Below are 115343 nucleotides of genomic sequence, written 5' to 3'. Positions count from 1 at the left end.
CTGATGCGCCGTCCAAAACAGCGGTTTCAAACCCTTCTACATCAATCTTTAAAAACCTAGGTGATGCCTCAGCAAAATCATCCAATTTTTTCACTTCAACCTTTTTAAAAGGAATGTCAGCATTAGCGGCTACCACACGATTGCTTGTGCCCTCATATTCCGTAAAATTTAGGAAGCCAGTTTTCGCTCCTAATGCAAAATTATAAGCTTTTACGCGTAATTCTATCTGGTTTAAGGCAATGTTCTTTTTTAAAACATCGTAACTAATCTGTGAAGGTTCAAACGCTAAAGTCTCACATCCTACCACACCGGAGGCAAGTAAAGTATAAGAACCCACATTTGCGCCAATATCATAAAAGGCATCTTCTGGGCGAAGAAAATGGAGCAAAAAGCCCATATCCTCAAACTCATGCAAGCCGCAATAAATATTTCCGGTAATCCCTGTTAACCCTTTTTTTGCCCAAAATCTTACGTCGCCGACAAATGGCTTTACTATGAACTTTTTATTAAAAACGCTTTGGAACTGCCACTTAAAAAATTTAGTGTAAGCCCTAAACAAATGCCGATTGGCAAATGGATGCTGATGTATAAAAGTAAATGTCCTTTTAAGTGCTTCTAACATCATTTAGCGTTTTAATTCAATCTGATCTAAAGCTTCCGCAAGTATTTTAGTCACACTTTTAGCCGAATATTTATCAAATTCATCCATATTTACATCCTTTGCATTAAATGTGCTCATAAACTGTAAATGTGTGCGCCATGTCTCCGGAAAATTATCATGAATTTTTTGAATATCTCTTTCACCATTAAAAGACAATACCGTCCCGGCTTTTGTTTCTTGAATAACCGCACAGGCCGAACTTTCCTGGTGTAAAACTGCGAATACTGGTTTACCGCTCAACACCGATTGGTAAACTTTAGAGGGCGTATAATGCGCTTCCGTACTGCCTAAAATAAAGGTGCCATCAGCAGCATTCAAATGTGTAATTACCGCCAAGTAAGGAATGCGTTTAGGGTACTCGAAGAAAACCTTGTTCCAAAGGCCGTATTCTTGGGCCAATGTTTTGATATTAAATCCCTGTGGATCATTGGGCGAAGTACCCGAACCGATAAAATGGATGCGGCAATATTGCATCAAATCGGGATTTGCTTTGATCGCTTTCATTATTTCTTCCAAGGGTTTAAAAGCCTTAGGCAACATGGCTCCGGCATATACGAAATCTAAAACGCCCTCCTTTTTTACAAACAGAAAGGGCTGGATATTTAGCTTCTTTACCCAGTCATGGTCGCGTTGCTCACCACCATAAGGCATGGCTACGGTAATGGCTTTGCGTCGTAGATGCGGGTTTCTTTTCAGTACATCCTCATAATAACCGGGCGCTACGCCTGTAATTAAACTGGCATTTTTTACCGCATAAGGCTCCAGCCATTCGGCAAGCTTTCGCGCAATCCAAGCTTTGCTAAAACGCCTATCGGAGCCTGGCCAAACATGAACCCATGGGTCTATATAATCAATCCCGTAGGGAATGCCTGTTTTTTGGTGGATGAGCGGTCCTAGTAAAGCGGCAAAATTACTGGGAATGGGAATATAAAGAAAAGCTGGATTTTCCGCCTCGACAATTTTCAGTATCCGTTTGAACAGTGGCAAAAAACCTCGGACACCGATATCGCCAACGGTTTTGACCGGTTTCGTGGGCAAAGCATTCACTTTCTCCACCCGTAGGTTCTCGGGCAAAAGCTTTTCCAAATCCCTATCCAAAGCCTCCTCATAAAATCTCTCGTGCACGGTCACCACAATCGGCTCCCAGCCAAAAGCGGGCAAATGTTGCGCAAACAACCTGCTTCTATGCACCCCTGCTAAATTGGAGGGCGGAAAATGGGGCGCTACGATAATGATTTTTCTTGGAGACATTTAGCCACAATGTTAATCAATTTTACCTGCTCTTTTTCCCAGTTATAGGTTCTTTTCGCCAATTCATGGTTAAAAGAACGCATAGCTTCTACTTTTTCGGGTTCAGCAATTAATTGAAGAAGTATGGAGCCCAGTTGTTCGGGTTGAGCTAAGGACAAAATAGCTACCCCGTCTTTCTTATCCTCAAAAAATGCGTTTTGCGCCCTCGTATCCGTGGCAATTATGCCTAAACCAGCCTGTAAATAAACAAAAATTTTATTGTTAAGGCATAGTTCCCTATTTAATGGCTTGCCTATTTCTAAGCTTAAACCAACATCAAAAGTTTTTGCCAAATTTAAAAGCTCATGCTCGGGCAAAGCCTCGTGGAAACAAACCATCCCTTTGGCCAATTGGTATTTGCTGATTAGCTTCTCAAAATAAAGGGCTTCCGCGCTTCGCAGATTTCCCAAAAGATGCAACTCTACTTCGCCCGAGCTTTTACCCTGCAGTGCTTCCAAAACCCATTCGAGCCCCCTGCCTTTTCCGATATTTTGGGAAAACCAAAAAAGCTTTAAGGCTTCGCTTTGTTTTTTGGTTCGGAAAGTCTCATCGTTTTTTGGGAAAACATTGAGAATGGACACAATGTCTTTCCGACCCAAATCATGCTGATAAGCTTCAGCAATTAAGGGGCTGGCCACGGTTAGATAAACTGCTTTGCGCAGATATTGCTGCTGCACCTCATTTACCCAAGCCAATATTTCGGCACTTAAATCCTCACCGCTATGGAAATCCTCCGCATCAAAAGCGAAAAGGCTTTGATGCGCTTCGGCAGCTTTAGCCGCAACGGCAATGCTGGCCGCGCTATGAGCGATATACAAATCTGCCTCAACGGCAATCGCTTGCTTTAATTGCCAATGAAAATGTCGGTTTAGCAATACAGGATAAAAGCTTCGGAAAGCAAAAGCCCGATTAATTGCTTTTAATAAACCATACAAATATCCCTCGTATCCCATACCTCTGCTGTTCTGCCCCCAATATTTGGTATGGATATACCATTCGGGATGGCTATTGATGATTATTTCATCTGATTTTTTTAGAAAAGCTTGATAAGAGGTTGCAACAATATGCACTTCGTAACCCGCCCTATACAAAGCATCCGCTTCTTTGAGCAATCTCGGACAATTGCATAAATGCCCGGGTGTAATTAGACAAATCCTTTTTTTAGCGCCCATTTCCTATCCTCGCTTTCACTTCTTCAATAAGCCTTTCCCTATAGGCCGACCAAGGATAGGCTTTTGCCTTTTCCTGCGCTCTTTGACCCATTATTTTGCACTTTTTCCGATTAGCCACACACCAAGTCAAGGCTTCCGTTAAAGCGTTTTTGTCATCTGGCGCAATGCATATCCCATCTACATAATTGTCTATCAAATCGGGACCAGCGGAAGATGTTGTTGTTAATACGGGGACACCCATTGCCATGCTTTCAGAGATGACCATCCCAAAGCCATCGGCCAAAGTAGGCAATACCAGCACATCGCTTTGCGCGATTTTTTCCTGCGCTTGCTCGTAGGGCAAATTGGGTATCCATTTTACGTTTTCGGGAAGTTCAGCTGTTAAATTTTCTGGTAACTGACTACTGCCCATCAAAGTTAAGCAGGCGGGTAAATCTGCCGGTAACTGTCGCCAGGCCTGCAATAGAATATGTACACCCTTTCTCAAGCTTAAATTTCCGGCATAAATAAAGTTAACGATTTCGGAATCTTTGTTCGGGATGGGTCTAACAGTTGGATAACCGTAAGGGATGACGATCAATTTTTTGGGACTAATTCCTGCGCTTAATAAGGTTTTTTTGGTAAATGAGGAATTACAGATGATGTAATCCGCTAATTCCAACTCCTCATCTCTTCGTCGATTCCGCCTTTCTGCCTTCTCATCATTCAGTAAAGCAATGGCCTCATTTTTTAGGTTTGGATATTTAAGAAGCTGTTCTTCCACAATTTTGGTAAAAAAAGCGTGGTGCTGACTAGGCTGTTCGTAAAAAGAAACTATGCCCATTTTTTTTGCTTGTTGCAAAGAAGCTAAACAAGCATGTTCGTAACCATGAAAAAACAGGTGCTTGGGATGTAAGTTTTTAGCCACTCGTTTGTCAAAACCAGTTTCTGACCATTCCCAAATTTCGTCGGCTAAATTGGCTCCGCCGAACCTGTTAGCCAATATCCGCAAGATTTCCATCAAGGCATTACTTCTTAAAAGCTGTGGATCCAATGGTGGAAAAGCTCGGCGAAATAAAAAAGAACGAATCCCATCCGGAAGAAAGCTAATCCTTTTCATCCAACCTTGCGTTAGACAAAAAGTGGTAAAAAATCTGCCGAGCATCTCCGCCTCTTGATAGGCTAAAACGCTTTCCTTAATATAAGGTGCCAGATTGGGGTTGCTGACTATTCCTTTCTTTTGCCCCGACATGCTGCAATGGTATTATTATAAACCGATAGATACTGATCTACAATGATCTCCGAAGAGAAGTGCTTAGCCACATGATTACGCACCACTGCCCTGTCAATTTCGTGGATTTTCTGAATACCATCGACTAATCCTTCCATATCTTTTGCTAAATAACCGTTGTGTCCGTGCAACACCACTTCCTTTACTGCACCTTTCGGAAAGCCGACCACGGGCGTGCCGCAGGCCATGGCTTCAATCATCACAATCCCGAAAGGCTCGTCCCACAAAATCGGCATCAATAAAGCACAGGCATTTCCCAATAGATCATTCTTCTGCTCATCGTTAATGGCCCCAACATATTTGATGTTTTCATTAAGCTGCGGTAAAATCTCATCATCAAAATATTTTTGGCCGGCCTTGGAAATATTTCCCGCGATAACGAGTTTTCTATTGCTTTGTTTAGCCAATGCAATCGCCAAATGCGCTCCCTTAATTTTTTCTAGCCTTCCTAAAAAAATCAATGGTGCATCATCTGCTACGCTCTGCCGGAACTGGTATTTTTCCAATTCGATTCCATTGTAAACAGTGGAAACCGAAGCCACGCCCTTTAACTGATTAGCGATATAGTTACTGCATCCGGTGAAAGACAAGCTCTCTACTTTTGCCAGCAGCTGCGCTTTTTTAACTTGGGAAAGCGTAGGCTCTCTTTGGTAGCTCATCACTTTGGCCACATTTCTGTTTAACAAGGGACTTAGGTAAGCCAGCCTACTAAAGCTATGCACCACGTCATAACGGTCCATCTGATAGTGCGACCATAATTTATGGCTGTTTTGGATAGTATCAAACAATGACGGACTTCTTTTGCCACGCCAAGGAACTAGTTTAGCTGATGTTTCTGATTTGGGATGCGCAAATAAGGTGACTTGGTGGCCTCTTTTACACAGTTCCTCCACCAACAGGTAAACGATTCGCTCAATACCGCCGTAAAGTGTTGGTGGCACGGGAATTTCCGGATCCACCGTGATGGCTATGTTTAAGATGCTGTTATTCTTTTCATCAGTAAAAAGCCGCTCGAAGTAATGTAACAGATGAACAGATTCTGCCTCCCAGCACAGTTCGCTTTGGCCCAATTGGTAGGCCGCCGCTTGCTGCTGATGCAAGCTATCGCGCTGGTGATGGAGGTTTGTCAATATACTCGCAATTTCTTGTGGACTTTTACGGTGGTACAAATTACCTACGCCTGGAAATTGTTTTAGAAAAGCAACCTGTGCCGCGGTATCAGACGCCAGCACGCTCAATCCTGCCTGCACATAAGCGAAAATTTTATTGGTCAGGCAGAAGTCGCGGTTAGGCGTATGGCCCATTTCGGACGCAATGCCCACATCATAGGTGCTTAAAGCATTGTTCAGCTCGTTGTTGCCCAGCAAACCCAGAAAATTGATCTGATGGCTTTCACGGAGCTGTTGCGTAATTTCCGTTCGGTAGCTCTCCTCGTATTCGCCGTACAAGGACAGGCTGACTTTAAAATCGAGTAGATTGAGCGCCTCCACAATTTCCTTTAATCCCCTATCCGGGCCAATCATCTGCGAAAACCAGACGAGCTTTAAAGGCATTTTCTGATTGAATGTCTCCCGATGACGGAATTGTTCTTTCGGAAAAACGTTATTGATTACGCTGGCTTTCTTTTCTGGGTACTTACGGTGATAAGCTTCAGCAATCAGCGGACTGGCCGCAGTTAAATGATTTGTTTGTAGATAATATTTATCTTCAATAGCTTCCAGAAGGCTTTTTTTGGGATCCTCGGCCTCGTACTCGCCACTGTGAAAATCCTCAATATCAAAGCTGGATGGAATTTTTTTCTGCTTAGCCAATTGAACCGCCACGCCCCAGCTTCCCGGATTATGTCCGTGGATTACATCGGCATCAATGCCCCTACATTTTCTTTTTAGATAGCTAAAGCCGGGAAAAAAGAGTTGCTCTACCCACACCATTTTTCCGCTTAATTTCCAGAGAAGCATTAAAAGCTTCTGCAAAGAGGTATAAAAAAAACGGCAGGGGTAGTACTTCTTTAACCAATTGAGTCTGCGGAAATCCACGTTTGGATAGCGGGCAATAATCTCCTGATCGAAGATCTGATACTGCGGAAGTAGCGCAAAAAAAACGACGATTAGTCTGTATTGCTGGTGCAGGGCATCAATCTCCTTCACCAAGCGCGGATTTTTGGCGAGGTGCGTAGTGGTAATGAGGAGGATGGTTTTTTTTTGATCCATTTAGCAAGCTGGAGTTTTTAGTTGAATTTTCTGAATCCAACCAGTCCTTTAATCCAAATCGTGTTTTTCCAACCTATAAAATTATTTAAAATTTTGGTAAAGCCTCCTGCGGGAAAGCGATAATCGCTCCCGCCTAACATTTTCGCTTCTTTGAAAGCATTCTCACTGATCTCTCTATCATAAGGATATGCCTTAAATCCCAAAATTTTGAACTGAGTAGCACAAGCTTTTTTTGCCTGGGTATCTTCGCGAAATTTCAACAGATGAGCTACCGCCATTTTCAACGTTTTAAAATAATACAAAAAGCTTTCTTTGCTTTTATTGCCCGAGAGGCTTGCATCGTTGCCTGAGCGGTACATCAAGATAGCCTGCCCGCAAAAAACGATCTCAGAATTCACCATTAGGCGCGTAAAAAATTCCAAATCATCACAAGGCCCTCGTGATAATTCCTCGTGCCATAAGCCATTTTCAGCTATGAGCTGGCGCGGGATTAAGAAAATCCCCGGCTGTGTCATGTTCGGCCCGCTTTGCCAAGATTCCACAATCCAGTCCACGCCCTTGCAGTTTTTGTATATCGATTCATTCTCCAATACAAAGGTCGCCGGGCTATTGTCAAAAAACCTTCCCCATCTACCTGAAATCATAGCGTGGGGGAAATGTGCTGCTTGTAGCAATTGCGCCTGCAAATGTCCCGAACCTAGCAAATCATCGGCATCCAAAAATTTGATGTACTTTCCTTTCGCATTCTTAAAGGCCAAATTCCTCGCTGCTCCCGCCCCGGCATTTTTTTGTCGCAGATAGCTAATATTTAAATCGGGAAAGGCAGAAATAACACCGCCGTAATCCCAATTATCGCCGTCGTTTACGATGATAACTTCGAGCTGATCGCAAGATTGTTCGGCAATGCTTTGCAAAGTATCTTTCAGAAAAATACTTTTATAAAGAGGGATGCAAATGGAAAGTAATACTTCGTTCATTTAACGACTGGCAAAATGTTTTAAACGTTTGGTCCATTTCCAGCCGATAAAAAAGTTCAATAATTTGGTGAATCCTCCACATTCAAACTTTCGCCTGGATCCGCCCAACGCTTCTGAAAGTTGCAATAGCGTCAAACTCTCCTCTCTTAAGACTGGATAACACTCGAAATGCCATACCTTATATAAATCGGCGCAAATCCTCCTTGTTCGCTCGGAGTTTTCATAGTTCAGTAAGTGCTCGCAACCTCTACGTGTAGAATGATAACCCGAATATAAAGCTTTCTTACTTTTTTGCTTCGACAAGGAATCGTTCATTCCCGATCGATAATATAATATTGCATTCTCGGCAAACTTTATCTTCTCAGCACACAATAGCACTCTTATAAAAAATTCAAAGTCATTTATCAGTGAAAGACTTTCGTCCCACAGACCAGAGTTTTGCAAAACAGGCCTTGGAATGAGCCATAAAGCGCACTGCATCATGTTTGGCCCTTCAGCTAATGATTCCACTAACCAATCTATAGGTTTCATGTCTCGCCAAACCGATTCAGGGTTTAGCTTAAAGGTTTTAATATCATTATGATAAAATCGTCCCCATTTGGCAGATGCAATAAAATTATCGTTATCCGAAATCAGTTCAACCTGTGCTTGAATGAATCCGGGTGAAATTAAATCATCGGCATCCATGAATTTTATAAACCTGCCCGACGACTTAGAAAAAGCGAAGTTAGCTGCAGCACATTGCCCCCGATTCTCTGTAATGAAAGTTTTGATCCGCTTGTCTTTAAATCGCGTTGTGTGCGCGGCCGTTTCGTCCGTAGAGCCGTCGTTTACAATAATTAATTCAAAGTTTTGGTAGGATTGCGCAAGAACCGAATTAATCGCATCATCAATATACAAAGCCGCGTTATAAGCAGGCATACAGATAGACACTAAAGGATTAGCCATTTCGGATTGCAAAAATATCTTGTCCATCCTTATAAACGGTGTAATTGTATTTTCTTAGATGTTTAACTGCTCGTTTATAAAGTTCAAAATCTACATACTTAGACTCGTACACAACAATTTCGGGAGTCAGCCTGTTCAAATTCAAATTGTTTACGATAACATGATCGTACCCTTCCAGATCCATCGCAATGATATCAACCTGCTGTAAACCATTGTCTTTCATGATATCTTCTACCGTCTTACACTCAATCTGAATCTCCTTTATAAGCTTTAATTGCTCCTCCTTATTAAAATGGAAACCGCTTTCGCTCAATTGTTGTTCTATATAACCATTGTCGATGTGTGCCAAAATATTGCTTTTGCTAAAAGATGTAAGACCGTCTGCCCAAGTTTGGTTAGGAACATCGAGATAAAACATCGTTTTAACACCCTTTTTATCAGAAACAGCGTAATTTGCAAAATTTAAGTGGTGATTTCGATTCTCATAATTAGCTAGCAGCCTTTTAAAAACATTTGGTTGGGGCTCCACCAATATTCCATGCCAATTGTATTTCTTAATTAAGTCAAAGTAGGGGTCGTTGTTAACCCCGTCATTTGCGCCAAGTTGTAATATAGAGATTCCAGGTTTACGTTTACTGAGGTCATCTAACGTTTCCGTTAAATTCCCGTCTTTAGGCAGCCAAAATCTATTCTCAAAATTTTTTATACTCGAAAAAAAACATCTAAAAAAATGTTTCATATGATGTTGTGCTTACGTTTTAGTTTCTCAAAAAGTGAATTGTTCGGGTAATCTCCATCTTTGTCCCAGTTATTTTGACGCCACACTTCATTCCAAAAATGAACCGTGTATGAATCGTTACCCATGACCTTACCTTGCATGGTTTTAGGCTTAAAATAAGGACGTAAGGCTTCTTTAAACGCTTGTTTATAAGTGGCTTTTCCTAATATATAGTGCCCTACATCACGCCAAGAGATTGGATTAAAATATGTAAATGGCGCAAACGCTTTTTCCAGTTGCATTTCGCGAGCAACACCCTGCAATAAATGAACTCCAGTGTGCCCAAATTCAATGTTATCCACGTCGGCAACATTAGCCCTGTCGTACAAACGCTGAAAAAGTGGGTCGCCCGCTAAACCTCTCATCACGCAATTATTGGCACAAATGCCCCATTCACCCTCATAAGATGTTGCAATCAACAATGAGTGTTGGATATCCGCTAGGGATTTTAAACATATGATGTCTGTATCAAACCACCAACCTCCTTTCTCAAGCAACAACTTAAACCGAAACAAATCGGCAAATGCCGCGAAAGAACCTTTTCCCCAACCTGTTTTAACCTGAAAAACTTTGTGCTGAGGTATGACTTCATCCGCCTCGCACAACACGGTTCCTTTTGGCACGTTCTCGATAGCGTCATAAACATAGAGATGGTACTCGTGACCGTGGTCTAAAAAAGATTTGATGGATAATTGCTCCACCTTAGAAAGACGATTGCCCACCCAAAGGGATTGAACGAGGGGTTTACTCATAATTTCTTTATAAAGAAAACTTATTTGCCAAAAATAAGTTTAAGGCGATTTTCTATTCTTCTTACCAAACTTCGTTTACTTAACACCGGAAGAGGTTTGCCACCTAATACTGCTTCTAGCTCTCCATATTTTGCTCCATTAAAATGCACCGCTATGGGAACAATCCCATCTTTTTGAAATTTTCCGGAGATTACTTGATACTCATCCCTTGTCAGTTCTCCTAAATGTAAACAATATTCATAATCTAGTTCTTTGACAGGAAAATGAAAATAACTTTTTAGAACATTTATTAGCGGTTGATCGCTATAAAAATTAATAAACCTATTTGAAGCTAATAAAAGACAAAGCAGGTTAAATCGATGAAATTCGTTTAGTACGCCACCGTACATTCCGGAACAGTAGTTATTTGCATTTAAGATCTTCTCCAAATAATTTTCTTGGCGAGACAATTTTGAAAAGTCCGAGAACCTCATCCAATTATTTAGATGGTAATCATCTTTAATCTTAAACCATTCCTTTACAATCACTATCGAACCGGTAGCTTTAATCTTATCGAAGAGTGGAATAATAGATTTTTGTACAAAAACATCGCTATCAAAGTAAACTGCTTCCGATGCTTTTCCAAGATATTTTTTGCTGATTAAAGTGTTATAAATAAATTTATATGGATAACGTTGCGTAGGTGATAATATACTTTTGATGATATCTTCGTCTATCTCATTTTCTTCTATAAGCGGGTGCAAAGGATAAATTGTTACATCATATTTCCTGAAAAAAGCAAGGTGCTCATTGGTAAAAGTTGCTTGCTTGTTTAACACTCCTGGTTTATCCCACGTCCCTGTGATTTCGTTGTCACATATTGCTATATAACCCTCATAATTACCATTTAGCCGTAAAGAATGTATAAAATTCTTTAACTGATGGAAGTTTTTGCTGTTACCAGAACTTATAATCAGCTGTTTCATATTTCAGATAAACCTTTGAATGTTCCGCAGGCGCCCTTCCATTTTAAATAGTTTGTCTCAGACACCCACGCTTTTAAAAAAATGTATGATTTTAAATTTCGGAGCCAGATAGTGGTTCTCGGAATCTTATGCCATGGGCATATACCATGTAAGGCAAGTACTTTTACCCATGATCTGTTACTGTGAAATAACAATTTTTTAGCGTACTGGAACGTTAGCCGGTATGCAGGAATAAAGTGCGAAAAACATAAATGCGGGCAATATGCCGTCCCCCATCCATTTTTATAAAAGTATAATATAATGTCATTATCTTCCCCTGAAGTCAGTGAATTGCCTTTACGTCCCAAAATGCCATTTTTTTCAGAATCAAACTGTGTGATAAAATCGTCGAAAACTGCTTTTCGATAAGCCATCAGTATTGGACTGTATTTTGGGTAATTATCAAGCTTTGTTGTTACATCGTGCCTTTCAACGATAATTTCTTCTCCGAAATCTCTGCCCGAGATAGAAGAAGGCAACAGGTTTATCCATTCGGGTACTATTTCAGTTTCATATACTGGTTTGCACTTACCTCCTATAATTCCCACGGTATCGTTTTGGTCGAAAAAGTTTATCACGCCCGTCAAATAGTCATTTTGTAGCGGCGTGTCGTCATCGACTGTAACAACATACTTACCTCTCGCAGTTTCATTTCCTTTGATTCTTGAAAAAATCAGACCCGACGTAAGTTCCTGAACAATCTTGGCATTCGGATGCCAGCTTAAATCTACCCAGCTGTCGATTGGGATGTTGCTATTGTTATCTACAATTATCAACTCCCAAGCGCTTTTGTCCAAGGTCTGCTTTTTTAAAGAATCAAAAACCTGCTGAAAAATTGCGGGTTTGGGATTATAGGCACAGATGACTACGGATAGCTTCATCGGGAATCGACTTTATGGATGATTTGTTTGAAAATAGTTGTGCAGGCATCTCCTATAACATTCGCATTGTATCGTTTCAATACGCTATCACGTGCTTGCGCTCCTATCATTGCTAATTCTTCTGGCTTACTTTCCAACAGCTTCAATATAACTCTAGCTACCGCCTGCGACGAGCTAGGTTTAATGAGATAGCCTGTTTTGCCATCTTCAATCATATCCGCCATTCCGCCATTATCCGTTCCAACAACTACACGACCCGCTGCCATGGTCTCCAAACAAACATTCGGAAAGTTTTCCCATAAACTCGGGAAAATACATACACTCGTCGTTTCCAAATATTCGGGGATTTTCTCGTAGCTTTGGAAACCTTGAAAATCTAGATTTTTTCTGAACGTTGACAATTTTGATAGCATATAATCCTGCATGTCCATTCCTGTTTTCGGAGACGGAAGTGCTTTACCGACAAATCTAAAAATTACGTTCGGGTATTTTTTCAATATTTTCGGGATGGCTCTCATCAACCCCAAAACACCCTTTCTTTTTTCAAGTTTGCCAATAAAGGTAACGACAAACGGCTTGGTAGACACTTCGGATGTTTTAAGCAACTGTTGGTTAGGCTTAAACGGGTAAGGTACTACAATGACTTTTGTTTCTAAATTCCACTTCTGACTTACAATTTTAGCTAAACTATGACTGGGACTCACAACCTTCTCTGCCAAAGAGGTCAAGACATACTCAGGGTCATATTCGTTGTTATAAGACCAAAAAAACTTAGGTCGATTCCCTTTCCGTAATGCCCCCAGAACAAAGCGCATTTTAGATAGAAAATTCAAATCGGAATTTAACTTACTGATTAAAAAAGTGGGCGTATGCAGTTTGACCACAAGCGGAATTTCCGGATACTTTAGTTTAACTTCAAGCGCATCCGCGCCATATTCTGGCGATTCCATCGCATCAAAAGGATGAGCCAAATGAACAGCTTCAAAAACTTTTAAAACTTTTTCACGAAAAATCTCTGTATGCTCTGCCGGGATCAGATGTAATTGATAGCCGTCATGCTTAAAGGCTTGATAAGTCACCTTTTCCTCGATTCCCGAAAAAACTTCAACCGAGTGCCCAGCTTCTGCCATAATTTTTGCCATCTGACCGATATAAGTTCCAATACCGCCTCCAGAGATGCCTTTTGGGTGTTCGTATGATAAATAAGCGATGCGCATAATCGAGATAGATAAAAGCCTTAGTCATTGTTACAAGATGGTTGCAACACTTGCCGATTGAGAAATTCGACTTATACGTTTACGATATAAAACTTTACCAACATTGATTAGCGGCTTTTCCAAAAAATAATACAATGGAACTGAAACAATTATCGATATACCTAAAGTACCTAAAAATCGAGTCAAGAAAGAGGAAATTGTATTCATACTTGGGTCAATTATTCTATAATCTATCAAGAGACGAATGATAACAAAGTGGGTAATGTACAAAGTAAAACTAAGCTCTCCGATAAAACCGAGTATTTTTCCAAAAATATTCTTAACGTAAACATTTACGCTAACGTACACTAGCAGTGCGAACATCAGCGAATAAAAATAATAGTCTCTTAATATGAAGCCTATTTGACCTTCAAGAAAAAGTATACCTGCAATTAATATGGCCTGACTGCTCGTCAATGTTAAAGGCTGATTTTTTATTATCACAAAAAACAACAGTATTCCCACAAAAAAAACTGGAAATTGACATAGCGGATTAAGTTCATAATATACCCTGTCTTCAAAAGGATATACCAAAGTTAGGATAGCTAAAGAAATTCTTGAGAAAAGTATGGAGAAAAGAAACCATGTTAGCGCCGATTCGGCAGATCTAATCCATCTAAAAATTAAGGGTGCAAAAAAATAGAAAGTGAATTCGGTAGTGATTGACCAACCGCCAGGTACAACTCCGCTTATAGCACTAGGCTTAAGCCAGTGTAAAAACACTACGTTCAAGAAAAAATCAATATCAAATTTTGTGTTCTGGAAATAGACAAATTTATAAAGGATTATTCCAAAATAATAAAGCGGGGCAATTCTAAAAAAGCGCTTTATCATAAAACCAATAAAATCCACTTGCCCTTGGCTTTTTCTTTCAAGTTCTAAAGAGTAAAAAATAGTAAATGCGCTTATAACAAAAAATAAAGTAACCCCGTGCCCACCAAACCAAATAAAATTATCCAAATATTTTATTCCCAAATCGGGAGAAACGTTATGGTGGCTCGTGTGAGCCAATATGACCAACAATATGGCAATACCCCTCCAGTTTTGGATATAGTTTATTTTTTTTACAAGGAATGGTTTTGCCTCTGTGTTCATGACAAATTTGTCGCTATAAATCAGTAAATTAGTTTATCGATTCCCAACCGATAATCTGTTTTAAAAGTAACGAGACCCGCTCCATAGCAGGCAATGCTTTTACACTTTCTCTAAAAGCAATCTCATTTTTCTTCAGTAAGAGGTTTAACCGCTCCTGAAATTTCGGCTCCGGATATTGTTGCATAGCCTGATTGGCTTTAGCTAAAATGCTTAACCATTCTTTCACTTTCGGTAAGTAGTCGGCAGAAACTACAACGGCTGCATTGAAAATACGGCGATGTATATTCAGCTGCGCAGATGTTGGATTTAGCCCTAGATCTGCCAGTTGTGTTTTAATAATTCTTACCTTTTGCGTCTCTTGCAAAGCGTTATGTTGTTGTGAAACCTGCCCGTCGTAAGCTCGGTATTTAATCAAAAGATCAGGTAAGTTTGCGATCTTATATTTCCTGCTCAAGCGCACCCAATACTCGTAATCCTCTGCTGGCTCGAATTCAGAATTATAAAAGATGCCTGATTGCAAATGCTTGGGGTTTCGCATCATAACGCTTGGATGACAAATCCCGTTTTGGTACAGCAGAGCTATCTTTAAATCTTCACTATCAAAATCGGTGACCCAATTTATATAATAATTAGCATTTCCAATGATCTCTAAGGCTGTGCCACAAACCACCACAGATCGGTTGTTCTGCAAAAACTCAACTTGTTTAGCAAAACGCTCTCGCAAACTAATATCATCCGCATCCATTCGCGCTATAAACTCACCTTCACTTAACACGATACCTTGGTTGAGGCGATAGGTATAACCCTTATTCTCTTTTTCATCGATGAGTTTGATCCTTGCATCGTCAAATCTTTTTATGATTTCTACCGTATCATCCTTCGACCCGTCATTAATGATGATAAACTCAAAGTTTTGATAGCTTTGGTCCAATATACTTGTGATAGCCTCCTCCAAATAGGCGCTAGCATTATAAACCGGCATAATGACTGAAACGAGACTGTTTTCCACTGCTTTCATCATTGAGCCCCTGATTTGGTATTTAGGATTTTGTCAAAAACTCGTGAAAATATTTTTTTATCAATCGAATAGGCTATCAAAAGCGAGCGCCACACGCTTATCTTTAGTAACGATTTAGCACCAAGCTTCCAAGCATCAAATATCTCACTCAACCTGCGTTCTAAATCTGCACTTTTAGTACGAACGGTTTGTTGTGAAAGGAAACTTTTCAATGCGCGATAATACTCAGTAGCTTTTTGAGTTAGCAGAGTTTGATCTGCCCGAGTGCTTGACGGATGATTTCTAAAATAATTTAGGGCTTGGTGGTGATAGTACACTTGCGTTTTCTTAAATATCAATTGCCAAACGTACCAATCGCCAACATACCGCATTTTAACGACCTCTGAGACCGCTACCTGCGGAGGCACTAAATTTCTCTTAAATATTGCACTGCTCGCGTTAGGAATTATGTTATATAAGGAATGATAGTTCTCATTGAGCCATTCTCCGCCTCTTTCAAAATCTGAAATCCAAATGTTTTCACTAAAATGATCTTGCCACCGACTCCATCGTCCTAATTGTCTTCCGTCTTCGTCTGTTTCTAAGCTGTCGCAGTAGGCGAGCCCGGTGGCAGCATTAATATAAGGAATTAATTTTTCGAGAAAATCAACAGACGCATAATCATCGCTTTCCGCAATCCAAATCAGCTCTCCATTAGTAACACCAAAACCTCTATACCATTGTGCAAATGGGCTCCCGCTATTTTGTTCATTAAAAATAACATGGCTCACTTTGGGATGCTCGCGGTATGCTTCAATTATTTCTCTACTGTTATCTGTTGAGCAATCGTCCAAAATAATCACCTCAAAATCCTGAAAACTTTGGTTAAGCACAGAATCAATACGCTGATTTAAGAATCGTGCGTGGTTGTAGTTGGGGATGATTACGGAAACTTTAGGCATAGGGCTTAAAAATTAGTTTCTATAATATCGTAAATCTTTTGTGCTTGATTATGAACATCAAACTTCGAAAAATCATCATATGCACGTTGTCCGAGTATGCTTAGCAACGCTGGATTGTGCGTCAACGACTTAATTACACGAACCGCACTATCCACATCCCCATAAGGAAGTATAAACCCATTTTTTGAGTTAATTACTTCTGGCATTCCGCCGGAATGCTCAAAACACATGATAGGTTTTGAAAGAGCCGCAGCCTCAAGGCATACTAGAGGAAACGGATCCTCTCTTGAGCTAAGAAAAAATAGGTCAAAAATTTGAAGATAGTTTTGAGGATCGGGAACTTTTCCAGTAAAAACAACAGCATTTTCTGGGATTCCCAGACGGTTCAATTCATACGCTAACTTAATTTCAAATTCTGGCAATAGGCTACCCACCCAAACGAACTTGAATGTGTTTGGAGTGTTTTTTACCACTTCCGACGCCACCTGCACAAATAAATCTACGCCCTTTCTCCAACTTGTCAGTCCTGCACCGCCAATTACAATCTCATTGCCGATGCCCAAATAATTTTTTACTTCTGCTCTTGTTTTGTCTGGTTTCTGATTCATGAATGGCACAAACTCATAAATCAAATCAATTTTTGACTCAGGAACGTTATAATTATTTTGCAAGACGTCTTGTGTGCTTTCCGAAACCGCGATAAAACGGGAAACCAGTCTTGTAAACTCTCTTTTTAAAGAATTAGGATAAAAATTTTTTATCGTATACTCGTTTTCATGCACATGAAGTAAAACAGGTGAAGCTAAATGCTTCTGCACCTGAGGTAGCGCATAGGTACTAGCGACAGTATTTGCATAAATTAAATCAAATTTTTTTCCTTTCAATTCCTTCGGAAAACTAACGAACTGTCGCTTCCTGGTTAATTTTGACAAAACCCGTTTATGTAATCTTAAATCTGGCTGATATGGGTTCCAAACATATGTAGTAGTAACAAGCTTTTCAAAATTTTCTTTTAAGTCTCCTCCATCTAATAATAATAAACTTATTTTATAATTGGTGTTGGTTTTCAGCCATTTTATCAGATGTAAAAGAATAAACGGCGCTCCTGTTCTGCTCGCATCGTGTGAGATGAAAAGGATCTTTTTACCTCCCATAGAGTCTCCGAAATATAAATTTAATCACTTGGGACCGATAAAAGTAGCGTTTAACGAAGCTATCCCTAACTTGTTTAAGCGATATTCTCGCTCGTTCTGCGTCAGCAGATTTATTATTTACAGAAAAATAAAAAACACCTCCAATAAAATTGGCTTTCTTTATTTTAAAATCCAAGAACGCCCTTACCAAAAACCAATAGTCCATTGTAAGGTGATTATCCACAGGAAAATGGCCGATATACGTTTGGACTGCTCGCCTATAACAATATGAAACTGGATTAAGCGGGAATTTGCAGGGCCAATAAAACAAAATTTTTGAAAGCGAAACCGTGGGCGTATCAATAGATGACTTCCCATCTTCTTTTACAACTTTCACGTCAGCAACTACCATATCAGCAGAAGGGTTAGCTTTAAATGTTTTTGAGAAATTAGTCAAGGCCTCCGGATGTAATTCGTCATCCGCATTTAAATATAAAATTAATTCGCCAGTACTCATTTCAAAACCCTTATTCATCGCATCCGATTGTCCTTTATCATCTTCAGATACTGACTTCACGTGGGGATATTTTTTTAGCAGTTCCGCAGTGTTGTCAGTGGAGTTACCGTCTACCACTAAATGTTCCCAATTCTGATAGCTTTGTTTTACCACGCTCTGTATCGCCCTTTCAAGGGTTTTCCCCGAGTTAAAAGATGGGGTTATCACTGATATTTTCATTGACCATTCTAAGTGAAATACTCCGTAACTGGAGAAGTTTTCATTATACTATCATATAGCTTTTCAAATTTCCCCAATGCTGTTGCGCTTCGAAATGTCGCGGCTCTGTCAATTACCCACAATTTATTTTTATCTCTGAAATGGTCATCTAAATATAAATTTTTAATCAAACCTTTAAGAGCCTCCACGTTAGTCGCTTCGAAAACATAGTCAGAAGTGCCTATCGTCTCCGGTAACGACGTTGTGTCTGAGCAGATAACTGGTATATTCAACAAAATAGACTCGTATAATGGAAAACTCCCCGCCTCATAAAGTGTGGGAATTACTACGCCTTGGGCATAATTATATAAAGAGTACAGTTCTTGATCACTTACTATTCCTTTGAATGTACATTGGTCGTTTAAATGATGTCTTTCAACAAAGGGTTTCAACACTTCCTCGTAGTGTTCTGTAAGATGCCCAGTAAATACGATATTAACGGTCGTACCCTCCTCTTTCAGCGACATTAAGGCTTCCAGTAGTGTGATGTGATTTTTATGATGCCAAGTGGCCGCTGGATATAACAGATATTTCTGTGGCACCGCCAAGTCTCGGATGTTTATTAAATTCTGTTCAGAAAAATCGTCTATCCAAAGCCTTGTCATGTCCAATAAAACAACCTCGATATTTGATGCTGGCACATCGAAAAATTTGACTAAATCATTTTTAATGTGTTGATAGCTCACTACAACTCTGTTGGATTGCTCTATCGCTTCCTTGTACGCTACCGCACGTCTTGCGCGTTCCTCTGACGTGAAAAACTCCGGAAAATGCAACTCCTGAACATCGTGCATGGTTGTGATAAATGGAGTCGAACCTGTATTCAGGTATGCTTGAAAAGGACAATGAACAAGAGCAATACGATTGTTATTTATTATTTGTTCAATTGGCGTGCGAGCTGGCCTGAACATATTCGGTAAAGATCTTTTACCTCTTCTTACAACTCTATTCACCCAATCGTTTGGTAACTCAAGACAGCGATCGTTTAACGAGTGAAAGTTTTCCTGAGTAGCTATGAGCGTATTAAGCTGATCATCTGATTCATTGTTCAATATGAAAAATTGATGTTTCTTACTCCCTTTCAAAACATTCAATAAGCCCATGGTGTATTGATAAATCCCCCCATTCTTCTTGCTTATTGATGGAATATAAACTAATATATTCATACCTGAAAAAAATCCGTCAGTTTCGCTATCTCACCGTTATTGTACCTAGCTTCCGGCAATGGAGGATAGAGCATAGCTCTTACAAACCGCTTCTTTTTAGCTATATTCCAATCATCCGCAATTATCCCTTGATGTGGACAGCCCCTTTTAAAATATTTGCTTTCATCTGCGTCGGGTTGCGCATAACCAGGATCACCTGCAAGAACTTGTTTGACGACCTCGTTGAAATACTTCATAGACTCAAACATCACTCTATTGTAAAGGGTTACCTGAGTATCGAAATCTTCAATTAGCATTTCTTTTTGTAAAATAATATTGCCAGTATCAACCCCTTTATTAATATAATGAAAAGTAAAGCCACATCTCTTCTCACCATTAATCATGGCCCAAGTTAAACTGCTACATCCTCTATAATCCGGCAACAACGATGGATGAAGATTAAATATTTTACCGCTCGCATATGCTATTATCGGCTCCGCTATAATGTAGCGATAATAAATGCTAGCGATAAACAAAGGCTTAAACGGAATATTCTCTAAAGATATTTTTTCGAAGCTGTAAGCTACATTATTTTCTTCACAATATACGGCAAGGTTGTTTACATAGTTTGGAGATGGAGAAGTATAGACAAATACCTCATAATTGTTTTCTAGCAGTAGCCTTAACGCCTTACAACCTGTCCAATTAAATCCGCATAATATGACTTTTTGTTTAGTTACCATAGCTATTTAAGATCTGGCAAATTTCTACAATTTGTTCGTCTAACAAAGCGGGGTAACTAGGCAAGTTTATGCCCCGCCATCCTAAATCTTCGGCCACTATATGTCTTTGGAATCGCTGACTATACATTGGCATAGTGTGCACCGGGTAAAAAAGTGGTCTAGTTTCAATTTTGTTCATTTTAAGATGTGCTCTAAGTCCTTCTCTATCCTCGGCATTTTTCACCAAAATAGAAAACATCCAGTATGTATGAAAGCGATCCGTTTGTCTTTCTTGATATTCATATTTAGAAAGATCTATATTTTTAATATAAGTGTCTGCAACTCTTTGCTTTTCCTCAACAAAATAAGATAAGTTTTCCAGTTGCGCCAGACCAATTGCTGCAGCAATATTCGTCATCCTAAAATTGTAGCCTACCACGTCATGCCAATATTCGCGGTGTTTTGCTAAGCCCTGACCTTTAAAATGCTTACACCGTTCGAATAATGTTTCATCGTTTGTCACTACCATACCACCTTCGCCTGTAGTTATCGTTTTATTTCCAAAAAAACTAAATGTGGAGATATCACCGAATGTGCCTACAGCTTTTCCTAAAAACTTGGTTCCTATTGCCTCTGCGCAATCCTCTATTACAAACAAACCATGCTTTTTTGCCAATTGCATAACTTCCGCCATATTAGTCGCTTGGCCGTAAAGATGAACAACCAAAATTGCTTTAGTGTTTTTGGTTATCTTTCCCTCGATTAACGCCGGATCCATCTGCCATGTGCTTTTTTCCGAATCACAAAAAACAGGCGTTGCTCCTACATAACTGATTGAATTAACCGAAGCAATGTATGTCAAAGTAGGCGTTATTACTTCATCACCAGGACCAATCCCTAGTGCAAGCATAGCCAAATGCAAAGCGACCGTGCCATTACAAACACTAGTTGCGTGTTTAATTTTAAGAGAAGCCGCAAAAGCCTCTTCAAACCTTCCGATGTATTCGCCTTTTGATGAAATCCAATTACTTTGGAGGCAGTCCAGAACATATTCTTGCTCCTTACCTATTAAGGCGGGTTGATAAACTGGATATTTATACATTATATTTTTTCAATCAGGTTGGTTTCAACATTAAATACCTCAAGACCTTTTAAGATTTGTATGCGTTGCCGACCCCGCAAATATGTCAAATTCCCATTCTCATCACGCGATTCTCTAAACTTTGAACTAACAAATGCTTCTTCTACCGTTTTTTGTGGAAAGATATTGCTAAAATCGTCTCTAACGAAGTAAGCGTTATTTCCTGCACTGTTGCACCCAATAAGTTTATAACCTTTTTTCTTCCCCAATATCGCTAACGCTGCTAAAGATGCTCCCGCATACAGTGTGGAATAATGTGCTTTAACGCGAACAAAATCTGCACGATAAGGGACTGTTATCGCCCTCTTTTCACCAAACACGCTATTATATTCCATTATAACCAAAACGGGGTTAATATTTATACATTCCCATATCCAATAGTCCATGCCGTCAATATCTATATGCAAAATGCCGACATCTTCATGTTTAAAACGACTTTCTATCAAACTATTAATATTATCGCGAGTTATAAACGAAGCTATCGCAGTAATATCATACTTCCAATATTCGGGCTTTTTTTTAATGAAATTTATATTACCCTGCGAACCATCAATAATTAAACCCGACCAATTATTGTTTTCAAGTAAAAAACGCGTATTGCTCTCCTGGTAGTTTTCTACACCAAACTCGATAAACGTTGTAGGAATATTTGGAATCTTCTTGATAAGAAATTGGATAATCCCATCATCACCGAACTGTGAAAAAACTTTAAATTCAATGTCGTGAATGTTGGTTTTGCCCGTATCAATCATTTTAGTCAAGATGGTTCCATTGAGAAGCTTAAGCTCGTCAATATTGATAGATACTTCTGGCTTTATTCGATTCGACAAAAAGTCCAATATTCTTTTTATCATATTTTTGATTTATTTCTTATTTAAAGAAGTATAAAAATTGCCGATGTACCCCATCATCATTCATTACTTCACTTAAACTACACATAGAATAAGAGGGTTGAAAGTACCTTTTTATAGAATCTATATTATAATCCTCCGGAATAGCTTGTTCCCAAGCCTTCACATACTTATCATCAGGAAACACAAATTCAACAATTACTCCTTTATCGCTGTATAGGATACACGTTTCGCAAAACAACTTAACGGAAAAACGCTGTGTTATACAAATGTGGTGAATCAATCCTAATGCAAGAGCAAAATCAGATTTAAATCTTTGAATAGAATTTGGACCCACATTTCCAATTCCGAAAGAAGGAGTTGGATAACAAAAATCTATATGTGCGTACGATATATTTTTTCCTTGTGATTGTGCAAAAGCTTTATTCAAGCACCCTTCTTCGTAATCAACTGCAACTACATTGTATCCTAGATGATCAGCCATAAATGAATAATAGCCCTGATTGCATGCCAAATCAATTAAAGTTCCTCTACTAGGTTGTGCGCTTAAAATATCGTATACAAAACGCTGTTTAACAGTTCTTGGAGTAAAAATATCAAAGGAATGATCCTGATTGTAATTATCCCAATAGCCCCCAAATTCTACTGGAGGATGCCTTAATAACCATGCTTCGAGTTCATTTACAAATAATATAGGTTTATTTAGATTTTTAGCACATTTTCTCAACTCCCTAAAAATCCAGTTTTTTAGAAATTTATTGTCCGCTAACTTTAGCCCCAATCCCACCTTGTGTTCTCGACGATATTCTTTAGCAAGCGCGTATGTTTGGCGTTTTGAAGCTAAATAAATCGGAATCGCAAAATACTTATAAAACTCCTCGAACCATTCATATGAGATAGAGGAAGATTTGGTTATTGAGGTAAAGTCGAAGAAAAAAAATCTACCCCCATAATTTGTTATATTAAAAGAGTGCCCATCTTTCAAAACATATCCATTTCTAGTTAAAATCTTAAGAATATGTATAATAGTTAAGGCTCCCTCATAAAACATTTTATTTGTGTACTCCGCAGGATGTAAGAATGCTCGTAGCATCTTGTGTTCTAAAATCAAATGACCCCTAAGGTCGATTAAATCTAGTTCGGCTATTTTTGTGTCGATAAGACCACTTTCTACTAAAGAAGGAAAAAAGTCGGCGCTAATTAGCTGTTTTATTTCATCTTGAACATTAGCTCGCGCTATCGACCGATATACTTTGTCCTGATAATAAAATACTTTACCAACATCTGCAACACATTGAGCTTCAAATACCACTTCTGATTTATCCATTTTCATCAAATATTTTTCGAGGAACTTTTTTAATAAAAATCCCACTTTTGCTTTATAAAACAAACGGCTCTTCCAGCAGGCATAAAAGCTGTTTCAAAAAACTTCCCCTCTACAACGCTAAAGATTAAAGCACTCTGCACGTAATCAGCCATCTCATTATCTACAAAAAACGCTATATTAATGAAGTATTTCCCTATAGGCAAACCAAAGTCATGGGATAAGCTTATTCTAATTGATCCATCTTTTCTATAAATCGCGGGGGCATTATTTGTAGTTGTCGAATCGAGAAACAAAACAGTTTGGCCATGTTGATTATTAATGCTAATTAAAACTTTCCCTCTAAAACCGTCTATTTTGCATATATACCTAAATTGCAATGAAATTTGCTTCCCAAGTGACAAACAATTACCCTCAATTGCTTCTGCTAAGCCTAATTCTATGATTCTTGCTGTACCGTTGCCACCCCTATCAATTCTTTCGTTTATTGGACTTTCCTTTTCCTTGTCAAAACTTTGTTCTAGATATAAATTTATTAATTCGTCGATTCCATCTTTCTCGGCTCTTATCAAACCACTCTCTAAATAAATGCCTGTTTGACACAAAGCCTTTATGGCATTCATATTATGACTCACAAACAGCACCGTTCTGCCTTCTCCAGTATTAACCTCCCCCATCTTCCCCAGGCATTTCTTTTGAAATTCCGCATCACCAACCGCCAATACCTCATCCACAATCAAAATCTCCGATTCCAGATGCGCCGCTACTGCAAAAGCCAGTCGCACGTACATTCCGGAAGAATAACGTTTAACCGGGGTATCGATATAACGCTCTACACCCGAGAAGTCTACAATTTCATCAAACTTCCGCTGGATTTCATGTTTGCGCATCCCTAAGATAGCGCCGTTTAAAAAAATATTATCGCGTCCGCTCAGTTCTGGGTGGAAACCCGTTCCCACTTCCAATAAACTGGCAATGCGCCCTTTTACTTTAACCGATCCGGTGGTAGGCCCCGTTACGCGGCTTAATATTTTCAAAAGCGTGCTTTTTCCTGCGCCGTTACGGCCTATAATACCCACGGCATCGCCTTGCTCAATTTCAAAATTAATGTCCTTTAAACTCCACACATATTCGCTTTCGCCCTTTTTACTGCGGTCGTTAGCTTCGCCAATTTTAAGATAGGGGTTTTCCTTCCCACGCATCCGGTGCCACCAGCGGTTCACATCGTGCGCGATGGAGCCCGTGCCAATTTCACCCAATCGGTATTGTTTAGATAGGTTCTCTACTTTAACTACGCTTGCCATAAAGAATAGAATTTTATCTTCAAGATACTAGACTTTCTCCACCAAGGAAGAGACAAGTGGGCGGACTGTTTTTAACCTTAGTTGCTGTGCTCATTGATCCGTTTGTAACGCTATTAATTTTAGTAAAAGTGCCTGTTAGCATTTTAGATAGGAATTCCTTAACTCTAAATCGCCCGGCAAATCTATAAACATATCTACAACTTTTTAGCTAACTGCACAAAGTTAAAGATATAACTATAACTTTTAAGTACTGCACAGTTATAGGTTCCAAAACTTTTAAACATCACAGCTATACTAATTTATAGCCAATGACGTTTCCTATGTCTTGCCAAATTTAGACCATCAACCAAATTTAAAAGGGAAATTAAAAATTCAAAAAACAATACTGTCTACGCGATACTCACTACTTAATACTCAATACCCTCCTATACCGTGTCCATAAAACTCTTCTCTACCCGATTAAATATCAGATAGCCGAAAAACAAAGCGCAAAACATGAACAGCACGCTATATAGCAAAGAATAAGGTTCTACCAAGCCTTTCCCGAAAATGACGTACTTAAAGCTTTCTACTACCGACGAGATTGGATTTAAATCGATCAGCCATTTATAGTTCTTGCCTTTTAAATAGGATAAGGGATAGATAACCGGGGTAGCATACATGAGCAGCTGCACAGCAAAAGAAAGCAGAATGCTAAAATCGCGGTATTTGGTGGTGATGGAAGATATGATGATTCCAACGCCTAAGCTGATGCCTGCCATCAAAATTAAAATCAAAGGTATAAAAAGCAGGTTGAGCGATAGGTAAATCGGATAGCCGTTAAAGTGATAGTAAGTAACTACCACTACCAGCAGTCCGAACTGGATAGCAAATTTAACCATGTTGGACAGCACCACGGAAATTGGGATAACAATTCGTGGGAAATAAACTTTCCCAAAAATGCCCGCATTTGCCGTAAAAGTAGAAGAAGTGGCTGTTAAACAGGCCGAAAAATAGTTCCAAATAGTCAATCCTGCTAAATAAAATGCAGCCGGAGCGATGCCATCGGTAGGTATTTTGGCTATTTTCCCAAATACCAATAAAAACATTAAAGTAGTTAGGATAGGCTGGATTACGTGCCAGGCCGGACCCAAAACAGTTTGTTTAAATTGAGCGATAAAGTCGCGCTTCACAAACAGCCACATCAAATCGCGGTAATGCCAAACCTCGTCCAGTTTTAGATCAAAAAGACTGTTTTTGGCTTTAATTTCTAAATCCCAACTTTCTTCGGCCTTTGTTTCGGGTATCATCTTCTATCTTAAATGTTTGGCTATTAAATCGGCTATACGCTGCTGATAAAGCGCAAAACTATAATTTTTTAGCGCATTATCTTGAATATGCCCTGGCTTTTTGTTCATGGCCAACAGCTTACGAATGCCCTTTGCTATTTCCGAAGGATTTTTTGGTGTACAGGTAAAACCTGTTTCACCTTCGATGATGGCATCGGGACTGCCATCTGTGTTACCGCCTAAAACGGGAGTTCCGCAGGCGGCCGACTCAATAAAGGAAATACCGAAACCTTCCCCCGTGCTGGGCATTACAAATACATTAGCCAACTGATAGTGTTCAATCAGTTCTTCATCGGGAATAAATCCCGTCAGGATCACCTCTTGTTGTAAACCGTTTACCGCAATTAATTTCTTCAATCTTATTTTCTCGTCCTCATCTGCCTTGCCGCCGATGATATACTTGATGCTTAAGCCTTCTTTTTTTAACAGAGGAATGGCCTCCATCACAAAATCGTAACCCTTATAACGCTCTGCGGAAGATAATCGAGCAATGGTCAGCAATACCGTATCGTTTGCCGAAACCTGATAACGGGCTGCCAGCTGATGAGGTCGCACAAATTGCTGAGGGACAGGAAAGAAAGGATCCAAGGCATTGGGAAAAACCAAAACCCGACGCTCTTTCGCCTGATGAAGTTCCACAAGTTTCTCCTTGGTAAAACGGCTTACCGCCAAGATCTGATTGGCGATTTGCAGAGATCTACGTTGAAGCACATTCAGCTTCGCCCACACCTCTATCCCGTGACAAATCACGATTGTATTTAGCGTAGGCTTGATTATTTTCAGTAAAGGTATAAGTATGGCTAACTGTACGTGGCTAACGATTAAAACCTCCACATTAAGGGCGTACCTAAAATAATCCCATAAAAATAACAGTTTGTTGCTCCGGTAGCCTTTAAAAAAAGTGTTTTGGGTATAACGATGGTCAGCTTTGTCATCTGCCAATATTAAACTTTTTAAGTCTAAACCAGCCTGTTGCGATAGGCCGAACATCCACGATTTATTTACCTGTTCGATACCTCCAGTCCCAGCGAAAGCTTTTGCGCCTACAAAAAGCACTTTTTTAGGCATCCCTCTTATCGTTTAAAAGTTCAAATCCGCCGAATTGCTCCATCACCAATAAGGCCATGATTTTAGACCAATGTATCTGATCGCGCTCAAAAGCGGTATATAAATTTGAAAGCTTTGGATAACGGCTCTTTAAAGAAAGATATCGCGGATGTCTCTTTAGCCAAAATTGGAAAGGAAAAGTAAAACCCATTTTCGGTCGCTTCCAAATCATCTCGGGCAACAAATCGTCAAAAGCATGGACTAAAAAATGTTTGGCGGGCTTGTTTTTTGGAAATAGGATACTCGACGGCAAGGTATTGACATAATGCACTAAATCTTCATCCAAAAAAGGCACTCGAATTTCCAGTCCATGCCGCATACTCATGCTATCGGTATCTTTTAGCAGCTGGTTCTGCATAAAATAATTTTGTTCGAACCAAGCCGCTCTTTTGCCATCATAATTTTTCGGAATTTGGCGCTGGGCTAAGTCGATATGCTGCAGACTCGCTATTTGCTGATTACGATGGATGCTAAAAAAGCTCTTTAGTTGCCTTGGATCAAAAAAGCCTCTCAAAAAAAGATACTCAAAAGAAGGATTTTTCTCGTTCAGATAAGTCCAACGTTTTAAACCTTCATTATGGGTCAGCTGTGTCGCCAGAGGCGCTAAAAACGAAAAAGTACGTAAGAAGGGAATATATGGCATCCTCCGAAAGGAAGGGTAACCACCGAACAATTCATCCGCACCCACGCCCGAAAGAACCGCAGTTAAACCGGCTTCTTTAGCGGCCTGGCTCACAAACCAAGTGTTGATACCGTCCACACCGGGCTGATCCATATTTCCCAAAATCCCATCGAAATAAGCCGCAAATAATTGCTCGTCGACGGTTTTGCTGTGATGTGCGCCCGGCAACAGCCTACTTATCGTTTGCTGAAAAGTGGATTCCGAAAATTGCTTCTCTTTAAAATTTAAGGAAACCGTAATCAGCTTTTCCTTTTGATGTTTAGCCGCTTGAAGCGCTAAAAGCGAACTATCGATCCCGCCACTTAAGAAAACACCGATAGGCGCATCGGCTACCAGCTGACTTTGAATGGCTTTATCCAAAAACTGATTAATGGCTATTTGCGGGCTTTCGGACTGGAAATCAGCAAAAGATTTCTCGTATTCTAAGCACTGGACTTCCTGTCGTGGTTCCGATTCTTCCAAAGAAAAAGTTGTAAAAGTTCCTTTCGGCATCATCCGCACTTCCTGATAGGTCGTCAGGGGTTCCGGAAGGTGGCCCATGCTCAATAAAGCAATCGGCCAATCGGTGTTGGTGCTTAGCGGTAATTTTGCCGCGCTGAAAGCCTTAACTTCAGAGGCAAAGGCTATGATTTTCTGATGCTGATATACATAAAGTGGCTTAATCCCCTGGCTATCCCGCACCAAATAAATTTCTTGCTTTACACGGTCGTACAGCGCAAAAGCAAACATGCCCTTTAACTTAGAAAATGCGTCTGTTCCCCAATGCTGATAGGCCGCAATAATGACTTCGCTATCGGTTTGGCTGTTAAATGTGATGCGCTCGGCGCTCAACTTTTCCTTTAGGTCTCGAAAATTGTAAATTTCCCCATTAAAAACCAGCACCACCTGATTATCTGGACTGCACATCGGCTGACGGCCCGCAGCGCTTAAATCCAGTAAAGATAAGCGCCGGTGCGCCAAGCCCAAGCCATGCTCGGTATCTACATAAAAGCCCTCATCGTCAGGTCCGCCGTGTGCCTGCACATCCGCCATCAATTGCAAGCTCTGCCGGATTGTTGAAGCAGAAAGCGAAGAACGAATGAGCCCGGCTATCCTACACATAATTTTGCTTTCTAGGAATGTTCAAGATTTAAGCTAACCGCTTACCTTCTTTTTAATTTGCCCAAGTTTACGTTTCCACCATTTACGCTTTACGCCTTCGTCATCGTAGTAACCGGCGCCATCATAGGTACTGCTAGAGTAATAATAGCCATAATAGCCATCGGAATATTTGGTGGTATAGTAATGCGAATAAAAGTGATCCTGCACAAAATCATTGAGGATAATGAATGTATTGTTTAGCTGATACTCGCTGGAAATACGATCGGGAATAGAGGCCGCAGATGTTTTCGATTTACCCGTGCGGATGACAAACAGATTGATGTCGGAAATTCGGATCAGCGGAAGCGCATCGGATACTAAACCGATTGGGGCGGTATCAAAAATCACGAAATCGTAGCTCTTTTTGAGTTCTTCGATTAACGTTTTCAATTCCTCTTTATACATCAACTCGGCCGGATTTGGAGGTACAGGACCGGCCACTAAAATATCCAGATTGGGCTGACCGCTCGGGTGGATGATTTCGTTTAATGCACTTTGCCCGGCCAAATAGGTACTTAATCCCTCCTTGTTTTTCAGCTTAAAGTTTTGATGGATTTTAGATTTACGTAAATCCGCCGCTATTAAAATCACTTTCTTGTCGATCAAACTTAAAGAAGCGGCGATGTTTAGAGACACAAATGATTTTCCTTCTCCGGATATCTCGGACGTAATGCAGATGACCTTACTGGATTTCTCCCCCGCCACAAAGCTCAAATTGGTCCTCACGGACCGCACCGATTCCGCAAACAGAGATTTAGGTTTGATGATACTGAGTAGCTGACTGCCTTTCTCTTCAATTTTACCCGGATAATGACGGATTAAACCTAAAATCGGCGTATTGGTTAAGCTTTCCACAAATTCCTTATCGTAAATGTATGGGTTTAATACACGGACTAGAAATATGAGCCCTATTCCGGAGGCTAAACCCGCAATCCAGGCAAATTTCCAGGTAGTGGCCGCATTAGGAGAGATGGGGATTGGATTGTATTGTGCAGAATCAATTAAGGAGGCGCCGGGTAGAATGGCGGCTTTTGCTATTTGCGATTCTAATTTTTTTTCTGATAACAGTGTAAATATATTATTGGCTACCTGATAATCTCGTTCCAAATTAAACAATTCCTGCTCTTGTGTTGGAAAAGCTTTCAATTTCTGATAACTCTCCGCTAAAAACTCTTCCTTTAACTTCCTTATCTTTTTAAAACTCTTTTTCCGCTCGGATATATTGTTTTTAGCTGCTTCTCTGATTAAACTAAGCTTTTCATCTATCTCTTTTACTGCTTTAGAATTCGTGGTATAAGTTTGTAATAAGGTTAAACGCTGGCTCTGTAAGCTATTCCATTCTTCCATTAGTGATTCTAGCAAGGAACCCAACGTTCCCGAAAAATTAAGGTTTAAATCGATGGTGGACTGGTTGGTATTAATCTGGCTTTCTAGTTGTTGCAGATTAATCATCTCAATCTCCATTACTTTTAGTTCTTTTTCGGAATTCGTAATACTTTCCAAGATTACACGGGCGGTAGTTCCTAATTCTAAAACTTTATTGTCCTGTTTAAATTCTTTCAAGCGTTCGCCACTTTTTCCAACGTTTTTTGCCAGATAACTTAATTGATCATCAATAAATTCGATCACCTTGGACGAAGACAGCGCTTTTGCTAGCTGGTCCTGGTGTAAATACTCCTTTGCAACTGCGTTTAGAGCATCTCGGGCAAACAGGGGATTATCATCTGTTTTGGTTATTGATGCAATGTTGGAATTTTTTTCTGCCTCAGAAATGTAAATCCCGCTCGCAATTCTACTGGCGAAACCCGCTTTATCATTAATCTTAAAGAAAAATTGCTTGTCATGCGCTAAATCGTTGTTCCTCTCTATATAAAATACGAGTCCCGGGAGTTGGATTTTTGCATTATATTTTGACACAACTATCTTTTCGGTATCGTTAACAACATAAGTAATCCGGATCCCTTTGGGAGTGGTTTTGAAGTTTATCTCGCCTCTATAAAAATTTGATGAATCTTGTTCGAGAATATGAACAACAAACGGTTTATCAGGATACATTTCTGACACCCTCACCTTACCATTGATAAAATAACTTACTTGCCAATCAAAATGATCGACTGCTCTTTGCATAACAGGCTTGCTCTTGATTACCCAGCTTTCGGATGTAATATTATTTGACGTATTTTGTTTGGTAGACAGAATTTTCTCAAGTCCTAATTCTTTGTTTTCAAACTTTAAATAAATGTTCGCATTATATCTCTTAGGCGTATACCATAAATAGGCGTAAGCGATGCTTAACGATAATACCAGAGTGGCCATCACCCAATACCATCTGCTTAAAACGATCTTGAGAAACTTAACATAGTCTAACTCCTGTTTAATTACGGGACGTGATTGCTGACTTTCGCTCATCTTTACCTACTATTGGTAAACAAATAAATTAAACTTATCAGAGAAGTTCCAACACCAACATAGGTAAGTACTGGTGATAACTTATCGACAAATAAATAAATCCCACGCGGCTGCACATAGATAATATCGTGATTTTGGAGGTTTAGCTTCTGACTTTTTAGACTCGATAAATTTGTTAAATCCACATCGATAATCTCTGGGTTAGCTTTATCCCCTCTTAAGATTTTAATTTTAGTTTTGTCCGCCCGCGCGGTAAAACCTCCAGCATCACCAACCACATCTATTAATGATGTCTCCTTATTCATTAGCGGAAAATTCCCTTGCTTAAGAAATTCACCTAATAACGTAACCTTAGAACTCACTATTTCGATTACGAATAAAGGATCAACAAGAATGCTTTGCTTATAGGCTTCCGTAATTAACTGCTCGGCCTCTCTTATTTTTAGACCAGCTATCGTAACCTCGCCAACACCCGGAAGTTTAATTTTACCCGTTTCATCTACTTCGTAAGAGATTTTTAACGGCGTAGAAACTCCCATTCCATTAATTAAAGACTCGTTATTTAAATTGGTAACCGTAATTCTATCTCCTGGCTGTATGATCGGCAGGAAATTCTGATTTTTTACAAGGGATGAGTCCGGGAATGTTGAAGATACGCCTACGCCGTCCGACGTTCTAAATAAAATCCCTTTTTTATTGCTACAAGCAAAAAAAAGCGGGATACATATTAATAGAATGAGAAAATGAAGCCGGTTAAAAGGACTTCTCCTTACAACCTTGGAGGGATTATTCATAAATCTACCAACGATAATCTTATTTTAATTGGCAAATGTAAGATAATAAACTTTTTGTATACTATTATTGAACGAGAAAGTTATCGCATGAAAATGAAAGAGTGATTTTGTACAAATAAAAATCCCCATAACTTTATGAGGATTTAAACGAAGCAATATTATCTTATTCTACCTCCACTGGAAATGTATAATCAAACATCACGTCTCCGTCCGAATCTGCATTTTCCTTAGAAAGGGGATTTTTAATCAGCTTTAGTGTGAAATTGCCCTTGCTTGTTGCTCCTGTGTTTGCACGTGCCTCCGTACCGAAACGTTTATTATCACTATCGTAATTAGTGGTAGAAAAACCCAGGTTTGCTACAAAAACCTTGTAAACAAACAAATAGTTCTTACTATCCCTTTTGATAATATTCAACAAATCAGTCGAAGGGTTTGTGCTATCGTCTTTTACCTCTGTTACTTCTACGGCATACTCTGCATTGGGTTTAAGCGTAAGCGTACTGAACGTAGGTAACATGTCACCAGATCCGTCCATGTCTTTGTAGGTAATTGTTTTTGTGTCGCTTGCGTTTGCCTTGTTCGTAAATTTTAAAGACACCGTAGTATAAACGGACTCTTTTTTAGGTCCTTCATCATCATCTTTTGAGCATGAGCTGAGAACGGTTCCTGCCAGCAGCAACAATAAAAGGGAATAAGTAAAGTTTTTCATGATTTCTTGTTTTTAAATTCTTGAATCTGTTCATTAATGAATACAACCTAAGAAAATTTTGTGCCATAATCTTCTGTGCAAGCGCTCTCTTGAAGATCACCTCGCAGCCGAAATAGAAAAGCCCCTAATGCGTTCCGATTACTTACTTCATCCATTCTACTCCACAAGTACATGCAAGAACAGAAGATTCTACGATGAAAAACTATCGTCAAACAATAGATTCAATATGAGCGTCGCCTTCCCTGGTGTAAGAGAGTCTACTCAAACGCTAATTTATATCCAAAAAAACCTGTTAAAAACTAAAATTCGCCGTTACCTCTCATTTTATTATTTTTGATACAAAACCTTAACAATGAGAAAGAAAGCATCTACCAAAACAACCACAAAAAGCTCCAAAGGTTCGGCGAAAGTGATAGTGCCAGCAAACCTTCTGGCTATCTCATCAACGGATCTCTGCAATGGAACCTTACCACTTGCGACACATCTATTTAGCCACAACCTTGCTTTAGGCACAGAACCGAATTTTTCTCCCTTACTGGGCAAAACCGCTTCGGCTTGCTTAAGTGATTTTGCCATGTCTCAAGATGGATTACCGCCAAAATTGCATGAACAGGTTTGCACTACCGCAATTGGTAGGCTTTTGGACAATTATTCTGCAGGATTCCATACGATAGATAGCCAAACGTTTCCCATATCCTCTCTTGGCAATACTGGTTACGGAATAGCCTCTTTTAATTCCGTAGAAACGGATATAAACGCGCTTTTTACATCCTCCGATTTGGGGCCGCTATATCAAACCGGTGCCCTAGACGTTTGCAAAAGGCCAATCGCAAGATTGCTTTCTTCCGATTACTCAACAGATAGCTTTATACATGGAAACTTTCTTTTGAATGAGGGATATAAAGTCACCGCGAATGTATACGAGGCAGGCAAACCTTTTTTAAGCGATTTTACCAACCTAGGATATCTTAGCTCACAAACGAGTCTTTTTCCATTATCATCACCTACGAGTGTCAATAGTTTAGATGCCTACAAAAATGAGCATTGGGCTCGTAATTTTAAAGTCGACGGTGATGGGACCATTCGTTTTTTAAACGAACACTTTTTCAAAAGCGACTACTATCAGGGTTTACAAGGAGATGGTTTAGGATTTTTGAAAGCAGAAAATGCCCAGTCTATCTCACTAAAAAATCTAACCAAGTATTCAGAATTCGGCACTTACAGAACTTCCCTCGATTATCTGCAACGGCCTCTTAGTGTAGAAACAGTAATTCCGCAGGGAGGTTGGACGAAGCCACTATCACCAAAAGATCAGGAAATCGAATTGTTAAAAGACGAAGTTTCGCAACTGAAACAAACTTGTAAATTTTTAAAATTGGCTTTAAAGCAGATGCAAGTTCGTCAAAATTTAGCCACTACTGTAGAAAAAGCGACACAACGAACTTTGCCTGCTGCACTTAAAAGCATGGCACCTCATCAAGAAACAGATGTGGAGGAGTTGATAGATATGCAGCAGGTATTGAAAATTCTAAAGATCAGCCAAAGAACTTATTATCGCAATAAACACCTTTGGCCTGTATATAAAATAGGCTCAAAAAATCTGCACAAAGCCTCCGAAATAAAAATACATCTCAGAAGGTTTTTAAAATAGCCCATTAATTCCTCTTGTTTAAATCTTTCCATACAAAAATATGGTAACCTGCAATGACCTTGGTACAGAGAACCTACAGGCTAGATACTGGTATGGGCTTGTTTATAATTAAATACACAAGCCCCGGTACACCACCGGTTTTCTCGCTTTCTAACCTCTGTAATTGCATAATTAGCTGCCACGCTCTGCCAGTTACTGCCACTTACTGCCAAAATAATTTTCGCTCAAGAATACCTCCTACGTTTGTCTCAACAATCGGCATGGTGCCGGTTGGGATTAAAAACATTTCATTATGTCACAAAGTAAAAACAATGTGGTTACCCATGGCCTAAGCGGCATGGTAGGCGGAATGCTTGTGTTTAAACAAGTAAACGGTAAAACGGTGGTGGCGCAAAGGCCGCGCAAAAGCAATGCGGTGCCGAACGCCGGTCAACTAAAACGCCAGCAAAAGTTTAAAGAGGCGGCAATTTATGCAAAAAGTGCTGTCCAAAATCCGCTTTACAAAACGCTGTACCAATCTTTAGCCGGCAACGGTAAAACAGCTTACAACATCGCTTTCGCGGATTATTTTAAACCGCCAGTACTTAGCAAAGCCAATACAAGTGCATACACAGGCTTAGCAGGGCAAACTTTAACAGTACAAGCCTTGGATGACGTAAAAGTTGAAGCCGTAAGCATAGAGATTAAACAGGTGGATGGCACAATCTTAGAAAGCGGGGCGGCGGCGTTACTACCTAACGGGTTAGACTGGCAGTACCAAACAACAGCAGTCAATGCAACCATTGCTGGTACAATAATTACTTTTATTGCAACAGATATCCCCGGAAATAGCTCCACACTTGAAGTAGAACTTGAATAAAGTTAAAAATTATCAAACGATATTTCCAGGCAAAGCTCAAAAGTTTTAATAGCTCTTGAGTTTTGCTTTTATATTTTGAACGAGCCAAAGTACTCCTTAACCTTCATTTTATGACTTACAGGTTGAGCCCGATATGTACAATACGAAAAGGCTCTAACGTTTCGACGCCAAAAAAGAACGAAGATGCTTATGCTCAAAATCAGGCAGACCTACGATTTTTCTGGTACCCCAAATTAGAAAAATCGTAAGTCTTTCCCCAACCAGTCAGTCATTCCATTATTCTATTTCCTTATTCCAGCTAGTAGAGGTCTACAATCCAAATCTCACGGTATAAACCGCTGTAATTGTTGCCGGAATAGCCTTGGTTGTTTTACTGTGTGCCTTGCCTTTAATAGTATAGCTAAATGTATTCTTTACGAAATTGCGTATGTCGATGTTAGCACCGCTTACAGGGATATTAAGCGTGTATTTGTTAGTAACAAAATCTGTGTTAGTGGCGCCGGCTATTACTTTAGTCTCTAAGCCGGCAGAACTGATCTCTACAGAAACTTTCTCAAGCGCTTTGAAATTGGCTTCCGGATCTTGCTCTTTCAGCTCTACCTTTATAGATTTTAGAGTCACACTTTTCAATCCTTTGTACTCGCTTAAATCTACAGCCGAGATATTGTCTGCACCGGCAATCTTTCCTTCTTCGGTAGTGGCAATCGGAGGAATAGTAATGTCGATTGAAGCTTGGTCAATATCTACATCGGCGTGAATGGCGTCTTTAATTTTATTGCAGGAGCTCAATGAAATAAAGGTCATTACGGCCACGCTCAAGAAAAGAATTTTGTTGCTGATTTTCATAACTGTGATTTAAAACTTTAGCAAATATATATTTTTCTCCTAAAAAATATTATGGCTAATGCCTGATGCACAGAGGCTTCGGCAATTCGGGAAGATATCGTATAAATCATGTGTGAAATGCCGTTTGTAGATGAAAAATTGTAGACTTCCGATTTTTCTGACACACGCAAACCAGAAAAATCCTAGTGTAACCGGAAACTAAATTCCGAAAGGGATTTCTACTAGCAGAAGCGGTCTTTGCTCCTTACTCTTTGTTCTTTACTCCTCTGTACAAGCAGGGTCTCTCGAAGAGGACCCTGCGCCTAGGCTATTCTTCTAAATCCAGATAATGTTTCAGTTCGACATTTTTATGCGGTAAATTCTGGTTATAAAAACCTGCACTACTGTGCTTGTACTCTATATAGCTCTGTGCTAAATTCCACTTACCAGAAACGGGGTTATTGTGGATATAGTCTAATTTTTGATGCAGAAATTTCTCGGTAAAAATAGGCTTCGCGTCGAAAGAAGTTTCAAAAACCTTATGCAGTTGTCCTTTTTTCTTATCCGCGTTGGAACAGGCTCTCCCGAGGTTTAAAAGAATCGTATCTTGCTGTCCTGCTTTTAACCTCTTAATCAATTCATAAGCCATGAAGCGCTTTCCGTTCGATATGATTGTATTGAGATTCTGAACCGCGTTTAGATGGAGAATGGCATGAACATGGTTGGGCATAATCACAAATGCAACGGTATCTACTGTATATTTTTCTTTTATCAGTTTAAACCAGCCATATATCAGATCGTAAGAGTTGGTTATTTGGAACAGAGGAATCCAATTACAACAAGTAAAGGTGACAAACCATGTTTTATCGACAGTATCGTGAACGGTTCTAACGGCCATGAATAAAAGTACATAAAAATACGCAGGGTCCTCTGCGAGAGACCCTGCTAGGACGAGAGGTGACAAACCATGTTTTATCGACAGTATCGTGAACGGTTCTAACGGCCATGAATAAAGGTATATAAAAATACGCAGGGTCCTCTGCGAGAGACCCTGCTAGGACGAAAATACGCAGGGTTATTTGGCACAGCGCCTACTAGGACAAAAATACGCAGGAGCCTCTGCGAGAGACCCTGCTAGGACGAATACGCAGGAGCCTCCGCGAGAGACCCTGCTAGGACAAAATACGCAGGAGCCTCTGCAAGAGACCCTGCTAGGACCCTGCTAGAACGAAAAATCCCTTTCGGACATTAAATTCCGAAAGGGATTTATACTAGCAGAAGCGGTCTTTGCTCCTTACTCTTTATTCTTTACTCCTCATCCGCTCTGTATTCTCAAACTAAATCAATCCCACGCTCCTATTTACAAAAGCGGTTAAATCTGCACCGGTTAATAAACCTTGGGAAAGTAAAGCCAAATCGAAAGCCTGCTTAGCCAGCTCGCTCTGCTCTTTTTCATCGGCGGAAGCCAAAATTTTATTTACCAACTTGTGGTTTCCGTTGATGGCTACTTTATAGCTATCGGGCATATTGCCGTAGAAGCTCATGCCACCGCCCATAGCAGCCATATCTTTCATACGGCGCATAAACTCGTCCATGGTAACCGTTACCGGCAGTTCATCCGGACTTAAAGCTTCTACCTCTACTTGGTAAGCCGGCTTGTTAATCGCTTTCTCAAAAATCTCTTTTACCTGCTTGCTCTGCTCCTCGCTTAGTACATGCTCCAGTTTCTCGCCTTTGTCAATCAGTTTATCTGCAGTGGCAGAGTCCACACGTTTCAGCTGCGTTTTTTCCAGCTTATGCTCCATCTGGCTTACAAAATGCGTGTCGATAGGCGTATCCATCAACAATACATCGTAACCTTTTTTTGTGGCCGATTGGATAAAGCCATCTTGTTTTGCAGGGTCAACTGTGTACAGATAAATCAGGTTGCCATCTTTATCAGTCTGCGTATCTTTAACCTTGTTCTTGTATTCTTCCAGCGTAAAGTTCTTTTTTTCAGTATTGGTAAACAGCGCAAAATCCTTGGCTTTTTCGTAAAACTTCTCTTCGCTGATCATTCCGTACTTCACAAACAAACCAATGTCCGACCATTTTGCCTCATATCCTTCACGGTCTTTCTTAAACAGCTCGCCCAGCTTTTCGGCAACTTTTTTGGTGATATAGCTGTTGATTTTTTTCACGTTGCTATCGGCCTGCAAGAAACTGCGTGAAACGTTTAACGGGATATCCGGCGAATCAATTACGCCATGCAACAACATCAAAAACTCCGGAACAATATCTTTCACCTCATCCGTAATGAATACCTGGCGGCTAAACAACTTGATTTTATTGCGCTGGAACTCCATATCGTTTTTCAACTTAGGGAAGTAAAGCACGCCCGTTAGGTTAAAAGGATAATCTACGTTGAGGTGGATCCAGAACAGCGGATCTTCTTGGAAAGGATACAGCTCTTTGTAAAATTGAAGGTAGTCTTCATCCGTCAGTTCAGACGGAGATAAAGTCCAGATAGGTTTAGCGCCATTGATTACATTTGGCACCTCCACAGTTTTGTACTGCTTTTTGCCTTCTTTGTCTTCGCCGTCTTCCACGCTTTCGGATTTAGTCCCGAAAACCAGTTTTACTGTCAAAAACTTAAAGTATTTCTCCAGAATCTGCTGGATTTTGAACTGGTCTAAAAACTCTTCAGATTCTTTATTGATGTGCAAAATAACATCGGTACCGCGGGTTTTGCGTTTACCGTCTTTAATTTCGAACTCGGTGCTACCGTCGCAGATCCAAGCAGCCGGCTCCGCACCTTCTTGGTAGGATAGGGTCTGGATTTCCACCTTTTCTGATACCATAAAGGCCGAGTAAAAGCCTAAGCCGAATTTACCGATGATTTCGTTGGCATCTTTAGCATCCTTAAACTTCTCTACAAACTCGGTAGCGCCCGAGAAAGCAATCTGGTTGATGTATTTTTTTATATCTTCGGCCGTCATCCCGATACCGTTGTCAGAGATGGTGATGGTTTTCTTTTTTTCATCAAAAGAAACATCTACCTGCAATTCGCCCAGTTCGCCATTGTACTGGCCCAAGCTGGCCAAACGCTTGATTTTTTGGGTGGCATCCGCCGCGTTAGAAACCAATTCGCGCAAGAAAATCTCATTATCAGAGTATAAGAACTTTTTGATGATGGGAAAAATATTCTCGGTGTGAATTGAAATTGTTCCTTTTTCCTTCATGATATTATGTCTGTTATGTTTTGTTAAAATTAGTCAAGCCACATTTATCAATGCCTGTTCCAAAGGGATTTCTGGTGTCATTTTGGCAGGATGGGAAATTCAAAAGGAAGAAGTAAAGATTCAAAAAAGGTAATGCGTTTAGTGTCCTGTGCGATCAATTTCATCTTTAAAGTAACTATTCCCCGCCTCATTGCCGGCGGGAGGCTATTTCTTTTGAGACCAAAAGAAACAAAAGTCTTTTTTTTGGCGCACAGGTGCCTTTGGGCGCATATCCACCGCACAGCAAAAAACCGACAGCGCTGATTTTTGCGGCAAGTGCGTAAACGAAAAGACAATGCGAACCCGCGCAAAACCGCTTTCGCTATAGGCTTGGAGGTGCGGTTCGTTCTGAAGTGCTTCGGTTTTTTGCTCTTTCTCGGCACTCGCCGGCGCTCGCATGACGGGACACTTAGTGGATAATTGAAAGGAAAAAATAAAAATCAAAAAAAGTAGCGCGTTTAGTCTCCCGCGCGATAAAGACGGCCTTCCGAGTTTTGGAAGTGAAGCCCGGAAAATCTTTTGCAAAAACATTAAAACTTGCGCTGTCGCGAGCAAACCGCCGATTGTTGCAGAGACTTTGTTAAAGCACAACCGTTCCCACGGCTTCGGTTTGCGCTCAAAGATTTCCCGTTGGCGTAACAAACAAAATGAGGTCAGCCTTGACCTTTGGTCCTTTGCGTCAAGGACAAATGCGNGTAGCATTCTTGAGGGCAATAGAAAACAATAAAAGCTACCGAAAAAAGGACTAGGCATGCCGCGCCAATGAGCGGCGGAAAGCCGAGTGTTGGTGGCAAAATAAATAGGTTTTATAGTTTGATATTTTCCCGCCTCATTGCCGGCGGACGGCTAGTCCTTTTTTCATTTCTTATAGTTGTTTTTAAAGGCATTCAAGAGTGCTTCGCAATTTTAGAAAAAAAGGACCAAAATTCTTTTTTGGCGCACAGGTGCCTTTGGGCGCATATCCACCGCACAGCAAAAAACCGACAGCGCTGATTTTTGCGGCAAGTGCGTAAACGAAAAGACAATGCGAACCCGCGCAAAACCGCTTTCGCTATAGGCTTGGAGGTGCGGTTCGTTCTGAAGTGCTTCGGTTTTTTGCTCTTTCTCGGCACTCGCCGGCGCTCGCATGACGGGACACTTAGTGGATAATTGAAAGGAAAAAATAAAAATCAAAAAAAGTAGCCCGTTTAGTGTCCCACGCAATAAAGACGGCCTTCCGAGTTTTGGAAGTGAAGCCCGGAAAATCTTTTGCAGAAACATTCGTGCTTGCAATGCCCTGAGCAAACCGCCGAATTGATGTAGAAGCATTGTTAAAGTACTTCCGTTCGCACGGCTTCGGTTTGCGTTCAAAGATTTCCCGTAGGCGGAAAGGTCAGCCTTGACGTTTGGTCCTTTGCGTCAAGGACAAATGCGTAGCATTCTTGAGGGCAATAGAAAACAATAAAAGCTACCGAAAAAAGGACTAGGCATGCCGCGCCAATGAGCGGCGGAAAGCCAAGTGTGGGGGAAAAGATTACACAAGGTGAAGCCAAGCCTGTGCCAAGGAACTTGGGGATTGCTTCGCCTGAAAGAGGCTCGCAAAGACTGCGGAAAGTGAGATGTTTCGACGCCCGAGAAATCTTTTTCAGAAACATCATCTAAAAATTGTTAACCCCATGTAATTTCAATTTCTAAAACACCTTCATCCCCTAATAAAAATTAAATTTGGCTTATGGCAAGCTCATCCTACCAAGCGGCGCATCTGGCATCGCCACGTATCGAACAACATTTTTCCGACCTTATCGCGCAGGCGGGTGCTAAAGGCGAATCGGGTTTTGCTAAAGCGCCCAGTACAGGCGTGATTGAAGAAATCATTAACGCGGCGTTTTGGGCTAGCCTGCGGAAAGAAGAGGGTCACTCGCCACGTATCTCTATTGCGTTTCTATCACCACAGCAGGCCGAGCAACCTTTGCTCTTCGGCAAAACCTTGCCCCTAACCGTAAGTGCGCTTACCAAATTGGCTCCGGGTATCGAGAGAGCCGGTATCCACCTAGGCGTTTGGGAGCAAAACGGCGAGCTGTTTATCTGGGGTACCGTGCTTAAAATACCCAATTACTGTTTTGTGCTGGATGTTTCTGAGCCGGGCCTAATTGTGATTAAACACCGCCGCCTGCAAGGTTTTGGCAAGTACACCAACATCGCCGTGCTTAAGGGTGATGAGATTAAAATGCTGAACAAGGATTGCGGACGCCTGCAAGAATGCCCCGCCTTGGTAACGGCGCTGTTAGATATTCATGCGCCCTGCTCTTTTAACGATGGTGTAAACGTGCAGATACAGCTGGCGGTTTCTATGCGGGCGCACCGCCACGGTGCTTTGTTGCTGGTGGTTCCGCCACAGTCTGATGACTGGAAACAATCTGTGGTGCACCCCTTGCAATATCCTGTTTATCCGAGCTTTGATGCTTTGCACTTGCTGTTGACTAGCGACACTGCTATGCACAACGACCAGTTTTGGCAACTTTCTTTACGTAACGAGATTGAAAACATTGCCGGTTTAACCGCGATAGACGGCGCCACGGTGATGAGCAGCCAACACCATTTATATGCCTTCGGCTGTAAAATAGTGCGTAAAGCAAAAGCAGAAACCATAGAGAAAGTTTTGTTTGTTGAACCTGTTTTAGGAAGTAAGCCCACCCAAAAATTCATTTACGAGCTGGGCGGTACGCGGCATTTGGCAGCAGCGCAATTTATTGCCGACCATCCGCAGGCTTTAGCCATGGTAGCATCGCAAGACGGACATTTTACCATTTTTAACTGGAGCGCCCAGCAACAAATGGTACAGGCTTACCGTATTGATAGTTTATTGATGTAAATTAGGCTGCTTGTCTGCCAAACTCATTATTCAATTGCAAGCATCGTATCTTATCCGTGAAGTTTAATTTCAATTTTTGGCGCGCTATATCTTTTGACTTCCAAATTTTGAATTAGAAAGCTACGGGTTTAGCTTCTGACTTTTTAATTTTGATTTTTTAATTTTTACTTTAACGGCATGACTAAATTTTTTACGCTCCTATTTACCTTGTTCTGTTTTACCGCTTTTGCGGCTAAACCAAAGAACACCTATATTAAAATTATCACCAATTACGGCACCGTTTATCTAAAGCTGTATAACGAAACCCCGAAACACCGCGACAACTTCATCAAACTGGCAAAAGAAGGCACGTTAGACAGCACGCTCTTTCACCGGGTAATCCAAAATTTTATGATTCAGGGTGGCGATCCGCTTTCTAAAACGGCAAAACCTGGAGAGCAACTGGGCAGCGGAGATATAGGTTATACCATCCCCGCAGAGTTTGTGCCGGGCATTTTTCATAAACGTGGCGCATTAGCTTCTGCGCGCGATAACAATCCGGCGAAAGCCTCCAGCGGTTCTCAGTTTTACATCGTTCAGGGTAAAAAATATACCGATGCCGAACTAGACGGGATGAACGCCGGCAGGGCCGAAACGTGGAAAATTACACCACAACAGCGCGAAGTTTACAAAACATCGGGCGGGGCGCCTTTCTTGGACGGCTCGTACACTGTTTTTGGCGAGGTGGTAAAAGGCATGCAAATGGTAGATAATATTTGCACCGTAAAAACCGACCGCAGCGACCGTCCGCTGACGGATATTAAAATGAGCGTTTCTTTAGTGGAAGGCAAAGAACTGAAACATTTACTGAAAGATTTGAAAGGCAATTGATGAAAATCATATCTTACAATGTAAACGGCATCCGCGCGGCCATTAATAAAGATTGGCTGGCCTGGTTGCAGGCGACAGATGCGGATGTAGTGTGCTTACAAGAAATTAAAGCTACGCCAGACCAAATTGCCGACATTGTGCTTTTAGAGCAGTTGGGATACAAACATTATTGGTTCCCGGCAGAAAAGAAAGGCTATAGCGGTACGGCTATCCTTTCTAAAACAGAACCTAAACATGTAGAATACGGCTGCGGAATAGAAGCTTACGACCGGGAAGGACGTGTGATACGCGCAGATTTTGAGGATTTTTCGGTCATCAGCGCCTACTTCCCCTCCGGCAGCAGCGGCGAAGAAAGGCAGCTATTTAAATATCAGTTTCTGGATGATTTTGCAGATTACATTGCGCGCCTAAAACTGGAATTTCCGCGTTTAATTATCTCGGGCGATTATAACATCTGCCACAAGGCTATCGACATCCACAACCCAAAATCAAACGCTAAATCGTCGGGTTTTTTGCCCGAAGAGCGTGCTTGGATGGACAGCTTTGTGAACCTGGGTTTTATAGATACGTTTAGACATTTCAACGCCGATCCGCACCATTATACATGGTGGAGCTACCGTGCCGGTGCGCGCGGAAAAAACTTGGGCTGGCGCATTGATTACCACATGGCTACAAACGAAATGGCCCAACATTTAAAACGGGTGGCCATTTTACCGGAAGCTAAACACTCGGACCATTGTCCGGTTTTACTGGAACTGGCATTTTGAACAACAAGCGCAACGCAAAAACGTTAGGTATAGCTCAATGAATTTGTACGAAAATAAACGGCGCTGGAACTACCTTTTGCTGGTGGCGGCTATGATTATTGCCGCTACCTCGCTTTGGTACACAGATTTGCTGGTGCGTGGCATTTCAAAATCAGAACGCACCCGTGCCGAAGTTTGGAGCCAGAGCTTTAAAAAGATGTTTGAGACGGATAACGAGGAGATGATGAACTACCTTTTTACCGTAAAAGACAGCTTGGTGGTGCCGGCCATTGTTACAGACGACAAAGATTCCATTATTACCTATACCGCTTTAGACACCACAAAAACCTTTTATAAGATTGATACCGGCCGCGTTTACGACCCTGCGTATTTCTTGCGCCAGCTCAAAAGCATGAAAGCGCAGCACGAGGCCATCCCGATAGAAATGAACGGAAAGGTGAAGTACGTTTATTATAAAGACAGCTTTCTGCTAACGCAACTGCGCGTTTTTCCCTACATCCAGCTCAGCATTATCGGCCTGTTTTTGATGACGGCTTACCTCATTTTCAACTCCTCGCGCCGAACGGAACAGAACCAGGTTTGGGTGGGCTTGGCCAAAGAAACGGCGCATCAGCTGGGCACACCGATATCTTCCCTGATGGCTTGGGTAGAGCTGCTGAAAGATAAGTTTGATGCCGAAGATGACCCGCTGATCCAGCAGATGGAAAACGATGTAAAACGCTTGGAAATTGTAGCGGACCGCTTTTCTAAAATAGGCTCGAGGCCGATATTGACCAGCCATCCCGTGTATCAAACCATCAAAGATTATGTGGATTATTTCAGCATCCGCGTAAGCGATAAAATCAGCTTTGAAGTTACCGGCGATCAAAACCAGGAAGCTTTATTAAATGTGCCTTTATTTGATTGGGTGATAGAGAATTTGCTGAAAAATGCGGTAAACGCCATTGAGGGCGAAGGAAAAATTTCGGTAAACATCACAGAAAACATCGCTAAACAGCAAATTTATATCGATGTTTGCGATACCGGCAAAGGCGTTCCGCGTTCTAAATTTGAAGCTATCTTTCAGCCCGGTTTTACCACCCGCAAGCGCGGCTGGGGTTTAGGACTGTCGCTTACACGCCGTATTATTGAAAACTACCATAAAGGACAGATATTTGTGAAAGAATCTGAACTGGGCAAAGGCACCACGTTTAGGATAATTATTAAAAGCAGTTTAAATTATGTACCAACCATTCGCTAACGAATACGCACCCTATTACGAAGAATATATTAAACTGGCATCTGCCGGCAATCAGCCAATTTTAAGGCGTTTAAAAAATCAGCTCAACAGCATTGATGATTTCTTGGCCGATATCCCCCAAAACAAATATGATTTCGCTTACGCCGATGGCAAATGGACAGTAAAAGAAGTGCTATCGCACCTGATTGATACGGAACGCATTATGACTTACCGTGCCTTGCGCATTGCCCGCAATGACCAAACTGAATTGCCGGGCTACGATCAGGACGCGTATGTGGCTAGCACAGACATTAGCCAATATACTTTTAGTGATTTGGTAGATGAGCTGGTGATGTTGCGTCAGGCTAACCTATTTTTCTTTAAATCTTTAAGCGAAAGCGATCTACGCAAAAAAGGAACAGCAAACGGAACAACGGTATCTGTAGGCGCCTTGCTGTTTATTATTGTAGGGCATATTGAGCATCATTTTAACGTATTGCGCGAGCGGTATTTGAAGTAATGGAGAGTAGTTAGTGGTGAATAGTGAGTAGGGAGTATTAAGATAAAGCGTTTTTTTATGCGCTTACATTTGTTTTGGATCTAATTGATTAAATGGGCTATTGCTAAGTCTTCATCTAGCAGTGGCCAGTGAATTCCGTAGCCGGATGGAGAAATTTTATAGAAATTACGCTCTATGTCCGAGGCATTTAGTAACTTTTGGGATACCTCTATCAAACTGATGGTATACTTTTTACCATTAACTGTTAGACATAAACAATCCTCTATAAATTCAATCGAGTCAACAATCCGAGTATCAATCATAATCTAGCTTTAAAAAAAACAATCTCTACCCGTAAATAAAAAGTATTGTCGGCACTATCAAATTTACAAAATCATTTCTAACTATAAAACTGTTCCCTAACAGACGGTACGGGATGCGATATTGTATAAATGGTGTTATCTTGCAAGTTCCAACAAACCATTAAACAATCATGTCATTAAAAATTAAAAGTTTTATCACTTTATTGGGTATTGCATTTGGGGCAAATGTGGCTTTGGGGCAAACGGCTAAAGGAAACCAATTTCCGGATGGCACACCCATACCCGCTTGGTTTAGCGATACTAGCCCAGTAAACGTAAAGAAGAACGGAAAAGTTTATGATGTTACTAAATATGGCGTTAAGCAAGACAGTAATTTGCTGCAGACAGAAGCTATCCAAAAAGTAATAGACCTAGCCTCAAAAAAAGGCGGCACGGTGCTTATCCCGAAAGGTGTGTTTTTAAGCGGTGCTTTATTTTTTAAACCAAAAACGCATTTGCACGTGGTAGAGGGCGGCAAGCTTAAAGGTTCTGATGATATTGCGAATTATCCAAAAATTCCTTCGCGTATGGAAGGTCAAAATTTGGATTATTACGCGGCATTGGTTAACGCTTATGGTGTAAACGGCTTTACCATCTCTGGCGGAGGTACCATTGACGGCAACGGCCGTAAATTTTGGGACGCATTTTGGTTACGCCGCACCATTAACCCAAATTGCACAAACTTAGAGGTTTCTCGTCCGCGGTTGGTATTTATCTGGAACAGTAACAATGTGCAGGTAGAAAACGTGAAGCTGCACAATGCGGGTTTTTGGACCAGCCACTATTACCAGTGCAACAATGTTAAAATTATTAATGTAGATATCCGCTCGCCACATGAGCCGGTACGTGCGCCCAGCACAGATGCCATTGATATAGATGTTTGTAACAATGTGTTGATTAAAGGCTGCTACATGTCTGTAAACGATGATGCCATTGCCTTAAAAGGTGGCAAAGGCCCTTGGGCAGATGAAGACAAAAATAACGGCCCTAACACCAATATCTTAATCGAAGATTGCGAATTTGGCTTTTGCCACTCGGCTTTAACGTTGGGTAGCGAATCCATCCACAATAAAAACGTGTTGATGCGCAATTGCCGTGTAGATGAAGCGAAACGGATTTTATGGCTTAAAATGCGTCCGGATACCCCACAGAAATACGAGTATGTAACCGTAGAAAATGTAACCGGAAACGCTTACAGCATGATTTTTGTAAAGCCCTGGACTCAGTTTTTTGATTTGAAAGGCAAAAAAGAAGCACCCCTGTCTTACTCGCAAAACATCACCATGCGTAATCTGGATGTTAAGTGTGATGTATTTTTTGATATTGCTATCACCAAACATGATAGGCTGGCGAATTTCACCTTCGAAAACTTAAAGGTGGAAGCTAAAAACGACAAGTACGATAAAAGTATTATTGACGGCGTAACCTTTAAAAATGTAGTTGTCAACGGAAAGACGATAGATTAAAACGTTTATAAGTCATCGGGCTTAAAGCCGATCCGTCTTCTTTTAGGTGGGTCGGTTTTTTGTTGTACAAGCTGATCAACAAACTGAAAAATTGTTGTGATACTTTTATCGTGACTCGTCAGCCTGTCTTTGATGTCTTTTATTTCAAGGCGCAGCTCGGTATTTTCTGTCAAAAGCTGACGAAGCTTTGAGAAGATCCACACAATTTGGATATTCATTTGAATGGCACGCACACTGTTGAGCACGCTAGAGAGCATCAGAACTCCATGTTCTGTAAAAAAACATAGGGCAACTTACGCCTACCTCCCCAGTTTGAAGTCACAATTTGTGACATCAAGTTTTCCCATTCAGTTTGCTGAAGTTGGAACATAAAATCTTCAGGAAAACGATCAATATTCCTTCGCACCGCTTGATTCAAAACTCTTGTGTCCACCCCATAAAGCTCGGCAAGGTCACTATCCAGCATTACCTTTAAACCACGTATTTCGTATATTTTGTTGATTACATTCTCGTCTGAGACAGTTACAATTGGTTGATTAGCGCGTTCATAAGTAGATTTGGTTTAACCAAAAATAAATTTGCAGGCTATTTTTTCAATGAAAGAAAAGTTTTAGAATCAAAAAAAGCATCTCAAAAAAGATCTTTTTTCTTTACCCTCTCATCCTGCTCCAACCCCGGCCTAATACTTTTTGTACAAATTATACAGCACACATTTGTCCCAGCTGGTCATTACGGCGCTAAGTTCTATTTGCACAAAATGTCGCTTAAACGCGATGATGGCGGCGGACAAATTGCTAGTATCATAACCTATACGACGCAAAGCACCTTCAACATCAAAGTTTGCCGGCGGTAAAGCGTTGGGCATATCGTACCATAAACCAAAACCTGCATCGGCCAGTTTTTTCCAAGGAAACAAAATGCTGGGATCGGCTTTTCTTTTGGGCGCAACATCGGCATGACCGATAAAGTTAGCCACCGGGATATTGTAAGTTGTTTTCAGCTTGGCCAATAAAATAAGCAGGCTGTTAATTTGTGCTTCACTAAAAGGTTCTTTGCCGTTATTGTCCAGCTCAATCCCAATAGAGCACGAGTTCATATCGGTATTGTTGCCCCATTTGCTTAAGCCGGCGTGCCAGGCGCGTAAATCATCGCTCAACATTTGCACCACCTCGCCATCGCGACTTACAATATAATGCGCGCTGGCCTGCGTATGCTCTAGGGTAAAGGTTTTGATGGTTTGCGCTAAAGAATCTTGCGCGGTATGGTGGATAATCACAAAATCGGGCCGGCGCGAACCAAAGTTAACCGTAGGGATGTATGCTGTTTTTATGGCGTTGCCTAAGCTGTCGTAAAGCTCGGGGGCTTGATGCTCATCAATTTTGGTGATGACCTCTTTAACTTTCTCTTCGTGGATTTTTTGAGCTTTTTGATAGGGCTTTGGAGCGCAGGCAAATAATAGGCTTGCCAACGAAACAGAGAGAAGAAGAGCGCGCATCTGACTAATTTTTATGTGGCGCTAAATTAGGTTAAAATTGCGAAAAACTGCGCCAAAGCTTTGCCAAACCTAAGGTCGCCGGTATTTTTGTTGCACTATACATCAATATATTAAACTACCTTTGCGCACATTGCGTTCACCTTTTACAAAGGAAAACCTCATATACAACACATGACATTTGCAGATTTAGAGTTGATTGCGCCCATCCAAAAGGCGTTGCAAACACAAGGATACACCAACCCCACCCCTATACAGGCCCAAGCCATCCCATTATTGTTAGAAGAGCATGATTTGCTAGGCTGCGCCCAAACCGGCACCGGAAAAACCGCGGCTTTTGCCATCCCGATATTACAGCTACTGCACCAGCAAGGGCACCAGCAGAAAGGCTCGCGCAAGATTAAAGCTTTGGTTGTTACGCCCACGCGCGAGCTGGCCATACAAATTGGAGAAAGCTTTGCCGATTATGGCAAAAACCTGCATTTAAAACATACCGTTATTTTTGGTGGCGTAGGCCAAAAAGCACAAACAGACGCTTTACAGCGGGGCGTTGATATTTTAGTAGCTACTCCGGGCCGTTTGTTGGATTTAATTCACCAAGGTTTCATTAGTTTAAAAGACATTAATTTTTTTGTGTTGGATGAAGCGGACCGCATGTTGGACATGGGTTTTATACACGATGTAAATAAAATTGTTGCCCTGCTCCCTAAAAAAAGGCAGTCGCTGTTTTTTTCTGCCACCATGCCTCCGGCCATAGCCAAGCTGGCGAATACCATTTTAAACAATCCTAAAAAAGTAGAGGTTACGCCGGTTTCATCTACTGCAGAAACCATTAACCAAGCGGTTTATTTTGTAGATAAGAAAAACAAGAACGGCTTGCTGATACATATTTTGGATAATCCGGAAGTTAAAACGGCCTTGGTTTTTACGCGTACCAAACACGGTGCAGATAAAGTGGTAAAAGTGCTGAACGCCAAAGGAATTAAAGCGGCAGCTATACACGGAAATAAATCGCAAAACGCTAGGCAAAACGCTTTATCAAACTTTAAAGACCAAACATTGAGGGTTTTGGTTGCCACCGATATTGCAGCGCGCGGAATTGATATTGACGAGCTGGCTTTTGTGGTAAACTATGAGATACCTAATATTTCTGAAACTTACGTGCACCGCATTGGCCGAACAGGACGCGCCGGCGCAAACGGCACAGCCATTTCTTTTTGCGATGCCGAGGAAAAAGCCTATTTAAAAGATATTGAAAAACTGATAAACAGGCAGATTCCTGTGGTTAACAATCATCCCTTTCCGTTTGAAGGCATTGTACCAGAGAAAAACCCCAAAGATTTCAGAAAACCGAAGCCTGCGCAAAACAAATCAAACCCGGCTAAAACAGGGCATAAAAGTAAGCCCGCGCACCGCAAATCATCGGCAAACAATGAAAGTGCTTCCGCATCCAAAAAATCGTATCATAAAAATAAACGGTGGTAACATAAAATTTGTTACGCTGTAACAATACGGCCTTTACCCAATCTATTTGAAGAATTTAAAATTGTTCATCACGGCATTTTGTTGCAAAAAATCAGCATAAACCATGAAATTTATTTACTTATCTTTTTTACTATTTGTTTCTGCACTTGGCTTTGCCCAGTTCCCCGGTGCGGCGCAAAATACCATTACCGGAAAAATTACCGCCACCGTTATTGACTCGGCAAGTGGCAAGCCGGTAGAGTACGCAACGGTTGCTTTGGCTAAAAGCGGGCAAACAAAATCGAGCAACGGCTCTTTGGCAGACGGAAAAGGCGTTTTTAAAATTGAGAACGTGCGCCCCGGCAGATATCGCTTAAGCGTATCTTTTATTGGTTACAACACCAAAGTGCTTGACCCAGTAGAAACCACCTTATCAAAACCCGATTTGAATTTGGGGGAAATTAGGCTTTCGCCGAGCAACAAAGTGCTTAAAGAAGTAACGGTAACTGGGCAGGCCAACATCATAGAAAATAAAATCGATAAGATTGTGTACAACGCCGAGAAAGACGTGGCTGTGGCAGGAGGAAACTCGACCGACGTATTGCGAAAAGTGCCCTTGCTTTCGGTAGATTACGAAGGAAATCTTTCGTTACGTGGAAGCAGTAACGTGAAGGTATTGATTAACGGAAAACCTTCTGGCACCATGGCGGGCAACATGGCTGATGCCTTAAAAGCCATTCCGGCAGATCAGATCAAAAGTGTGGAAGTAATTACTTCGCCATCTGCTAAATATGATGCAGAAGGCACATCGGGCATCGTAAACATCATCACCAAAAAATCTAATTTAGAAGGAATTAGCGGCTCGATAAATGCAGGAGTTGGCACCCGCCAAAACAGCGGAAATGGAAACCTTAACATTAAAAAAGGACGTTTAACCTTATCCGGAAATGCGGGCGGCTACTATTCTTGGCCACAAACCTCAAAACTAAGTTTTAACAAAACCAGCAATGACCAATCGGTTGTTTTAAAGCAGAGCGGCGAAAGCACAACCGAGCGTTTATCCAGCAACGGCTCTGTAGGTGCAGATTATGATATCAACAACTACAACTCCATCAGCACCAGCTTAAAGCTAAACTGGTTTCAGTTTTCTGTTGATGGCAACAACCTTAACCAAAACCAGTTTGGCAATATTTACAACGAGTTTAACCGCAAAAGCGACACTAAAACGCGCGTGATTGGCTACGATTGGAATAACGACTATACCCATAAATTTAAAAAAGAAGGTCAGGAAATTTCGTTTGCTTTCCAATTTACGCGCAGCAACTTGGATAACGACTATCGCTCGGATTTTTTGTTTCCTACCGGCAGTAGCATCCAAGATTCATCAGAACTGGGCAACAGCGATGCAATAAATAAAGAAAAAACTTTCCAGATAGATTACGTGCACCCTTTCAAGAAAGTGGTATGGGAAATTGGTGCAAAAACTATTCTGCGCGATATCAGCAACGACTCTGAAGTAGAAGTGTTTTACCCTTACAATAACTCCACGGTGAGCAATCCCGACAGAAATTATCTGTACAACTACAATCAAAACGTTTATGCAGCCTACTCTACTTTCGGTTTTACTTTAGCCAAAAAATATGGGGTTAAAGCAGGCGCCAGAGTCGAGTCGACCGTGATAGACGGCAACGCAAACAACGGAAGCGCAAAAAACAATATCGACAACAGTTACCATAACATTACGCCAAGTGTGGTGCTATCGCGCAGTTTTAAAAACTTCCAAACGGTTAAGCTAAGTTACAACCAGCGTATACAGCGCCCTAGTTTATTTTACTTAAATCCTTTTCGGGATAGCTCGGATCCATTAAATGCAAGCGAAGGTAACCCTAAACTATCCCCAGAGATTTCGGATAATTTTGAGCTCAACTACTCTACCTTTATCAAAACCACGGTAATTAATGCTTCTGTTTACTACCGCCGGACCAGCGACATCATTGAAAGCGTGGTGAGTAATTATACTTTAGATAACGGCAAAACAGGCTCGTTAACAACCTATACTAACGTGGGCTCCAATAACTCGTACGGATTTAACTTCTTTGGTTCGGTAAATCCTATTAAGCCGCTTACCCTACGTGCCAATTTAAACGTAAACTCGTACGATATTCAGCTAAACAGCCAAAGCGCGGGCGCAAGCGGCGCAAACAACGATAAAACTTATTTGATGTACAACGCTTTTGCAAGTGCTACTTATTTGTTGCCACAAGGTTTTACGGTAGAAACGTTTTTGATTACCAGCTCGCCCCGTAGAAGCTTTCAGGGTAAAAACCCTTCCTTTAGCATGTGGAACATTGGTTTAAAGAAAGAACTGTTTGATAAAAAAGGTAGTATTGGCATAAACGTTATTGATCCGTTTAACGACCGTAAAAACTTCGAATCTGAAATCAAAAGCGCCGATTTTACCCAACGCAGCAACTTTTCTATCCCTTTCCGCTCGGTGGGCGTAAACTTTAGCTGGCGGTTTGGCTCGTTAAAAGTGAGCAATAAGCCGAAACGCGGGGTAAGTAACGATGATTTAAAGCAGGGAGAAAACAACGGCGGCGCACAAGGCGGCGGTGTGATGGGCAACTAGATACTGTTCCTGAAGTTGTTTGCCGTCAACCTGAAAATAATGGCCTAAGTGGTAACAGCTGATCGGGTGGTTATCCAAATATTCCCTTTTAAAAAAAGACCGAATTCTGTTGTCATCCGCCTCCCTTTTTTATCAAATCCCAGTCTCTGGCGATGATTTCTCCGCTGGCCTTGACCGTCCATCGCGCCTTTTTATACACAGAGCCACTTTCTGGCCCCGGACCGGAAAGTCCTAGATACTAATCTCAGGAAAGAATCCCTTGGATTCAAGATCTGCTTTATTGTAACCGGCAGGCTCTATGTTGTTCTCTTCAAGATAGATATGGAGTCCAGATGAATCTTCGTCGACTTCAGTTAATTCCGAAATAATCCAAAATACCTCTGGAAGTAATAGACTGATTAAGGTGTTGCTGGCTTGAGTCAAAATAGAGGTTGTTAATCCGATACAAAGAAAATGAAATATTCATTATCCCCCCAACTTTTCCCTTGATCCCTCTCAACCATTCTTAAATCCTTAAAACCCTTCGGAACTCTAACAACAGTAGGGTTTTAGGCTATAAACAGAAAAAGGCTGGAGATAAATCCAACCTTTCCTTTAGGGTAGCCCCTAGGGGAATTTGTTCCCCTTTATAAACTACAGAATTTCAATGCTTTATATGTTGATAGCTAGTTGACGCACCGAATTACGCACCGCCTTTTTACAACTGTTTCACTTTCTGCAAAAAACTATAATTAAAGTTATTGATATAATTCGTTTTGACAAAGAATAATTTAATCTATCTGATTCAATCTTTCAAGAACACTAAATTTATAGCTTCTCTTTTTTTAGAATACTTGAATTTGCAAAAAATGAGTTTTTACTTAACTCTCCAGATTTTAAAAAACGTTTAACCAATAATAAGAAACGGGCAGTAACCTCCATCTTCTCATCTTCATAAGAATGGGCTTGAACTTCCACAATCAGAAATTTCTCTCCTTCGTTGTTAAAAGCTATATCTCCAACCTTCCAATAACTATGTTCTTTTAATAATTCTTCGTGTAATTCTTTTATCTGATGCTCATGGTATTTTATCCGTTTTGCGAGCATATTGGGAGTTTTAGCAATTACAACTTCAACATCTAATTGTTGAACGATATCATATACACACTGTAGTCGAATTACACTTTCATTGTCTGGTTTTCTTTTATAGTTACTTAAATGGATTAGATGCTTTAGTTCTGAAAGCAAGGCAGTAAAATATAAGGGAGGACTATAAGAGGGTTTATTATTTTTAAATTCTATTCTGTATAAGTCAAACACAACCATGATTATTGAAGCAGTCCAATCATCAAGGGTAAGCCATTCTTTGGCAGTAGTAAATTTTTGAAAAAGTGTTCTGATTTCCTTTTCAATTTGTCGGGCAGCTGGTGTAATAAAATAATTTTCTACTGTTACTTGATATGGAGATTCTCCTAACACTTGTTTAACTCTTCGTCTAATATTTTTGGTATGACCAATTTTATAATAATCTTCACCTGTAACTTTGAATAAATAAACCTTCAATTCATTTGTGAAGTCAACATTTTCAATATATGAGCCTTCCTTATATAATCGTCCATGATATCTGACTATACGTGGAGAATCTTTAAGTAAGATTTCAAATCCCAAACGTTTCAATTTGTGACTTGTTAGTGGACTTGCTTTCTTAAGATTGAAACTTTCTGGCAACAGTAATACTTGCCTGGTCTTAACTTCTTCATCATCATATCCGAAATTTTTTATGAAATAGTCGACAGCTTGATCTTTTGAAGTTGCCTGTATGAACCAATCATCTTGATGACCATTTGTTGAACACCAAAAAATATACTGTCCCATGTTTAATTACTTTAATAGAGTTAAATTAATAAAACCGACTACTATATTTTATAAATTATTAATACTAAATTTATTTGCCCTCCCAAAGGGCATGTTTTTTCATAGGTAGATAGAGGGTTGGACCTATGGTTCAGTCCTTAATTTTTAAAAGCAATATTTAAAGCGTTTGGGCAGATTAAACTTTATGCTTCACTATAAAATTTAATGATTTTAGTTATTGGCTTCAAGAGTAAAATTCTTGAAAGCTTTGTCCATTTTCATCTGAACATTCTGATCACTATTCTTGTATAAATAGTTCCAAGACTTTCTGATCCTGTCATTCTCCAATTGCTCCATTTCGATCTCCTTCTGGTTATTGTTATAATTCACTCCCCATTTGTAGAGATTGGTCAAAGCCAGCATAACCGTTAACCACAGAAACCACCTTCCAAATACAATCCTATAAAACAGCTTGGCATCCTGCTCAGGAAACAGCAGAATCTGAAACTTTCTTTGGATGCTCTTGGGCTGGTTGCCGATCATCAGTTTAATGTCCAGCATCCCTTTCTGTAATAACTGCTGAAAAGGTTTGGTATCTGTACTCAAATTCACAGGCTTCGGCTCTTTGATCTGTCCTTCTAACTCCCTCAATTTCTCTGTTAAAGAATGAGTAGTTTGAATTAGATTATTGATGTTCTGGCTGGTTATTTTCTGCTCCTCTGCAAACTCCTGTAACACCAGTTCCAAGGTGTCTTTATCCATTTCGTTTTGATTTCCCATATGATGTTTTTTTATCGGCTCATCTGCCTGTGTTTTCTCTTTTTATTTCTTCTGGATTCTTTGATGAGTTCGGTATTGTCTACATCGTTTCCATGCTCCGGTCTAATCAGTTCATCCAGTATTTTTGATAGTTGCTTTTCAACCGCTCCAATTATTTCCGTTTCATAGTGTGCCTGGTGTCGATGATCTGAAGTTTGGAAGGGCCGGCTTTTCTGATGAGCTTGTCTTTGAGGTGATTTCTCTTTTTCCTGTTTAAGCTTAATCTTCAGTTCCAGTACCTTCTCTATTTTCGAGAGGGAGAAACCCAGCTCACTTCCTTTCACTTTCACCTTCTTGTCATCAATGAAAGAAATGCCCCTTCCTTTAATGACCTGATAACCGAGTGATCTCATTTCCTTTTCAAAGAAGGTATAGCTTTCCGATTTCTCTAAGCTATTCCTGATGTCTTTCCTCATCCGCTCCTTCCTGCTGTCATGCCGCTGGATTCTTCTGTCCTTTGGAGATAAGAAAGCTCTCGGACTTAAGACCTCCTGTAATCCATATTGCTTCTCCAATCTCCTGCAAAGATTTGACATCCTTTTGTAGCTGTTGCCATCTTTAGCCGCTTTACCATCAAAGCCCACTCTGTTGGCCGCGATATGGATGTGCTGTTCTTTGGTGTCCTTATGCAGTACACAGATATACTGATGATCGCCCACTCCGAACTCTTCCGCACAGGCTTTGCCCATCTCTGTCAACTGTGCTTTTGAAAGGACTTCACCGGGAGCCAAACGAAGGGAGAGATGGAGCACCGGCTTCTCACACCTCCTGCTCAGTTGCTGAACATCCCTGAACTGTGCTGCCAGTTCCTTTTTGTTTCCAAAGCACTGGTTATAATGGAGTACTTCTGCCCTATTTTTGTGGTTCAGCTGTTCAGCCTTGGATAGTTGCTCTTTCTGCCCCTCACTCAGTTCCCTCTTATCTTCCAGACAATAGCTGATACAGTGGTAAGCTGATTTCCCTATAGAGACATGGCCGATCATTTCAGTTTCTCTTTGATCAATATGGCCAGCTGTTTCACCTCGATGGACTGCACATTCAGTCTGGCCCTTTCCAAAGGATTGAGCTCATCCAGACTGTTACGCTTCTTGGCAATCTGGTTCAGGTTGGCAGCAAGGTGATTGAGTGTCCCGGTCATGGATAAGATTTCCTTACCGAGTGATCTGTTCTTCAGGTCAACCTTTCCCTTCAGTCCCAAATCCCGCAGGTATTCGGAGGTACTCAGATGTACAGCTTTTGCCTTTGATTCAATAGCCTTCTTTTCATAGTGTGTACACTTGATGGTGATATAGACATCACGCTTGATCTCTTTTCTCGGACGTCCTCCTTTATTTCTGGTCTGCTTTTCCATGATGGTTTTAGGGTGTCAGTTTTTAGAATGCGCTAGCATGAGAAAAATCTTTCTGTGAATCCCAGAGGATGAACAGAAACCAGCGTTTTGGTGCAACCAAAACATAGCTGGCTACCTGCTACACGGCAAAGGGAGTTCTTTAAGGTCAGGTTCCTGCAAACCATTATGAATTACAATCTGACTTCCCTTAAAATGATCATAAGAAGGAGAATAATCTATATATCCGAAACTGACCAGGTCACGGATACATTTATGATAAGTGGCCGTTGATCTGATCTTGCTGAGTTTCATCAGCTGTCTTCTGGAAATCCTGAAAGGGATGCTGAAACGGCTTCGCTCCCAAAGTGAAAATAGGGAGATATAGAGACAGATATGAGAAGGATGAAGACGATTATCCTGAGAGATAGGAATCAGGAATTGGGTGAGACTAGGCATGATCACCTCCTTCCAACAAGCGATGAATATCGGCAGTTTTGTAATACATGGTTCCCCCGATTTTGGTGAAGCGGAGCGTTCCGTTGATACGCAAATTCTGCAAAGTTCCGGGAGAGATATTTAACAGTTTTCTGACTTCTGCACTTTTCAGCCATTGACGGGTTACATTACTTTCTGAAGGTTTAACAAGTTTGGAGATTTCAGCTAACAGTTCAGACTTGAACTCAGATAAATCTTCTTTAGTGATGATTTCTACTGACATGATTTAATGTTTTATAGGGTTCATATTCTCAATGGCAGCAGAACAAAAGAAATAGTACAGTGCCATTGGTTACCCTACAAAAGTCAGGAGGAAGAGGTGCTTTTGGATGACCAAGGGAGTCGTTTGGTCATGGGCAGTGAGTAAACAGGGGATCAGTCCTTTTGGTCTACCGAAATGATCCTAAAAAGTTTGTCAGATTCCGGCACTTCGGACCCCTTGATCAGCTTAGTATTCCTGTTAGCTGGGAAGTAATTTCGGGCAGTGTTGATGGGGATTTCCTTCTCACCGTGAAGGAAATATTTAGATAGCATTTTGTACCATGGGCTTTGGGTCTGGGAGCGGAACAGCTTCTTTTCATCAGGGGAATTTAGTTCCTGAAGCTGTCTGAAAAGATCAATAACCGTGGCCAGTTTGCCATTTGTGATACTGATTTTCTCAGCCGGTTCATATTGGTTCAGCTCTTTGATCTGTGCTTCCAGTTCTGAGATCTGATCCATCAGTTTTTGAATCCGTTCTTCCTTTTCTACCAGTAAAATCTCCAATGATTTATGATGGTTCCACTGGTCGATGGAATGGAGAAATTTTAGAAAGAGGTTTAATTTCTCCAATGATTGTTTGTTCAGAACATGTCTTGAACCGAAAGGAGTTTGCTGTTTGTGGTACTGGATTCTGGAGGTAGTTAACTCATAAACGTAACGGAAGAATTCTTTTTCTTCAAGATTGCTTTCTTTCAGAAAATAGGCTAAATGATATTGATAGAAGGCTGGATATTCAGAATCTCTCAGCTTGTAAAGTTTCAAAAAAAAAATTGTCGGCATGTGATTTATAAAATGTAAAGGGTCTGCCAAGCTCAAATTTATGAGGTGAAAAGTTGAAGGGATTGCGGAGTTTGAAGTAGGTGTTGCTCATGTTTCTGGTAGATGATTTGGGAGATTTGGAGCAAAAATCTATCCAATTCAAAATCTTCACTTTTGTAAAATATCAATAAGAATATAGAATCACATAATTATATTAATTTATAATTTCTACGTTAAAAAGTCTCTTCAAGTCTTTCTTTCCATTTTTTCCAGTCAGGCATTATTGTTTCTTGAAGTTCGTAGAATGCACGTGTATGGTTGTGATGCACCAAGTGACACAACTCATGAATGATGACATATTCTATACTTCCTTTAGGTGCTTTGATCAATTCAGGGTTTAGAATCACTTTTCCTTTGGGTGTACAACTTCCCCAACGTGTAGGCATTTGCCTGATTTGAAGCTCTGGCTGATCGATATTGTATCGATTAAAAAGCGGTAGTATCTTTTTTAGGGTTTCCTCAAAGTGAATAGCAGCCTTATCTCTATACCATTCTGACAGGAGGTTTTTGGCTGTTGTATTGTCTTTTTTCAATATCAATAGCCTTCCTCTAAACAGTTTCACTTCATTGGTTGCAGCTTTTTCAACTCTAAGTTTGTACTGCCTTCCCAAATAAAGATGGGTTTCACCATTGATGTATTTGCGTGGTGGTGTTAGCGGATGATAGGAAAGAAACTCAAGTTGCTGCTTGATGATCCAAGGTGCTTTCTCCCTGAGTTTTGTTTTCAATTTCTCCTCTGTGGTGTCAAGGGGAGCAATCACCCGTACTTTACAATCGGGATAAACCCGAATGCCGAGTGTTTTGCGATCCTGATAGGAGAGTTCATAATTGATCTCTCTGGAACCAAAAACTAAGGATTCTATCGTGGCTGTTTCAGACATATTTCAACTTGGCTACTTTAAGTCCTTCTTCTACCAATTCATCAATCAAATCAAAAGGTAACTCAATGTCCTGCTGAGCTTTTAAGTCAAACAGATAGTCATCAATATCAATCTTAATTCTGCCTTCAATGTCTGATTTATTTACCCAGTCAATAATAGGCTTACCATTTTCAAAGACTATGGATTTGATGACCTGATCGATACCCTCAGCCATAATAGCGGCTATATTTTCGGCACCTTCGGCACGTTTTAAGTGACCCTTGAAAATCTCATTGACCAAGTTGTAGATAGCAATTCCTGTATCATTTCCAGCGAGGTTTTCAGGTACATTATCCTGTCTGCCATTATGGAATTGATCTTCATATTCTCTTGCCTTGTTCAGATAATCGGCTTCTGAAATCCGGTGCTGGTGATAATCTTCTATGGTATCCCGAATAAGCCTTGATAGCTTCTTGTAATACACAGGATCTTCATTCATTTTCACATTGATTGCTTTGATGGTCCTGCTTGCAATGTGATCTGCTTTGGCAGCTTTGCTGGTTATCTTCTCAACTTCACGGTCTCTTTCTTCTTTGTCAAAAATGTTGACCATTTCAGTGATGCGAAGAATTTCACCTTCTGTGGTGATATGCTTGTCAATGAGCTTTTGAACTTGTGGCTCATATTCTTTGTATTCCAGATCGTCAAAGTATCTGCGTTTGACAGAGATTCTCAATCCAAGGAAGAATTTAGCATCCTGCTTGTACTTGTTGATTTGTTGCTCCGGTGTTTTACTTATAAACTCAAAACTGGATAGAGCGAGCTTTAGCAATCGAGAGAAACCAGATACCTTTTCATAGAAGATGTGTCGAATAGCTTCATCCTGCAAAAGCTCTTCATAAGCAGGTTCGTCATACTTGTTTTTGACTTCTTTGAAGATGTCCCATACTTCTGAATGAGCCTGCGGTAACTTCTTGATTTCTTCACTGATGTTGGTCAATGTACCTTCCAGATCAGCTGCATCATAGTTGTTTGTACCTGAGTAGGTTTCCAATGCACTGTCAAGATTCTCCAGATTACCATAGTAATCTATAATTAGACCATGTTCCTTGCCTGGAGCTAAGCGGTTTACTCTCGCAATCGCTTGTAATAGAGTGTGTTCTTTGAGTTGGCGAGTGAGGTACAAAACGTAGTTGTTGGGAGCATCAAAGCCAGTAAGCAGCTTGTCTACCACAATGATTATTTCTGGGTGGTCTTGCTTTTTGAATGAGTTAATTAATGATTTTTCATAGTTTTCAGGACTGCCATATTTATCCATCAGGGCTTTCCAAAACTTCAATATCAAATCGTCACTTTCTTCAAAAGCATCCTCATAGTTCTCTCGTACATCAGGTGGGGAGATCAGGACTTCACAGGTTACTTTTCCAATTTCCCTGATAAACTCACGGTATCGGATGGCTGTAGTTTTATTGGGTGCTACCAACTGACCTTTGGCCTTTAAACTACCAAATAGAATATCCTGAACGTTTTGCTCGTAGTGATCTGAAATGTCCCATGCACGGGCATAGATTACCTCCTCAGCTTTATTCAGTTGATTGGTGGAGCTAAACTTTCTTTTCAGTGCAGCTTTACCATAAGGGGTAAGCGGTTCTGAAACCCGATCAAAGTAATTATCCAAAGGTTTTTCGTTCACTTCAATCAAGTTGTGACGACCTTCATAAAGCAATGGAACTACGGCCCCATCTTCAACTGCATCAGTGATGGAGTATACATCTATTAAGCCTCCAAAGCGATTCGCTGTGCTCTTCTCTTTCTTCATTAAAGGTGTTCCGGTAAAGGCGATAAAGCAGCCTTTTGGAAATACCTTTTGCATTTTGATGTTGAATGTGCCGTATTGACTTCTATGGCCTTCATCTACCAAAACAAAGATGTCAGGGGAATCAAAGCCTTCTTTAGCTCGATTGACAGCCGCTTCAAACTTGTGAATCAAGGTAGTGATAACCGTATCACCTATGCCGGAGAGAAGCTCTACCAAGTGCTTGCCTGTTTGAGCATTCTCTACTGGTATTTGACATTTTTTGAACGTCTCCGTGATTTGATCGTCCAAATCAATGCGGTCAGTAACCAAGATGATCTTAGGATTCTTGATTTGAGGGTGTGTAGCGATCAGTTGAGCCAACATGACCATAGTGAGGGATTTGCCACTTCCCTGAGTGTGCCAGATTACACCACCTTTTCTTAGTCCTTCACTATCTGTCTTAACTACCTTGTCCAAAGTGTTATGAACGGCAAAGTATTGCTGATACCTTGTGACCTTCTTGATGCCGTCATCATACAGGGTGAAGTTGAAGAATAGGTCTAAAAGTCTTTTTGGCTGACAAAAGCTAAATAGTAGCTTGTCCTGCTCTGTTATCGCTTGTTCTTCCTTTTCGAGGTTCTGGAAGAAAGTCCAGACGTTTTTGTAGCGTTCCAGAAATAGCGTGGTTCTTTCGTTAGCAGGAAGTGGCTGATTTTTTAAGGTCTGGAGTTTATCGAGCCATGCAGTTTCTTCTGCTTTGGTTTTAAAGAGTTCTTTCCAGAAGCTCCAAAACTCTTTCTGGGTGGCTGTTGTAGCGTATTTGGCTTCATGGGTGGCCAATCCCATAACCAGGTTGGAGTATTGATACAATGCACGTATTCCGTCTTCCTGCTGATTCCTAAGATGCTGCTCAATTGACTTGTCAATTGCGTCTTTGATCTTTGGACTTTTGCACTCAATAACCACAACCGGAATACCATTGATAAACAATACAATATCAGGACGGTAATGCTCGCTACTGCCACTTCTGAGTACACTAAACTCTTCTGATACGTGGTAGGTGTTGTTTTCAGGATGTTTCCAATCAATGTAATGGAATGAGAAGCTCTTTTTATCACCTAAAACAGACTGCTCAAAGCTCCTGCCCAAAGTGATGAGTTCATAGAAGGCTTTATTGGCAGCAATAAAACCATCCTGAACAGGAAGGTCACGAATGGCGAGAATTGCATTGTTTACGTTGGCATCAGAAAAGGGAAACTCCTTGCCCTTGTATTCAATGGTGTTGATGACTTGAAGTTGATCCTTCAAAATGGTCTCCAACAACACATTGGATGTCCTGCCTCCACGGGCTTCTAAAGCCTGCTCGGGAGAGAGGTATTTCCAGCCCATATTCATAAGCAGCTTCAGTGCGGGAAGCTGTGATATGTGGTCTTCTTTAAATGATGGTACTGCCATTTTGTGAAACTTTATTATAAATATCGCGTTAAAGGAAGTACAAAAGGTTTATATATAATAGTATTGCAAAACTGGAAAACTATTTACACCTTTGCACTGCTCATTCTTCCATATTAGGAGAAAGGAGTTTCGAAGCTCGATACATCCAGATATGTACCGAGCTTTGCGTTTTAATATACCTCTGGTAATCTCTTTTCACTTTTCTTCTCAATTTGTTTCTTACCACCAGGTTCGTTTAAATGGTAAGCAGTTAACAAATAGTAATCAGTACCGCTACGTTGCGGCTCTAAAATAATTACATATTGTTGTTCTCTATCGTAAATGTATGTTCTTATAACATCTACCCTATTAATTCGATCCGAATAGCTAAACACTTCCATATTTTCTTTTTTTGATTCATCAATATGAAATTTTATCCAATGTAAGCGAACAGAGCGAGCCATTTCAAAGGAGCGAGTTCCTAACTTTTTACCCTTTTCATCTTTATCATCGCGAGTAATGAGATGATGAAAAAGTGTTTGCATAGGTGGCATTCCTTCTATTTTAGTTGGCCTAATTTGTTTCTCACGAAATTTGAAATTGCTATTATTCACCATATCTCTATCAAAAATACCTTGCAAGGAAACCCTGCGTTGCTGTTCACCTAAATGAGCAATTTCCAAGAGTTGCGAGTATGTTTTAGTTAAATTTAAAGGCATACCACAAATTATTTTAAGTCAATATGAAACAGGTTTAACTTATTCTCATTTTTCGGAGTTGATTGGGTAATAGGGTTTTTGCAGTGGCTTTCAATTTTTTCAATTAGTTTGTTTTTGGCAATAACTTTATTTTCCCCACGTAACTTGTAATTAATGGCACCCATAATTAAGTCTGTTAATTGCATCAGGCTGCTTTCATGAGAGTGCATAAATTGAAAATTCCGTATAGATGAGTTATGCTTTAACAGTTCTTTTAATGCCGCTAACTTTTTATGACTAATGGTATCTTTTATATCAAAATATATATTGTAAGTATATTCCAGATTAATTTTATGATGTAAAAGCTGATAGTACATTTTAAAATAAAAATCATTGTAGGTAAAACCTGGTAGCGACTCATCTATTTGAGATTTCTTTACAATAACAGAACGGAAAGCCAAATCTGTAGCAAAAAAATATTCAATTAAATCTGAATAATAGGGGTATTGGCCACCAGACACATTAGACCATTTAATCTCGCCTTTAACTTTATATTTACCTTTTAAATGCTTTAAAAATTCTTTATGCTGCTTAAGTTGATTATGGGCAGAACTTACATAAGCAATCATCATGTATGGCATACCATCGTTTTGAAGGTGTGTGCTTTCGTCGCAATAGAAGTTGAAGGTCTTACTCATCTTATTTGTCTTTATGTTTTTGACTGATCTTGATAAACTCTTCTCTCGGAATGCAGCAATCAATTACTTGCTTGCCACTTCCGCAAAAGCATGGGTCAGTCATGCTCAGGTACGATTTCTTAACTATAAACTCTTCGGCCTCACCTTCACCAAATTCCACATCTTCACCCTCTGAGGCTTTGAAAATCTTGTCCATTGTGGTCTTCATCTTGGAAAGCGTTTCCTCTGATAAGTTTCGGTTCATATTGCTGCTTTTTGGATAATCGAAATACTCTTTCCATAATCCATAAGTCAGGGAGTCTTCAAGGATAGGAGGCTCATAGACGTATTTCTTCTTGGCTTCTTCACCTTCTTTTTCCAGATAATCCACTATTTGCTTAAAGTCATTCTTCAGCTCAGTACCTACAATGAATTGCTGATCTTCTCTGATTAGAAGCGGGGCAAGCTGTTTGTGAATTTTATCATTGGAAGTAAACACATTACAAAAGGGCAGATAGTACAAGTATTCCAGGTCAACCCGATTTGTAGGTCGTGTGCCAATTAGTTCACTTTGAAGCCCGAGGTGAAATAGCAGATCCACTTTAAGGCAATATGCTGTGTACGGAGCAAAGTCTGCAAGCAGTGGACGACCCTTAGCTATCCAGCGAGCAAATATTCTCATACCATCAATTTCCCCCTCACCATAATTGTCAATCATGTAAGCAAGGAGACGGTCTTGTAAACTATGGTCGGACAAGACGGAGTTTACTTTCTCATGTAGCTGATCAAATGATTTTAACCTTTCATGCTCAGTGGCCTGGAGAATTTTCTGTAGGTTTTTGAGAAGGTTTTCATGTGTGGTTAAGGTTCTCCATAACTGGGAAAGGTCATGATCAGCATCTGTGAACTTCCCATCCTTCCACTTATAAATAGCTTTTTCTTCTGCCGTTTCCCTGACTACCATTCCTTTTCTATGGGCATCAGGTTGTACAACCTTCTCTATGTCTAGGGTGGGTCTTCCATCCATTTCCACCGGTTCACCGGATAATTCCCCCTTTACCAATGTCCTGTAGTAAGCATTGACTACACTGTACATTGGGAACAACTTTGTTGCAAAGTCTTTAACCCTAATGTCAGATGGTGTTTTGCCTTCTTGCGTTTCCTTTTTCAGATCACCAAGGATCTCCATCACCAATACAGGAGCTACATTGTGCTTGTAATAGCTACTAAGCCTCATCAGCTCCGGAAAGCCGAGAGATTGGAAAGTGGATTTATCTATGGTGATGGTTATGTTCATTCGTGGTTGTTGGTTTTAACTCTTATTTCACCTGTCAATAGTTTCTGCATCAAACCTTTCTTTTGCTCTTTTATAGGGTTTAAGTATGTTCTATGCATTATTAATTACTTCTGCTATTTCTTCAGCAATTTCCTTGACAGTGAAATTGGCTGTGTTTCTTGCTAGTTTATCAGCTAAAGAGGGCGAGTAGTCAATTACTTCCTGTTTGGTGATATTATGCCATATTGGCAATAAAACTTGTTCACCACCTACGACCCGAGTAATGATGCCATCCAATTCATAATTAGTCCAACCTTTCTTAATGAAGTTTTTGGATAGAACCACTATTCCAAATTTGCTCTTGGCCAGTCCTTTATCAATTTTCTGTCGTAAACTGTCCCCAATTCTCAATTCAAACTCGTCATACCAAACAGAAAGCCCCGCATTTCTTAAAGCAACAGCTAATGGTCTTACAATCTCTTCTTTGTCTTCTGAAGCATGGGAGATGAAAACATCGTGCTCTCTGTAATCATGCTCTTGATGTTCAAATGGTGATTCATCTCTTCCCTGAACCAATGAAGGTACTGACGAAAGAGGAGCGTCCTGATACGTAGGTAAGGGAGAAGGAAGAACTTGAACACTTGCATTCGTGCTGCCTCTAAGTCCTTGCATATCGACTGTGACGTACCAATGACCAGAGCTTGGAACACCCAATACAACAGGAGATTTAGTAACTAAACCACCAGTGTAGCGGTGAGACCTACCACTCTTGTAGTTACTGTAATTCGAACTATCCATCAATCTTACATTTGCTGCGTTACCAGACAAAGTGACTTTTACTCTCTGTCCACGGTTTAACTGCTTTAAGTCCCAAACAAGGTATTTCATGTCAGTTTTGTTTTATGTTTACCCTTATCTCACCCGTCAAGAGCTTTTGCATTAAGCCTTTCTTTTGCTGTAATATTATATTCCCAAACTGATTTATATCTTCACACAAATAAACGTATTGGAATCGTTCTTGAAATATCGCTTCTAATTTAGAAGCTGTAAAACGACATAGCCGAATCCGGTTTTTGGGAGCTTTGTTTTCTGGGTAGAAGTAATGGAATAGGATTACCTTGTAATCTTTATTTTCCTCCAAGAAAGGCCAATACTTTAAAATATTTGTGTTTGGATGTTTCTGCGTGCATTCGCATTCTAAAAAGATAAATGTGTTGTCGTCAATTTGGCAATAGTTATCAGACTCACCCCAATCATTTAATTGAAACTCATAATCTTCAAACTTCATATTTAAATGAAGTTCTATTGAATTTGATATCACTATATTTTTTAGATTAGTTCTCTTCATTTTTATTATCGGTTTTAACTCTTATCTCGCCCGTCAATAGCTTTTGCATTAAGCCTTTCTTTTGCTCTTTTAGGGTGTCTAATTGTTTTTGATGCAGCTTTAGCTCCATGTCAGCTTCTGAAAGCACAGAAGCAATAGCTACTTGCTCGTCCAATTCAGGACACTTGACTTCCAGTTTGATAAACTCCTTTTTGCTCAATACCCGGTTACGACCTGCTCCGCCTGGAGATATTAGGTCAAGTAAGTATTTGAAATAGGGCTGTAGTATGAGAAACTTGAAATAGTCAGGAGACGCCTTTTCTGGTTTGAAGACATAGGTCGGAAATCTATGGGAAACAAGTCCTCCCTCATCTTCCTTGTTTGCAATAGCGACAGCATGTTCCCAAGCAAAGGTTATATTAACGACAAGGTCATTCTCCTTTACCTCATATAATGTCTCCATTGCAATGGCATCTGGATCAAAATCAGGTTTATGGAAGATTCCTTTACCGTGACTTCTAACACCTAGGGCTAAAAAACTACTGGAAGGCTTGTCTACTGGTCTTGGAGTGAAGTCTAAGAATTTACTTAATGGATTTTTTTTCCACTTTCCCTTAAACCCCTTCAACCGCTTCTTCCCAGTAAGCAATTGCTGAGCAAGGCCTTTATTGCGGAGTTTGAGTTGATCAATTAGCTGTTGGGTAGTGGAGACGGCTTCATCCCAAGTGCTGAGGATTTTGGCTATTTTTTTTTGTTCGGTAAGAGGGGGTATAGGGATTTGTAATTTTGAAAGACTTGAAGAATAAATATGAACTACCGAATGACCTTGTCCAAGTCGGTGTTTTTGCTTTGCAACTATTCCATTATTCAATAAATAACCTAAGAAATAAGGGTTCTGCGTAGCTTGTCTCAGAATAACAATATCGCCACCTGCAAAAGCTTTGAAATCATCTACAAATGCACAAGTTTTTCCAATTTCTTTAAGTGTTTCCCCCGAACCTGCAAAAAGTATGTCCCCCTTTTTTAGTTCAGTGCTTTTTGAAGTGGATTCTTCAGAAATAAATGAGGTGAAAGACCGAATTACATCATGATGCTTTGTGTATAATTCTCCATAAGTCAAACAAGGAATTCCACTATCAAGAATTTCGCTTTTTGAAATTCCTTTACCTTTTAAGAAACTTCCAATCTGATCCAGGGTAAGAACTTTCCATTCTTTTGGGATTTTCCCCACCGGAGAATCTTTGTATTCTTTGTTAATAGTTATTTGCGTGTTCAAAACCCAAGTTCTTTTAAGTAATCATTCATTTGTCCCTCTACCTCAGCCAACTCCTTTTTCAATTCGGTAATATTGCTCTGAGTTGCAGGTATGTCCACTTCCTCCTCTTCCTCAAATGTGTCCACATAGCGAGGAATGTTGAGATTGTACTCGTTTTCTTCCACTTCCTGAATGGTGGCACGGTAGGCATATTTTTCTTCTATTACTTCACCTTCCTCAGTAGTCAAGGGAGTGGCTTCCTGAAATGCTCGATAGGTGTTGACAATTTTGTCAATGTCTTTATCACGCAAGCGGTTCTGGTTCGTCCCTGATTCATATCCCTCACTGGCATCTATAAAGAGAATGTCTTTGTTCTCGCCTTTGGCCCGGTTGAATATGAGTATGGTAGCAGGAATACCTGTACCATAAAACAAGTTGGCAGGTAAACCAATCACTGCTTCCAGCAGGTTTTCCTCAATCAGTTGTTGTCTGATTTTCCCTTCACTGCTTCCCCTAAAGAGTACGCCATGTGGGAGAATGACACCCACACGGCCAGTGTCGTGGTAGGTGGACTCTATCATGTGAGAAACGAAAGCATAATCCCCTTTGCTCTTAGGAGGAATACCTCTATGGAAGCGGTTAAATTGATCTGCCATAGCATCATCAGCACCCCATTTATCGAGCGAAAACGGAGGGTTAGCTCCCACAATGTTTCCCTTCAGTAAACTGTCTTCTTCCAGCAGCTTGGGATTATTCAGGGTATCACCCCACTCAATGGTAGCGTCATCAATCTCATGCAGAAACATGTTCATACGAGCGAGTGCCCAGGTGCTTCCGTTGATTTCCTGTCCGTAGAGAGAGAAGTTTTTGCTGCCTACCTGTTTTGCGAGTTTGATCAATAAAGAACCCGAACCGCAAGCGGGGTCTATGATGCGGTCGCCCGGTTGTGGATTGAGTAGCTTTGCCAAGAGTTTTGACACCTGGGCAGGCGTGTAAAATTCTCCCGCTTTCTTTCCGGCATCACTGGCAAATTTTTCAATCAGGTACTCATAAGCATCGCCAATCACGTCATTGTCCTCCAGGTGGGAGGGTTGCAAATCAAGGGCTGAAAAATCCACCAAAAGGTTTTTGAGCCTTCTGTTTCGGTCTTTGGTTTGACCTAGGTTGGCTTCTGAGTTGAAATCAATGTTTCGGAATACACGCTCCAGCTTACTGCGGTTGGCATCTTCCATGCTTTCAAGTGCCGTATTGATCAGCTCACCCACATTGGCAGCATTACGATTTTCAAACAGGTAGTCGAAGGTGCAAGTATCAGGCAATTGGAAACGTTCGTTTCTCAATGCTCGCTGCACTCGTATTTCATCACCATTGTACTTTTCTGCATAGAAGTTCTTTTTGTCCTTCCATACGTCCGATACATACTTTACGAAAAGCATGGTCAGGATATAGTCCTTGTACTGTGAAGGATCAATCACACCCCTGAAGGTGTCACATGCTTTCCAAACAATGTTGTTGATCTCGCTTTGTGTAATCGGTTTTTTACTCATGCTTTTTGATAGATTATATTCTTAATGACTGCCTGATATACTTTTTGCTTTTCGGAAATGATCTGTTTGGATATTTCCATGTCTTTGTAGTGTAATTGCTTAATGGCAATGGCCTTTTGCTGCAATTCCAATGATGGGAGCTTCACCATAAAGGCTTCCAATTCGGATTTCCGAATGGAAGGGATGGAGCTACCAGCTCCCAAGGTTTGAAAGTATGCCTGTGTTTGAGGCATATTAAATAAGGTAGTAAGGAACTCCGGTATTACCCTTGATCGGTCTGCTTTGATAACAAAGAAGATAGAGGAGGCAATGGCTGGACCAAATGTTTTATCATAAGTCCAGGCAAAGTTTCTCATTCCTTTACCTACCAAAATGATGTCACCGTCATCGAGGAGGTGAGATTCATTCTTTTGGTCGATCTGAATAAAAGTGTCTATCTGCTCTGTTTGATTTCCCCAATCATCAAAGTGCTTTGCCTGTAAATACACAGCATTACCCTCGTCAGAGGGTTTGGTGTATAAGCCAAATTGTAGTTGGGCAATATCGCTGAGTTTTACCTTCATTTAATTGTAGAATCTTTCAAATGTAAAACAAAGGTAAGAAAAAGATAATTAAAAGCAAGTAAAAATCATTGTAGAGTTTTTCAAATTTCGGTTGTGGTCTTACAATCGCATTACATACTCTTCAATATGTATTCAATATTTGCACCTTTTTAACTGAACATAGGGCAAAACGGTATCAATTTGCTGCAATGGATCGAGATAGGCATTTAAAGTTTTGATTTTTTCTTTTTTACCAACAGCTCTTCCTACATTTCCATTCCAGTCTTCCGGTAGGCGATCGCGTCCGGTCAATGATTCTTAACTTTTGCCTTCCACATTAATCCGTAGATAAATTGGAGCGGGCCCTAGTGATAATTCTTTTATCTTCTCATGTAGAAGATTACGCTAAAGTTGGTTTTCATAATGATAACCATTAAAAATTTAAACAAAAGCAGCTTTACAGACAGGAACAGTCAAGATGTTCACCAATATAACATATTGATAAAAAGTATATTACAATGAATTCGGTGAGTGGTTTAGGATGCTTTGTAACGACCGAATTCCGCACTATTTTGTTGCGAAATGATGCATATTTTAGCATTTTGATATCGAGAAAAAAAGACTGAAAATCAAATGATTGCAGTCTTTTTAGTGTTTTTTAACATTGTTTTAAGTTTGTTTGCCCAGATTCGAAACTGAGTTTCTCTTTTAGATTTAACCCGATATCCAACAGGGATAATTACATCTAGCGAATAGTGATTGGTTTTGTACTTCTTTCCATCATTCTCAGTTGTCAAGGAATCCTTGACAACTGAAAGTTTTTGTAATTATTTTTCTTTGAAAATATTATTGATATGGAGACTTATATTTTGCTTGGTTTGACCAAAAAGTTCCTGCATTTGATTTTGAGTAAGCCATACATTATCATTCTCAATTTTCACATCAACTGATGTTTGCCAATCTTCGGTTTTATATATAATAATTTGATTGCTAGCCATGGTCTTCTAAATTTAAGGGTTTAAATTAGTAAAGGATAGCCTTTTACAATTTCTTTTTATTTAGCGCTCAATTTTAGTTTTAAGGAAGGCCATATCCTGACTAACTTTAATATCTAAGATTTTCGCATAATGTTGGGTTGTCTTCAAATCCATATGTCCGAGCATTTTACTTACCGTTTCAATAGGAACACCATTTGAAAGTGTTACAGTGGTTGCAAAAGTATGCCGAGCCAAGTGGAATGTCAGGTGTTTCGTAATGCCACATAGATCAGCTATTTCTTTTAAATATGCATTCATCTTTTGATTGCTTAAAACCGGTAATAGTAAATTCTGGCTTTCACATTGAGGATGGTCTTTATATCTTTTAATAATTTCGAGAGGAATTGACAATAGCGGAATTCTTGAAGGTGTGTCTGTTTTTTGCCTACTGGTAAAAATCCATTGCTCACCATCGATTCCAGTTGCAATTTCATTTCTATTAAGCTTTTTTACATCAGCATAGGATAGGCCAGTATAACAGCAAAAGACAAAAACATCTCTTACCTGCAATAGCCTTTCAATACTGAATTCCTTCCTTACAATCCTCTCCAATTCATCTGCTGTCAAAAAAGTACGTTCTTTAGCTTTGACTTTGGACTTATAGTTACTAAATGGATTGCTATTTAGCCATTTATTTGCGATACAATGATTAATTATTTTCTTTAAATGCTTGATGTATTTAGCTGCGGAAACGCCACTACATTTACAATCAGTTTTAAGATAGAACTCAAAATTCTCAATAAAAGCATGATTGAGCTTTTTGATTTCAATGTCCTGTATTTTATAATGACTTTCAAGAAATCCTTTTAAATGTTTGATAGAAGTTCTATACCCTTTTAGAGTGTTTGCTTCAAATCCATTTCCAATAAGCGCTTCAACCTTTTTATTATGTTCAGCAAATAACTGTAAAAGATATTTTGGTTTTTCTCCTCTTCCCGAAAACTGGTCACTGATACTTTTTGAAGTGATGGCCTTTCCACTGTCCAATAATTCAAGTTGGGCGTTCTTGATTTTTTGCTGCAATGTGTCGAGATAGGCATTTAAAGTTTTGATTTTTTCTTTTTTACCAACAGCTCGACCTAAGTTTCCATTCCAATCTTCTGGTAGGCAATCGCGTCCGGTCGATAATTCTGAACGTTTGCCATTAACAGTGATTCGAAGATAAATTGGAGCGGGTCCTGATTGATAATTCTTCTGTCTTCTGATGTAGAAGATTAAGCTAAAGTTGGTTTTCATAATGATTATCATTAAAAAGTTAAACAAAAGTAGCTTTGCAGATAGGAGCAGTCAAGATGTTCATTATTAGAACATGTTGATAAACAGAATATTACAACGAATTCGGTGCGTAGTTTAGGATGCTTTTGTGACGCACCGAATTTCGCACTATTTTGTTGCGAAATGATGCATATTTTAGCATTTTGACATCAACAAAAAAACCTGCAAACGTTTGATTTGCAGGTTTTTAATGCTTTTTGATAAGAATATCCGTAGCCCGTAGGGGAATCGAACCCCTGTTTCCAGAATGAAAATCTGGCGTCCTAACCCCTAGACGAACGGGCCATTAAAAAAGAGTTGTCTTGCAAACTCTTTAGGTAGCGGGGACACGACTCGAACGTGCGACCTTCGGGTTATGAGCCCGACGAGCTACCAACTGCTCCACCCCGCACTATATCTTTAATAACTTTTTAACTCAATTTGATGAAAAAACACTTTCTGCTTCTTCTGTTAAACCCTTTCAGAAATAAATCGTTTCCCTGAATTGGTCTGCAAAGATATAATTCGTTTCTTTGTACTCCAAATATTTTTTCAAAAAATTTAAATGACACATAAAGCAGGTTTTGTAAGTATTATAGGTAAGCCAAACGCAGGAAAATCAACGCTTATGAATCAGCTAGTTGGCGAAAAAATGGCTATTATAACGCCTAAAGCGCAAACTACCCGACATCGTATTTTAGGTATCGTAAACGGAGAAGATTACCAAATTGTATTCTCCGACACGCCAGGAATTATAAAGCCCAACTATAAACTGCAAGAAAACATGATGCATTTTGTGGATGATGCCTTAGTTGATGCAGATATCCTGGTTTTTGTAACGGATATAAACGAGCGCCATGATGAAGAAGATGTGTTAGAAAAATTGAAAAAAACCAGCGCGAAGGTTTTGGTAGTGATTAACAAGGTGGACCAATCCACAAATGAGCTGATAGAAGCTAAAATAGAGTACTGGAAAGAGAAAATTAATCCAGAGGGCATTATCGGTTGCTCTGCTTTACATCAGGTAAATACACAGCCAGTAATGGATTTTATTGTCAATAATTTGCCCGAGCATCCTGCTTATTACGAAAAGGATGAGCTTACCGACCGGTCCGAACGTTTCTTTGTTTCGGAAATGATCCGCGAAAAGGTGTTTAAGCTTTATAAAAAAGAAATCCCATACAGTACCGAAGTTATCATTACCTCATTTAAAGAAGAGAAAAACATTATTAAGATAAGTGCGGAGATTATTGTGGAGCGCGAATCGCAAAAAAACATTTTAATAGGCGCAGGCGGCTCTATGCTTAAAAAAGTAGGGACCTATGCACGGCAGGATATGGAAGAGTTTTTGCAAAAAAAGGTGTTTTTAGAAATGTTTGTCAAGGTAATCCCTGATTGGCGCAACCGGGACCATTATCTGAAAAATTTTGGATATCGGGAATAAGCTTCTCCTCGCAACACATCAAGGCCAGAGGTTTCATTGCTTTGTTCTGATTTATAATTGTTGTTGCCTTTTAACGTCTTAACGCAAATGAGTTTCGGCGTTATTCACCTTGCGCGCTCATGATCTTAGGTTTGCCAATGGTGCCGTAGCTTCCGGCGCCTTTTAAAATTTCGGCCATCAAATTTGCGTCTGCTATTAAATCTTTTGCTTTTTTCAGCTCCGCATCGTATTGGAAGCTTTGCAAGGTACGCCCTTTTTGAAAATAGTAACGTTGCGCAATTTCGGATTCCAACACGCGCTTAATTTCATTTTTATGAAATGCTAATTCATTTTGCCTGTTTGCAGAAAGTTTCTGCTGCATTTGTTCATATCCAGGTTTAATCGCATCCCAGCTTTTCTCACTTTGGGCATCGGCTTTTAAGCTCTCCAATGTTTTTTCAGCTTCGCTTTTATAGCTAAAGTTTTTCTGTTTCAGATAAGCCAAAAAATCTTGGTAATCCGCATCGCCCAAGGTGAAATCTGTTGCACTTGCGATATTTGGATGTTTAGCCACAAAAACGGTTGCATAATCAAAAATCAGGTATTGGCTAACCAAAGCTTGTGTTACCTGATGGTACTCGGCCGGTTTTACGTAAAAATCTGGATAAATGCCACTTCCGTTATATACCGAACGGCCGCCTTTGGTTTTGTAGGCTATCAATAAAGAATCGGGCAGCTTATCTACCGTGCCGTCATCGTGCCTATGCTCGTAATCTAAACTCTGTATACATCTGCCGGAAGGCGTGTAATATTTGGCTACGGTTATTTTTACCAAGCTATTATAAGGCAAACTGAAGGTTTGTTGCACTAAGCCTTTTCCAAAACTGCGCTGGCCTACAACTACACCGCGGTCCAAATCTTGGAAAGCACCTGCAACAATTTCCGAAGCTGATGCCGAGCGCCCGTTCACCAAAACTACTAGGGGCATATTGGGCGCCACAGGGTTCACATAGGTTTTGTAACTGATGGTTTTATCGCGGTTTTTACCTTTTTGGGTTACAACCTCTACATCCCGACCTACAAAGAGATTTACAATTTTTACCGCTTCTTGCAAAATGCCTCCGCCGTTGTACCTCAAATCTAAAACTAAACCTTTTGGGTTGTTTTTCTGAAGTTCTAACAAGGCGTCTTTCACCTCTTGGCCAGAGTTTTCCAAAAATTTATCCAGCTTAATGTATGCAATATTGCCCGCAAGCATTCCGTAATAACTTACGTTCGGCTGGTTAATATCTGCGCGGAACAGGTTTTTCTCTATCAGTTTACCGTTGCGCTGTAAAACCATTTTGATAGGCGTTTCTTTTGGTCCTTTTAACAGCTGGCTTATTTCATCGTTAGATTTCCCTTTAATGGCAATATTGTCTATGCTGATGACTTCATCGCCGGCACGGATATCTGCTTTTTGTGCCGGATAGCCTTCAAAAGGTTCAGAAATAAAGACTTTGCCATTGCGATGGATAACGCCTGCACCTATACCGCCGTATTGCGTGCTCACATATTTCATGCGGTAATCTTCAATTTCAGACTCTGGTACAAACTCGGTGTAGGGATCCAGGTTCTCCAGCATGGCGTCGATGCCGTTACGGGTGAGTTTGGACGTATTTATTTCATCAACGTAATTTAGATTCAGCTCTTTGTAAACCGAAGCAAAAATGTCGAGGTTTTTAGAAATCTGGAATAAATCATCCTTAAAAGAGAAAGAAAGGCTTGCCAAAAGAAGCAAACCTAAAACTATAGCAAAAGGTTTTTTCATGCGTTGCTGTGTCGCCACTTAATCAAACTAAAGTACAAAAAAAGCGTGTTTTTTATGCAATAAAAAAGGCATTGGTTTATTCGCCAATGCCTGTATAAGTTAAAACTAAACCGCGGTTAAAGTCTGTTATTCTCGATATTTAGTAATCCTTTTTTGAGCGTAAACACCACATACTCGCGTTTGCGGCGTAGCCTTTCTTGCAAATGTGTAATTAGTTGCTCTTCTTGGCCGGCCTCAAAGGCTAAATCCTCATCGCTTAAATGGTTGTATTTTCTTTTCAGCTTTATTTTTAAGCGCTCCCAATCCTTATTGCTGATACTGATTTCTGCCATGATTTCTGTTTGGCACAAAAATAGCAATTGCAAGGGAATTAGAAAATTCCGCGTTCTTTTTAAATCGGTTTTAAATTAAAGATTAGCTCATGAAAAAATTGGCAATTACCGCCTGTATGGTGCTGTTAGCTTCTGTTGGGGCTTTCGCACAATTTAACCTAGGTGTTAAAGCAGGCTTAAACTACACTACTATTAAAGCGCAAAACAACGAGTTTGACGAAAGTGGCGTTTTAGGTTATCAGCTGGGTGTTTGGTCGCGTTTTGGAAACACCTTTTATTTACAGCCCGAATTATATTTAGGTACAAAAGGCTCGAAATTTAAGTTTAGCACCGGAGCCGGCACTGTAGAAGAGAAACAGAAATTTACGACGTTGGACGTGCCTATTTTGCTGGGAACAAAATTTGGCACAAACAAAGCTAACATTAGGATAATGGCCGGTCCATCTTTCCAATTTAATCTGGATGAAAACAGCAGTGCCTTTAAACAAGCTAAGGATGCAGATTTTTACCGTTACAAAGATTTTGTGACCAATGCACAAGTAGGTGCCGGGGTAGATATTGGCTCTTTATCGGTGGATTTACGTTACGAAACCAGCTTACAAGACATCAACAAAAACGACGGGCAAAAACAGAATTTGTTGCACCTGAGTTTAGGTTTCAAACTGCTTTAACGCCTAGCGCATATCCAAATTTTTTGATAAACCTCATCCTTTGTTTAAACGGTGAGGTTTTTTTATGTCCGTTTTTGGGGAGGTTTATTTTGATTTCTCCGCAATGATGCAAAAAATCACGGAGTTTCCATGCGCCTTCTGTGAAATCTGTGGTTTGGAAAAAATTTGTGAAATTAGTGAAGGAAAACACCTTTACCTCAAAATTTGCAGAAATGAAATTTCTAGTGCCACGCTAGGCGTTAAATTGAAGATTTACGAAGTTTCAGAAACTTCGTAAATCTGACATTGGCTTAACCCTTACTCCCTTAATCCTCAAAACCTTCCGCTTTACACTTTAAAGCTTACACCTCAGCTGAACTCCTAATTTGGTGCTAGCCAATATTTAGGGTCTTGCTCGTCTTTAGCTTTATAAATATGGAATTCTATTTCCGAATTACCGTCTGCCGTACCAATACTTTGTTTGGTGCTTACTTTTTGGCCTTTGCTTACATTCACAGAGCTTAAATTTTTATAAGCTGTAAAATATTCACCATGCTGGATAATAACTACCGTTGCGCCGGCAATATCAATTACCGTGGTCACTTTACCGTCAAATACTGTGCGTACAGAGGCGCCTGGGTTAGTTTTAATGGTCCAGCCAGATACATCAACCGTTACATTCCCGATTCTTTTGGTGCCCATATATTCCGTTACCACACCGTTTGCAACCGGCCAAGGTAAGCGACCGCGGTTGCTTACAAAATCTGCTGATAGCTTGGCGGCTTCTGGCGTCGAGTTTAAGATGGAGCCTGATGTTTTGGCGACCGGTGCTGCGGTGCCGGCTGCTTTTGCTTTAGCAGCAGCCGCGCGAGCTTCTTCTTCGGCTTTCTTTTTTGCCAAGGCAATTTCGCGGTCAATAGCGGCTTTAATGGCGCGGTCCAAAGCAATAGCATCCCTACGTTTTTTGGCCAAATCGCTTTTTAGCTTACGCTCTTGCGAGGTAAGCGAGCTTACCACCTTAGCCTGTTTGCTTTGCGCAGTGCCTAATGTATTTTTTTCTTTCTGTTGGTCGCCTAAAAGATGATCTTTTTCTTGTTTGTTTTTATTTAAAACGGCGATTTTTTGGCGGATGTTTTTCTGTGTATCTTCAATGTATTTTGCTTGTTTCTGACGATACTCCCCAAATTGCTGCAGGTATTTTAAACGCTTATATGCTTGGTTAAAATCTTTTGCCGCAAAAATATACATCAGCTTGCTGTAAGCGCCTTGGTTTTTTTGCGCAAAGCGGATCATGGCCGCATAATCGGCTTTAAGTTGGGTCAACTGCGCCTGTAAAGAACGTACTTGGGTTACGTTTTCGTTAATCTGCCCGTCGATAATCCGGATTTCGGAGTTGATGGTTTTAATTTTTTCTTCGCGCAGGCGGATTTGCGCACGCAAAGCATTCAGCTGTTTTAAAGTACCCCGTTTTTCTGATGAAGTTTTGGATAAAGTGCGATTGATCATCTCAATATCCTTGTTCAATTGCGCTTTCCGCCGCTCCAGCTCGGCCCTGCTTTGCGCAAAAACCTGCAATCCTGTTAACAGAAAAAAGACAAAAAATACAGCTTTTAGGTATCTCATTTCGGCAAAGGTATTTAAATTACTCTATCACAGAAAATCTTTTGGAAACATTAAACGGAAAATCAACTGGCTCATTTAAAACGGTTTTGTTGTATTCCATATCCACTTTTACCGAGTTGGAAAGCGCCTGCGAGCTCAAATTTAAAGATTTTGGAACCAGCACACCGGCTATGTTTTCAAAAACCGGAATAGCTACGGATAAATTCTTGCTACCGTCTGTAGTTTTTAAATTAGTGGATGCTGGCTTAAAATCGCTGTTAAAATTAACGTGGTACGCCAAGCCGTTTTGCTGTCCGCTGGCAACCAAACCTTCTGGCGCAACACTGATGTTTGATTTGTTGGCAATGGTTAAAGGCACGGCATTTCCAATTAAAATTGCTTCTAAAGTGGCGTAATCAATTTGGTCATTACTGTATTTATGCACAAAACTGAAGGGTTTTTTAAGGTAAGTTTCGTTTATTTTATCCAATACCTTAATGCTATCTGGCGTAATTAAAGCCCGCGCCACCTCAATACCTGCAAAATACGTTACCGAAATCCAAACGCCCTCCCCCTTTTTAATGCGCATATTCATGGTAACATCAAAGCTTTTGTTTTTGATGCTTAAACGGCTGTTTGCCCGCGTATTTAGTGTCTTAAAATCACTCTGTTTAGCTACAATTTTTTTCAGGTTGATGCTTGCCCTTTCGCTAAGCTCGGTTTCGTTGCTGTTACTTGGTGCACTACCCACCAAGTTTTTTTTGCTTTTGCACGATATCGCGGCCACGCAAAATGCCAACACCAAAAGTTTACTCAATATATTTCTTTTCATTTATCTTCCTTTTTAGCAAGGGGTTATCAGCGTTCAGCTTTAAAGATTTACTCCAATTTTCAAGTGCCTCTGCTGTTTGCCCCAGTTTAAACAAAATATCGCCCAGATGTTCGTACTGTACCGGGCTATTAGGGTTGTTGCGGATGGCTTTCTGCATCCATTCTTTGGCCTCGGCATATTTTTTTAGTTTAAACAAAATCCACGCATACGTATCCTGGAAAGAGGCATTATCTTTTTCCAGCTGGTTAGATTTGATGGACATTTTCTCCGCTTTGGCCAAATCCTCATTTCTTAACGATAAATAATAAGCATAATTATTCAGCGTGTAGGTGTTTTCTGGTTCCAGCACCAAAGATTTTTCATAAGCCGCCACAGATTCTTTGTACATTTTCTGCGCCTCATAAGCATCGCCCAAGCTGCTATAAATTTGTGCCTTTAACGGAACGTTATCAATATCATAAGCCAGCGCATTGTTTAGGTAGGTAATGGCTTGCGCCGATTTTTTTTGGAGCTGATAGCCGATGCCCACATAAAAATATAGCCCGTACTGGTTTGGGAAGTAGCTGATGGCCTCTTCGCCGTCTTTTACCAAAGCTACCGCATCGTTTTGGTAAAGGTTTATGCGCAACAGCTGATCCCAAATTAAATAAACGTTTTTGTTTAGCGCCAGTGCCTGCTGATAGGCTTTTTTTGCGTTTGGATAATCGGCTTTCTGAAAAAGCACATCACCATATAAAGAAAAAGCTTTGGGATCTGTGGGGTGGGCTTCGGTGATGGCCTGCGCCAAAGCCTCGGCACGCGCAATGGCTTTTTGATCTGGAAAAGCTTCAAAATATTTAATCACCATCTTCACCTTTTGGTCTATACCAAAACTAGGTTGCAAAAAAGCCGCTTTCACCTCTTCAAAGGCTTCATCGGTTTTTTTCTGTGATTCTAAGATTTGCGCAATCGCCATCCGCGTAAAAGGATTGTTTTCATCCAATTGTTTGGCTTGCCGGTACACTTCCAGCGCTTCGGCCATTTTCTTTTCTGAGTAATATAAATCGCCCAGATAAAGGTAGTTGCGCACCTCGGCGGGGTTGTTGCTTATCAGCTCCTTTAAATCGGCAACAGCTTTATCAAACTGGCCTTTTTTTAAATAGATGCGCTGCCTGCCCTGCAAAACCTCGTCGGTTAAACCAATTTTATCTTCTAAAGCCTTGTAAGCACGTAAAGACTCATCAAACTTGCCCAGCATAAAAAGCGCGTTGGCCTTGTCAAAACGGTAATCTAACTTGTCTGGCGCTAGCTGTAACAGCTCATCCAGCGCATAATTTAGCAATTTATAATCTTGCTGTTGTTGGTAAATGTTGGCCACCAACAGCCAATACCACTGGTTATCGGTTTTTATCGCAACCGCTTTTTCGGCGTAGAGGCGAGCTTTCTCTAAATCTCCTTTTTTGAAATAAATTTGCCCCAACTCAAAATAAGACGGGTGATGTAGCGGATCTGTTTTGACGGCCTGCATAAAACGCTCGATGGCTAAAGTAGCATTGTCCACCACTTTTTCGCGCAAGCCATTATAATACAGTTGCAAAACGCGGTTGCTGTCTGCCGCCGACAGGATATTACCCGAAAGCACGAATACACGCTGTTCTTTGTCGCCCTTTTTCTTTTGAGCAACAGCAAACAGGCATAGGAGCACCAATGAGGCCGAGAAAAAACCGCGTTTTAACATCATTGGTTATTTTACACCGGTATGTCCGTAACCACCTGCGCCACGCACAGTTTCCGTTAACAGTTCCACTTCGTTCCAAACCGCCTGCTCGTGCTTGGCAATTACCATCTGGGCAATACGGTCGCCATCTGCCACGGTAAAATCTTGGTTAGACAGATTTACCAACAGCACCTTAATTTCTCCGCGGTAGTCAGCGTCAATAGTGCCGGGCGCGTTTACAATGCTAATTCCGAATTTGTAGGCCAAGCCGCTTCTGGGCCGAATTTGCGCCTCGTAACCTAAAGGCAGTTCCATAAACAAACCGGTTGGTATCAGTTGCCTTTCTAAGGGTTTCAGCACAATGTCCTGCTCTAAATTGGCGCGTAAATCCATTCCGGCAGATGCCTCTGTTTCATAATTAGGCAAGGCATGTTTTGATTGATTGATGATGTTGATTTTCATCTGCTTGTTAATTGTTTCTTTATGGTGATGAAGCAGTCTTTCCGCACTCAATGTCCGTACGCCGGACGGTTTCATCATGTTTTTTATTTGTTTTTTTATGGTGATGAAGCTTCTTTATACGTTGCCCGATCGCTCAAAGCATCGCGCAAGCAACTAAAAGCTCTTCAATATTTTTTTGATCTCGACACGCTCTAAATATAAAATAACTAAAGCAAATCCCGCAAAAAGCAGATTACCGATAACCAAATCGCGTTTAAAATAAACATAAGAAAGCCAAACCACGCCGGCGGAGAGCAAAAGGTAAAACAAGTTTTGCTTTAAATGGTAAGGTATGGCATAATGCTTTTGACCTAAAAGGTACGAAAGCACCATCATTCCGGTGTAAGCCGTTAGCGAAACCCAAGCAGAAGCCATATAACCATAATATGGGATAAAAATGATGTTTAAAACAATGGTGACTAGCGCGCCAACGCCAGAAATATACAGGCCAAACCGCGTTTGGTCCGATAATTTATACCAAATAGAAAGGTTCATGTAAATGCCCAAGCTTACATAGCCAAAAAGTAACACAGGCACAACATCTAAACCTACCCAATAGGCTTTATCGCGGATAAAATGCTTTAGAATTTCAATGTTGGCCACCAAACCCACAAAAATAAGCGTGATGGTAAGCACAAAATAGTTCATGATGCTGGCATAGGTTTGTTTGGCATTCTCATTTTTGGCGTGCGCGAAGAAAAAAGGTTCGGCACCTAGCCTAAAAGCATTAATGAAGATGCTTAGGAATATCGCAATTTTACAGCAAGCACCATAAATGCCCACTTGCGTTTGGCTTATCGACGGAGGCAATAAACGGCCAAGAAAAATTTTATCGAGGTTTTCATTAACGATGAACGATAGATTGGCGACAAAAATTGGCAAGCTGTATACCAGCATTTCTGTAAGCAACTGCTTGTTCGGCTTCAGCTGTACCTTCAACAACTCGGGCAAAAGCAACAAAAAGGTAATAACGCTGGCTACTAGGTTAGAAATAAAAACGTAGCCTACCCATTTTTCTTGATACCAGCTTTGAAAAAAGCTTGCACCGTAAAATTGCTTTTGGATAATGTAAGGAATTACAAAAATGAAAAAGAGGTTAAGTGCGATGAAAACTAAAATATTTACGAGTTTAAGCACAGAATATTTTCCCGGCCGGCCATCTGCGCGGAGCCTTGCAAAAGGCACTACGCTTAAGGCATCTATCACCAAAATGGCCGAAAAAAGTTTTACGTATAAAACATAATCTGCCAAAGGAGTGGTGGTGGCATCTTTTAACCAAACCGCTATGGGTTGCGCAAACAACAGTGCCGTAAACAAAAACACGGCACTTATGAATGCCACCACTAAAAAAGTGTTGCCGTAAACCGTTTCTTTTTGATCCTCGCGCTTGTTGAGGTAACGGAAAAACGTGGTTTCCATCCCGAAAGAAAGCAAAGCATTTAAAATAGATGCGTAGCTGTACATTTCGGTAAAAATACCGTAGGCTTTAACTGGGTAAACTTTGGTATAAACCGGCGTTAAAAAAAAGTTTAAAATGCGCGATGCGATGGTGCTGATGCCATAAACCGCTGTTTGCCCCGCAAATTTTTTTAATGTAGACAAATTACCTTTTTAGAACTTCAAAATTACGATAGTTTTTCACTTCTGTATCTTCCACCTTAATCTCGTCAACACGGGCATGCTCGGGACCTTCTTTGCACCAATCTAAAAAGGCATCCAATAAATACGGATCACCTTCGGCGTGTATCTGCACGCTGCCGTCGTTTAAATTCTTCACAAAACCTTTAATGCCAAGCTGGTCCGCAACAGATTTGGTTGAAGCCCTAAAAAACACCCTTTGTACCCGTCCAAAAACGCTAATCTGTATGGCTTTCATATCAAAAATTAATTTCCTGAAGCCGCTGTTTCTCGGCTAAAAATTCGCTCATCATTTGCTCAACAATGGTGGCGGCTGGTAAAATCTCGTCAAAATTGGCGGCTACTTGCCCAATTTCTAACTCGCCGGTTTCTAAATCGCCTAAAAACATCCCGGCTTTGGCCCGTCCGCGGCCAAGCAATAAAGCCAGTTCTTCTTTATCTGCACCGCGCCGTTCTGCCTCGTGCACCTGCTGTGCAAAGGTATTATGTAGCAAGCGAACCGGCGTAAGTTTTTTTAAACTTAGTTTGGTATCGCCCTCTCGGCTTTGGATAATGGCCTGCTTAAAATTAGGATGCGCAGAAGACTCGACCGATGCTGCAAAACGGCTGCCCACCTGTACGGCATCCGCGCCAAGCGCAAAAGCCGCCAACATGCTTTTCCCGGAAGAAATTCCGCCTGCAGCAATGACCGGAATATCTACCAAATCCACAATTTTTGGCACCAAACATAAGGTGGTGGTTTCTTCCTTGCCGTTATGTCCGCCAGCTTCAAAACCTTCAGCAACCAAAGCATCCACGCCAGCATCAAGCGCTTTTAAGGCAAACTTGGTATTAGCGATAACGTGTACCACAACAATACCCGCTTCTTTTAATTTCTGCGTCCACAGCATGGGGTTGCCGGCAGAGGTGAAAACGATGGGCACTTTTTCTTGGATGATGATTTGAATGTGCGCCTCAATATCCGGATACAAAAGCGCCAAATTAACGGCGAAGGGCTTGCTGCAAACAGTTTTTAATTTTTGGATGTGCTGGCGCAAAACATCCGGATACATAGATGCGGCACCTAAAATGCCCAGTCCGCCCGCATTAGAAACCGCCGAAGCCAGCTCCCAACCACTGCACCATACCATGCCGGCCTGTATAATGGGATATTTAATTTTAAACAGCTTACAAATTTTATTCATATCAGTTTTTTCACGGTAGTAGATTCACCAATTTTTTCGTTTTGTAAGCGCTGCAACAAATTTAAACCCGGAGTTTTGCCGATAGCGATGCTGCCTAAATCGGCATCGTAACCTAAATATTTTGCGCCGTTAATGCAGGCCCATTTCAGCAACTCGGTTAAAGACATATCAGGAATATGTTGCTGCAAAACTTTCATCTCCTCCAAAATAGACAGCGTGTTGTTTGAGGCCAAGCTATCTGTACCGATGGTTTTGAGCAGTTCCGAGTGTTTAAAAAAATCAAAAGGAGGCAGTTTATCCTCGATGTAAAGGTTTGCCTTGGGACAAAAACACCAAAAAACCGGTTTCTCAAAACGTTTGGTAAAATAAACGTCTTTTAGGCAGGTGTAGGTATTATGCACCAATAAAATATGCTGTTTTTTGGGCATAAATGGCAATAAAGCCTGCAAGGTACTTTTTGATTTTGAGGCGAAAGTGGTGGCATCAATCCCTAAATCTTCATAAAACTGCAAAAATTGGCCCGAGCGGGTTTTGTACAATTCGTCTTCTTCGATGCACTCCTGGTTATGCCACGCGATTTTATTGTCGATACCTTTGCAATAGGCCTTTAAATGATGCACCAGTTCTATGGAAACAGAGTATGGGGCATGGACAGTGATGGAAGTTGGTGTTTGGAAAGCTGCTTTTTTTTGCACCGCCTGGCTCAGTACTTCTGCTGCTTTACCTGCATCTAAGCCAAGCATTTCTATAAAAGTGTGGTATTTAATTTTACTTTTTGCTTTTATAGGGGCAGATATGGTTTGGTTAGAAATGTCTCCAACAGCAACAATTCCGTTGTTCCACATCTCTTCATCAGCCTGCTGCATCGCTTCCAAAACCTGCTCTTCTGTAGCGCCACGGGTTTTTACCACACTTTTTATAAACGGAATTAAACCCGTTTTTTCGGGTATTTGCCCTTTCATGTGCGAAAGCTCTAAATGGCAATGCACGTTAATGAAGCCAGGCACAATTACACCTTCATAACGTTCTATGGCGGGATCAAAAGCTACCTGCTCTTGGGTAATCTGCAATATTTTCCCATGGTCATCGGTAATTACGATGCCGCGTGGAATGGGCTCGCCTTCTAGCGTATAAACTAAATCTGCGCTAAATCGTCGCATAAAAACTTGTAGTATATTTTTACGGATAACAATTAACCTGAATTTTCCCGGATTTCAAATTTTTTTGACAACACCTTTTTCGTGTCAAATCTCGGATAAAAAGCACGTAGTTTTTACAAATCCGCCATTAAAATCTTAATTTTGAGCGCTATAAATGGAAACGTTGCAGAAGAAGGATATCCGGGCTTATAACTTGCCCCAGCTTAAAGAAGTATTTAAAGAAATGGGCGAAAAGCCTTTCCGTGCCAATCAGGTTTACGAGTGGTTGTGGAAAAAATCTGCCCGTAGCTTTAATGAAATGAGCAATCTTTCTAAAGCTTTGCGCGAGCAGCTGAATGCCAACTTCGACATTAACGCCGTAAAAATCAATGGTTCGCAGTTCAGCGCCGATAAAACCATCAAAAATACTTTCGTTTTACACGATGCGCACTTGATAGAGGGTGTACTCATCCCAACCACAGAGCGGATGACGGCTTGCGTTTCGTCTCAGGTTGGTTGCAGCTTAACCTGCAAATTTTGCGCTACCGGCTATATGGAGCGTAAACGTAATCTTACCGCCGATGAAATTTACGACCAAGTGGTGCTTATTAACCAACAAGCTATTGAAAATTACGGCATTCCGCTCTCCAACATTGTTTATATGGGCATGGGCGAACCTTTGCTCAACTATGCCAATGTTTTAAAATCGGTTGACCGTTTAACGGCCGAAGACGGTTTAAATATGGCTTCAAAACGCATTACCGTTTCTACCGCCGGCATTGCCAAAATGATAAAAAAACTGGGCGATGATAACGTAAAGTTTAATTTGGCGCTTTCTTTACATGCCGCCAATGACCAAAAGCGGAACGAGATTATGCCGATTAACGAGCAAAATACCTTGGCTGCTTTGGCCGAAGCTTTAAAATACTATTTCGCAAAAACCAAAAATCCGGTAACGTACGAATATATCGTATTTAACGATTTTAACGACGGCATACAAGACGCCATGGAACTGGCTAAGTTTTGCAAACACGTACCTTGCAAAGTAAACATCATTGAATACAACCCCATTTCTTTTGCCGATTTTACCAATACCACCGAAGATAAATTGGATGTTTTTGCAAATTATCTGAAGAAACAAGGTATTACAACCGTAATTAGAAGAAGCCGCGGTAAGGATATTGATGCCGCCTGTGGGCAGCTGGCAGTTAAAGAAGGGCAGGCGTAAATGGGTTTAGGGCAATACATCAGAGACTTTAGCTCGATGTTTTTTCCCAACATCTGCCAAGCCTGTGGCAAACTGCTCAATGTTAAAGAAGATTGCTTTTGCACCACCTGCGTGCACCATTTCCCTTACACCAACTTTCATTTACAGCCCGATAATACTTTGGCTAAACAGTTTTGGGGCCGGGTAAATGTCTCCTCGGCAAGTGCTTTTTTGTATTTTAACAAAGGCAGTAAGGTGCAAAACATAGTTCACCAGCTTAAATATAACAAGCAGCCACAAGTTGGTGTTGCCATTGGAAAGTTGTACGCGCAAGAGCTAAAGCAATTTCCTGATTATCAAAACCTTGATGGTATTATTCCGGTGCCAATTCATCCGCACAAAATTAAAAAAAGAGGTTACAACCAAAGCGAGCAATTTGCTTTAGGCTTGGCGCAGGTTTTAAACACGCCAGTTTGCACCGATATCTTGTACCGTACAGAGGAAAGAGAAAGCCAGGCCACCAAAAACCGCATAGGCCGGTTCGAGAATATGCAAAAAGTATTTAATGCCGTGCCGGCCAATTACGCGCTAGAAAACGTGCTTTTGGTAGATGATACCATTACCACCGGTGCAACTTTAGAGGCTTGTATTATGGCATTGCAAAACATCGGCATTAAAAACATACATGTTTTGGGCATTGCATTTACCCAATAATTTTTGATGATATTTGAAAGCAATGAGCCAAAGAATTTTAACCCTGCTGTTTACAGTTTTTGTTTTGTTTGCCTGCCGTAAAGAAGAAAAAATTGACCGTAGCAGCAATGCGCGTTTACAGTTTTCTACAGATTCTTTACTTTTTGATACCGTATTTACCAGTAGCGGAACTACCAACCGCAGTTTAAAAATTTTCAATTATAGCGATAAAGCAGTACTAATTTCTAGCATCAGTTTGCAAGGCGGTAATACCTCGGCTTTTAAAATAAACATTAACGGCGAGGCTAGCACGTCTGTAAGTAACCTTAAAATTGGCGCTAACGATTCTATTTATGTTTTTGTGAAAGCGTTTATAGATCCTAACAATGCCAAGTCGCCGTTTTTAGTGGAAGATGCGATTGAGATTAACTTAAACGGGAATCAGGAGAAAATACCATTGGTAGCTTACGGCCAAAATGCCGTTTACTTAAATAACGAGCGCATTGTTAACAACACCAGCTTTAAAAAAGGCAAGCCCTACATCATTTACAACACGCTCAATATCGATAAAAACGCCACTTTAATTTTAGAGGCGGGCGCTCGTTTATATTTTCATAAAGACGCAAAAATGCTGATTGCCGGCAGCTTACAAGCCAATGGCATTTTAGGCGATAGCATTACTTTTTGCAGCGATAGACAAGAGCGTATTTACAGCGATGAGCCGGGGCAGTGGGACGGACTTTACTTTTTAGCAAGCAGCCACAGCAACATCCTAAACTATGTAACCCTAAAAAATGCCTTGGTGGGCGCAACGGTTGATTCTTTGAGCGTTAACGCATTGCCCAAACTTTTAATCAGCAATAGCATTGTTAAAAACCATCAGGTGGCGGGCGTTTTGGGCTACAATGCCAGCATTGATGTAGTAAATTCGCTGTTTTACAACTGCGGGCAATACTTACTTGCCGGTTTTTCTGGTGGCAATTACCGCTGTTACCAAAATACGTTTGCCAATTACAATTATAACTTCCCGCGCAAAACCCCATCGGTTTATTTCACCAACTTTTTAAACAGTAGCGGGCAAACTAAGGATGTAAGTGTTACTTTTTTTAATAACATTATTTATGGAAGTTTGCAACGCGAACTTGATTTTAGCGAGCAAAGCGGCGGCCTTGTTGTTAAAGATTTCCAAAACAACCTGCTAAAAACCGACCAGCAAACTTGGGGCAACACCAATATTTACAACAGCGACCCGTTTTTCTTAAACACCCGGAAAGAAAATTACCAACTGGCCAGCAACAGTCCGGCAAAAGAAAGCGGCAAAAATTTAAGTAATACTATTTATTACCCAAACCCGCTTAGCAAAGATATTTTACAGCAAGAAAGAGCGTTCCCATCTACCTTGGGCTGTTTTGAAAAATAATTTTATTTTTTTGTAACCTTAGGCGAAACCGCTCCGTAAAAGCAACCGAGAGCGTTAATTTAAATTAGTAAAGCGGAGTTTCTTTTTTAAGAACTTCGCTTTCTTTTTTTGCGCAAAAGGCACTTCCCCCTACCAAATTTTCTTTACCTGTTGTTACTGGCTTGCATTTTGGGGAGATGTTTTTTATTGCACGCCAATTTTTTTTGTTAAATTTAGTTACACCAAACTCCTTTCAATATGAGCACCGTACGTCAAATTTTAGCCAACAAGGCCTTTAGGATGATTACTATCGGGCCGGACGCAATGGTTTATGAAGCACTTGAAGTGATGAATGAGCATAACATCAGCGCAATTTTAATTACCCAAGACGGAAAGCTTTCGGGCATATTTACCGAGCGCGATTATGCTCGTAAAGTGGTGCTGAAAGGAAAATCATCAAAAGAAGTACGCATTGATGCGGTGATGACCCCTTCGCCAATTGCAGTTAGCCCCGACCAAAGCATTGAACACTGCATGGAGCTGATGACTGAAAAACACATTAGGCACCTACCGGTGATGGATAATGGGGAGTTAAGCGCAATTGTTTCTATTGGCGACGTGGTAAAATTCATCATTGAAGACCAAAAACAAACCATCCAAAATTTAGAAAGCTACATCAGCAGCTAAGCTTCGGCAAAATTTCTCGCGCTCAAAAAACCAAACCCGTTTTAAATCGTTATCAAATTATGGGTAAAAAGATTTTAGTTACGGGCGGCACAGGAGCCATCGGTTCTGTTTTGTGCAAATTGCTTGTGGATGAAGGTCACAGCGTTGCACTTTTGAGCAGAGCCCCAAAAAAACATACGGCTTATCCCACTTTTAAATGGGATATCGAAAAACAGGAAATAGACCCCGATTGTATAAATGGAGTAGATACCATTTTGCATTTGGCCGGCGCAGGCATAGCCGATAAGCGCTGGACAGATGAACGGAAGAAGGTTTTAATTGACAGCCGTACACAATCAATCGGATTAATTTACAGCTTGTTACGCAACAAAGAGCATCAGGTAAAAACAGTAGTTTCCGCTTCTGCGGCCGGATATTACAGCGACCGTGGCGACGAGCTATTAACAGAAAGCGACGCGCCTGCAAATGATTTTTTAGCCCAATGTTGCATCGCTTGGGAGAAAGCCGTTGACAAGGGTAAAGAATTAGGATTAAGGATAGTAAAGATGCGCACGGGCGTAGTGCTTGAAAAAAACACAGGCGCACTAAAACCGATTGCGGCGCCCATAAAATTAGGTTTTGGTACCGCTTTGGGAAGCGGAAAACAATGGATTTCTTGGATACACGTAAAAGATGTTGCCCAAATGTATCTTTTTGCCATAGAAAACAAAGAACTCTCCGGCGTTTACAATATGTGCAGCCCCCAACCCACCACTAACGAGGGTTTAACCAAAGCCGTCGCTAGCCAATTGCACAAACCATTATGGTTGCCAAACGTGCCAGCTTTCGCTTTAAAATTAGCCATGGGCGAGATGAGCGCCGTAGTATTGGGCAGCACCAAAATGAGCGCAAAAAAAATAGAAAGCACCGGCTTTAGATTCGCCTACCCCGAACTGGGCAGCGCATTAAAGGAAATTTATGGATAAAGAACCTTTAGTTATTTTTTGGTTCAGGCGCGATTTGCGCATCGCCGATAATACAGCTTTGTACCATGCGCTAAAAAGTGGCGTACAGGTTTTGCCGCTGTTTATTTTTGATTCGGATATTTTAGACAAATTGCATAATCCGGCAGATGCGCGTGTAACTTTCATTTATCAGGAAATAGAAAAACTAAAAACCCAACTGGAAGAAAAGCACCACTCGTCTTTATTAATTAAACACGGGAAACCGAACGATGTTTGGGCCAACCTGTTAAAATCGTACAACATAAAATCTGTTTATTGCAATCATGATTATGAGCCGGAAGCAATAGAAAGAGATGAAGCCGTTAAACAGCTGTTACACAAAAATTTCGTGAGCTTTTTAAGCTTTAAAGATCAGTGCATTTTTGAGAAAGAAGAGATTTTAAAAGACGATGGCGAGCCTTATGTGGTTTTTACCCCATACAAACGCAAGTGGTTAGCTAAACTTAAACCGTTTTACTACAAAGCTTATCCTACCAAAAAATATGAACAGCATTTCTATAAAACGAAAGCCCTGAATCTCCCCAGTCTTAAACAAATCGGTTTTGAAAAAAGCACACTAGATTTCCCAAACCAACATTATCAGTCTGTTTTAAGAGATTATGCCCAAAAAAGAGATTATCCGGCTTTAGATGCCACATCTCACATCAGCTTGCACCTTCGCTTTGGCACCCTAAGCATCCGCGAACTGGTAAGCACTGCCGTGCAAGAAAAAAGCGAGGTTTGGCTTGGCGAACTTATCTGGCGCGATTTCTATTTTTCTATCCTATACCATTATCCGCATTCGGCTAAAGATGCTTTCAGAAAAGAGTACGACCATATAAAATGGCGCAACAACGAAAAAGAGTTTGAAGCTTGGTGCGCAGGTAAAACGGGCTACCCGATGGTGGATGCAGGTATGCGCCAATTAAACGAAACCGGATTTATGCACAACCGTGTGCGGATGGTTGTCGCCAGTTTTTTAAGCAAGCATTTGTTAATTGATTGGCGCTGGGGCGAACGCTATTTTGCCGAAAAGTTGTTAGATTATGAACTATCCAGTAACGTTGGCGGCTGGCAATGGGCAGCGGGTTCGGGCGTAGATGCTGCGCCTTATTTCCGCATTTTTAATCCGGAAGAGCAACTGAAAAAATTTGATAAAAACTTGGAGTATGTGCGCCGGTGGATTGCAGAATATGATGATCCCTTCAAATATCCGAAACCCATTGTTGACCATAAAGAAGCGCGAGAGCGCTGTTTGAGAGTTTACAAAGAGGCTTTGGCTTCTAAATAAATTAAAAATTCACAAGTAAAAAACAAGTTAGCTCTAAACCTTTACCACTCCTGATTGTGTAAGCGCAAAAACTTTTTCGCCGGTTTTGGGCTTAATATTATACAAGCCGGTAAATGTGCTGAAAGCGGGCATTACCGCATACTCTTCACCGAAATAAAAACACGGAAATTTAAGTCGTTGTTTAGCTTTACCAACCACTGTTACGCCTGGATGCACGTGTCCGCTTATCGGGTAAAGTTCTTCTTCTGTGCATTGTGGGGCATCATGGATAAAGCAAAAAGGCCCTAAACAATAGCTAGGTTCATGAATTTGGATATCCATACTGGCATAATCTGCCTTGGCTAAACGATCGTGATTGCCTTTAACCAGCAAAAATTTGATGTGAGCATAAGTCTGTCGCCACAGCCTAAAATCCTCAATATCTGAATTTAATCCGTGATGGAACATATCGCCATTAATTAACAAGGTGGTGGGCTGATATTTTTCAAACAGCAATCCCAAACGCAATAAATCTTGCTGGGCCACACTTGCCGGCACCGGCACTCCCAAACGCCTAAAATGCGCTGATTTTCCCAAATGCAGATCCGAGATAGCCAGCAAACCATGCTCGGGCAAATACAGGGCACGGTCCGGGTCTAAAACCAGCTGTTCATTGTGGGAAGTGAATTTCATTTAGTTGGTTCGGGGTTAGTTGGTTAGGATAGTAGTTTATTAGCCATTAGTACTGGGCTTTGTTCTTTACTCTTTATTCCTTGTTCTTTAATCCAGTTGCTTAGGTGTGAGGGGCTAGTTGTTCGGCTGGTGGCGTTCATTAGCCATTAGTACTGGGCGCTTTGTCTTTATCCTTGTTCCTTCATCCTTGTTCTTTACTCTTTATTCCTTACTCTTTCCTCCTCAAATCCAAAACTCACCATTTTGTTGCTTCTGCCTTCATGCGCGCTATGCGTTCTTCCAAAGCTTCAGAACTCATGCTTTCTCTTAAACTATCCACCTTTATTGGGAAAGAGAGCGGCGTAAAGCTTTTGGGTGTGGTGATTACAATTTCGCTTTGCCGGATGCGCTCCAATGCGGCTGCCAAACGGGGTTCTTCTAACTGCTGATAAAAAACCTCATCATAAGCTTGGCGCAAAAGTAAATTATGTTTGTCAAAATCGCTAAAAACGTTAAAAAACAAACCAGCGGATGACTGTAGGTGCCTGTTGGCAACGTACTTGCCCGGATAGCCTTGGAAAACCAAACCTGATATGCAAGCGATATCCCGAAATTTCCGGCGTGCCATTTCGGTGGAGTTAATGCTGGCGCTGATATCTTTAGTCAGGTTTTTTGGCGAAAAAACATCGTAAGCAATGGCGTCATCCATCGGTATTTCCGTATCGCTCAACAGTTCAAAGCCATAATCATTCATCGCGATAGAAAAACTAATGGGCAATAACCGGCTCAAACGATAGGCTACCAAAGCGGCTAAAACTTCGTGCACCAAACGCCCCTCAAACGGGTAAGCAAACATATGAAAACCTTCCTTGTTGCTAATCATTTCTATCAACAGCTCGGTGCTTTTGGGCACGTGCGAGCGTTTTTCTTGCAACAAAAACAATGGGTAAACCACGTCCAGCTCTTCATCTTCGTGCTTTTGGTCCAAAGCTTCATTATATTTTTTGCGCAATACCGCCCCCAAGTTTGACGAAAGTGGTAACCTGCCCCCCAGCCAGCTGGGCGATACCGCGTTTTTATTTTTACTCAGCTTCACAATCACCGTCATATCCTTAACCTGCACAAACTCTAAAACGCGCCCGGCCAAACGGAAATTGTCGCCAGCGTTCAACCGGCTCACAAAATATTCTTCAATCATGCCAATATACCCGCCCGATAAAAACTTCACTTTCAACATCGCATCGCTCACAATAGTGCCAATATGCAGGCGATGGCGCATTGCCAGTTGCCTGCTCTTCACCTTCCAAAGGCCATCATCGTCTTTGGCAACTTTTTTAAATTCGGTATAAGCCGTTAAACTTTCGCCGCCCGAAGTAATAAAAGTCATCACCCAATCCCATTCCTCAGGCTCAATCAGCTGAAAAGCGTGCGTGTTTTTTATCTCCTCATAAATCACTTTATCATCAAAACCATCACCAATGGCCAAAGTCACCAGATACTGGATTAGCGTATCAAAAACCATAATTACGGGTTCACGGCTTTCGATATTTTTAGTTTTTGCCGCCTCTTTGATGGCCGCCGCCTCCACCAACTCTAAGGCATGGGTAGGCAAAAAGTAAATTTTTGAAGTTTCATAGGGCGAATGTCCCGAGCGGCCGGCACGTTGTAAAAAACGGGCGACTCCCTTTGGCGAACCCACCTGCACCACCGTATCCACCGGTTTAAAATCGACACCTAAATCTAAAGACGAGGTTGCTATTACGGCTTTTAGCTGGCCGGTATGCAAAGCATCTTCTATCCAGTTGCGCAACTCAAAATCAATAGAACCGTGGTGTATGGCCAGCTGGCCGGCAAGCTCCGGATCCAGATTTAGCAAATGCTGGTACCACATTTCTGTTTGGCCGCGGGTATTAATAAAAATGAGCGTGGTTTTGCTTTGCGCGATGATGGGCAACAGTTTATAAGCCAGTTTTAGGCCGAGGTGGCCCGCCCAAGGCAAAGTTTCTACATCATCTGGCAAAATGGATTTGATTTCGATTTTCTTTTCCAAATCTGCCTTTACAATATGCCGTTTCTCGGTGTTTGGCGTAAGCACTTCCATGGCTTCCCCAATATTGCCAATAGTGGCCGATATGCCCCAAACCTTTAACGCTTGCGCACCAGCACTTTGCCGCAGACCTTTAATGCGCGATAGCGCCAGTTCTACCATTACGCCACGTTTGCTGCCCAAAAGCTCGTGCCATTCATCTGCAACCACACATTTTAGGTTTTTAAACAATCCCGAAGAGTTTTTTTGCGCCAACAACAAGTGAATGCTTTCAGGGGTTATCAACAGCACCTCGGGCATCGATTTTTTTTGCTGCAGCTTCTCCGCTTGCGAGGTATCGCCGTTGCGCACGCCCACCGTCCAATCCAAGCCCAGTTCTAATAAAGTTTGGCGCATGGCGCGCGCTAAATCTTTGGCTAACGAGCGCAAAGGCGTAATCCAAATCAATTGCAGGTTTTGCTTTTTGCCTTTCGGCGGATGCTGGTTTAGCGCCTCAATAACTACGGCTAAAAATATAGCGTAAGTTTTACCAAAACCGGTTGGTGCATTAACCAAACCGCTGTAGCCTTTTAAATAATAATCCCAAGCCTCTTCCTGAAAAGCGAAAGGCTTTTTGCTATCTGCCTTAAGCCAATCTTTCACTTGTTTATAGCCTTTGGTTTTTTTTATATCCATAGCTACAAAGTTGATTGTAAAAGCTGTTGCAAATCTTGCAGAGTGTTAATTTCGGATGCGTTTTTGTCTTTCCGCCAACGCAAAATCCGCGGAAAGCGCAAAGCCAAACCCGCTTTATGGCGTTTGCTCTCTGCAATACCTTCAAAAGCGATTTCAAAAACCAGCTCGGGTTTTACGGTGCGCACGGGCCCAAATTTTTCTACCGCGTTACGGTTTACAAAGCTGTTTACTTCTTTAATTTCTTGATCAGTAAGGCCCGAGTAAGCCTTGGCAATGGTAACCAGCTTTTCACCATCGCGTACAGCAAAGGTATAATCGGTAAAAAAGTTGGCGCGCCGGCCGCTTCCCTTTTGCGCATAAATCATTACTGCATCAACGGTGTAGGGGTTAACTTTCCACTTCCACCAATCGCCACGTTTACGGCCACTGTGGTAAAGCGAATCCAGTTTCTTCAGCATCAGGCCTTCGCTGTTTAATTCGCGCGAGCGCGCTCTTTCTTGCGCCAGCTCATCCCATGACGAGGCTTCCACAACAGGCGATAACAACACCTGTCCACTGTTTATATTATTGATGATTTGCTGGAGGGCTTTTCTTCTGCTGGCTAAAATTTCTTGCCTAAAATCATCTCCCTCATGCTCTAACAAATCGTAAACAAAAAAACCGATTGGTGCATTTTCCAGTTCTTTTTTGGTGATGGTTTTACGGTTTAAACGTTGTTGTAAAGTACTAAAAGGCAAAACGGCACCATCCTTTACTGCTAAAATTTCGCCATCTAAAACAGTTCCATCGGGCAAACTGTCTAGTAAAAAATGAAGTTCTGGAAACTGCTCGGTAACCAGCTCTTCGCCACGGCTCCAAATAAACAGCTCGCCGTTGCGCTTTACAATTTGCCCGCGTATGCCGTCCCATTTCCACTCGGCTTGCCATAAATTAATGTCCCCTAAATTTTCGGGTTCGGTATCTAAGGCGTAGGCTAAGCAAAAAGGATAAGGCCACGAGCTGTCGGTGTTTACGTGTTCGCCGGCAATTAAATCATGGAACGTAATTTCGTAGGGATTCCATTTTCCCATAATGCTGTGCGTAATTTGAGCACTGTCTAAATCGCTAAATTTGGCTAAAGCGTTAACCAACATTTTTGCCGAGACGCCGATACGGAAATTACCCGAAATAAGCTTATTAAAAATAAAGCGTTCATTGGTTTCTAAGCTATTCCAGGCGTTTAATATAAAAGCCTTTTTGGTATCGTCGTCTTTGCCTTCCAAACCGTGCAAATCCTCAATCCATTGGTGCAAATGCAAGTCGGCCTGTTGTTGCGCAGGCGGTAATAACAAAGCGATGGTTTCGCTTAAATCGCCAACATTGGTGTAACTTTCTGTAAACAGCCACTCGGGCGTTTGCGTAATTTCGATAGCCCAATATTTTAGCAAAGCCGATTTTATAGGACGTTTAGGCTTTTTGCCGGTGAAAAGCGCAATTACCCAAACTTTGTCTTTGTCGTTGGCCTCGGTAAAATACTGCACCAACGCGGCAATTTTATCATTGGTTTTATTGCTGAGTTCCAGCTCTTGGATTAGCTGCGCAAAACGTCTCATGCTTCCTCCTTTTTGGCAGATGACTGTTCTGCTTTGTTTAAATCCACTTTGTTCTCTTCATCATCCTCTTGCCCAAAATGTGTGCTTACTACCTCTGCGCGTGTGCCAATTTGGTTTAAATATCTGGCAAAAGCCGATGTAAAGCCGTGGGTAACGTAAACTTTTTCTGCTTCGGTTTGCCGGATGGCTTGTAACAGGCCGGGAAAGTCTGCATGGTCACTTAAAGCAAAACCGGCATCTGCACTTTGCCACCTCCTGTGCGCACGCACCTGCATCCAACCCGAACAAATGCCCGTTACCGGATGGTGCAAGCTTTTCATCCAGCGGCTATCGCGCATGGCCGGCGGAACAATTACAATCCCGTTTTGAAGCTGGTCTTTACTAATTTCTGGAGTGATACGTTCACTCAAAGGTAGCGCTACGCCCGCTTTGAAAATCACCTCATTTAAATTGGCAATGCTGTTATGCACATAAATTGGCGCCACGCCATGTAGGTTTTTGATAAGCCTTTGTGCTTTGCCTAAACTGTATGCGATAAGGACACTTGTTTTTTTATGTGCGATATTGTTTTGCACCCAGTTTTGGATGTTGCTGAAAACTACATTTTGAGCCTGCCATTTGTAAATAGGCAAGCCAAATGTACTTTCCGATACAAAGGAATGGCATTTAATGGGTTCAAAAGGTGTACTGATACCGTCATCCTCAATTTTATAATCGCCAGAGATAACGCAGATTTCTCCTTTATACTCCAACCTCACCTGTGCCGACCCAATGATGTGCCCGGCCGGAAAAAACGTAATTTTAACGCCGTTACGGGTTATACTCTCGCCGTAAGGTAGGCTCTGGACGTTTAAATCGGGACTGATTCTGCTTTTGATAATGGGTTTGGTAAGCGAGTGGCATAGGTAATTTTTGTTTCCAAAGCGTACATGATCAGCATGTCCATGAGTGGTAACCGCATAATCTACAGGCCACCACGGATCCACATAAAAATCGCCTTGTTTACAGTAGATACCGCGTTTGGTAAATTTTATCAATGCCATTTGGGGAGTGTTAGTTTTAAATTTAAGAAAATCTAAAACTGTGCCGAGAAGAAAAGTCACGTTACCCTTAGTCCAAAGAAATCAACAACAAAGAAATGTATTGGGTTCTTACTTAACGCCTAATGGATTTTCAGCGATAAAATTGTGATATCATCCGTTGCCTCGCTATAATTACGCAGGATATCCAGCTTATCAATTAAGGATTGGTGCAACTGCTTAAGGTCTTTGTTTCTGTTCTCGAGCAAAAAATCGGCTAATTCTTCTTCCGTTATCGATTGCTCTTCTTCCCCGTCATACTCTACAATCCCGTCGGTATAATTAAAAACGATTGCGCCGGGTTCTAATTCCAGCTCGCCTTCATTAATAAACGGAAGTTCATCAAAAACGCCGATCATGGTGGTGCCTTTCTTCAAATTCAGCACCTCGTTTTGATGCACAACAATAGGGCAGTTATGCCCGGCGTTTATGTATCTTATTTTACGGGTGGCCTCGTTATAAACACCCACAAAAAGGGTAATAAACCGGTCTCCTTTGGTATTGTTGTAAACAATTTCGTTTAGTTTTTCTATCAAAATGGGCAGGGGCGCGTTTAAACTTACCAAGGCCCTAAGGCTGGCCTGGAAATTTGCCATAATTAAAGCCGCAGAAATTCCCTTGCCCGAAACATCTGCCACACACCATAAAAATTCCTCGTTATTAATCTGTATAAAATCAAAGAAATCGCCTCCTATACTTTGGTGCGGCCGATAGATAGACTCTACATCCAAAAAGACATTTTTGGGCAAGTTTTGCGGAATCAGCATGTTTTGCACTTGCTTGGCCAGCTCTACCTCGCGCTGTAAACGCTCTCTGTACAGGCGCTCTTTAAACAGCTTTTTATTCTCAAAGGCAACAACAATAACATTAATTAAGGTTTGGATGTAATCCACACTGTTCTCTAGCAGGCGTTCTCCGTGATCAAAATGACCCACAAGCACAAAAGCCAAAGCTTCATCTTTATGATGTACCGGGATAAAATAATCAAAAGCGCTAAAAATTGGATTGCTGTGGCTGGCAATATGCACGGGGACTTTAAGCGGTAAAAGCTCATCTGCAATCAATTGCAAATCTTCGGGCGCTTCAAGCTCGCCACCAAAGTTAGACACGCAAAAGAACTGGTCGATATTCAAAAGCAACAACCTAAATTTCTTCACTTTCAGGTTATTCCTCATGATGGTTTCCAGCATTTCTACTAATGCCTCGCTGGATACATTGCTGTTTATTGCCCGGGTAATTTCTAATAGCGCGCTTAGCTCTGCCTGTCGTTTAAGCAACAGTTCAACTATATCTATCTGGGCATCAGATTCTGATGAATCGTGCTCTAGCATTTTTTCTTTATTGTGTGTGGTTTAGAAAATAAATGTACAGAAAGCAATACAAAGTGTCAACTAAAGCCTATCTTTTTCGGTTTAAAACCCAAGTATGCACCAAACCCAGTCTTTACTTTACCAAACGCCCCTTCCACTTATATTTGCCCGCATTGCCCACCACGCCAATGTATATAAAGTATATAACGTGCAGTACGGTTAAAAAAGGCAGGTAAAGCAATAGGCTGTTCCGTTTGGCAAATGCAGTTAACGGTTCTAAGAAAAACAGCTCGGCAGTTAATTTAATAGCAAACTGCACTAGCACCAGCTCAAAAAAATAAGGGTTAAAAAAGCCAAGTACAAAGTTTAGCGCTAAAGAGAAGTTAAACAACCAAATACAAACGGCTAAAACCGTAATTTTTTTGTCTTTGTATTTTACGCTTTTGCTTGCCCAGCGCCTTCTTTGCTGAATGAGTTCTTTTAGATTTGGTTTAGCGTGTGTGTAAACGCAGGCATCTAATGTTTTGCAAAAACCAATGGTGCCGGGATATGCTTTTGCCACTTTGTGCAGAAAAAGTTCATCATCGCCAGAGGCCAAATCATCTATACCTTTAAAGCCGCCCAAAGCCAAAAAAACCTCTTTTTTATAAGCTAAGTTGGCCCCGTTGCAGGTAGAAGGCTTTCTGTTACCAATACCCGCTGCACCAAATCCAATCAGGTATAAAAATTCTAAGGTCTGCAAACGCTCAAACAGGCTTTTTTCTTGGTGGAAGGCCACCGGTGCACTAATTAGGTTGTAGTTTTTTTCTTGATAAAGGCCCACGATGCTGATGAGCCAGTTTGGTCCCATCCGGCAATCGGCATCTGTGGCCACCATTAATTCGCCTGTTGCTAGGTGGATGGCTTCTGTAATGGCTTTCTTCTTATAAGAATTTAAAGGTTCGTTTTCGTTTAAACGGATTAATTTTACGCCACGGTTTGCGTAAGACGCGATAATTTCTGCGGTGCGGTCTGTAGAATGGTCGTCAACCACGATAAGCTCCATCAGCTGTGCCGGATAATTTTGCGCTAAAATATCTTCAATAGTTTTATGGATAGATTTTTCCTCATTACGCGCTGCTATCAGCACAGAAACCGGGGTATGTGCTTTAACCAAAAGCGGCACATAAGGCTCAATTTTGCGCCATCCGTTTTTTAAAAACAAAACCAAGAAAGCGTATAAGAAAGTAAGCGCAAGCGAAACAGCGCTAAGAATCACGGTTGCCAAAAAAATTTAGTTTAAACACAAAATACACACCAATTATGGCCGGCACTATTAAATTTATGAACCAAATTAACGCAATTGCGGCCATAATTGCCACGTCATGCGTAGTGATAAAACCAAAAAAGTAGCTGGCTGTCAAACTGCGCACGCCAACATCCAACAAATCCAAAGAAGGCAGGGCCGATTGAATAAAAAACAGGATAAACACCATGAGCGCCGTTTTAAAAAAAGCAATCTCGGGCAATAAAAGGTAAATAATTAAAATATACTGCAGCGTAAAAACCAAAAAACGGGCGATGCTATAACGCATCACCTTGCTCAGCTCTTTTTGATGATAGCGGTTTAACACCGAGAAAAAACGCTTGTAACGCTTTAAAAAACGGATTTTTTTTATCGATTTCTCAACCCAGCGGATATTAAAATAAAATACCAGAAAAAACACACAAAAGCCTATCGCCAACAGGCTTACGCCAATGAAAAGCCACTGATTTAAAGGGTTAAAGTTGTAGATGAACCAAAGCAAAGCCAAAGCGCCACAAACATTGGTGATTACCATTTGCGCAAATTGCCCCACGCCCATGGCTACCACGCCCTGTATGCGCCGGCGCGGGGATAAAAAAAACACCCGGCCACCGTATTCGCCTATCCTGTTCGGAGTAAATATTGCCCAGGTTAATCCGCAAAAAACAGACTCAACTGCGCGGTAAAGGCTAATTTTCTCGACCTTTGAAATCAGAAATTTCCATTTGTAACTTTCTATCAGCCAATTTAAAAGCATTAATAGCAGCAACAGAATAAACGTGGTGTAAACTTTTAGGGCAGATAGCGATTTAACAAGCTCCCTAAATTCGCGCAGGTTTTGGTGGTTGCTCAGTTTTTTGTAGATGAAGTAAGCCGCTAACCCCACTATTAAAAGTTTTAAGCAATAGCTGAGGATTTTTTTTTGAGCGCTAGTCAACAGGTGAGTGATTTTGTACAATGTTAAGAATTTACGCTAATATTGCGGGCATGTTGAGAGAAAAATCCAAAGAGCGCATCATCTTGGGCATTGACCCAGGCACTGCTATAATGGGTTATGGTTTGGTAAAAGAAACCGGCAACAAGATAGAATTACTGAGTTTGGGCGTAGTAAAAATGACGCACTTAGAGGATCATTTTTTAAAGCTGCAACGCATTTTTGAAAAAACTACGGTATTAATTGAGCAATACCAGCCAGATTGCATTGCGCTTGAAGCTCCGTTTTACGGAAAAAACATTCAGGTAATGTTAAAACTGGGGCGTGCACAAGGCGTGGCGATGGCTGCTGGCCTGGCCAAAGGCTTACCCATCTTTGAATATTCGCCAAAAAAAGTGAAGCAATCTATCACCGGAAACGGAAGCGCCACCAAAGAGCAGGTGGCCGCTATGCTAAAACAGCTGCTCAATTTTAAAGAAACTCCCGAGTTTTTAGATGCTACAGATGGCTTGGGCGTTGCCGTTTGCCACTCGTTCCAAAAAATAAGTGCTGGTGGTAAATCTAAAACTTACAGCGGATGGGAAGCTTTTGCCAAAGACAATGCTAAACGTGTAAAATAATTAACGTTTGCCCTCCCACTCGGCATAAAACTGCTCCAGATATTGCAACATAAAAGTATGCCTTTGTTGCGCCATTTCTTTGCCTTTCGCCGTATTCATTTGGTCTTTTAACAGCAACAACTTTTCGTAAAAATGGTTAATAGTGGGCGCCGTTGAATTTTTATAAGCTTCTTTACTTTGGTTTATCTTTGGTTGGATAGCCGGATTGTACAGCTCGCGGTTTTTGTAACCTCCGTAGGTAAATGCCCGCGCAATTCCAATTGCGCCGATGGCATCTAAGCGGTCCGCATCTTGCACCACCTGCATCTCGGGCGATGAAAATTGAACCTGCCCTAAGCTTGTTTTGAAAGACATATTGCGGATAATCAGTTGCACGTGGACAACCGTTTCTTCATCAACAGCTAGGCTACGCAAAAAATCTCCTGCTTTTTGTGGTCCAATTTCTTCATCGCCGTTATGGAATTTAGAATCTGCGATATCATGCAGTAAGGCCGCAAATTCAACTACGTTTGTGTCCACTTTCTCTTCGTCGGCAATGGCTTTAGCGGTTTTCCACACGCGTTCAATGTGCCACCAATCATGCCCGGTTTCAGCATTTTCGAGTTCTTTTTTTACGAAGTTTAAGGTAAGCTGTATGTTTTGGTTCATTTAATTTTATTCGTTTGCCCATGAAGAACGCAGAGTAACTGAGTAGGCGGTAAATTTGCGTTAGACCTGTTGTAAAGAGAATGCTTTTTTGAGTTTGAAGAATGATCTAACTTCCCTTTGTTCCTCTAATCATTTTTTCTAGGTCATCCCACATTTCATCGGGTACAATCTCTAAACCGTTAAACTGCCCGGCGCCTTGCAACCATTCGCCACCATCAATGGTAATTACTTCGCCGTTGATGTATCCCGAAAAATCTGATAAAAGATAAGCCGCTAAGTTAGCCAGCTCTTGATGGTCGCCTACTCTTTTTAGTGGAACACGATTTTTAAAGTCGAACTTTTTGGCCATTTCGCCGGGCAATAGCCTGTCCCAAGCGCCTTTGGTAGGGAAAGGTCCCGGCGCAATGGCATTGCATCTTATTTGGTGATGCCCCCACTCTGCCGCTAGCGAACGGGTTAACGCCAAAACACCGCCTTTTGCACATGCCGAAGGCACCACATATCCCGAACCTGTAAACGCGTAGGTAGTTACAATATTTAGCATGCTTGCGGCCTGCTTCTCTTTGATCCAATGTTTGCCAAAAGCTAAGCTGCAGTTTACCGTTCCTTTCAACACAATATCAATAATGGTACTAAAAGCGTTTGCAGATAAACGTTCGGTTGGAGAAATGAAGTTCCCGGCGGCGTTATTCAGCAAGCCATCAACAGCGCGGAACTGCTCTAAAGATTTTGCAAGTAGCTGCTCCACTTGCTCGGCATCTCGAACATCACAAGCTACCGCCAAAACTTTGCCTCCGGTTTTTGCTTCCAGTTCTTCGGCGGTTTGCTGCAAAACTTCTAACTTCCGCGATGTGATGACCACATTTGCGCCCAATTGCAACAAATAAGTGCTCATCGCTTTGCCTAATCCTGTACCGCCACCGGTAACTACGTAGGTTTTACCTTTTAGTGCATTGTCTTTTAGCATGGGTTGGGTGTGCATGGTAAATTGGTTTTAGATTGCGATTAAGTTAAGCATAAACTTTTGTTCTTCAACTGCGGAGCGGATTTTAATCAGAACAGATTTGAACTTGTTTTACCGCTTTGTTTTATCAAAAAACAGTTTAGCAAGAAGAATAAAAAAGCTGCTAAAGCGCTTCGCAGCGAAATTGTTAAATGTTGGTAGCTTGCTGTGTTCCTGTTTACAAACCCAACAAATCTCGGATAACAAAAACGCCTCCCGAAAATCGGGAGGCGCTGCTACTTAAAAATATTTAAACCGCTTATTCAATAACGGTTACCTTAATCATATTGGTTTTTCCTTTTTTCTCGATAGGGATAGCCGCCGTGTTAATTACAATATCTCCAGATTCGATGATTTTTTCGGCTTTTAACACCTTGTTTACCTCGCTAATCGTTTGGTCGGTGCTTTCAAATTTATCGTAAAAGAAACCTCTAACACCCCAAAGCAAGCTTAAGGTGTTTAGTAAATTGTGGTTAGAAGTAAAGATGAAAGTGCCTGCTTTTGGGCGGTGAGATGAAATTTGGAAAGCAGTATAACCCGAAGAAGTCATAGAAACAATGGCGCTGGCTTTTGTTTTATCGGCCAAGAATACCGCCGAGCTACAAACCGCATCGCCCATATAAGTGGTTGAAGTTTCGTCTAGTTCTTTCGGTCTGTAATAAGGATACGAGGTTTCTTCTACATGGCGCACAATTTTGCTCATGGTTTCAATCACAATCAGCGGAAACTCGCCAACAGATGTTTCGCCACTTAGCATCACCGCATCGGCTCCGTCCAAAACAGAATTGGCCACGTCATTTACCTCTGCACGGGTAGGACGCGGAGTGGTAATCATACTCTCTAGCATTTGCGTAGCTACAATTACCGGTTTTGATGCCTTGTTACACTTTTTGGCAATCATTTTTTGTAATACCGGCACTTCTTCCAAAGGCATTTCTACACCCAAATCGCCACGTGCAACCATCACACCGTCAGTAACTTCAATAATGGCGTCGATATTTTCAATAGCTTCCGGTTTTTCAATTTTCGCAATTACGCGAGATGTTTTTCCGCTGCGGCTGATGATCCGTTTTAAATCAATAATATCTTCTGCGGTGCGCACAAATGATAAACCAATCCACTCCACATCATTAGCTAAAGCAAAATCTAAATTCACTAAATCTTCTTCGGTAAGCGAAGGGATAGAAACTTTGGTATTTGGCAGGTTAACGCCTTTACGGCTGGTTAGCAGGCCACCGTGTACAACTTCGCAAATTACGGTGTCTTTACGGTTGGTTTCCACTACCTTCAGTTGCAGTTTACCGTCATCTAACAAAATAATTTCACCTGCCTTAACATCTTGCGGAAAAGTATCGTAAGTAATGTAAATCTGGTTATCATCACCAATGCACTCTTGTGTGGTAATTTTTACATGCGTGCCATTTACAAGGTTAATTCCGCCGTCTTTCACCATCCCTATGCGGATTTTAGGCCCCTGCAAATCGGCCAAAATGCCTACGTTGGTTTTATATTTCCGGTTAATCTCGCGGATGGTGTTAATAACCTCTTGGTGTACCTCTGCTTTTCCGTGCGAAAAATTGAGGCGGCAAACATCTACACCGGCTTTAATTAATGACAGTAAAACATCTTTATTTGACGAAGCAGGCCCAAGCGTTGCAACAATCTTGGTCTTTTTTTGTACAACTTTCATATATTTTTTGAAATTCTTTGTTTCAGATTTTTTAACGTAATCAGTTCTTGGAAACCAAAAGTAGTGTAATTTTCACACTAACTCAAATTGCAATTAAAAAATCAGGTTCTCTTTTGATTTCAATTTGTTGGGATTTAGCTCTGCCACCGCCTGTATTTCGGGTATCTGCTTTAGCTGTGCAAAAAATAAATCAAAGTCTTCGTCATCTATAAACTCCTTTATAATGATAAAAAAATCAATTTCCTTCATCTCTGGGATAAGCAGCCCATCAGTGCCCCGGTTGCTTAATAAAGTGAAATAACACTCCACATTATCCGGAAAATAAGTGTAGCAAGAATAATACTTAGTGCCGGTGTTTTTAAAGGAGATGACCAAATCGTCCGATTTTTCAAAGTCAGACTCGGTATACTTATTTATAATATGGCATAGCCTATAATCGCGTAATTGGGCGGTTATGGCAAGAAGTTTGAAGTCAAAATCAAGTCCAACCTCTAATAATTTTTTTTTAAGCATAATAAAGATTATTTTCGGTTCTTGTAAGCCCCAAAACGGCAAATTAGCGCCAAAATTAGGGCAAAAACAAAAAGGTTTGATATTTAACAGAATTTATTTTTCTTTGCACAGAATTTTTAACCCTTAATTATAAGTATTATGTCTGATATCGCTTCAAGAGTAAAAGCAATTATCGTTGAAAAACTAGGTGTAGACGAAGGTGAGGTAACCCCAGAGGCTTCTTTTACAAACGATTTAGGTGCTGACTCATTAGACACCGTAGAGCTGATCATGGAATTCGAAAAAGAATTTAACGTAGCAATTCCTGACGATCAAGCAGAGACCATCAGTACTGTTGGCCAGGCTATCTCTTACTTGGAAAAAAACGTAAAGTAATTATTGCTTAATTGAATAAATGGAGCTGAAAAGAGTTGTTGTTACAGGATTAGGGGCGCTTACTCCAATCGGGAAAACGGTTCCGGAGTATTGGGAAGGCTTAGTGAATGGAGTAAGCGGTGCCGCTCCAATGACGCGCTTTAACACAGAAAAGTTTAAAACTAAATTTGCCTGTGAAGTTAAAGACTTTGTTGCCGAAGACTATTTAGATAAAAAAGAGGCTCGGAAAATAGATCCATTTGTTCAGTATGCTTTAGTTTCTACCGCAGAAGCTGTTGCTGATGCCGGGCTTGATTTTGAAAAACTAGACACCAACCGCATTGGTGTAATCTGGGGATCGGGTATTGGCGGTTTAAAAACATTTTTGGACGAGATTATGAATTTTGCCAACGGCGATGGTACGCCAAGGCTTAATCCGTTCTTTATCCCAAGGATGATTATTGACATTGCACCCGGACATATCTCTATGAAATACGGCTTGCGTGGCCCTAATTTTTCATGCGTATCTGCCTGTGCTTCCTCTACCAACGCGTTAATTGATGCCTTTAACTACATCCGTTTAGGTAAGTCAGATGTGATTGTGTCTGGCGGCTCTGAGGCCATATTAAACGAGGCTGGTATTGGCGGATTTAATGCGATGCACGCTTTATCCACCCGTAATGACGATCCACAAACCGCATCAAGACCTTTTGATAAAGACCGCGACGGATTTGTGGCCGGTGAAGGAGCTGGAACCATAATTTTAGAAAGTTTAGAACATGCGCAAGCGCGTGGCGCTAAAATTTACGCAGAAATGGTAGGCGGGGGCATGAGTGCCGATGCAAACCATATTACTGCACCACACCCAGAAGGTTTGGGCGCCAGATTGGTAATGAAATCTGCATTAGAAGATGCTGGCTTAAAAACCACCGATATTGATTATATCAATGTTCACGGTACTTCTACTCCATTAGGAGACATTAGCGAAACTACCGCAATTGTTGATTTGTTTGGCGAACACGCTTACCAGCTCAACATCAGCTCAACAAAATCAATGACCGGCCACCTGCTTGGCGCTGCCGGTGCCATTGAATCTATTGCGAGTATTTTGGCTATTAAAAACGGAATCATCCCGCCAACAATCAACCATTTTACAGACGACCCGGCTATAGATCAAAAATTGAATTTGACCTTTAACAAAGCCCAAAAGCGCGATGTAAAATATGCATTGTCAAACACCTTTGGCTTTGGTGGCCATAATGCTTCCGTAATATTCAAAAAGTTTGAAGGATAAGGTTGCGTTAACAGCCTTTTTCTTAGTTTTTTGAATTTTTGTTAGCCCCACAAGGTTCACACAGCTTTTGTTGAATGTCCTTATCAAAAATTTATAAACTTCATCTTTCTCCCGACCGTGGATTTGTAAAGAGGATGAGAAACCTGCTTGGTTTTGTACCGGGAAACATTGCCCTTTATAAAATGGCATTCCGGCATAAATCAATGGCCGTTCTTTTAAAAAATGGTTCTAAAAGCAGCAATGAGCGTTTAGAGTTTTTGGGCGATGCCGTTTTAGGCTCTGTAATTGCCGAGGTTCTTTTTAAACTTTACCCCTATAAAAACGAAGGCTTTTTAACCGAACTGCGCTCTAAAATTGTGCGTAGGGCCAACCTTAACCAATTGGGCCGCAAGCTGGGCTTTAATGAGCTTATTGATTTTGATGCTAAGACTGTAAACGTGGGCTCGCACCAAAGTTCGTTGCTAGGCGATGCTTTTGAAGCCCTAATTGGCGCCATCTATTTAGATAAAGGCTACGATTTTACCAAAAGCTACATTACCGAAAGGATTATCAAACCTCATATTGATATTCATACTTTAGAGCTAACAGAAGTGAACTTTAAAAGTAAGCTGATAGAGTGGTGCCAAAGACAGGCGAAAGAAATTGCTTTTGAACCTATTGCAAATGCCGACGGAGATAGCACAAAACTGTTTTCTGTGCAGGTGTTAGTTGATGGCGAGGCAATTGCCAGCGCTACCGATTACAGTAAGAAAAACGCCGAGAAGCTGGCGTCAGAGAAAGCCTGCGAGGTCCTAAATGTTTGATTAGAATGCTCGGGCGCTTATTAAACCTCCCTTTTACCGATTTTTTGTAATTTTAGCGCGATAAATCCAACAAGTGTGAGATACATGGCCGATACCCAAACGCAAGAAGAAACCTTTACCTTAGATGAGATTCTTACCTCATTAAAAATGGTGCACCGCTTAATATTGTGGAATGATGAGGTAAACACTTTTGACCATGTAATCCATTGTTTAATGAAATACCTTGACTACTCTGAGAACCAAGCAGAAAAGATTGCCTGGACCGTGCATAACGAAGGTAAGTGCGCGGTATTAGAAGGTTCTTTCACGGAAATGGAAATTTACCGTAAAATTCTGAAGCAGGAAGGTTTAACGGTAAGCGTAGAGTAAACGCTAGAAATAGCAAGCCGTGTGGTCTCTCCCTTTCACAGGTAACCTAAATTTTAAAGCAATCTCGTGCGAACCTTTTTGCACCTTAGCCAGTTGCGTAGCTGTAAAATCATAAGAATAACCCAGTTGCAAATCCGGAGTAATAAATACGGAGGCCAAAGCATCAAAAGAATCTAAAGAACGGTAAGATGCGCCTAACCAAAGCACTTCATTAATTAAAAAATTGGCATTAATATCAAACTGCGTTGGCGAGCCGTTTACATATTTTATTAAAAAGTTAGGCTTAAACTTTAAGCCATCATTTACCTGAACTAAATAGCCTGCCTGTAAAATATAATGTGGCCTATAAGCACTTTTATTTGCACTTTTTGCTAAAGAACCAATATCTCTATAAAAAAAGTGCGGCGCCGAAATACCTACGTAATACTTATCAGAAAACAGCATGGCGCCCCAACCAAAATTAATGCGCATACCGTTGTAATCTTCAAAAACAGGATCGCTGCCCGAAGCAGGGCTTAAGCGGTAATTTTCGGAATAGGTTGCCCCAAAGTTGCTGCTGCCTGCGTTAACGCCCACAGCAAAGTACGACTCGTAACCAACAGGTACACGTTGGGTTAAACTCACGTCTCCACCGGTTTCGCGGATAACTTCCCCAATCTGATCGTTTATCAGGATACCTCCTACAAAAGTATTGCTTTCGCCGATTGGGCTATGCACAGAGATGGTTTGCGTATTAGGTGCACCTTTAAAACCTACCCACTGGTGCCGGCTTAAAGCGGTGAAAGTTAACGATTCGTCTAAAGCAGCATAAGCAGGGTTGATGGCCAAGGTGTTAAACATATATTGCGAATACATCGCTTTTTGTTGCGCAAAAAGCCCAAGCGTCAAAAAGCAAAGCAATAACGTTAACAAAGTCCTCATTAATATTCTCTAATACATGCAGGTGTGCATTAGAGGTTTATACGAAGACTGGGTAAAATAGGTTTCTAAACGGGGCAATAAATCCCCAAAAACTGCAGATTTACGTAAAAATAAAAGTTGGCATCAAATAGGTGTCTTAAAGGCTTTTTAAAGCAAAATTTTATTTTACAAATAAATTCCGTCTTTTATTCAAGCAAATCATCTATACTATTGTAAGAGACAGAGTGGTAGTTTGCACGCGCATTTTTATAAATTTCTTTTGCAGATTTTTTACCCTCCGCCGTTTTAGCAAGTTCTTTATAAATCGGCATCAAAAATTTGCGGCGGCCTACTTCTGTTAAAAATTCTTTGATTGCCGGATAAGCTTTCTCGTATTTGTTTTTTACGGCCAGCACGTACCAAGCACATTGTACCTCCGCATTTTTAGAAGCCGTAAAATTGAACTCGGCGTCTACTAACTTCATCGCATCTTGACCTACATTATCAGGTAATTTATGAATGAAATACAGTTTTTCGTTAGTAGAGGTTATCTTTTTGCTTAAACCGCCGGCGTTTTTTGTAGCTAAAAACTGCTGGGTTAAAGAATCAATATTGTTAAAAACCGAACTGCTTGGCGCTTTAAATTCTTTGGGCAAACCGGGCTGATAAACCCAAGCATAAGAATCTATCTGTTTTTTTAGTTTCTCGTCGCCTTTAATCAAAAGCTGGTTCAGCTCGTTTAAGAAAGTATCGTTATCAATGGTTTTAAAAGCGTGGCGCGAAAAATAATCCTTCAAAAAAGCATCAAATTTCTGGCGGCCTACGGCTTGCTCAATCGTTTTTAAGAAGAAATACCCTTTTTCATAAGCAATGTCTGAGACATTATCATCGGGGTTGCGACCGGTGAAATCAACTTTTAAACGGGTGTCCGGATTTTTATCGCCCATTTCTTTAATGCCTTCCATCAAGCTTTGGTAGCCCAACACTTCTTGCATTTTAGCTTCATCTGCACCGTAAAGTGCTTCTATAATGCGTCGTTCAAAATACACGGTAAAGCCTTCGTTCAGCCAGAAATCATTCCAAGTGGCGTTGGTTACCAAATTCCCGCTCCAGCTGTGTGCCAACTCATGTGCAACCAAACTCACCAAAGAGCGGTCGCCGGCAATAACGGTTGGCGTAGCAAAAGTTAACAGCGGATTTTCCATACCGCCAAACGGAAAGCTAGGAGGCAAAACCAGCACATCATAGCGTCCCCAGCGGTAATCACCGTACATTTTTTCGGCGGCATTCACCATCTTGCCCATATCCGCAAACTCGTAGGCTACCTTGCTCAGCATTACGGGCTCAGCATATACTCCTGTTCTTTGGTCAATGGCTTTAAACGCAATGTCGCCTACCGCCAAGGCCATTAAATAAGAAGGGATAGGATGTGGCTGTACAAATTTGTATTTTCCGTCGGCCGATTTTTTTTGCGGGTTTTCTGCACTCATTAATGCCAGCAAGTTATTTGGCACCTCCACATTTGCAGTATAGGTAAAGCGTATCCCCGGACTGTCTTGCGTTGGTATCCAACTGCGGGCTAATATAGCCTGCGATTGCGTAAACAGAAAAGGCTGCTGTTTACCCGCAGTTTGTTGCGGATTAAGCCACTGCAATGCCGCTGCACTTTTTGCTGTGCTGTAATAAATTTTTATCTTTTGGGTTTGGTTTGTTATTGGGATGCTTAGCGCTTGCCCCAGAACAGGGTCTTTATCGCCTAAAGCGAAGAAAACACCCGTGCTATCCTCATCAAGCGTCACTTTATCGATGGTTAAATCTTGCGTATCAAATACAATTTCATCAGCATTTTTAAGATGTTGAATGGTCCACGTTGCAATGCCTGTAATTTGCTGTTTGGCAAAATCCACTTTCAGGTCTAAATCCAAATGGTTTACCACTGCCTCCTCGGGATTAGAAAATGAGTGTGGGTCTTTGCCGGTTTGCACGGCCTTAGCTTCTTCTGCTTTTTGTTCTTTTTTGTTTTGTGTACAGGATAACAAAATGACCGGGATAATGAACAATAATTTTCTCATAATTTTTTATGCTATCGCAGATAGAATTCCGTTCAACAGGCTTTTCTACGCGGATAATAGACAACGATACTCGCTATTTAAATCTGATACTTATGGTGGCTTTGTGGGCAAGCCCATCGCTTGAACCTGTCCAGCCGCCGTTGTAATTTTTAATAAAATTGATGGCGGCGACGCCTGCTCTTGCAGAAAATGTATTTAAAATTTTGAAATCAGAAAGCTCGCCATTGGGACTTATTAAAAACTGCAGTTCCACTTTTCCTCTTCCTAAATTACTTTCCGCGGCCTGCAAATCCAAATAGTTTTTAAAGCGTTTCCAGCCTACAGATGGCTTAGCGGCAATATCCTCTCTTGTTTGCGCGCCATAGCCAACCACTACGGTTTCTGCCAAAGCGTTTTGACTTGGCGTTAAAGCAACAACTACCGAATCTTGGCTTAGTTTCTTAAGTTTATTGGTATTATAACCCAAAAACTTTATTTCTAAATCGGTATTGTTTTGCGCTGGGATGCTAAAATTGCCATTTACATCGCTTTGCGTGGTACTGCCGGTAGCTAAATTGGTGATGGAAACGCCAGGAAGTGGGGCGTGGTTGGTTTCATCCACCACTTTGCCTTTTAACACATTCACAGAAAAATCCGTTGAATTTCTGAATGCGCGCTTAGCCATTAGTAATCCCGGGCTGGCCATACCCTCGGTGCTACTTACTTCTTTTTTGATAGCCGTAGTGCCTGGCGCGATGTTGCTGGCCATCAGTTGAGGCTGATCCGGTTCTGTTGCAACTACACCCGTGCCTAAAGGTTCTACAATCACATCTTCCTCGGGCACAAAAGCATTAGGTTTGTTTTGGCTGATCGGTTTTTTCCTGATTTCCGCAAGCAGTTCTGGTTGCTGAGTTGCCGGGTTAATATCTATACTGTCGTTACTTTCTGTTTGTATACGCGCTTTTTCTTCTTGCGGAATATCTTCTTTTTGTTGGACCTCGTTTAGCGCGATGGTCTCGTTTTTTGGCATTTGCTTTAAATAAATGCTGGCCACAGCGATGCCGATAAGTACTGAAGCAGCGATGCCCCATTGCTTAATGCCCCAAACCGCGCCCAAGCGTTTTGATTTTTTAAGGCGATTTTCTAAGCGTTCGTTCAGCGACTGCAAATCCGCCAAATTCACGCCTTTTTGCTCGAAACCGTCCATCGCATCTTGCAAAAAAGGATCGTCCAAAGCGCGCGCTTCCAGCAGGTTTTTCTCTGCGGGACTCAACAAGCCTTGGTAGTACTTGCGAATTAGCTCAATATCGTGCTGTGCGTTATTCACTTTGCTTCTCGATACAAATTTTAAGATTACGTTTACCGTTTTGGATATAACTTTTCACTTTTTTTAAGTCGTAGCCGGTTTGCGCAGCCACTTCGGTATAACATTTTTGCTCCAAATAAAACAGCTGCAGGCTTTTGCGTTGCTCTTCCACCAATTTTTCCATACAAGCCTCCATCAGCAATAGCTTTTCTTCTGTTGCGGCCCTATCATCATGATGCAACAAACCGTCTGATTCCACAAAAGCATCATCAATACTTACTGTATAATGTTTAGCCCCTTTACGCAGCTCCATTAAACAATGGTTTTTAGCTAAAACGTACAGCCAGCTTTTAAAATTTGTTACATCGTGTACTTTTAACTTGGTAATTAACTGCTCAAAAATTTGCATTACTGCGTCTTGGCTAGATTCTTCTTGCTTATAATACTTTAAGCACAAGCCATAAACCAAAGGCATATACCGTTTGTAAAGCGTAGCCAAAACATTTAAATCGCCAGCACTTTTATAGGCGGCTACTAAATGTTCATCGGGTAAAAAAGCCTCTTTTGTTTCGCGGTACGCAACCATTTACATCAATTATAAAAAAAATAATTAAACAGTTTATGGAAAACGTTTGTTTGGCTCATCATCATACCAAAAATAAAAGACATAAATGCTTTAATTGTTTTTGCGGTGTAAAATGCTTGTTAAACTTTTTACGTGACCATTAACAGCACTCGCCGCTTCATCATCAGCAACAAATAAACAACAATATGAAAAATCTGTTCTTTTTAAGTTTTATCTTTTTGCTTTTTAGCGGATATAAAACAGACGACACCAAACTGGTGAACGGCTTTGTTTTTGGAGAAGATAACGCGCCTTTAGTGGGTGTATCGGTAAAAGCCAAATCGGATCCGAAAATTAACACCTTGAGCAATGCTAAAGGCTATTATAGCATCCGCGTAAGCAAAAATGAGCACAGCTTGGTCTTTAGTTTTTTAGGATACCAGACCAAAGAAGTAAGCATCGGGAAAAAGACCGCCCGCGTATTGATGCGTACAGATGCGCAGAAACTAGAAGAAACTGTGGTTGTAGGGTACGGCAATGTGCACGCGTTGGTCAAAAATTCTAATATGATGGCTGTCCGCGGATTTACGGGGCAGGCACTTTACAGTAGGCAAGATTTTAACACCGAAAGTTACAGCGCCATCAACGAAAACGGCTTTAAAAATGCCAGCTCGGATCCGCTTTCTACTTTTTCTATCGATGTTGATGCAGCTTCGTACAGTAACTTCCGCCGGTTTATCCGCAACGGGCAACTGCCTCCCAAAGATGCCGTGCGGGTAGAAGAGCTCATTAATTATTTCGATTACAATTATCCGGAGCCCAAAAATGGCGAGGCAATTAATATTGTTACTGATGTTGCGGCAGCGCCTTGGAACCCCAATCACCGTTTGGTAAGGGTTGGGCTAAAGGCAAAATCCATCCAAAATGAAAATTTGCCCGCTTCCAACTTGGTTTTTCTGATTGATGTCTCGGGCTCTATGCAAGGACCGGACAGGCTGGAACTTTTAAAAACATCTTTTAAACTGCTTAGCGATCAGTTAAGGCCGCAAGATAAAGTAGCCATTGTAGTGTACGCCGGTGCGGCAGGTTTGGTATTGCCTAGCACCAACGGCAATAACAAGCAAAAAATTAAAGACGCCTTAACAAATTTATCTGCCGGCGGTTCTACAGCTGGCGGCGAAGGGATAAAGCTGGCTTATGAAACCGCCAAAAAGAATTTTGTAAAGGGCGGCAACAATAGGGTGATTTTGGCAACAGATGGCGATTTTAACATTGGCGCCAGTAGCGATGCCGAGATGCAACGCCTGATAGAAAGTTACCGTAATGATGGTGTTTTTTTAAGCGTGCTGGGCTTTGGCATGGGCAACTTGAAAGACAGCAAAATGGAGGTTTTGGCAGATAAGGGGAACGGCAACTACGCTTACATTGACGGTTTAAATGAGGCTAAGAAAGTTTTGATTAAGGAGTTTGGCGCCACCTTATTTACGATAGCAAAAGATGTAAAACTGCAGGTTGAGTTTAACCCGGCGCTAGTGCAGGCTTATCGGCTAGTTGGTTATGAAAACCGCCTGTTAAACAAAGAGGACTTTAAAGACGACAAAAAAGACGCCGGAGATATGGGAGCGGGGCATACCGTTACGGCTTTGTACGAAATTATTCCGCAAGGATATAAAAGCGAGTTTGTAAAGGAAAACGAGGGCTTAAAATACCAGAAGAATGCCATGCTAAAACCCTCCAAAGAATTGCTGACCGTTAAATTGCGCTATAAAAAGCCAGATGAAGACAAAAGCCAAGAATTTAGCACTGTTTTAACAGATAAAGGAGCAATGGAGATAGGAAGTGCCGACTTTAAATTTGCAGCTGCGGTTGCCGAGTTGGGGATGCTTATGCGCGATTCGGAATTTAAGCAAGAAGCGAGTTTTAAGAACCTAATCAATGCAGCTAAGGAGGCAAAAGGCACTGACGAAAACGGCTACCGGGCAGAATTTATTCAGCTGGCAGAAAGTGCAGCTTTGTTGAAAGGGCAGTTAGCTGAGGGCGTTAGGTTGGATTGATGTAGCTATCTTTGAGTTTTATAGAGCGAAATGCCTCCTTTAACGCCGTCATCGCGAAACCGCGTGGCTTAGGCTTGTGCATTTGGAAAGCGGTTGTGGCGATCTCTTTTTTTCTTGCGGTGTCTTTGGTTGTAAGCTATTCTTTCCGATGCTGTTTCTGCTACTCGTAATTTTTTCCGTTCATCGCCACTAGGGCTAGTCCTTTTTTCGGTAGTTTTTATTATTTTCTTTTGCCCTCAA

General features: G+C 41.0%; 105 protein-coding genes, 2 tRNA genes and 1 pseudogene (1 of these 108 running past the window's edge). 24 read left to right on the top strand and 84 right to left on the bottom strand.

Annotated features, from left to right (window positions below; all coding sequences use genetic code 11):
* The 29 genes from BCY91_RS16970 to BCY91_RS16830 all read right to left on the bottom strand — a co-directional run.
* A protein-coding gene (locus BCY91_RS16970; protein ID WP_120183243.1) for an FkbM family methyltransferase crosses the window boundary here: on the bottom strand, nucleotides 1–625 show its 5' portion. Its footprint begins 263 nt before the window's first position; the window shows 625 of its 888 coding nt (coding positions 1–625); it begins with the start codon at nucleotides 623–625; the stop codon falls past the left edge of the window.
* Nucleotides 626–1912, bottom strand: a complete 1287-nt coding sequence (locus BCY91_RS16965) for a glycosyltransferase family protein (RefSeq protein WP_120183242.1) — start codon at nucleotides 1910–1912, stop codon at nucleotides 626–628.
* Nucleotides 1885–3063, bottom strand: coding sequence for a glycosyltransferase family protein (locus BCY91_RS16960; RefSeq protein WP_120183241.1), 1179 nt, complete (start codon nucleotides 3061–3063; stop codon nucleotides 1885–1887). Before BCY91_RS16960 ends, BCY91_RS16965 begins: the two co-directional genes overlap by 28 nt.
* A gap of 49 nt (nucleotides 3064–3112) precedes the next feature.
* Entirely contained in the window at nucleotides 3113–4354 is a 1242-nt protein-coding gene (locus BCY91_RS16955; protein WP_120183240.1) for a glycosyltransferase family 4 protein, read from the bottom strand.
* A complete protein-coding gene (locus BCY91_RS16950) occupies nucleotides 4330–6603 on the bottom strand; it encodes a glycosyltransferase (protein WP_120183239.1) in 2274 nt (757 codons plus the stop codon). Before BCY91_RS16950 ends, BCY91_RS16955 begins: the two co-directional genes overlap by 25 nt.
* A gap of 17 nt (nucleotides 6604–6620) precedes the next feature.
* On the bottom strand, nucleotides 6621–7580 hold the full coding sequence (locus tag BCY91_RS16945; protein ID WP_120183238.1) for a glycosyltransferase family 2 protein: 960 nt from the start codon (nucleotides 7578–7580) through the stop codon (nucleotides 6621–6623).
* Nucleotides 7581–8555: a glycosyltransferase family 2 protein gene (locus BCY91_RS16940; RefSeq protein ID WP_120183237.1), complete on the bottom strand. Its 975-nt coding sequence runs from the start codon at nucleotides 8553–8555 to the stop codon at nucleotides 7581–7583. It abuts the gene before it with no gap.
* Entirely contained in the window at nucleotides 8521–9267 is a 747-nt protein-coding gene (locus BCY91_RS16935; protein ID WP_120183236.1) for an FkbM family methyltransferase, read from the bottom strand. Before BCY91_RS16935 ends, BCY91_RS16940 begins: the two co-directional genes overlap by 35 nt.
* Nucleotides 9264–10058 (bottom strand): glycosyltransferase, encoded by a 795-nt coding sequence (locus BCY91_RS16930; RefSeq protein ID WP_120183235.1) that lies wholly within the window; start codon nucleotides 10056–10058, stop codon nucleotides 9264–9266. The genes BCY91_RS16935 and BCY91_RS16930 overlap by 4 nt, the downstream gene beginning before the upstream one ends.
* A gap of 20 nt (nucleotides 10059–10078) precedes the next feature.
* The gene (locus tag BCY91_RS16925; RefSeq protein WP_120183234.1) at nucleotides 10079–11023 is read right to left on the bottom strand and encodes a glycosyltransferase; all 945 of its coding nucleotides are present in this window, start codon (nucleotides 11021–11023) and stop codon (nucleotides 10079–10081) included.
* Nucleotides 11020–11943 carry a glycosyltransferase gene (locus tag BCY91_RS16920; RefSeq protein ID WP_120183233.1) on the bottom strand — a complete coding sequence of 308 codons (924 nt, stop codon included), beginning with the start codon at nucleotides 11941–11943 and terminating at the stop codon, nucleotides 11020–11022. The genes BCY91_RS16925 and BCY91_RS16920 overlap by 4 nt, the downstream gene beginning before the upstream one ends.
* Nucleotides 11940–13160 carry a glycosyltransferase family 4 protein gene (locus BCY91_RS16915; protein ID WP_120183232.1) on the bottom strand — a complete coding sequence of 407 codons (1221 nt, stop codon included), beginning with the start codon at nucleotides 13158–13160 and terminating at the stop codon, nucleotides 11940–11942. The genes BCY91_RS16920 and BCY91_RS16915 overlap by 4 nt, the downstream gene beginning before the upstream one ends.
* Before the next feature lie 30 nt (nucleotides 13161–13190).
* Nucleotides 13191–14294: an acyltransferase family protein gene (locus tag BCY91_RS16910; protein ID WP_120183231.1), complete on the bottom strand. Its 1104-nt coding sequence runs from the start codon at nucleotides 14292–14294 to the stop codon at nucleotides 13191–13193.
* A gap of 28 nt (nucleotides 14295–14322) precedes the next feature.
* Entirely contained in the window at nucleotides 14323–15315 is a 993-nt protein-coding gene (locus tag BCY91_RS16905; protein WP_120183230.1) for a glycosyltransferase family 2 protein, read from the bottom strand.
* The gene (locus BCY91_RS16900; RefSeq protein ID WP_120183229.1) at nucleotides 15312–16253 is read right to left on the bottom strand and encodes a glycosyltransferase family 2 protein; all 942 of its coding nucleotides are present in this window, start codon (nucleotides 16251–16253) and stop codon (nucleotides 15312–15314) included. Before BCY91_RS16900 ends, BCY91_RS16905 begins: the two co-directional genes overlap by 4 nt.
* Before the next feature lie 5 nt (nucleotides 16254–16258).
* Nucleotides 16259–17407: a glycosyltransferase family 4 protein gene (locus tag BCY91_RS16895; protein ID WP_120183228.1), complete on the bottom strand. Its 1149-nt coding sequence runs from the start codon at nucleotides 17405–17407 to the stop codon at nucleotides 16259–16261.
* Nucleotides 17397–18122, bottom strand: coding sequence for a glycosyltransferase family 2 protein (locus BCY91_RS16890; RefSeq protein WP_120183227.1), 726 nt, complete (start codon nucleotides 18120–18122; stop codon nucleotides 17397–17399). The genes BCY91_RS16895 and BCY91_RS16890 overlap by 11 nt, the downstream gene beginning before the upstream one ends.
* A gap of 8 nt (nucleotides 18123–18130) precedes the next feature.
* A complete protein-coding gene (locus tag BCY91_RS16885; RefSeq protein WP_120183226.1) occupies nucleotides 18131–19327 on the bottom strand; it encodes a glycosyltransferase family 4 protein in 1197 nt (398 codons plus the stop codon).
* Nucleotides 19324–20049, bottom strand: coding sequence for a formyltransferase family protein (locus BCY91_RS16880; protein WP_120183225.1), 726 nt, complete (start codon nucleotides 20047–20049; stop codon nucleotides 19324–19326). Before BCY91_RS16880 ends, BCY91_RS16885 begins: the two co-directional genes overlap by 4 nt.
* Nucleotides 20039–21130: a DegT/DnrJ/EryC1/StrS family aminotransferase gene (locus BCY91_RS16875; RefSeq protein WP_120183224.1), complete on the bottom strand. Its 1092-nt coding sequence runs from the start codon at nucleotides 21128–21130 to the stop codon at nucleotides 20039–20041. The genes BCY91_RS16880 and BCY91_RS16875 overlap by 11 nt, the downstream gene beginning before the upstream one ends.
* Complete coding sequence (locus tag BCY91_RS16870) at nucleotides 21130–22023, bottom strand: hypothetical protein (protein ID WP_120183223.1); 894 nt, start codon at nucleotides 22021–22023, stop codon at nucleotides 21130–21132. Before BCY91_RS16870 ends, BCY91_RS16875 begins: the two co-directional genes overlap by 1 nt.
* 16 nt (nucleotides 22024–22039) lie before the next feature.
* The gene (locus BCY91_RS16865; RefSeq protein WP_147387961.1) at nucleotides 22040–23347 is read right to left on the bottom strand and encodes a class I SAM-dependent methyltransferase; all 1308 of its coding nucleotides are present in this window, start codon (nucleotides 23345–23347) and stop codon (nucleotides 22040–22042) included.
* Nucleotides 23348–23376: 29 nt separating this feature from the next.
* Nucleotides 23377–24648 carry an ABC transporter ATP-binding protein gene (locus tag BCY91_RS16860; RefSeq protein ID WP_120183221.1) on the bottom strand — a complete coding sequence of 424 codons (1272 nt, stop codon included), beginning with the start codon at nucleotides 24646–24648 and terminating at the stop codon, nucleotides 23377–23379.
* A gap of 425 nt (nucleotides 24649–25073) precedes the next feature.
* Nucleotides 25074–25937: an ABC transporter permease gene (locus tag BCY91_RS16855; protein ID WP_120183220.1), complete on the bottom strand. Its 864-nt coding sequence runs from the start codon at nucleotides 25935–25937 to the stop codon at nucleotides 25074–25076.
* Between the two features lie 3 nt (nucleotides 25938–25940).
* Nucleotides 25941–27044 carry a glycosyltransferase family 4 protein gene (locus BCY91_RS16850; protein ID WP_120183219.1) on the bottom strand — a complete coding sequence of 368 codons (1104 nt, stop codon included), beginning with the start codon at nucleotides 27042–27044 and terminating at the stop codon, nucleotides 25941–25943.
* The gene (asnB, locus tag BCY91_RS16845) at nucleotides 27037–28866 is read right to left on the bottom strand and encodes an asparagine synthase (glutamine-hydrolyzing) (protein WP_120183218.1); all 1830 of its coding nucleotides are present in this window, start codon (nucleotides 28864–28866) and stop codon (nucleotides 27037–27039) included. Before asnB ends, BCY91_RS16850 begins: the two co-directional genes overlap by 8 nt.
* Nucleotides 28867–28899: 33 nt before the next feature.
* Complete coding sequence (locus BCY91_RS16840; protein ID WP_120183217.1) at nucleotides 28900–31314, bottom strand: GumC family protein; 2415 nt, start codon at nucleotides 31312–31314, stop codon at nucleotides 28900–28902.
* A gap of 2 nt (nucleotides 31315–31316) precedes the next feature.
* Complete coding sequence (locus BCY91_RS16835; protein WP_120183216.1) at nucleotides 31317–32108, bottom strand: polysaccharide biosynthesis/export family protein; 792 nt, start codon at nucleotides 32106–32108, stop codon at nucleotides 31317–31319.
* 163 nt (nucleotides 32109–32271) lie between these two features.
* Nucleotides 32272–32817 (bottom strand): hypothetical protein, encoded by a 546-nt coding sequence (locus tag BCY91_RS16830; RefSeq protein WP_120183215.1) that lies wholly within the window; start codon nucleotides 32815–32817, stop codon nucleotides 32272–32274.
* Between the two features lie 352 nt (nucleotides 32818–33169).
* Between BCY91_RS16830 and BCY91_RS16820 the strand changes: the two genes are divergently transcribed.
* Entirely contained in the window at nucleotides 33170–34468 is a 1299-nt protein-coding gene (locus BCY91_RS16820; RefSeq protein ID WP_147387960.1) for a hypothetical protein, read from the top strand.
* Between the two features lie 292 nt (nucleotides 34469–34760).
* A complete protein-coding gene (locus BCY91_RS16815) occupies nucleotides 34761–35327 on the top strand; it encodes a hypothetical protein (protein WP_120183212.1) in 567 nt (188 codons plus the stop codon).
* 309 nt (nucleotides 35328–35636) lie between these two features.
* Here BCY91_RS16815 and BCY91_RS16810 read toward each other — a convergent pair whose 3' ends face one another.
* From BCY91_RS16810 to BCY91_RS17500, 4 genes are all read right to left on the bottom strand, one after another.
* Complete coding sequence (locus BCY91_RS16810; protein WP_120183211.1) at nucleotides 35637–36173, bottom strand: hypothetical protein; 537 nt, start codon at nucleotides 36171–36173, stop codon at nucleotides 35637–35639.
* Between the two features lie 307 nt (nucleotides 36174–36480).
* Nucleotides 36481–37050 (bottom strand): transposase, encoded by a 570-nt coding sequence (locus tag BCY91_RS16805; protein WP_120183210.1) that lies wholly within the window; start codon nucleotides 37048–37050, stop codon nucleotides 36481–36483.
* Nucleotides 37051–37489: 439 nt separating this feature from the next.
* The gene (gene htpG / locus BCY91_RS16800; protein ID WP_120183209.1) at nucleotides 37490–39373 is read right to left on the bottom strand and encodes a molecular chaperone HtpG; all 1884 of its coding nucleotides are present in this window, start codon (nucleotides 39371–39373) and stop codon (nucleotides 37490–37492) included.
* 945 nt (nucleotides 39374–40318) lie between these two features.
* Nucleotides 40319–40720, bottom strand: a complete 402-nt coding sequence (locus BCY91_RS17500; protein ID WP_147387958.1) for a hypothetical protein — start codon at nucleotides 40718–40720, stop codon at nucleotides 40319–40321.
* A gap of 403 nt (nucleotides 40721–41123) precedes the next feature.
* Here BCY91_RS17500 and BCY91_RS16785 point away from each other — a divergent pair, with 403 nt between their 5' ends.
* From BCY91_RS16785 to BCY91_RS16765, 5 genes are all read left to right on the top strand, one after another.
* Nucleotides 41124–42263, top strand: coding sequence for a putative sensor domain DACNV-containing protein (locus BCY91_RS16785; protein WP_120183206.1), 1140 nt, complete (start codon nucleotides 41124–41126; stop codon nucleotides 42261–42263).
* A 177-nt stretch (nucleotides 42264–42440) separates the two neighbouring features.
* Nucleotides 42441–43133, top strand: a complete 693-nt coding sequence (locus BCY91_RS16780; RefSeq protein ID WP_120183205.1) for a peptidylprolyl isomerase — start codon at nucleotides 42441–42443, stop codon at nucleotides 43131–43133.
* Nucleotides 43133–43900, top strand: coding sequence for an exodeoxyribonuclease III (locus BCY91_RS16775; protein ID WP_120183204.1), 768 nt, complete (start codon nucleotides 43133–43135; stop codon nucleotides 43898–43900). The genes BCY91_RS16780 and BCY91_RS16775 overlap by 1 nt, the downstream gene beginning before the upstream one ends.
* 37 nt (nucleotides 43901–43937) lie before the next feature.
* The gene (locus BCY91_RS16770) at nucleotides 43938–45140 is read left to right on the top strand and encodes a sensor histidine kinase (protein WP_120183203.1); all 1203 of its coding nucleotides are present in this window, start codon (nucleotides 43938–43940) and stop codon (nucleotides 45138–45140) included.
* Nucleotides 45121–45639 (top strand): DinB family protein, encoded by a 519-nt coding sequence (locus BCY91_RS16765; RefSeq protein ID WP_120183202.1) that lies wholly within the window; start codon nucleotides 45121–45123, stop codon nucleotides 45637–45639. Before BCY91_RS16770 ends, BCY91_RS16765 begins: the two co-directional genes overlap by 20 nt.
* Nucleotides 45640–45719: 80 nt before the next feature.
* Here BCY91_RS16765 and BCY91_RS18115 read toward each other — a convergent pair whose 3' ends face one another.
* The gene (locus BCY91_RS18115; RefSeq protein WP_120183201.1) at nucleotides 45720–45941 is read right to left on the bottom strand and encodes a DUF2442 domain-containing protein; all 222 of its coding nucleotides are present in this window, start codon (nucleotides 45939–45941) and stop codon (nucleotides 45720–45722) included.
* A 170-nt stretch (nucleotides 45942–46111) separates the two neighbouring features.
* Between BCY91_RS18115 and BCY91_RS16755 the strand changes: the two genes are divergently transcribed.
* The gene (locus tag BCY91_RS16755; protein ID WP_120183200.1) at nucleotides 46112–47446 is read left to right on the top strand and encodes a rhamnogalacturonidase; all 1335 of its coding nucleotides are present in this window, start codon (nucleotides 46112–46114) and stop codon (nucleotides 47444–47446) included.
* Between the two features lie 5 nt (nucleotides 47447–47451).
* Here the strand turns inward: BCY91_RS16755 and BCY91_RS17920 are convergent, their stop codons facing one another.
* The 3 genes from BCY91_RS17920 to BCY91_RS16745 all read right to left on the bottom strand — a co-directional run bounded on the left by BCY91_RS17920 (nucleotide 47452) and on the right by BCY91_RS16745 (nucleotide 48941).
* Nucleotides 47452–47703: a hypothetical protein gene (locus BCY91_RS17920; protein WP_245989233.1), complete on the bottom strand. Its 252-nt coding sequence runs from the start codon at nucleotides 47701–47703 to the stop codon at nucleotides 47452–47454.
* Complete coding sequence (locus tag BCY91_RS17915; RefSeq protein WP_245989232.1) at nucleotides 47703–47912, bottom strand: ORF6N domain-containing protein; 210 nt, start codon at nucleotides 47910–47912, stop codon at nucleotides 47703–47705. The genes BCY91_RS17920 and BCY91_RS17915 overlap by 1 nt, the downstream gene beginning before the upstream one ends.
* 213 nt (nucleotides 47913–48125) lie before the next feature.
* Nucleotides 48126–48941 carry an N-acetylmuramoyl-L-alanine amidase gene (locus tag BCY91_RS16745; RefSeq protein ID WP_120183199.1) on the bottom strand — a complete coding sequence of 272 codons (816 nt, stop codon included), beginning with the start codon at nucleotides 48939–48941 and terminating at the stop codon, nucleotides 48126–48128.
* A 171-nt stretch (nucleotides 48942–49112) separates the two neighbouring features.
* On the opposite strand from BCY91_RS16745, the gene BCY91_RS16740 reads away from it, so the two are divergent.
* Together BCY91_RS16740 and BCY91_RS16735 are read left to right on the top strand one after the other, a co-directional pair.
* Nucleotides 49113–50423 (top strand): DEAD/DEAH box helicase, encoded by a 1311-nt coding sequence (locus tag BCY91_RS16740; protein WP_120183198.1) that lies wholly within the window; start codon nucleotides 49113–49115, stop codon nucleotides 50421–50423.
* Nucleotides 50424–50526: 103 nt separating this feature from the next.
* Entirely contained in the window at nucleotides 50527–53031 is a 2505-nt protein-coding gene (locus BCY91_RS16735; protein WP_120183197.1) for a TonB-dependent receptor domain-containing protein, read from the top strand.
* An 807-nt stretch (nucleotides 53032–53838) separates the two neighbouring features.
* Here BCY91_RS16735 and BCY91_RS16725 read toward each other — a convergent pair.
* The 22 genes and pseudogenes from BCY91_RS16725 to BCY91_RS16625 form a co-directional block, all read right to left on the bottom strand.
* Nucleotides 53839–54885, bottom strand: a complete 1047-nt coding sequence (locus BCY91_RS16725) for a GIY-YIG nuclease family protein (RefSeq protein ID WP_120183196.1) — start codon at nucleotides 54883–54885, stop codon at nucleotides 53839–53841.
* A gap of 210 nt (nucleotides 54886–55095) precedes the next feature.
* A complete protein-coding gene (locus BCY91_RS16720) occupies nucleotides 55096–55644 on the bottom strand; it encodes a hypothetical protein (protein ID WP_120183195.1) in 549 nt (182 codons plus the stop codon).
* Between the two features lie 11 nt (nucleotides 55645–55655).
* Nucleotides 55656–56666: a relaxase/mobilization nuclease domain-containing protein gene (locus BCY91_RS16715; protein WP_120183194.1), complete on the bottom strand. Its 1011-nt coding sequence runs from the start codon at nucleotides 56664–56666 to the stop codon at nucleotides 55656–55658.
* Nucleotides 56663–57034, bottom strand: a complete 372-nt coding sequence (locus tag BCY91_RS16710) for a plasmid mobilization protein (RefSeq protein ID WP_120183193.1) — start codon at nucleotides 57032–57034, stop codon at nucleotides 56663–56665. The genes BCY91_RS16715 and BCY91_RS16710 overlap by 4 nt, the downstream gene beginning before the upstream one ends.
* Nucleotides 57035–57461: 427 nt before the next feature.
* Entirely contained in the window at nucleotides 57462–57731 is a 270-nt protein-coding gene (locus tag BCY91_RS16700) for a helix-turn-helix domain-containing protein (protein ID WP_120183191.1), read from the bottom strand.
* Between the two features lie 152 nt (nucleotides 57732–57883).
* Nucleotides 57884–58549: a hypothetical protein gene (locus BCY91_RS16695; protein ID WP_120183190.1), complete on the bottom strand. Its 666-nt coding sequence runs from the start codon at nucleotides 58547–58549 to the stop codon at nucleotides 57884–57886.
* A gap of 212 nt (nucleotides 58550–58761) precedes the next feature.
* Nucleotides 58762–59469, bottom strand: a complete 708-nt coding sequence (locus BCY91_RS16690) for a M48 family metallopeptidase (protein ID WP_120183189.1) — start codon at nucleotides 59467–59469, stop codon at nucleotides 58762–58764.
* Complete coding sequence (locus BCY91_RS16685; RefSeq protein ID WP_120183188.1) at nucleotides 59462–62701, bottom strand: type I restriction endonuclease subunit R; 3240 nt, start codon at nucleotides 62699–62701, stop codon at nucleotides 59462–59464. The genes BCY91_RS16690 and BCY91_RS16685 overlap by 8 nt, the downstream gene beginning before the upstream one ends.
* A gap of 170 nt (nucleotides 62702–62871) precedes the next feature.
* Complete coding sequence (locus BCY91_RS16680; protein WP_120183187.1) at nucleotides 62872–63399, bottom strand: hypothetical protein; 528 nt, start codon at nucleotides 63397–63399, stop codon at nucleotides 62872–62874.
* An 8-nt stretch (nucleotides 63400–63407) separates the two neighbouring features.
* The gene (locus BCY91_RS16675) at nucleotides 63408–64076 is read right to left on the bottom strand and encodes a DUF3800 domain-containing protein (RefSeq protein ID WP_120183186.1); all 669 of its coding nucleotides are present in this window, start codon (nucleotides 64074–64076) and stop codon (nucleotides 63408–63410) included.
* A 1-nt stretch (nucleotide 64077) separates the two neighbouring features.
* Nucleotides 64078–65352 (bottom strand): SEC-C domain-containing protein, encoded by a 1275-nt coding sequence (locus BCY91_RS16670; protein ID WP_120183185.1) that lies wholly within the window; start codon nucleotides 65350–65352, stop codon nucleotides 64078–64080.
* Between the two features lie 90 nt (nucleotides 65353–65442).
* Complete coding sequence (locus BCY91_RS16665; protein WP_120183184.1) at nucleotides 65443–66219, bottom strand: DUF1883 domain-containing protein; 777 nt, start codon at nucleotides 66217–66219, stop codon at nucleotides 65443–65445.
* Between the two features lies 1 nt (nucleotide 66220).
* Nucleotides 66221–66679: a hypothetical protein gene (locus BCY91_RS16660; RefSeq protein ID WP_120183183.1), complete on the bottom strand. Its 459-nt coding sequence runs from the start codon at nucleotides 66677–66679 to the stop codon at nucleotides 66221–66223.
* On the bottom strand, nucleotides 66666–67934 hold the full coding sequence (locus BCY91_RS16655; RefSeq protein WP_120183182.1) for a restriction endonuclease subunit S: 1269 nt from the start codon (nucleotides 67932–67934) through the stop codon (nucleotides 66666–66668). Before BCY91_RS16655 ends, BCY91_RS16660 begins: the two co-directional genes overlap by 14 nt.
* Nucleotides 67931–69460 carry a type I restriction-modification system subunit M gene (locus tag BCY91_RS16650; protein WP_120183181.1) on the bottom strand — a complete coding sequence of 510 codons (1530 nt, stop codon included), beginning with the start codon at nucleotides 69458–69460 and terminating at the stop codon, nucleotides 67931–67933. The genes BCY91_RS16655 and BCY91_RS16650 overlap by 4 nt, the downstream gene beginning before the upstream one ends.
* Complete coding sequence (locus tag BCY91_RS16645; protein ID WP_120183180.1) at nucleotides 69457–70023, bottom strand: restriction endonuclease subunit S; 567 nt, start codon at nucleotides 70021–70023, stop codon at nucleotides 69457–69459. The genes BCY91_RS16650 and BCY91_RS16645 overlap by 4 nt, the downstream gene beginning before the upstream one ends.
* Nucleotides 70024–70155: 132 nt before the next feature.
* On the bottom strand, nucleotides 70156–70314 hold the full coding sequence (locus tag BCY91_RS17790; RefSeq protein ID WP_220699499.1) for a hypothetical protein: 159 nt from the start codon (nucleotides 70312–70314) through the stop codon (nucleotides 70156–70158).
* Between the two features lie 317 nt (nucleotides 70315–70631).
* Nucleotides 70632–70805: pseudogene (gene rhuM, locus BCY91_RS18110) on the bottom strand (RhuM family protein); the annotation flags it as partial.
* A gap of 24 nt (nucleotides 70806–70829) precedes the next feature.
* Entirely contained in the window at nucleotides 70830–71000 is a 171-nt protein-coding gene (locus BCY91_RS17780) for a hypothetical protein (RefSeq protein ID WP_220699497.1), read from the bottom strand.
* 60 nt (nucleotides 71001–71060) lie between these two features.
* Complete coding sequence (locus BCY91_RS16635; protein WP_120183337.1) at nucleotides 71061–72275, bottom strand: site-specific integrase; 1215 nt, start codon at nucleotides 72273–72275, stop codon at nucleotides 71061–71063.
* A gap of 252 nt (nucleotides 72276–72527) precedes the next feature.
* Nucleotides 72528–72599: transfer RNA gene (locus BCY91_RS16630), tRNA-Glu, on the bottom strand.
* Between the two features lie 33 nt (nucleotides 72600–72632).
* A tRNA-Met gene (locus tag BCY91_RS16625) sits at nucleotides 72633–72705 on the bottom strand.
* A 153-nt stretch (nucleotides 72706–72858) separates the two neighbouring features.
* On the opposite strand from BCY91_RS16625, the gene era reads away from it, so the two are divergent.
* Nucleotides 72859–73737, top strand: a complete 879-nt coding sequence (gene era, locus BCY91_RS16620) for a GTPase Era (RefSeq protein ID WP_120183179.1) — start codon at nucleotides 72859–72861, stop codon at nucleotides 73735–73737.
* A gap of 100 nt (nucleotides 73738–73837) precedes the next feature.
* On the opposite strand, the gene BCY91_RS16615 is transcribed toward era, so the two are convergent.
* Nucleotides 73838–75526, bottom strand: a complete 1689-nt coding sequence (locus tag BCY91_RS16615) for a S41 family peptidase (RefSeq protein WP_120183178.1) — start codon at nucleotides 75524–75526, stop codon at nucleotides 73838–73840.
* A gap of 116 nt (nucleotides 75527–75642) precedes the next feature.
* Nucleotides 75643–75858 (bottom strand): CsbD family protein, encoded by a 216-nt coding sequence (locus tag BCY91_RS16610; protein ID WP_120183177.1) that lies wholly within the window; start codon nucleotides 75856–75858, stop codon nucleotides 75643–75645.
* Nucleotides 75859–75947: 89 nt separating this feature from the next.
* Between BCY91_RS16610 and BCY91_RS16605 the strand changes: the two genes are divergently transcribed.
* On the top strand, nucleotides 75948–76529 hold the full coding sequence (locus BCY91_RS16605; protein ID WP_120183176.1) for a porin family protein: 582 nt from the start codon (nucleotides 75948–75950) through the stop codon (nucleotides 76527–76529).
* 360 nt (nucleotides 76530–76889) lie between these two features.
* Here BCY91_RS16605 and BCY91_RS16595 read toward each other — a convergent pair whose 3' ends face one another.
* From BCY91_RS16595 to BCY91_RS16560, 8 genes are all read right to left on the bottom strand, one after another.
* The gene (locus BCY91_RS16595; protein WP_120183174.1) at nucleotides 76890–78131 is read right to left on the bottom strand and encodes a murein hydrolase activator EnvC family protein; all 1242 of its coding nucleotides are present in this window, start codon (nucleotides 78129–78131) and stop codon (nucleotides 76890–76892) included.
* 19 nt (nucleotides 78132–78150) lie between these two features.
* Complete coding sequence (locus BCY91_RS16590) at nucleotides 78151–78942, bottom strand: DUF4292 domain-containing protein (protein ID WP_120183173.1); 792 nt, start codon at nucleotides 78940–78942, stop codon at nucleotides 78151–78153.
* Nucleotides 78920–80662, bottom strand: coding sequence for a tetratricopeptide repeat protein (locus tag BCY91_RS16585; RefSeq protein ID WP_120183172.1), 1743 nt, complete (start codon nucleotides 80660–80662; stop codon nucleotides 78920–78922). The genes BCY91_RS16590 and BCY91_RS16585 overlap by 23 nt, the downstream gene beginning before the upstream one ends.
* 3 nt (nucleotides 80663–80665) lie before the next feature.
* Nucleotides 80666–81100 (bottom strand): dUTP diphosphatase, encoded by a 435-nt coding sequence (gene dut / locus BCY91_RS16580; RefSeq protein ID WP_120183171.1) that lies wholly within the window; start codon nucleotides 81098–81100, stop codon nucleotides 80666–80668.
* A gap of 153 nt (nucleotides 81101–81253) precedes the next feature.
* Nucleotides 81254–82741, bottom strand: coding sequence for an oligosaccharide flippase family protein (locus BCY91_RS16575; protein ID WP_120183170.1), 1488 nt, complete (start codon nucleotides 82739–82741; stop codon nucleotides 81254–81256).
* A gap of 1 nt (nucleotide 82742) precedes the next feature.
* Entirely contained in the window at nucleotides 82743–83015 is a 273-nt protein-coding gene (locus BCY91_RS16570; RefSeq protein WP_120183169.1) for an acylphosphatase, read from the bottom strand.
* A gap of 1 nt (nucleotide 83016) precedes the next feature.
* A complete protein-coding gene (locus BCY91_RS16565; RefSeq protein ID WP_120183168.1) occupies nucleotides 83017–83961 on the bottom strand; it encodes an NAD(P)H-dependent flavin oxidoreductase in 945 nt (314 codons plus the stop codon).
* Entirely contained in the window at nucleotides 83958–85121 is a 1164-nt protein-coding gene (locus tag BCY91_RS16560; RefSeq protein WP_120183167.1) for an amidohydrolase family protein, read from the bottom strand. Before BCY91_RS16560 ends, BCY91_RS16565 begins: the two co-directional genes overlap by 4 nt.
* A gap of 154 nt (nucleotides 85122–85275) precedes the next feature.
* Between BCY91_RS16560 and rlmN the strand changes: the two genes are divergently transcribed.
* From rlmN to BCY91_RS16530, 6 genes are all read left to right on the top strand, one after another.
* Nucleotides 85276–86328, top strand: a complete 1053-nt coding sequence (gene rlmN / locus BCY91_RS16555) for a 23S rRNA (adenine(2503)-C(2))-methyltransferase RlmN (protein ID WP_120183166.1) — start codon at nucleotides 85276–85278, stop codon at nucleotides 86326–86328.
* Nucleotides 86329–87021, top strand: coding sequence for a ComF family protein (locus BCY91_RS16550; RefSeq protein WP_120183165.1), 693 nt, complete (start codon nucleotides 86329–86331; stop codon nucleotides 87019–87021).
* Nucleotides 87022–87043: 22 nt separating this feature from the next.
* Nucleotides 87044–88420, top strand: coding sequence for a hypothetical protein (locus BCY91_RS16545; protein WP_120183164.1), 1377 nt, complete (start codon nucleotides 87044–87046; stop codon nucleotides 88418–88420).
* A 237-nt stretch (nucleotides 88421–88657) separates the two neighbouring features.
* Nucleotides 88658–89086, top strand: coding sequence for a CBS domain-containing protein (locus BCY91_RS16540; protein WP_120183163.1), 429 nt, complete (start codon nucleotides 88658–88660; stop codon nucleotides 89084–89086).
* 59 nt (nucleotides 89087–89145) lie between these two features.
* Nucleotides 89146–90051, top strand: a complete 906-nt coding sequence (locus BCY91_RS16535) for a TIGR01777 family oxidoreductase (protein WP_120183162.1) — start codon at nucleotides 89146–89148, stop codon at nucleotides 90049–90051.
* Nucleotides 90044–91360 (top strand): cryptochrome/photolyase family protein, encoded by a 1317-nt coding sequence (locus BCY91_RS16530; RefSeq protein WP_120183161.1) that lies wholly within the window; start codon nucleotides 90044–90046, stop codon nucleotides 91358–91360. Before BCY91_RS16535 ends, BCY91_RS16530 begins: the two co-directional genes overlap by 8 nt.
* Nucleotides 91361–91393: 33 nt before the next feature.
* Here BCY91_RS16530 and pdeM read toward each other — a convergent pair whose 3' ends face one another.
* The 7 genes from pdeM to BCY91_RS16495 form a co-directional block, all read right to left on the bottom strand.
* Complete coding sequence (gene pdeM, locus BCY91_RS16525) at nucleotides 91394–92032, bottom strand: ligase-associated DNA damage response endonuclease PdeM (RefSeq protein WP_120183160.1); 639 nt, start codon at nucleotides 92030–92032, stop codon at nucleotides 91394–91396.
* Nucleotides 92033–92267: 235 nt separating this feature from the next.
* Nucleotides 92268–94733, bottom strand: a complete 2466-nt coding sequence (locus BCY91_RS16520; protein ID WP_120183159.1) for a ligase-associated DNA damage response DEXH box helicase — start codon at nucleotides 94731–94733, stop codon at nucleotides 92268–92270.
* Nucleotides 94734–94735: 2 nt separating this feature from the next.
* Nucleotides 94736–96325, bottom strand: coding sequence for an ATP-dependent DNA ligase (locus tag BCY91_RS16515; RefSeq protein WP_120183158.1), 1590 nt, complete (start codon nucleotides 96323–96325; stop codon nucleotides 94736–94738).
* Nucleotides 96322–97368, bottom strand: coding sequence for a ligase-associated DNA damage response exonuclease (locus tag BCY91_RS16510; RefSeq protein ID WP_120183157.1), 1047 nt, complete (start codon nucleotides 97366–97368; stop codon nucleotides 96322–96324). The genes BCY91_RS16515 and BCY91_RS16510 overlap by 4 nt, the downstream gene beginning before the upstream one ends.
* A gap of 119 nt (nucleotides 97369–97487) precedes the next feature.
* Nucleotides 97488–98735: a PP2C family protein-serine/threonine phosphatase gene (locus tag BCY91_RS16505; protein ID WP_120183156.1), complete on the bottom strand. Its 1248-nt coding sequence runs from the start codon at nucleotides 98733–98735 to the stop codon at nucleotides 97488–97490.
* Nucleotides 98736–98847: 112 nt separating this feature from the next.
* On the bottom strand, nucleotides 98848–99972 hold the full coding sequence (locus BCY91_RS16500; protein ID WP_245989251.1) for a glycosyltransferase family 2 protein: 1125 nt from the start codon (nucleotides 99970–99972) through the stop codon (nucleotides 98848–98850).
* Entirely contained in the window at nucleotides 99962–100936 is a 975-nt protein-coding gene (locus BCY91_RS16495) for a lysylphosphatidylglycerol synthase domain-containing protein (RefSeq protein WP_182995427.1), read from the bottom strand. The genes BCY91_RS16500 and BCY91_RS16495 overlap by 11 nt, the downstream gene beginning before the upstream one ends.
* Nucleotides 100937–100986: 50 nt before the next feature.
* Between BCY91_RS16495 and ruvC the strand changes: the two genes are divergently transcribed.
* Nucleotides 100987–101553 carry a crossover junction endodeoxyribonuclease RuvC gene (gene ruvC, locus BCY91_RS16490; RefSeq protein WP_120183335.1) on the top strand — a complete coding sequence of 189 codons (567 nt, stop codon included), beginning with the start codon at nucleotides 100987–100989 and terminating at the stop codon, nucleotides 101551–101553.
* On the opposite strand, the gene BCY91_RS16485 is transcribed toward ruvC, so the two are convergent.
* The 4 genes from BCY91_RS16485 to BCY91_RS16465 all read right to left on the bottom strand — a co-directional run bounded on the left by BCY91_RS16485 (nucleotide 101554) and on the right by BCY91_RS16465 (nucleotide 105407).
* On the bottom strand, nucleotides 101554–102201 hold the full coding sequence (locus BCY91_RS16485; protein ID WP_120183154.1) for an HD domain-containing protein: 648 nt from the start codon (nucleotides 102199–102201) through the stop codon (nucleotides 101554–101556). It lies immediately after the preceding gene.
* A gap of 106 nt (nucleotides 102202–102307) precedes the next feature.
* The gene (locus tag BCY91_RS16480) at nucleotides 102308–103183 is read right to left on the bottom strand and encodes an SDR family oxidoreductase (protein WP_120183153.1); all 876 of its coding nucleotides are present in this window, start codon (nucleotides 103181–103183) and stop codon (nucleotides 102308–102310) included.
* Between the two features lie 280 nt (nucleotides 103184–103463).
* Nucleotides 103464–104894 (bottom strand): pyruvate kinase, encoded by a 1431-nt coding sequence (gene pyk / locus BCY91_RS16470; RefSeq protein ID WP_120183151.1) that lies wholly within the window; start codon nucleotides 104892–104894, stop codon nucleotides 103464–103466.
* Nucleotides 104895–104987: 93 nt separating this feature from the next.
* Nucleotides 104988–105407: an IPExxxVDY family protein gene (locus BCY91_RS16465; RefSeq protein ID WP_120183334.1), complete on the bottom strand. Its 420-nt coding sequence runs from the start codon at nucleotides 105405–105407 to the stop codon at nucleotides 104988–104990.
* Between the two features lie 138 nt (nucleotides 105408–105545).
* On the opposite strand from BCY91_RS16465, the gene BCY91_RS16460 reads away from it, so the two are divergent.
* The 4 genes from BCY91_RS16460 (at nucleotide 105546) to BCY91_RS16445 (ending at nucleotide 108227) form a co-directional block, all read left to right on the top strand.
* Nucleotides 105546–105782 carry an acyl carrier protein gene (locus BCY91_RS16460; RefSeq protein ID WP_068823284.1) on the top strand — a complete coding sequence of 79 codons (237 nt, stop codon included), beginning with the start codon at nucleotides 105546–105548 and terminating at the stop codon, nucleotides 105780–105782.
* Nucleotides 105783–105801: 19 nt separating this feature from the next.
* Entirely contained in the window at nucleotides 105802–107055 is a 1254-nt protein-coding gene (fabF, locus tag BCY91_RS16455; RefSeq protein ID WP_120183150.1) for a beta-ketoacyl-ACP synthase II, read from the top strand.
* A gap of 74 nt (nucleotides 107056–107129) precedes the next feature.
* Nucleotides 107130–107858: a ribonuclease III gene (gene rnc / locus BCY91_RS16450; RefSeq protein ID WP_120183149.1), complete on the top strand. Its 729-nt coding sequence runs from the start codon at nucleotides 107130–107132 to the stop codon at nucleotides 107856–107858.
* A gap of 84 nt (nucleotides 107859–107942) precedes the next feature.
* Nucleotides 107943–108227 (top strand): ATP-dependent Clp protease adaptor ClpS, encoded by a 285-nt coding sequence (locus tag BCY91_RS16445; protein WP_120183148.1) that lies wholly within the window; start codon nucleotides 107943–107945, stop codon nucleotides 108225–108227.
* Between the two features lie 3 nt (nucleotides 108228–108230).
* Here the strand turns inward: BCY91_RS16445 and BCY91_RS16440 are convergent, their stop codons facing one another.
* The 4 genes from BCY91_RS16440 to BCY91_RS16425 form a co-directional block, all read right to left on the bottom strand.
* Nucleotides 108231–109148, bottom strand: a complete 918-nt coding sequence (locus tag BCY91_RS16440) for a PorP/SprF family type IX secretion system membrane protein (RefSeq protein ID WP_120183147.1) — start codon at nucleotides 109146–109148, stop codon at nucleotides 108231–108233.
* Nucleotides 109149–109333: 185 nt separating this feature from the next.
* Nucleotides 109334–111199 (bottom strand): M1 family metallopeptidase, encoded by a 1866-nt coding sequence (locus BCY91_RS16435; RefSeq protein ID WP_120183146.1) that lies wholly within the window; start codon nucleotides 111197–111199, stop codon nucleotides 109334–109336.
* Nucleotides 111200–111272: 73 nt separating this feature from the next.
* A complete protein-coding gene (locus BCY91_RS16430; protein WP_120183145.1) occupies nucleotides 111273–112505 on the bottom strand; it encodes a carboxypeptidase-like regulatory domain-containing protein in 1233 nt (410 codons plus the stop codon).
* Entirely contained in the window at nucleotides 112498–113070 is a 573-nt protein-coding gene (locus tag BCY91_RS16425) for an RNA polymerase sigma factor (RefSeq protein ID WP_120183144.1), read from the bottom strand. The genes BCY91_RS16430 and BCY91_RS16425 overlap by 8 nt, the downstream gene beginning before the upstream one ends.
* A gap of 185 nt (nucleotides 113071–113255) precedes the next feature.
* On the opposite strand from BCY91_RS16425, the gene BCY91_RS16420 reads away from it, so the two are divergent.
* The gene (locus BCY91_RS16420) at nucleotides 113256–115103 is read left to right on the top strand and encodes a vWA domain-containing protein (protein ID WP_120183143.1); all 1848 of its coding nucleotides are present in this window, start codon (nucleotides 113256–113258) and stop codon (nucleotides 115101–115103) included.
* Nucleotides 115104–115343: the final 240 nt, after the last annotated feature.

The sequence above is a fragment of the Pelobium manganitolerans genome, from assembly GCF_003609575.1.
Taxonomy (GTDB): Bacteria; Bacteroidota; Bacteroidia; order Sphingobacteriales; family Sphingobacteriaceae; genus Pseudopedobacter; species Pseudopedobacter manganitolerans.
This window is presented reverse-complemented; position numbering and strand designations above follow the sequence as displayed.

Bases quoted from the DNA above. Each gene is read 5' to 3' on its own strand.
- BCY91_RS16965 (WP_120183242.1), bottom strand. From the start codon at position 1,912: ATGTCTCCAAGAAAAATCATTATCGTAGCGCCCCATTTTCCGCCCTCC.
- BCY91_RS16955 (WP_120183240.1), bottom strand. From the start codon at position 4,354: ATGTCGGGGCAAAAGAAAGGAATAGTCAGCAACCCCAATCTGGCACCT.
- BCY91_RS16950 (WP_120183239.1), bottom strand. From the start codon at position 6,603: ATGGATCAAAAAAAAACCATCCTCCTCATTACCACTACGCACCTCGCC.
- BCY91_RS16945 (WP_120183238.1), bottom strand. From the start codon at position 7,580: ATGAACGAAGTATTACTTTCCATTTGCATCCCTCTTTATAAAAGTATT.
- BCY91_RS16940 (WP_120183237.1), bottom strand. From the start codon at position 8,555: ATGGACAAGATATTTTTGCAATCCGAAATGGCTAATCCTTTAGTGTCT.
- BCY91_RS16935 (WP_120183236.1), bottom strand. From the start codon at position 9,267: ATGAAACATTTTTTTAGATGTTTTTTTTCGAGTATAAAAAATTTTGAG.
- BCY91_RS16930 (WP_120183235.1), bottom strand. From the start codon at position 10,058: ATGAGTAAACCCCTCGTTCAATCCCTTTGGGTGGGCAATCGTCTTTCT.
- BCY91_RS16925 (WP_120183234.1), bottom strand. From the start codon at position 11,023: ATGAAACAGCTGATTATAAGTTCTGGTAACAGCAAAAACTTCCATCAG.
- BCY91_RS16920 (WP_120183233.1), bottom strand. From the start codon at position 11,943: ATGAAGCTATCCGTAGTCATCTGTGCCTATAATCCCAAACCCGCAATT.
- BCY91_RS16915 (WP_120183232.1), bottom strand. From the start codon at position 13,160: ATGCGCATCGCTTATTTATCATACGAACACCCAAAAGGCATCTCTGGA.
- BCY91_RS16910 (WP_120183231.1), bottom strand. From the start codon at position 14,294: ATGAACACAGAGGCAAAACCATTCCTTGTAAAAAAAATAAACTATATC.
- BCY91_RS16905 (WP_120183230.1), bottom strand. From the start codon at position 15,315: ATGATGAAAGCAGTGGAAAACAGTCTCGTTTCAGTCATTATGCCGGTT.
- BCY91_RS16900 (WP_120183229.1), bottom strand. From the start codon at position 16,253: ATGCCTAAAGTTTCCGTAATCATCCCCAACTACAACCACGCACGATTC.
- BCY91_RS16895 (WP_120183228.1), bottom strand. From the start codon at position 17,407: ATGGGAGGTAAAAAGATCCTTTTCATCTCACACGATGCGAGCAGAACA.
- BCY91_RS16890 (WP_120183227.1), bottom strand. From the start codon at position 18,122: ATGAAAATATCAGTGATAACCCCATCTTTTAACTCGGGGAAAACCCTT.
- BCY91_RS16885 (WP_120183226.1), bottom strand. From the start codon at position 19,327: ATGAATATATTAGTTTATATTCCATCAATAAGCAAGAAGAATGGGGGG.
- BCY91_RS16880 (WP_120183225.1), bottom strand. From the start codon at position 20,049: ATGGTAACTAAACAAAAAGTCATATTATGCGGATTTAATTGGACAGGT.
- BCY91_RS16875 (WP_120183224.1), bottom strand. From the start codon at position 21,130: ATGTATAAATATCCAGTTTATCAACCCGCCTTAATAGGTAAGGAGCAA.
- BCY91_RS16870 (WP_120183223.1), bottom strand. From the start codon at position 22,023: ATGATAAAAAGAATATTGGACTTTTTGTCGAATCGAATAAAGCCAGAA.
- BCY91_RS16865 (WP_147387961.1), bottom strand. From the start codon at position 23,347: ATGGATAAATCAGAAGTGGTATTTGAAGCTCAATGTGTTGCAGATGTT.
- BCY91_RS16860 (WP_120183221.1), bottom strand. From the start codon at position 24,648: ATGGCAAGCGTAGTTAAAGTAGAGAACCTATCTAAACAATACCGATTG.
- BCY91_RS16855 (WP_120183220.1), bottom strand. From the start codon at position 25,937: ATGATACCCGAAACAAAGGCCGAAGAAAGTTGGGATTTAGAAATTAAA.
- BCY91_RS16850 (WP_120183219.1), bottom strand. From the start codon at position 27,044: ATGCCTAAAAAAGTGCTTTTTGTAGGCGCAAAAGCTTTCGCTGGGACT.
- asnB (WP_120183218.1), bottom strand. From the start codon at position 28,866: ATGTGTAGGATAGCCGGGCTCATTCGTTCTTCGCTTTCTGCTTCAACA.
- BCY91_RS16840 (WP_120183217.1), bottom strand. From the start codon at position 31,314: ATGAGCGAAAGTCAGCAATCACGTCCCGTAATTAAACAGGAGTTAGAC.
- BCY91_RS16835 (WP_120183216.1), bottom strand. From the start codon at position 32,108: ATGAATAATCCCTCCAAGGTTGTAAGGAGAAGTCCTTTTAACCGGCTT.
- BCY91_RS16830 (WP_120183215.1), bottom strand. From the start codon at position 32,817: ATGAAAAACTTTACTTATTCCCTTTTATTGTTGCTGCTGGCAGGAACC.
- BCY91_RS16820 (WP_147387960.1), top strand. From the start codon at position 33,170: ATGAGAAAGAAAGCATCTACCAAAACAACCACAAAAAGCTCCAAAGGT.
- BCY91_RS16815 (WP_120183212.1), top strand. From the start codon at position 34,761: ATGTCACAAAGTAAAAACAATGTGGTTACCCATGGCCTAAGCGGCATG.
- BCY91_RS16810 (WP_120183211.1), bottom strand. From the start codon at position 36,173: ATGAAAATCAGCAACAAAATTCTTTTCTTGAGCGTGGCCGTAATGACC.
- BCY91_RS16805 (WP_120183210.1), bottom strand. From the start codon at position 37,050: ATGGCCGTTAGAACCGTTCACGATACTGTCGATAAAACATGGTTTGTC.
- htpG (WP_120183209.1), bottom strand. From the start codon at position 39,373: ATGAAGGAAAAAGGAACAATTTCAATTCACACCGAGAATATTTTTCCC.
- BCY91_RS17500 (WP_147387958.1), bottom strand. From the start codon at position 40,720: ATGCTTCTACATCAATTCGGCGGTTTGCTCAGGGCATTGCAAGCACGA.
- BCY91_RS16785 (WP_120183206.1), top strand. From the start codon at position 41,124: ATGGCAAGCTCATCCTACCAAGCGGCGCATCTGGCATCGCCACGTATC.
- BCY91_RS16780 (WP_120183205.1), top strand. From the start codon at position 42,441: ATGACTAAATTTTTTACGCTCCTATTTACCTTGTTCTGTTTTACCGCT.
- BCY91_RS16775 (WP_120183204.1), top strand. From the start codon at position 43,133: ATGAAAATCATATCTTACAATGTAAACGGCATCCGCGCGGCCATTAAT.
- BCY91_RS16770 (WP_120183203.1), top strand. From the start codon at position 43,938: ATGAATTTGTACGAAAATAAACGGCGCTGGAACTACCTTTTGCTGGTG.
- BCY91_RS16765 (WP_120183202.1), top strand. From the start codon at position 45,121: ATGTACCAACCATTCGCTAACGAATACGCACCCTATTACGAAGAATAT.
- BCY91_RS18115 (WP_120183201.1), bottom strand. From the start codon at position 45,941: ATGATTGATACTCGGATTGTTGACTCGATTGAATTTATAGAGGATTGT.
- BCY91_RS16755 (WP_120183200.1), top strand. From the start codon at position 46,112: ATGTCATTAAAAATTAAAAGTTTTATCACTTTATTGGGTATTGCATTT.
- BCY91_RS17920 (WP_245989233.1), bottom strand. From the start codon at position 47,703: ATGCTCTCTAGCGTGCTCAACAGTGTGCGTGCCATTCAAATGAATATC.
- BCY91_RS17915 (WP_245989232.1), bottom strand. From the start codon at position 47,912: ATGCTGGATAGTGACCTTGCCGAGCTTTATGGGGTGGACACAAGAGTT.
- BCY91_RS16745 (WP_120183199.1), bottom strand. From the start codon at position 48,941: ATGCGCGCTCTTCTTCTCTCTGTTTCGTTGGCAAGCCTATTATTTGCC.
- BCY91_RS16740 (WP_120183198.1), top strand. From the start codon at position 49,113: ATGACATTTGCAGATTTAGAGTTGATTGCGCCCATCCAAAAGGCGTTG.
- BCY91_RS16735 (WP_120183197.1), top strand. From the start codon at position 50,527: ATGAAATTTATTTACTTATCTTTTTTACTATTTGTTTCTGCACTTGGC.
- BCY91_RS16725 (WP_120183196.1), bottom strand. From the start codon at position 54,885: ATGGGACAGTATATTTTTTGGTGTTCAACAAATGGTCATCAAGATGAT.
- BCY91_RS16720 (WP_120183195.1), bottom strand. From the start codon at position 55,644: ATGGGAAATCAAAACGAAATGGATAAAGACACCTTGGAACTGGTGTTA.
- BCY91_RS16715 (WP_120183194.1), bottom strand. From the start codon at position 56,666: ATGATCGGCCATGTCTCTATAGGGAAATCAGCTTACCACTGTATCAGC.
- BCY91_RS16710 (WP_120183193.1), bottom strand. From the start codon at position 57,034: ATGGAAAAGCAGACCAGAAATAAAGGAGGACGTCCGAGAAAAGAGATC.
- BCY91_RS16700 (WP_120183191.1), bottom strand. From the start codon at position 57,731: ATGTCAGTAGAAATCATCACTAAAGAAGATTTATCTGAGTTCAAGTCT.
- BCY91_RS16695 (WP_120183190.1), bottom strand. From the start codon at position 58,549: ATGCCGACAATTTTTTTTTTGAAACTTTACAAGCTGAGAGATTCTGAA.
- BCY91_RS16690 (WP_120183189.1), bottom strand. From the start codon at position 59,469: ATGTCTGAAACAGCCACGATAGAATCCTTAGTTTTTGGTTCCAGAGAG.
- BCY91_RS16685 (WP_120183188.1), bottom strand. From the start codon at position 62,701: ATGGCAGTACCATCATTTAAAGAAGACCACATATCACAGCTTCCCGCA.
- BCY91_RS16680 (WP_120183187.1), bottom strand. From the start codon at position 63,399: ATGCCTTTAAATTTAACTAAAACATACTCGCAACTCTTGGAAATTGCT.
- BCY91_RS16675 (WP_120183186.1), bottom strand. From the start codon at position 64,076: ATGAGTAAGACCTTCAACTTCTATTGCGACGAAAGCACACACCTTCAA.
- BCY91_RS16670 (WP_120183185.1), bottom strand. From the start codon at position 65,352: ATGAACATAACCATCACCATAGATAAATCCACTTTCCAATCTCTCGGC.
- BCY91_RS16665 (WP_120183184.1), bottom strand. From the start codon at position 66,219: ATGAAATACCTTGTTTGGGACTTAAAGCAGTTAAACCGTGGACAGAGA.
- BCY91_RS16660 (WP_120183183.1), bottom strand. From the start codon at position 66,679: ATGAAGAGAACTAATCTAAAAAATATAGTGATATCAAATTCAATAGAA.
- BCY91_RS16650 (WP_120183181.1), bottom strand. From the start codon at position 69,460: ATGAGTAAAAAACCGATTACACAAAGCGAGATCAACAACATTGTTTGG.
- BCY91_RS16645 (WP_120183180.1), bottom strand. From the start codon at position 70,023: ATGAAGGTAAAACTCAGCGATATTGCCCAACTACAATTTGGCTTATAC.
- BCY91_RS17780 (WP_220699497.1), bottom strand. From the start codon at position 71,000: ATGGCTAGCAATCAAATTATTATATATAAAACCGAAGATTGGCAAACA.
- BCY91_RS16635 (WP_120183337.1), bottom strand. From the start codon at position 72,275: ATGAAAACCAACTTTAGCTTAATCTTCTACATCAGAAGACAGAAGAAT.
- era (WP_120183179.1), top strand. From the start codon at position 72,859: ATGACACATAAAGCAGGTTTTGTAAGTATTATAGGTAAGCCAAACGCA.
- BCY91_RS16615 (WP_120183178.1), bottom strand. From the start codon at position 75,526: ATGAAAAAACCTTTTGCTATAGTTTTAGGTTTGCTTCTTTTGGCAAGC.
- BCY91_RS16610 (WP_120183177.1), bottom strand. From the start codon at position 75,858: ATGGCAGAAATCAGTATCAGCAATAAGGATTGGGAGCGCTTAAAAATA.
- BCY91_RS16605 (WP_120183176.1), top strand. From the start codon at position 75,948: ATGAAAAAATTGGCAATTACCGCCTGTATGGTGCTGTTAGCTTCTGTT.
- BCY91_RS16595 (WP_120183174.1), bottom strand. From the start codon at position 78,131: ATGAGATACCTAAAAGCTGTATTTTTTGTCTTTTTTCTGTTAACAGGA.
- BCY91_RS16590 (WP_120183173.1), bottom strand. From the start codon at position 78,942: ATGAAAAGAAATATATTGAGTAAACTTTTGGTGTTGGCATTTTGCGTG.
- BCY91_RS16585 (WP_120183172.1), bottom strand. From the start codon at position 80,662: ATGATGTTAAAACGCGGTTTTTTCTCGGCCTCATTGGTGCTCCTATGC.
- dut (WP_120183171.1), bottom strand. From the start codon at position 81,100: ATGAAAATCAACATCATCAATCAATCAAAACATGCCTTGCCTAATTAT.
- BCY91_RS16570 (WP_120183169.1), bottom strand. From the start codon at position 83,015: ATGAAAGCCATACAGATTAGCGTTTTTGGACGGGTACAAAGGGTGTTT.
- BCY91_RS16565 (WP_120183168.1), bottom strand. From the start codon at position 83,961: ATGAATAAAATTTGTAAGCTGTTTAAAATTAAATATCCCATTATACAG.
- BCY91_RS16560 (WP_120183167.1), bottom strand. From the start codon at position 85,121: ATGCGACGATTTAGCGCAGATTTAGTTTATACGCTAGAAGGCGAGCCC.
- rlmN (WP_120183166.1), top strand. From the start codon at position 85,276: ATGGAAACGTTGCAGAAGAAGGATATCCGGGCTTATAACTTGCCCCAG.
- BCY91_RS16550 (WP_120183165.1), top strand. From the start codon at position 86,329: ATGGGTTTAGGGCAATACATCAGAGACTTTAGCTCGATGTTTTTTCCC.
- BCY91_RS16545 (WP_120183164.1), top strand. From the start codon at position 87,044: ATGAGCCAAAGAATTTTAACCCTGCTGTTTACAGTTTTTGTTTTGTTT.
- BCY91_RS16540 (WP_120183163.1), top strand. From the start codon at position 88,658: ATGAGCACCGTACGTCAAATTTTAGCCAACAAGGCCTTTAGGATGATT.
- BCY91_RS16535 (WP_120183162.1), top strand. From the start codon at position 89,146: ATGGGTAAAAAGATTTTAGTTACGGGCGGCACAGGAGCCATCGGTTCT.
- BCY91_RS16530 (WP_120183161.1), top strand. From the start codon at position 90,044: ATGGATAAAGAACCTTTAGTTATTTTTTGGTTCAGGCGCGATTTGCGC.
- pdeM (WP_120183160.1), bottom strand. From the start codon at position 92,032: ATGAAATTCACTTCCCACAATGAACAGCTGGTTTTAGACCCGGACCGT.
- BCY91_RS16520 (WP_120183159.1), bottom strand. From the start codon at position 94,733: ATGGATATAAAAAAAACCAAAGGCTATAAACAAGTGAAAGATTGGCTT.
- BCY91_RS16515 (WP_120183158.1), bottom strand. From the start codon at position 96,325: ATGAGACGTTTTGCGCAGCTAATCCAAGAGCTGGAACTCAGCAATAAA.
- BCY91_RS16510 (WP_120183157.1), bottom strand. From the start codon at position 97,368: ATGGCATTGATAAAATTTACCAAACGCGGTATCTACTGTAAACAAGGC.
- BCY91_RS16505 (WP_120183156.1), bottom strand. From the start codon at position 98,735: ATGCTAGAGCACGATTCATCAGAATCTGATGCCCAGATAGATATAGTT.
- ruvC (WP_120183335.1), top strand. From the start codon at position 100,987: ATGTTGAGAGAAAAATCCAAAGAGCGCATCATCTTGGGCATTGACCCA.
- BCY91_RS16485 (WP_120183154.1), bottom strand. From the start codon at position 102,201: ATGAACCAAAACATACAGCTTACCTTAAACTTCGTAAAAAAAGAACTC.
- BCY91_RS16480 (WP_120183153.1), bottom strand. From the start codon at position 103,183: ATGCACACCCAACCCATGCTAAAAGACAATGCACTAAAAGGTAAAACC.
- pyk (WP_120183151.1), bottom strand. From the start codon at position 104,894: ATGAAAGTTGTACAAAAAAAGACCAAGATTGTTGCAACGCTTGGGCCT.
- BCY91_RS16465 (WP_120183334.1), bottom strand. From the start codon at position 105,407: ATGCTTAAAAAAAAATTATTAGAGGTTGGACTTGATTTTGACTTCAAA.
- BCY91_RS16460 (WP_068823284.1), top strand. From the start codon at position 105,546: ATGTCTGATATCGCTTCAAGAGTAAAAGCAATTATCGTTGAAAAACTA.
- fabF (WP_120183150.1), top strand. From the start codon at position 105,802: ATGGAGCTGAAAAGAGTTGTTGTTACAGGATTAGGGGCGCTTACTCCA.
- rnc (WP_120183149.1), top strand. From the start codon at position 107,130: ATGTCCTTATCAAAAATTTATAAACTTCATCTTTCTCCCGACCGTGGA.
- BCY91_RS16445 (WP_120183148.1), top strand. From the start codon at position 107,943: ATGGCCGATACCCAAACGCAAGAAGAAACCTTTACCTTAGATGAGATT.
- BCY91_RS16440 (WP_120183147.1), bottom strand. From the start codon at position 109,148: ATGAGGACTTTGTTAACGTTATTGCTTTGCTTTTTGACGCTTGGGCTT.
- BCY91_RS16435 (WP_120183146.1), bottom strand. From the start codon at position 111,199: ATGAGAAAATTATTGTTCATTATCCCGGTCATTTTGTTATCCTGTACA.
- BCY91_RS16425 (WP_120183144.1), bottom strand. From the start codon at position 113,070: ATGGTTGCGTACCGCGAAACAAAAGAGGCTTTTTTACCCGATGAACAT.
- BCY91_RS16420 (WP_120183143.1), top strand. From the start codon at position 113,256: ATGAAAAATCTGTTCTTTTTAAGTTTTATCTTTTTGCTTTTTAGCGGA.